105 protein-coding genes, 1 tRNA gene, 2 pseudogenes and 1 riboswitch (2 of these 109 running past the window's edge) are annotated in these 115,343 nt (G+C 52.4%); of the genes and pseudogenes, 47 read left to right on the top strand and 61 right to left on the bottom strand.

Annotation, left to right across the window (positions count from 1 at the left end):
* The 3 genes and pseudogenes from ICA20_RS03940 to ICA20_RS03930 all read left to right on the top strand — a co-directional run.
* Positions 1-459: the 3' portion of a DUF5983 family protein gene (locus tag ICA20_RS03940; protein ID WP_038633774.1), read on the top strand. 33 nt of this gene lie to the left of the window's left edge; the window shows 459 of its 492 coding nt (coding positions 34-492); its start codon lies beyond the left edge, outside the window; its stop codon occupies positions 457-459.
* A 29-nt stretch (positions 460-488) separates the two neighbouring features.
* Positions 489-683, top strand: coding sequence for a DUF957 domain-containing protein (locus ICA20_RS03935; RefSeq protein WP_038633777.1), 195 nt, complete (start codon positions 489-491; stop codon positions 681-683).
* Between the two features lie 80 nt (positions 684-763).
* Positions 764-1,613, top strand: a pseudogene (locus tag ICA20_RS03930) (DUF4942 domain-containing protein).
* 427 nt (positions 1,614-2,040) lie between these two features.
* Here ICA20_RS03930 and ICA20_RS03925 read toward each other — a convergent pair.
* The 3 genes and pseudogenes from ICA20_RS03925 to ICA20_RS03915 all read right to left on the bottom strand — a co-directional run bounded on the left by ICA20_RS03925 (position 2,041) and on the right by ICA20_RS03915 (position 6,244).
* Positions 2,041-2,247, bottom strand: a complete 207-nt coding sequence (locus ICA20_RS03925; protein ID WP_038633780.1) for a helix-turn-helix transcriptional regulator — start codon at positions 2,245-2,247, stop codon at positions 2,041-2,043.
* A pseudogene (locus tag ICA20_RS03920) lies at positions 2,244-2,705 on the bottom strand (hypothetical protein). The gene ICA20_RS03925 and the pseudogene ICA20_RS03920 overlap by 4 nt, the downstream one beginning before the upstream one ends.
* Positions 2,706-3,028: 323 nt before the next feature.
* Entirely contained in the window at positions 3,029-6,244 is a 3,216-nt protein-coding gene (locus ICA20_RS03915; protein ID WP_038633783.1) for an RNA-directed DNA polymerase, read from the bottom strand.
* 265 nt (positions 6,245-6,509) lie between these two features.
* Between ICA20_RS03915 and ICA20_RS03910 the strand changes: the two genes are divergently transcribed.
* Together ICA20_RS03910 and ICA20_RS03905 are read left to right on the top strand one after the other, a co-directional pair.
* Complete coding sequence (locus tag ICA20_RS03910) at positions 6,510-7,292, top strand: type IV toxin-antitoxin system AbiEi family antitoxin domain-containing protein (RefSeq protein WP_038633786.1); 783 nt, start codon at positions 6,510-6,512, stop codon at positions 7,290-7,292.
* Positions 7,279-8,208 (top strand): nucleotidyl transferase AbiEii/AbiGii toxin family protein, encoded by a 930-nt coding sequence (locus ICA20_RS03905; protein ID WP_038633789.1) that lies wholly within the window; start codon positions 7,279-7,281, stop codon positions 8,206-8,208. The genes ICA20_RS03910 and ICA20_RS03905 overlap by 14 nt, the downstream gene beginning before the upstream one ends.
* Positions 8,209-8,432: 224 nt before the next feature.
* Here ICA20_RS03905 and ICA20_RS03900 read toward each other — a convergent pair whose 3' ends face one another.
* The 14 genes from ICA20_RS03900 to ICA20_RS03835 all read right to left on the bottom strand — a co-directional run bounded on the left by ICA20_RS03900 (position 8,433) and on the right by ICA20_RS03835 (position 27,758).
* Positions 8,433-9,590, bottom strand: a complete 1,158-nt coding sequence (locus ICA20_RS03900) for a DUF3322 domain-containing protein (protein ID WP_038633793.1) — start codon at positions 9,588-9,590, stop codon at positions 8,433-8,435.
* A gap of 1 nt (position 9,591) precedes the next feature.
* Positions 9,592-10,938 carry an SbcC/MukB-like Walker B domain-containing protein gene (locus tag ICA20_RS03895; protein WP_207212971.1) on the bottom strand — a complete coding sequence of 449 codons (1,347 nt, stop codon included), beginning with the start codon at positions 10,936-10,938 and terminating at the stop codon, positions 9,592-9,594.
* A gap of 939 nt (positions 10,939-11,877) precedes the next feature.
* On the bottom strand, positions 11,878-12,540 hold the full coding sequence (locus tag ICA20_RS03890; protein WP_230592261.1) for a VasL domain-containing protein: 663 nt from the start codon (positions 12,538-12,540) through the stop codon (positions 11,878-11,880).
* A 286-nt stretch (positions 12,541-12,826) separates the two neighbouring features.
* Positions 12,827-13,228 carry a hypothetical protein gene (locus ICA20_RS03885; RefSeq protein WP_149282300.1) on the bottom strand — a complete coding sequence of 134 codons (402 nt, stop codon included), beginning with the start codon at positions 13,226-13,228 and terminating at the stop codon, positions 12,827-12,829.
* A gap of 6 nt (positions 13,229-13,234) precedes the next feature.
* The gene (locus ICA20_RS03880) at positions 13,235-13,927 is read right to left on the bottom strand and encodes a hypothetical protein (protein WP_038633797.1); all 693 of its coding nucleotides are present in this window, start codon (positions 13,925-13,927) and stop codon (positions 13,235-13,237) included.
* On the bottom strand, positions 13,920-16,544 hold the full coding sequence (tssH, locus tag ICA20_RS03875) for a type VI secretion system ATPase TssH (RefSeq protein WP_129695038.1): 2,625 nt from the start codon (positions 16,542-16,544) through the stop codon (positions 13,920-13,922). Before tssH ends, ICA20_RS03880 begins: the two co-directional genes overlap by 8 nt.
* 160 nt (positions 16,545-16,704) lie before the next feature.
* Positions 16,705-17,196, bottom strand: coding sequence for a type VI secretion system tube protein TssD (gene tssD, locus ICA20_RS03870; protein WP_003024437.1), 492 nt, complete (start codon positions 17,194-17,196; stop codon positions 16,705-16,707).
* A 16-nt stretch (positions 17,197-17,212) separates the two neighbouring features.
* The gene (locus ICA20_RS03865) at positions 17,213-18,877 is read right to left on the bottom strand and encodes an OmpA family protein (protein ID WP_038633807.1); all 1,665 of its coding nucleotides are present in this window, start codon (positions 18,875-18,877) and stop codon (positions 17,213-17,215) included.
* Positions 18,878-18,880: 3 nt separating this feature from the next.
* Positions 18,881-19,522 (bottom strand): type VI secretion system protein TssL, short form, encoded by a 642-nt coding sequence (tssL, locus tag ICA20_RS03860; protein WP_038633810.1) that lies wholly within the window; start codon positions 19,520-19,522, stop codon positions 18,881-18,883.
* Positions 19,523-19,527: 5 nt separating this feature from the next.
* Positions 19,528-20,865: a type VI secretion system baseplate subunit TssK gene (gene tssK / locus ICA20_RS03855; protein ID WP_038633813.1), complete on the bottom strand. Its 1,338-nt coding sequence runs from the start codon at positions 20,863-20,865 to the stop codon at positions 19,528-19,530.
* 23 nt (positions 20,866-20,888) lie between these two features.
* On the bottom strand, positions 20,889-22,424 hold the full coding sequence (gene tssC, locus ICA20_RS03850) for a type VI secretion system contractile sheath large subunit (RefSeq protein ID WP_038633817.1): 1,536 nt from the start codon (positions 22,422-22,424) through the stop codon (positions 20,889-20,891).
* A 65-nt stretch (positions 22,425-22,489) separates the two neighbouring features.
* Entirely contained in the window at positions 22,490-22,987 is a 498-nt protein-coding gene (gene tssB / locus ICA20_RS03845; RefSeq protein ID WP_038633820.1) for a type VI secretion system contractile sheath small subunit, read from the bottom strand.
* A 466-nt stretch (positions 22,988-23,453) separates the two neighbouring features.
* Positions 23,454-25,316: a bifunctional glutathionylspermidine amidase/synthase gene (gene gss, locus ICA20_RS03840; RefSeq protein WP_038633823.1), complete on the bottom strand. Its 1,863-nt coding sequence runs from the start codon at positions 25,314-25,316 to the stop codon at positions 23,454-23,456.
* Between the two features lie 153 nt (positions 25,317-25,469).
* On the bottom strand, positions 25,470-27,758 hold the full coding sequence (locus ICA20_RS03835; protein ID WP_038633825.1) for an FdhF/YdeP family oxidoreductase: 2,289 nt from the start codon (positions 27,756-27,758) through the stop codon (positions 25,470-25,472).
* A gap of 218 nt (positions 27,759-27,976) precedes the next feature.
* Between ICA20_RS03835 and yghU the strand changes: the two genes are divergently transcribed.
* The gene (gene yghU / locus ICA20_RS03830) at positions 27,977-28,843 is read left to right on the top strand and encodes a glutathione-dependent disulfide-bond oxidoreductase (RefSeq protein WP_038633828.1); all 867 of its coding nucleotides are present in this window, start codon (positions 27,977-27,979) and stop codon (positions 28,841-28,843) included.
* 88 nt (positions 28,844-28,931) lie between these two features.
* On the opposite strand, the gene hybG is transcribed toward yghU, so the two are convergent.
* The 10 genes from hybG to ICA20_RS03780 all read right to left on the bottom strand — a co-directional run bounded on the left by hybG (position 28,932) and on the right by ICA20_RS03780 (position 37,699).
* Positions 28,932-29,180 carry a hydrogenase maturation factor HybG gene (gene hybG, locus ICA20_RS03825; protein WP_003024459.1) on the bottom strand — a complete coding sequence of 83 codons (249 nt, stop codon included), beginning with the start codon at positions 29,178-29,180 and terminating at the stop codon, positions 28,932-28,934.
* A 30-nt stretch (positions 29,181-29,210) separates the two neighbouring features.
* Complete coding sequence (hypA, locus tag ICA20_RS03820) at positions 29,211-29,552, bottom strand: hydrogenase maturation nickel metallochaperone HypA (protein ID WP_003828349.1); 342 nt, start codon at positions 29,550-29,552, stop codon at positions 29,211-29,213.
* A complete protein-coding gene (gene hybE, locus ICA20_RS03815) occupies positions 29,545-30,033 on the bottom strand; it encodes a hydrogenase-2 assembly chaperone (protein ID WP_038633834.1) in 489 nt (162 codons plus the stop codon). The genes hypA and hybE overlap by 8 nt, the downstream gene beginning before the upstream one ends.
* Positions 30,026-30,520 carry a HyaD/HybD family hydrogenase maturation endopeptidase gene (locus tag ICA20_RS03810; protein WP_032944999.1) on the bottom strand — a complete coding sequence of 165 codons (495 nt, stop codon included), beginning with the start codon at positions 30,518-30,520 and terminating at the stop codon, positions 30,026-30,028. The genes hybE and ICA20_RS03810 overlap by 8 nt, the downstream gene beginning before the upstream one ends.
* Complete coding sequence (gene hybC / locus ICA20_RS03805) at positions 30,520-32,223, bottom strand: hydrogenase 2 large subunit (protein WP_038633838.1); 1,704 nt, start codon at positions 32,221-32,223, stop codon at positions 30,520-30,522. Before hybC ends, ICA20_RS03810 begins: the two co-directional genes overlap by 1 nt.
* A complete protein-coding gene (gene hybB, locus ICA20_RS03800; RefSeq protein WP_038633842.1) occupies positions 32,220-33,398 on the bottom strand; it encodes a Ni/Fe-hydrogenase cytochrome b subunit in 1,179 nt (392 codons plus the stop codon). Before hybB ends, hybC begins: the two co-directional genes overlap by 4 nt.
* Positions 33,388-34,374: a hydrogenase 2 operon protein HybA gene (gene hybA, locus ICA20_RS03795; protein WP_003828357.1), complete on the bottom strand. Its 987-nt coding sequence runs from the start codon at positions 34,372-34,374 to the stop codon at positions 33,388-33,390. Before hybA ends, hybB begins: the two co-directional genes overlap by 11 nt.
* A gap of 2 nt (positions 34,375-34,376) precedes the next feature.
* Positions 34,377-35,495: a hydrogenase 2 small subunit gene (gene hybO, locus ICA20_RS03790; RefSeq protein WP_003024486.1), complete on the bottom strand. Its 1,119-nt coding sequence runs from the start codon at positions 35,493-35,495 to the stop codon at positions 34,377-34,379.
* Between the two features lie 190 nt (positions 35,496-35,685).
* Positions 35,686-35,973, bottom strand: coding sequence for a DUF2623 family protein (locus ICA20_RS03785; protein ID WP_038633845.1), 288 nt, complete (start codon positions 35,971-35,973; stop codon positions 35,686-35,688).
* A gap of 85 nt (positions 35,974-36,058) precedes the next feature.
* Complete coding sequence (locus tag ICA20_RS03780; protein WP_038633848.1) at positions 36,059-37,699, bottom strand: methyl-accepting chemotaxis protein; 1,641 nt, start codon at positions 37,697-37,699, stop codon at positions 36,059-36,061.
* Positions 37,700-38,181: 482 nt separating this feature from the next.
* Here ICA20_RS03780 and ICA20_RS03775 point away from each other — a divergent pair, with 482 nt between their 5' ends.
* A complete protein-coding gene (locus ICA20_RS03775; RefSeq protein ID WP_038633851.1) occupies positions 38,182-39,222 on the top strand; it encodes an aldo/keto reductase in 1,041 nt (346 codons plus the stop codon).
* A gap of 64 nt (positions 39,223-39,286) precedes the next feature.
* Here ICA20_RS03775 and ICA20_RS03770 read toward each other — a convergent pair whose 3' ends face one another.
* On the bottom strand, positions 39,287-39,790 hold the full coding sequence (locus ICA20_RS03770) for a hypothetical protein (protein ID WP_038633854.1): 504 nt from the start codon (positions 39,788-39,790) through the stop codon (positions 39,287-39,289).
* 104 nt (positions 39,791-39,894) lie between these two features.
* Between ICA20_RS03770 and ICA20_RS03765 the strand changes: the two genes are divergently transcribed.
* Both ICA20_RS03765 and ICA20_RS03760 read left to right on the top strand, forming a co-directional pair.
* Entirely contained in the window at positions 39,895-40,299 is a 405-nt protein-coding gene (locus ICA20_RS03765; RefSeq protein ID WP_038633858.1) for a hypothetical protein, read from the top strand.
* Position 40,300: 1 nt separating this feature from the next.
* Positions 40,301-40,708, top strand: coding sequence for a hypothetical protein (locus tag ICA20_RS03760; protein ID WP_038633861.1), 408 nt, complete (start codon positions 40,301-40,303; stop codon positions 40,706-40,708).
* Positions 40,709-40,778: 70 nt separating this feature from the next.
* Here the strand turns inward: ICA20_RS03760 and exbD are convergent, their stop codons facing one another.
* Together exbD and exbB are read right to left on the bottom strand one after the other, a co-directional pair.
* Positions 40,779-41,204 (bottom strand): TonB system transport protein ExbD, encoded by a 426-nt coding sequence (gene exbD, locus ICA20_RS03755; protein ID WP_038633864.1) that lies wholly within the window; start codon positions 41,202-41,204, stop codon positions 40,779-40,781.
* A 6-nt stretch (positions 41,205-41,210) separates the two neighbouring features.
* A complete protein-coding gene (gene exbB / locus ICA20_RS03750) occupies positions 41,211-41,945 on the bottom strand; it encodes a tol-pal system-associated acyl-CoA thioesterase (protein ID WP_038633867.1) in 735 nt (244 codons plus the stop codon).
* A 250-nt stretch (positions 41,946-42,195) separates the two neighbouring features.
* Here exbB and metC point away from each other — a divergent pair, with 250 nt between their 5' ends.
* Complete coding sequence (gene metC, locus ICA20_RS03745) at positions 42,196-43,383, top strand: cystathionine beta-lyase (RefSeq protein ID WP_038633870.1); 1,188 nt, start codon at positions 42,196-42,198, stop codon at positions 43,381-43,383.
* A 131-nt stretch (positions 43,384-43,514) separates the two neighbouring features.
* Positions 43,515-44,174, top strand: a complete 660-nt coding sequence (gene yghB, locus ICA20_RS03740) for a DedA family general envelope maintenance protein YghB (protein ID WP_003024510.1) — start codon at positions 43,515-43,517, stop codon at positions 44,172-44,174.
* A gap of 90 nt (positions 44,175-44,264) precedes the next feature.
* On the opposite strand, the gene ICA20_RS03735 is transcribed toward yghB, so the two are convergent.
* Positions 44,265-45,164: an AraC family transcriptional regulator gene (locus ICA20_RS03735; protein ID WP_139815576.1), complete on the bottom strand. Its 900-nt coding sequence runs from the start codon at positions 45,162-45,164 to the stop codon at positions 44,265-44,267.
* 193 nt (positions 45,165-45,357) lie between these two features.
* On the opposite strand from ICA20_RS03735, the gene yqhD reads away from it, so the two are divergent.
* The 4 genes from yqhD to ICA20_RS03715 all read left to right on the top strand — a co-directional run bounded on the left by yqhD (position 45,358) and on the right by ICA20_RS03715 (position 49,594).
* A complete protein-coding gene (gene yqhD / locus ICA20_RS03730) occupies positions 45,358-46,521 on the top strand; it encodes an alcohol dehydrogenase (RefSeq protein WP_038633876.1) in 1,164 nt (387 codons plus the stop codon).
* Positions 46,522-46,624: 103 nt separating this feature from the next.
* Complete coding sequence (dkgA, locus tag ICA20_RS03725) at positions 46,625-47,452, top strand: 2,5-didehydrogluconate reductase DkgA (RefSeq protein WP_038633879.1); 828 nt, start codon at positions 46,625-46,627, stop codon at positions 47,450-47,452.
* Positions 47,453-47,640: 188 nt separating this feature from the next.
* Positions 47,641-49,095, top strand: coding sequence for a DASS family sodium-coupled anion symporter (locus ICA20_RS03720; protein ID WP_038633882.1), 1,455 nt, complete (start codon positions 47,641-47,643; stop codon positions 49,093-49,095).
* A gap of 43 nt (positions 49,096-49,138) precedes the next feature.
* Complete coding sequence (locus ICA20_RS03715) at positions 49,139-49,594, top strand: HIT family protein (RefSeq protein WP_038633885.1); 456 nt, start codon at positions 49,139-49,141, stop codon at positions 49,592-49,594.
* Between the two features lie 55 nt (positions 49,595-49,649).
* Here ICA20_RS03715 and ICA20_RS03710 read toward each other — a convergent pair whose 3' ends face one another.
* A complete protein-coding gene (locus ICA20_RS03710; RefSeq protein ID WP_003024532.1) occupies positions 49,650-51,821 on the bottom strand; it encodes a YgiQ family radical SAM protein in 2,172 nt (723 codons plus the stop codon).
* A gap of 198 nt (positions 51,822-52,019) precedes the next feature.
* Here ICA20_RS03710 and ICA20_RS03705 point away from each other — a divergent pair, with 198 nt between their 5' ends.
* Positions 52,020-53,495, top strand: coding sequence for a TrkH family potassium uptake protein (locus tag ICA20_RS03705; protein ID WP_038633889.1), 1,476 nt, complete (start codon positions 52,020-52,022; stop codon positions 53,493-53,495).
* Between the two features lie 16 nt (positions 53,496-53,511).
* Here ICA20_RS03705 and ftsP read toward each other — a convergent pair whose 3' ends face one another.
* From ftsP to ICA20_RS03685, 4 genes are all read right to left on the bottom strand, one after another.
* Positions 53,512-54,924: a cell division protein FtsP gene (gene ftsP / locus ICA20_RS03700; protein ID WP_038633892.1), complete on the bottom strand. Its 1,413-nt coding sequence runs from the start codon at positions 54,922-54,924 to the stop codon at positions 53,512-53,514.
* Between the two features lie 71 nt (positions 54,925-54,995).
* Entirely contained in the window at positions 54,996-55,733 is a 738-nt protein-coding gene (gene plsC / locus ICA20_RS03695) for a 1-acylglycerol-3-phosphate O-acyltransferase (protein WP_038633894.1), read from the bottom strand.
* A gap of 194 nt (positions 55,734-55,927) precedes the next feature.
* Positions 55,928-58,186, bottom strand: coding sequence for a DNA topoisomerase IV subunit A (parC, locus tag ICA20_RS03690; protein ID WP_038633896.1), 2,259 nt, complete (start codon positions 58,184-58,186; stop codon positions 55,928-55,930).
* A gap of 118 nt (positions 58,187-58,304) precedes the next feature.
* The gene (locus ICA20_RS03685; RefSeq protein WP_038633899.1) at positions 58,305-58,700 is read right to left on the bottom strand and encodes a YgiW/YdeI family stress tolerance OB fold protein; all 396 of its coding nucleotides are present in this window, start codon (positions 58,698-58,700) and stop codon (positions 58,305-58,307) included.
* 151 nt (positions 58,701-58,851) lie between these two features.
* Here ICA20_RS03685 and qseB point away from each other — a divergent pair, with 151 nt between their 5' ends.
* The 4 genes from qseB to ICA20_RS03665 all read left to right on the top strand — a co-directional run bounded on the left by qseB (position 58,852) and on the right by ICA20_RS03665 (position 61,893).
* Positions 58,852-59,511, top strand: coding sequence for a quorum sensing response regulator transcription factor QseB (gene qseB / locus ICA20_RS03680; RefSeq protein WP_032940770.1), 660 nt, complete (start codon positions 58,852-58,854; stop codon positions 59,509-59,511).
* Positions 59,508-60,857, top strand: a complete 1,350-nt coding sequence (gene qseC / locus ICA20_RS03675) for a quorum sensing histidine kinase QseC (RefSeq protein WP_038633902.1) — start codon at positions 59,508-59,510, stop codon at positions 60,855-60,857. Before qseB ends, qseC begins: the two co-directional genes overlap by 4 nt.
* Positions 60,858-60,966: 109 nt before the next feature.
* On the top strand, positions 60,967-61,548 hold the full coding sequence (locus tag ICA20_RS03670; protein WP_006688047.1) for an NAD(P)H-dependent oxidoreductase: 582 nt from the start codon (positions 60,967-60,969) through the stop codon (positions 61,546-61,548).
* A gap of 30 nt (positions 61,549-61,578) precedes the next feature.
* Positions 61,579-61,893, top strand: coding sequence for a putative quinol monooxygenase (locus ICA20_RS03665; protein WP_038633910.1), 315 nt, complete (start codon positions 61,579-61,581; stop codon positions 61,891-61,893).
* A 99-nt stretch (positions 61,894-61,992) separates the two neighbouring features.
* Here the strand turns inward: ICA20_RS03665 and parE are convergent, their stop codons facing one another.
* The 5 genes from parE to nudF are packed head-to-tail and all read right to left on the bottom strand — an operon-like array spanning position 61,993 to position 66,398.
* Complete coding sequence (parE, locus tag ICA20_RS03660; protein ID WP_005123094.1) at positions 61,993-63,885, bottom strand: DNA topoisomerase IV subunit B; 1,893 nt, start codon at positions 63,883-63,885, stop codon at positions 61,993-61,995.
* Between the two features lie 28 nt (positions 63,886-63,913).
* Complete coding sequence (gene yqiA / locus ICA20_RS03655; RefSeq protein WP_038633915.1) at positions 63,914-64,495, bottom strand: esterase YqiA; 582 nt, start codon at positions 64,493-64,495, stop codon at positions 63,914-63,916.
* On the bottom strand, positions 64,495-65,322 hold the full coding sequence (gene cpdA / locus ICA20_RS03650; RefSeq protein ID WP_069324348.1) for a 3',5'-cyclic-AMP phosphodiesterase: 828 nt from the start codon (positions 65,320-65,322) through the stop codon (positions 64,495-64,497). The genes yqiA and cpdA overlap by 1 nt, the downstream gene beginning before the upstream one ends.
* Before the next feature lie 24 nt (positions 65,323-65,346).
* The gene (locus tag ICA20_RS03645) at positions 65,347-65,769 is read right to left on the bottom strand and encodes a DUF1249 family protein (RefSeq protein WP_003024582.1); all 423 of its coding nucleotides are present in this window, start codon (positions 65,767-65,769) and stop codon (positions 65,347-65,349) included.
* Positions 65,766-66,398: an ADP-ribose diphosphatase gene (gene nudF, locus ICA20_RS03640; RefSeq protein ID WP_038633920.1), complete on the bottom strand. Its 633-nt coding sequence runs from the start codon at positions 66,396-66,398 to the stop codon at positions 65,766-65,768. The genes ICA20_RS03645 and nudF overlap by 4 nt, the downstream gene beginning before the upstream one ends.
* Before the next feature lie 199 nt (positions 66,399-66,597).
* Between nudF and tolC the strand changes: the two genes are divergently transcribed.
* From tolC to ICA20_RS03625, 3 genes are all read left to right on the top strand, one after another.
* Positions 66,598-68,076 carry an outer membrane channel protein TolC gene (tolC, locus tag ICA20_RS03635; RefSeq protein ID WP_110496816.1) on the top strand — a complete coding sequence of 493 codons (1,479 nt, stop codon included), beginning with the start codon at positions 66,598-66,600 and terminating at the stop codon, positions 68,074-68,076.
* 148 nt (positions 68,077-68,224) lie between these two features.
* Entirely contained in the window at positions 68,225-68,902 is a 678-nt protein-coding gene (locus ICA20_RS03630) for a DUF1190 family protein (RefSeq protein ID WP_006688037.1), read from the top strand.
* 5 nt (positions 68,903-68,907) lie between these two features.
* On the top strand, positions 68,908-70,068 hold the full coding sequence (locus tag ICA20_RS03625; RefSeq protein WP_038642878.1) for a glutathionylspermidine synthase family protein: 1,161 nt from the start codon (positions 68,908-68,910) through the stop codon (positions 70,066-70,068).
* Between the two features lie 84 nt (positions 70,069-70,152).
* Here the strand turns inward: ICA20_RS03625 and ygiD are convergent, their stop codons facing one another.
* Positions 70,153-70,941 (bottom strand): 4,5-DOPA dioxygenase extradiol, encoded by a 789-nt coding sequence (ygiD, locus tag ICA20_RS03620; RefSeq protein ID WP_038633925.1) that lies wholly within the window; start codon positions 70,939-70,941, stop codon positions 70,153-70,155.
* A gap of 147 nt (positions 70,942-71,088) precedes the next feature.
* On the opposite strand from ygiD, the gene zupT reads away from it, so the two are divergent.
* Positions 71,089-71,862 (top strand): zinc transporter ZupT, encoded by a 774-nt coding sequence (gene zupT / locus ICA20_RS03615; RefSeq protein WP_038633928.1) that lies wholly within the window; start codon positions 71,089-71,091, stop codon positions 71,860-71,862.
* A 66-nt stretch (positions 71,863-71,928) separates the two neighbouring features.
* Here zupT and ICA20_RS03610 read toward each other — a convergent pair whose 3' ends face one another.
* Positions 71,929-72,105, bottom strand: coding sequence for a hypothetical protein (locus ICA20_RS03610; RefSeq protein WP_069324349.1), 177 nt, complete (start codon positions 72,103-72,105; stop codon positions 71,929-71,931).
* Positions 72,106-72,536: 431 nt separating this feature from the next.
* A complete protein-coding gene (gene ribB / locus ICA20_RS03605; RefSeq protein WP_038633931.1) occupies positions 72,537-73,190 on the bottom strand; it encodes a 3,4-dihydroxy-2-butanone-4-phosphate synthase in 654 nt (217 codons plus the stop codon).
* Between the two features lie 106 nt (positions 73,191-73,296).
* Positions 73,297-73,447, bottom strand: a riboswitch (FMN riboswitch).
* Between the two features lie 132 nt (positions 73,448-73,579).
* Here ribB and ubiK point away from each other — a divergent pair.
* Positions 73,580-73,876, top strand: a complete 297-nt coding sequence (gene ubiK, locus ICA20_RS03600; protein ID WP_038633935.1) for a ubiquinone biosynthesis accessory factor UbiK — start codon at positions 73,580-73,582, stop codon at positions 73,874-73,876.
* A gap of 33 nt (positions 73,877-73,909) precedes the next feature.
* Here the strand turns inward: ubiK and glgS are convergent, their stop codons facing one another.
* From glgS to ICA20_RS03580, 4 genes are all read right to left on the bottom strand, one after another.
* The gene (gene glgS, locus ICA20_RS03595) at positions 73,910-74,116 is read right to left on the bottom strand and encodes a cell surface composition regulator GlgS (RefSeq protein ID WP_087856824.1); all 207 of its coding nucleotides are present in this window, start codon (positions 74,114-74,116) and stop codon (positions 73,910-73,912) included.
* A gap of 366 nt (positions 74,117-74,482) precedes the next feature.
* Positions 74,483-75,916, bottom strand: a complete 1,434-nt coding sequence (gene hldE / locus ICA20_RS03590) for a bifunctional D-glycero-beta-D-manno-heptose-7-phosphate kinase/D-glycero-beta-D-manno-heptose 1-phosphate adenylyltransferase HldE (protein ID WP_038633941.1) — start codon at positions 75,914-75,916, stop codon at positions 74,483-74,485.
* Positions 75,917-75,975: 59 nt separating this feature from the next.
* The gene (gene glnE, locus ICA20_RS03585) at positions 75,976-78,816 is read right to left on the bottom strand and encodes a bifunctional [glutamate--ammonia ligase]-adenylyl-L-tyrosine phosphorylase/[glutamate--ammonia-ligase] adenylyltransferase (RefSeq protein ID WP_038633944.1); all 2,841 of its coding nucleotides are present in this window, start codon (positions 78,814-78,816) and stop codon (positions 75,976-75,978) included.
* Between the two features lie 47 nt (positions 78,817-78,863).
* On the bottom strand, positions 78,864-80,165 hold the full coding sequence (locus ICA20_RS03580) for an inorganic triphosphatase (RefSeq protein WP_038633946.1): 1,302 nt from the start codon (positions 80,163-80,165) through the stop codon (positions 78,864-78,866).
* 242 nt (positions 80,166-80,407) lie between these two features.
* On the opposite strand from ICA20_RS03580, the gene ICA20_RS03575 reads away from it, so the two are divergent.
* Together ICA20_RS03575 and ICA20_RS03570 are read left to right on the top strand one after the other, a co-directional pair.
* Positions 80,408-81,028 carry a TIGR04211 family SH3 domain-containing protein gene (locus ICA20_RS03575; protein ID WP_038633948.1) on the top strand — a complete coding sequence of 207 codons (621 nt, stop codon included), beginning with the start codon at positions 80,408-80,410 and terminating at the stop codon, positions 81,026-81,028.
* 62 nt (positions 81,029-81,090) lie between these two features.
* On the top strand, positions 81,091-82,323 hold the full coding sequence (locus tag ICA20_RS03570) for a multifunctional CCA addition/repair protein (RefSeq protein WP_038633951.1): 1,233 nt from the start codon (positions 81,091-81,093) through the stop codon (positions 82,321-82,323).
* 48 nt (positions 82,324-82,371) lie between these two features.
* Here the strand turns inward: ICA20_RS03570 and ICA20_RS03565 are convergent, their stop codons facing one another.
* The 3 genes from ICA20_RS03565 to folB form a co-directional block, all read right to left on the bottom strand.
* A complete protein-coding gene (locus ICA20_RS03565; RefSeq protein ID WP_038633954.1) occupies positions 82,372-84,462 on the bottom strand; it encodes a glycosyl hydrolase family 18 protein in 2,091 nt (696 codons plus the stop codon).
* 278 nt (positions 84,463-84,740) lie between these two features.
* Positions 84,741-85,559, bottom strand: coding sequence for an undecaprenyl-diphosphate phosphatase (bacA, locus tag ICA20_RS03560; RefSeq protein WP_038633957.1), 819 nt, complete (start codon positions 85,557-85,559; stop codon positions 84,741-84,743).
* Between the two features lie 86 nt (positions 85,560-85,645).
* Positions 85,646-86,014 carry a bifunctional dihydroneopterin aldolase/7,8-dihydroneopterin epimerase gene (gene folB / locus ICA20_RS03555; RefSeq protein ID WP_038633959.1) on the bottom strand — a complete coding sequence of 123 codons (369 nt, stop codon included), beginning with the start codon at positions 86,012-86,014 and terminating at the stop codon, positions 85,646-85,648.
* 106 nt (positions 86,015-86,120) lie between these two features.
* On the opposite strand from folB, the gene plsY reads away from it, so the two are divergent.
* Positions 86,121-86,738: a glycerol-3-phosphate 1-O-acyltransferase PlsY gene (gene plsY / locus ICA20_RS03550; RefSeq protein ID WP_003828443.1), complete on the top strand. Its 618-nt coding sequence runs from the start codon at positions 86,121-86,123 to the stop codon at positions 86,736-86,738.
* Between the two features lie 47 nt (positions 86,739-86,785).
* On the opposite strand, the gene ICA20_RS03545 is transcribed toward plsY, so the two are convergent.
* A complete protein-coding gene (locus ICA20_RS03545) occupies positions 86,786-87,718 on the bottom strand; it encodes a LysR family transcriptional regulator (RefSeq protein ID WP_038633963.1) in 933 nt (310 codons plus the stop codon).
* A gap of 212 nt (positions 87,719-87,930) precedes the next feature.
* Between ICA20_RS03545 and ttdA the strand changes: the two genes are divergently transcribed.
* The 10 genes from ttdA to ureG all read left to right on the top strand — a co-directional run bounded on the left by ttdA (position 87,931) and on the right by ureG (position 96,006).
* Complete coding sequence (gene ttdA / locus ICA20_RS03540; RefSeq protein ID WP_038633966.1) at positions 87,931-88,839, top strand: L(+)-tartrate dehydratase subunit alpha; 909 nt, start codon at positions 87,931-87,933, stop codon at positions 88,837-88,839.
* Positions 88,836-89,441: a L(+)-tartrate dehydratase subunit beta gene (ttdB, locus tag ICA20_RS03535; RefSeq protein ID WP_038633968.1), complete on the top strand. Its 606-nt coding sequence runs from the start codon at positions 88,836-88,838 to the stop codon at positions 89,439-89,441. The genes ttdA and ttdB overlap by 4 nt, the downstream gene beginning before the upstream one ends.
* Before the next feature lie 48 nt (positions 89,442-89,489).
* Entirely contained in the window at positions 89,490-90,953 is a 1,464-nt protein-coding gene (locus ICA20_RS03530) for an anion permease (protein WP_038633970.1), read from the top strand.
* Positions 90,954-91,076: 123 nt separating this feature from the next.
* Complete coding sequence (locus ICA20_RS03525) at positions 91,077-91,901, top strand: urease accessory protein UreD (protein ID WP_207212957.1); 825 nt, start codon at positions 91,077-91,079, stop codon at positions 91,899-91,901.
* 10 nt (positions 91,902-91,911) lie between these two features.
* The gene (locus ICA20_RS03520; RefSeq protein ID WP_003024678.1) at positions 91,912-92,214 is read left to right on the top strand and encodes an urease subunit gamma; all 303 of its coding nucleotides are present in this window, start codon (positions 91,912-91,914) and stop codon (positions 92,212-92,214) included.
* Between the two features lie 9 nt (positions 92,215-92,223).
* A complete protein-coding gene (locus ICA20_RS03515; RefSeq protein ID WP_038633976.1) occupies positions 92,224-92,544 on the top strand; it encodes an urease subunit beta in 321 nt (106 codons plus the stop codon).
* Entirely contained in the window at positions 92,537-94,240 is a 1,704-nt protein-coding gene (gene ureC, locus ICA20_RS03510; protein WP_038633978.1) for an urease subunit alpha, read from the top strand. The genes ICA20_RS03515 and ureC overlap by 8 nt, the downstream gene beginning before the upstream one ends.
* A gap of 9 nt (positions 94,241-94,249) precedes the next feature.
* Positions 94,250-94,708 (top strand): urease accessory protein UreE, encoded by a 459-nt coding sequence (gene ureE / locus ICA20_RS03505; RefSeq protein WP_038633981.1) that lies wholly within the window; start codon positions 94,250-94,252, stop codon positions 94,706-94,708.
* A complete protein-coding gene (locus tag ICA20_RS03500; RefSeq protein ID WP_038633984.1) occupies positions 94,708-95,379 on the top strand; it encodes an urease accessory protein UreF in 672 nt (223 codons plus the stop codon). The genes ureE and ICA20_RS03500 overlap by 1 nt, the downstream gene beginning before the upstream one ends.
* A gap of 9 nt (positions 95,380-95,388) precedes the next feature.
* A complete protein-coding gene (gene ureG / locus ICA20_RS03495; RefSeq protein ID WP_038633986.1) occupies positions 95,389-96,006 on the top strand; it encodes an urease accessory protein UreG in 618 nt (205 codons plus the stop codon).
* A gap of 87 nt (positions 96,007-96,093) precedes the next feature.
* Here ureG and tsaD read toward each other — a convergent pair whose 3' ends face one another.
* On the bottom strand, positions 96,094-97,107 hold the full coding sequence (gene tsaD, locus ICA20_RS03490; protein WP_038633989.1) for a tRNA (adenosine(37)-N6)-threonylcarbamoyltransferase complex transferase subunit TsaD: 1,014 nt from the start codon (positions 97,105-97,107) through the stop codon (positions 96,094-96,096).
* Positions 97,108-97,343: 236 nt separating this feature from the next.
* On the opposite strand from tsaD, the gene rpsU reads away from it, so the two are divergent.
* The 3 genes from rpsU to rpoD all read left to right on the top strand — a co-directional run bounded on the left by rpsU (position 97,344) and on the right by rpoD (position 101,668).
* Positions 97,344-97,559, top strand: a complete 216-nt coding sequence (rpsU, locus tag ICA20_RS03485; protein ID WP_001144069.1) for a 30S ribosomal protein S21 — start codon at positions 97,344-97,346, stop codon at positions 97,557-97,559.
* 234 nt (positions 97,560-97,793) lie between these two features.
* On the top strand, positions 97,794-99,539 hold the full coding sequence (dnaG, locus tag ICA20_RS03480) for a DNA primase (RefSeq protein WP_038633998.1): 1,746 nt from the start codon (positions 97,794-97,796) through the stop codon (positions 99,537-99,539).
* A 284-nt stretch (positions 99,540-99,823) separates the two neighbouring features.
* Positions 99,824-101,668 carry an RNA polymerase sigma factor RpoD gene (gene rpoD, locus ICA20_RS03475; protein WP_038634001.1) on the top strand — a complete coding sequence of 615 codons (1,845 nt, stop codon included), beginning with the start codon at positions 99,824-99,826 and terminating at the stop codon, positions 101,666-101,668.
* A 45-nt stretch (positions 101,669-101,713) separates the two neighbouring features.
* Here the strand turns inward: rpoD and mug are convergent, their stop codons facing one another.
* Positions 101,714-102,220: a G/U mismatch-specific DNA glycosylase gene (gene mug / locus ICA20_RS03470; protein ID WP_038634003.1), complete on the bottom strand. Its 507-nt coding sequence runs from the start codon at positions 102,218-102,220 to the stop codon at positions 101,714-101,716.
* A gap of 124 nt (positions 102,221-102,344) precedes the next feature.
* On the opposite strand from mug, the gene ICA20_RS03465 reads away from it, so the two are divergent.
* Positions 102,345-102,420: transfer RNA gene (locus ICA20_RS03465), tRNA-Ile, on the top strand.
* Positions 102,421-102,568: 148 nt separating this feature from the next.
* On the opposite strand, the gene ICA20_RS03460 is transcribed toward ICA20_RS03465, so the two are convergent.
* From ICA20_RS03460 to ICA20_RS03440, 5 genes are all read right to left on the bottom strand, one after another.
* Positions 102,569-102,892, bottom strand: coding sequence for a DUF1889 family protein (locus ICA20_RS03460; RefSeq protein WP_001573898.1), 324 nt, complete (start codon positions 102,890-102,892; stop codon positions 102,569-102,571).
* Between the two features lie 109 nt (positions 102,893-103,001).
* Complete coding sequence (locus ICA20_RS03455) at positions 103,002-104,816, bottom strand: diol dehydratase reactivase subunit alpha (RefSeq protein WP_038634008.1); 1,815 nt, start codon at positions 104,814-104,816, stop codon at positions 103,002-103,004.
* Positions 104,817-104,826: 10 nt separating this feature from the next.
* Positions 104,827-105,255: a diol dehydratase small subunit gene (locus ICA20_RS03450; protein WP_038634011.1), complete on the bottom strand. Its 429-nt coding sequence runs from the start codon at positions 105,253-105,255 to the stop codon at positions 104,827-104,829.
* A gap of 2 nt (positions 105,256-105,257) precedes the next feature.
* Complete coding sequence (locus ICA20_RS03445; RefSeq protein ID WP_038634014.1) at positions 105,258-105,842, bottom strand: propanediol/glycerol family dehydratase medium subunit; 585 nt, start codon at positions 105,840-105,842, stop codon at positions 105,258-105,260.
* 11 nt (positions 105,843-105,853) lie between these two features.
* Entirely contained in the window at positions 105,854-107,521 is a 1,668-nt protein-coding gene (locus tag ICA20_RS03440; protein WP_038634017.1) for a propanediol/glycerol family dehydratase large subunit, read from the bottom strand.
* A gap of 392 nt (positions 107,522-107,913) precedes the next feature.
* On the opposite strand from ICA20_RS03440, the gene ICA20_RS03435 reads away from it, so the two are divergent.
* The 4 genes from ICA20_RS03435 to ICA20_RS03420 are packed head-to-tail and all read left to right on the top strand — an operon-like array spanning position 107,914 to position 110,429.
* Positions 107,914-108,342, top strand: a complete 429-nt coding sequence (locus ICA20_RS03435; protein ID WP_038634020.1) for a heme-binding protein — start codon at positions 107,914-107,916, stop codon at positions 108,340-108,342.
* Between the two features lie 22 nt (positions 108,343-108,364).
* Positions 108,365-109,528, top strand: coding sequence for a 1,3-propanediol dehydrogenase (gene dhaT / locus ICA20_RS03430; protein ID WP_038634024.1), 1,164 nt, complete (start codon positions 108,365-108,367; stop codon positions 109,526-109,528).
* A gap of 16 nt (positions 109,529-109,544) precedes the next feature.
* Entirely contained in the window at positions 109,545-109,898 is a 354-nt protein-coding gene (locus tag ICA20_RS03425; RefSeq protein ID WP_038634027.1) for a glycerol dehydratase reactivase beta/small subunit family protein, read from the top strand.
* On the top strand, positions 109,899-110,429 hold the full coding sequence (locus ICA20_RS03420) for a cob(I)yrinic acid a,c-diamide adenosyltransferase (protein ID WP_038634030.1): 531 nt from the start codon (positions 109,899-109,901) through the stop codon (positions 110,427-110,429).
* On the opposite strand, the gene dhaR is transcribed toward ICA20_RS03420, so the two are convergent.
* Both dhaR and ICA20_RS03410 read right to left on the bottom strand, forming a co-directional pair.
* Positions 110,407-112,332: a dihydroxyacetone kinase operon transcriptional regulator DhaR gene (gene dhaR / locus ICA20_RS03415; protein WP_038642879.1), complete on the bottom strand. Its 1,926-nt coding sequence runs from the start codon at positions 112,330-112,332 to the stop codon at positions 110,407-110,409. The two genes, ICA20_RS03420 and dhaR, sit on opposite strands and share 23 nt — an antisense overlap.
* 89 nt (positions 112,333-112,421) lie before the next feature.
* The gene (locus tag ICA20_RS03410; RefSeq protein ID WP_007372185.1) at positions 112,422-113,519 is read right to left on the bottom strand and encodes a glycerol dehydrogenase; all 1,098 of its coding nucleotides are present in this window, start codon (positions 113,517-113,519) and stop codon (positions 112,422-112,424) included.
* Positions 113,520-114,079: 560 nt separating this feature from the next.
* Between ICA20_RS03410 and ICA20_RS03405 the strand changes: the two genes are divergently transcribed.
* Positions 114,080-115,343 carry the 5' portion of a glycerone kinase gene (locus ICA20_RS03405; RefSeq protein WP_038634035.1) on the top strand. The gene runs 395 nt beyond the window's last position, so 1,264 of the gene's 1,659 nt are visible here — the first part of the coding sequence; it begins with the start codon at positions 114,080-114,082; its stop codon lies off the right edge, out of view.

Raw genomic sequence — 115,343 nt, 5'->3', positions numbered from 1 at the left:
ATCAACGTTCTGGCCCTCAACATGGGGCGTATCGCAGTGGATGTCGATGGTATTGAATTGTCCGAACTGATCGCCGCGGTAAACCAGAACGGCTGCTCACTGCGGATCGCGGATGAACCTGGGAAGATCGCCGTTGAATTCCCACGGCCCCCTTTTACATCATTACCGGGGATGTGCTGCAGTACTGCGCACCTCACGGAGGAAGACAATTCACTGTTGTACGCCCTGTCACATCAGCGCGAAGACTTCGGCGAGTCGGAATGGATTATGTACACTGGTTCAGATTATCTGATTCGCCTGTATGCCTGGTCGTTTCCGGTATTACGGCTCAAACGCCTCGGACTGTCGAAAGCCTGCCGCCGGTTAGTGATAACGCTTATCCGTCGCTACGCCGTTGGCATTGTTCATCTGGATGCCTTTGGCGAAGTGCTGCCCGGCTTTGACGTTTTCGACTGGTAACCCCACCTCAATCACCACAAGGTTTTCACATGCCAGAATTAACCACTGAAACCGCTCTCGATATTTTGATTTGCTTGCTGCAGGACAACATCTGTTGCGACAACGGGATTATCTTCGATAACGACGAAGTAAATACCGATTCAGCCGTGCTGTTGCCATGGATTGAACAGGCACTCAGGGATGTTCGCGATCTTCAGCGTCTGCAGCAGACCAGTACAGATTAATTACCTGTCCGTACTCATCACTTACCCATAAGCGCCAGCCCTCACCGACTGGCACTTTGCTTTATATAAGGAAATAAATGATGTCAGACCTTACTCTTAACGAACCCGAAGTATTAACCGGCCACACAGACGTTATTTGCTCCACCAGCATTGAGCGCATCGTCACCGGACGTAATGCGGCGCTGGCGCAGATTGAAGTGCTCATGCAACAACTTAGCGATATTGCAACACTGACCCGCAGTATTGGCGGTAAAACCGCTCTGGACTGGGCCATGAAGCAGGAATTCCGCCGTGGTTGCTGGTTGATGGAAAAACCAGAAACAGCGATGAAAGCCATTACCCGTAATCTCGATCGTGGTATATGGCGCGATTTAATGAAAAAGTCAGGGATGCTTTCCATCATGGACGCTCAGGCTCGTGATCAGTGGTACAGAAATCTTGGGGGGGGAGAACATTCCTGCAGTCAGCGAAGCCAACATTCTGAGCACTTTTGAGCAACTGTATCTGAATAAAGGTGATGTGTTTGAGCGGGGTGTCATTAACGTCTTCAAAGGGTTGAGCTGGGATTTTAAGACGAACAGCCCCTGTAAATTTGGAGGGAAAATCATCGTCAGTGGGCTAGTCAAATGTGACCGGTGGGGATTTGGGCTTCTCTGGGGCTGGCAACGCGATCGGTTAGCTGACCTTGAGCGGATGCTGATGCTTCTGGACGGAAAACCGGTTCCCGACAACCGTGCCGACGTCACCCGTCGTCTCGCCAATCATATCCATGAAAACAGGCACAGCAATCGTTACGAGGATGAGATGTTTGCAATCAAATACTTTCAGAAGGGAACTGCTCATATCACCTTTAAGCGGCAAGAACTGGTCGATAAGCTGAATGACATCATCGCACGTCACTACCCTGGAATGCTGGCATCCGGACAGTAATCAGGGGCCTGCACATATGTGAAATGTCAGTATCAGTGCAGAGTTAAACAAACCCCTTGCCAGGTTCGCCTGCTTATGGACAATATGATACTGACGTTCCTGGTGCTTTTCTTCTGGTGGTTTGTTACTGGATTCTGTAACGCACCAGGAGCGTCACCAGACAAAGGACCATCATAAAGTATCAACACATCAGCCTGAGGCGAGTATCCCACTTATCGTCACCGATTCGGGTTTCGGATTCATACCAATCGGGAATGAGGGTACAAATGAGGGCATAAATATAATCACATCAAAAATTTTACTTATAAATCATAAAGATAAAACAAAAGATCGATTCCGAGTCCGGCACCACTATTTAAAGAACCCGCCCAAAAGGCGGGTTTTTGCTTTTTGGGGACAGAAATTCTGAACCCCATCCCTGCCCTGACTATCTATATCGCGAAGGCCAAATATGCTCTGGCGCCACACCCAATGCTTCAGCGATCAGCCTTTCCCCCTTGGGCCAGTGCTTTATCAACGCATTTGCCAGCGTGGAGGACGCCAGCCCTGATTTGCGGGAAACGGCGGACAGCGACGTCCCCTGTTTTTTCAGCGCCGCGATGATGTCAGCAGAATGCCAGTCCGGTTGCATCATGCCGCCACCCCGTCAATAAACTTCACGCTGTCGGCGGTACGCAGCCAGCGCGGGGCTTTCATTTCTGCCGCAAAATAGTTGATCAGGTCATACAGCAACCAGCTAAGGAATTTCTCCGTTTCTGAAGAAAACCCCTGCCCCGCCAGCGTTTGCGTCAGGGCGAGGCAGTAGCGACAAAGCTCTGTGCATTCGGGCCCAAACTGAGGGGAATTCGCCGGAAGAGTATCAACGGTCAGGCTTTCAACAAGATGGGGCGGGACGGGTTCTAACAGCGTGGGCTAGAGCAGCGCCAGAGCGGCGTTGAGTCTGCCACAAAGCGCCATTTTCAGCGTGGGGTCGTCGTTTTCAATCAGGGTTTCAGCGAAGTTTTCACAGTGATCGGCAAGGACGGTGAAGTCCGTGGCGGCATTGAAGGAAATAGCAAGTAACGGGTGTGTTTGAGTAGGGATCGTAGCCATAGTGGCAGCCTCCAACAAAAGTTGATAAACCACCACCTGAGAGGTCAATCTCGTGGGTGGTGGAACTGGACGGAGTTGACCTTACCGGCTTTGTTGGCAACCGGCGCACCTTGCGGTGCCCCCACCCAGCCCACCATTGAGGTATAGCCGTTCGTACGACATAAAAAAAGACGCAGGCGCGTCAATATGTCGCCAACAAAATATATTCAGGAGGTCAATCCCGGCACCTGAATTTGCAGGTGCCGGGAAAAGATACCGCTAAGAGTTGTAAACAGCAAGAAAACTCCCTTACGTTTTTCCAAAATAACCTGAGCCACTAAATATTATTTTGGTGGTAGCTTTTTTCTATTTCTGGCCAAACGAAATCCTTCAGGTAATGGCTTGAACTTATCTCCTTCTTTCGTCCACCGCGTCGCCCTGCTCTGGAAAGTTCTTAACGCATCAATATCCAACGTCGCCGCAACAACAAAATCATTGTCTCCCCCCTTTACGCGAGCAATATCACGCATAAAAGATTCTTTGGCCGGAGAACGCACGCGGCTGTCGCCGTATTTACGGTTATTCACTAAAATAGTGTATGCATGTACATCAAGTGCGGCTGATTCGATCAATGACGCAAATGTATCAAGGTCTTTATTCCAGCTTAATACCATCAGGGCATCAACGGCTCCCTGAAATCGTACTCTTGCCTTGCTATTCTGAAGTTCAGAACAAATCATAACGCCAAAATTAACGCCGTGATGAATATAGACTGGCTTACGCTGTTTAGCACTGAGCGTTGAAAATGCCCACGATTTACCATACGTTGAATGTAATTCCTCATCTTCACCGACGGCAGGTTCCAGCTTAGGTTGCCATATTTTCACTGATGCAGGATATCCCAATCGGTTATCTGACAGGACGAGCACAGCTTCACTAAGTAACTGATGGTCATTAATATGGCGATATTCCGTACCAGCAATCAGGCTGATGCCAGCCGAACTTAACCGCTCAGCAATGCTATTAACCCAGCGTAACGGCACAGAAAGTTCGGGGAATAAAATATAATCAGGTTTAGGTGATAACTTTAGCGTTGCATTAACCAACTCTGATATACGCTGATATCGACTGCGTGATAGTTCTGATTTATTACAAGCCATTCTTGCCCAATCGTCTTCATCGGTTCTGATATTGGTTAATGCCACAACAATTTTACGTTTTTTATCAGTACCAATGTGGAGAAATTTCCGGGCTCGTGACGTTGTCGTTGCATCTTCCGTATCCTGTTCTGTTGCAAGCAACGTTGGCTTTATCCACACTCCACGCAATGCTTGTGTATATTTAGCCCAGATAACGGAAGGCTTATCATCCAGCATTTTACCATCTGCGATGGGTAACCCGACACATTCAGGTGCCAATTCGGATATTTCAGCAGGCGTTAAAGGTCGCGTCGGGAAAACATACGGCAAGTAACTCTCATTCTTGCGATCCCCTTTTTCCACTTTTTCAAGACGAGTGTTTCTGGTTGACTTCAGAAACGCTTTAAGAATGTCGATATCAATCAGCGATACAGCATTTATCGATTTCAGAATTTTACTTTCCTTCTTACCATCACGCTGGCCGACGAGTTTTCCTGCTGACTGGCTTTGTAAGATTTTCTTATAAGGTTCCTTCGCCAGATCCGCCAATGCGACTGACTGCGCCTTTTTATTAAAATCAGCAAAATCAAAGCGTAAATTAATTAATTCTTTAAATTGCGTAAGGTTGTCAATCATCTGAGAAAGAAAGATATCTGATAAATGCTTTTCTTTTTTAGAGCGCTGACCAAGGAATAATTTATCAGGAGAATAAAAACGAGTTGCCGCATCAACAAATAACCAAGTCAGGGTACCTTTTACAGAATGCCAGAGATTTTTTATTGCTTTAGTTTCACAACCATTGATCGTTATTTTTTCACCTGATTTGATAACGGAAGCCAGTCTGTCTATTGAATGGTAGGCTTTGAGTACGATTTTTTCGGCATGCTGCCATTCGTTCATACTGATAGCAAATCCAAGTAATCTGGGCAAATAACTAAAATGTGCAAACAAGTTATCCGCCCGGAGAATATGGTTGTATGCAAACTGATAAAACTCTTCTCGCTGTTCTTTCCATTCACCGGAGGGCAGATCTCGCGCCAGAGTCTCAACATGACGCAATTGCAGAGACCATCCTAAGCGGCGGATAGTTAATCCATCCGCCCGGCGCAACGTGTCAGCATTTTCACCTACGCTACCGGCAGCAGAAAGAACTTTCGCGGCAGTAGAATCTTCCAGTTGATCCGGCGACGGCATCAGTCGGTGTTCACTGGAAAGTTCATAGATCTCTTTTTCGATGCTGTCCAGGAGGTCAATCCCGGCTCTTCCCTGAAGGATAAAAAGCTTTTGCTTATCGGACTGAAGTTGAATAGTTGTTTTAGCCTGAAACGTCTCACCTTGCTCTATTTGCCATACCTGTTCTTTATCTGGCACAGGTTTAATACAGTCTTTACCAAGCCGTTCCTGCAATAACGCCATAAATTCACGGTTATTAGTGATTGTTCCAGTATCTCGTATCACCAAAAACATATCATCGACATAGCGTCCGTAGTGAACCGGAGATAGCTTCTCAATTATTAATTGATCCCAGCGATGCAACAAAATATTTGAAATAATACGGCTGGCCGTTAGGCCAATCACCAGACCGCCGGTTATTGTCACTTTTTTATTTGCAATCTGTTTTCCGAATTCTGATGCACCATCAGACCAACGTTTTAAGAATTTCGCCAATTGTAGATTAAATTCTTTTTCTTCATCAGTAAGATTAACGCTCAACGCGATATGGAGATCTTCAGAAGTTATCGCCAGTGGATCAATAAAGTGATAGTAGCCCTTTAGATCTAATGAGGCTGCAATAATGTCATGATCTTTATCTAATTCGTCACGTATAGCCTTTAAACCGTCACCACGCCACTTCTGATAGGGATGAAAGTAGGGTGAGAACGAACCAATTGCACTGATATGAAAGGGTTTATCCTGCTCATCGCTCAATATTTCATCATTACGGATACGTTTTAGCCGAGCTCCATAACAACAATTTTTCAGACCAGAATCAAATTGATGCCCTACCATATTGATCCATAGTGCAGAAATAATATGTGTATTCACTGGAAAATCGCCAATGACACGAAACTCAGGCGTCAATTCGAAGTTATCAAATAAATGTTCGGCCGCTCGGGCAGGATTAGAAAAATGAACATGCCCATTTTCTTCTATATCCGTTTTTTTCTTAATCGATAATTTTTTTGGCAACAGGCGAAATTCGCCAATAAAATCATCATTAGAATAAAAACCGTCATTACTCTGCAAACTATCTAAAAGTTTATTGAGATTGCCAAGAAGATCCTGTTCATATTCAGCAAAGTTGATTGCCGTGGGAAAAGTGTTCTCAAAGAAACAGTCGGCTTTCGCTTTCCGATAGGCAACCAATAGGTCTTCAATTGTCAACGCATCCCAGCCGGTAAAAAATGCCTGATATGCCATAACTTATTGTCCTTTATCTAAAATTTAACAAAATCAGTTCACTATATCTGCACGGATAATTTTGCACCTGTGTTACACGCTCTGCTTAAACAGACCGAATACATTTGAGTTTGCTTATCGGTCACAATTACAAGTTTATTTTTTTTACTAAATGTCGATTAATAATCGACATTTAAGATAATAATCAAACTCAGTATTGTTAGGTAACATTGATGAATCTATAATGGTTTAATAATTTTAAAAATTGTCCATCAAGAGGCGACATTTGCCAAACTATATAAACTGGCTGATGCAAAACACCCTACCCGGTCAGGTGTTGCTCCAGTCATGGCTTACCCGCAGCGGCATAGATCGTAAGCTCTCTTACCTCTATGTTCAGAATGGCTGGCTAAGGCGGATTGCGCACGGCGTATACTGCCGGACAGGCCGTGAACCAGACTGGGTTGACGCGGTTTACTGCCTGCAAACGCAGTGGGAAAGACCGGTTCGCGTGGCGGGGCTGACCAGCCTTGCGTTACAGGGTCATGCTCACTATACCGAGCCGGGCAGGCAGCAAATCTGGCTCGCGCTTCCGGCTTATGTCAAGCTGCCGGGATGGTTCGCCGCCTTTGAACAATCCGCGATGTTTGTCACGCTGTATACCTCTGGCCTCACCGTTGATATACCGTCATTCACGACACAACTGAATATCGGCGACCGACAGTTAACAGGTAGTGTCCCAGAACTGGCCGCGTATGAAATAGCCTACGGTGTTCCTTCGTTTATCTCGTTCGAACATGCCGACGCTCTATTTCAGGGAATGAATCTTCTCAGCCCGCGTAAATTACAAACACTGCTCTGCGCCAGTCATTCGGTTAAAACCAACCGGGTGCTGCTTTACCTTGCCCGACGCAATGCGCATCCTTATTTTCGGCATCTCGATCAAAGCGGCATAGAAACAGGTACAGGAAAACGGCAAATCGTTCCCGGCGGCTGGCTGGAGCCGGATTATCAAATCACCGTTCCCCGCACATTTAAACCGGAAGGAGTCGAAGATGGATCTGCGTGATAGTTATGCCCGACAGGTCAGACTATTAATGACTGCCCTGCCGTATGTGGCAAAGGAGTCCTGCTTCGCGCTGAAAGGCGGCACGGCAATCAATTTGTTTGTACAGGATTTTCCTCGCCTGTCGGTGGATATCGATCTGGCGTATAAGACCTATGCGGATCGCGATTCCGATCTGGCTGCGATCAATGATGCCTTGATGCGTATTACTGAATCACTGAACGGCAGACCGGGGATCAACGCTATCCGGCAGGAGAACAAAGCGGATGAAAAGCGCATTATCGTTAACACCGCCGACGCGCAGATAAAGATTGAAGTTAGTCCAGTCTGGCGTGGGCTGCTGTTGCCAGCAACAGAAATGCCGGTATGTGAACAGGTGGAAATGGAGTATGGCTTCACCACGATGAATGTCGTCTCGCAGGCGGATCTTTACGGCGGTAAAATCTGCGCCGCGCTTGACCGCCAGCATCCGCGCGATCTGTTTGACGTGCTGAATATGCTGGAGAAACCGGGGCTGACGCGCGAGATCTTTGACGGCTTTCTTTGTTATCTGGCAGGACATCCCCGCCCCATTGCCGAGCTGCTGGCACCAAACTGGGAAACAGCGCGGATCGCTACTTTGTACGCACAGGAATTTTCAGGAATGACACAGCAGGAAACGTCGCTGGAGTCCCTTTTATCAGTAACGACATTGCTGCCACAAGCGCTGCAATCGCATCTTACGGACAGAGATCGCCAGTTCTTGCTCAGCTATAAGCAAAATACCCCTGACTGGTCGCTGTATCGCTATCCTGAAATTCAGCACCTACCGGCCATTCGCTGGAAACTGCGTAATCTGGCGGTACTGAAGGAAAAGAACCCGGCCAAGTATGCGGCGACGGTGAACAAGTTAGAAGGCGTTCTGGAGCAGTACTTTTAGCTCTGATTCTGAGAGATTAAATTGAGCCATGATGTTTGGTTATCTCAACTGCTTCATGGCCATATCTCAAAAAGTGATTAAAATATTTATGTAACTCAATAAATAATAATCAATATCGTAAAATATTAACTCAAAAGCGCCTCATTCGACATCTCAACTAAAAGCTCAATGCAGGGGTGACTGATCAACCTCCTACAAGCGAGGTGGGTATGTTTTTCACACCGTTATATGTGAACCTCAGATTTTGCCCATCTGAGCAATGCCTCTTCAACTATCCCCGCAGGCAAAAATTCCTGCTCCAGGCGACCACGCGGCGAGCGGGTCAAGTAACGATAAAAATCGGCCTCTTCATTAAGCAAGCCATCAAGCATTGCTTGCTGCGCTTTTACCGGTTCAGGAACGGCGCTATGGCTGGCATATTGCTCAAACAACTCACGGTTCATAAGCAGAACATCAAGCGTCGGGCGACAGCGCCTGGCTCTCGCCAGCATCAGTAGCCCCCAGCTATCCATGTCCCCCCAATAGGCAACGCGTTTTTCATTCAGAACAGAGCTGGATAACCATTGCACGTCAAGGCCACACCCTAAGATCGCGATAGTGTCAGATAACGCTGGAAGTTGATGCAGACACTGTTCATTTTCAATCACCAGCACACACGACGCGGGCAATGTCGTTTCCGCCAGTTCCGCTGTCGTCACCCGGCATTTTTTAAAAGGGAGCAATCCGGGCGATAATGGCACAACCAAAACCCAGTGGCTGGACTCATCAAAAGCATCAAGAAAGGTAGTTAACCCCTGCTCGCTGGCTTCGCCGGAAAAACGCACGTCCAGCAGTCGGGTTAATAATGAAATATTATTCTCGATAAATTTGGTATCCACCCCTTGCCCGGAAAGCAGCCTTAACGGCAGCCCTTTTGCGCAACCTGGCTCTAATCGGCAGGCCAGCCTGGCGGCGCTGATGATGTCCTGTGGGCTTTTGTGCCGCCAGAGTGAACGATGACTGACCAACAGCGGATGAAAAATAGGGTCAACCTGTTCAATAATTCCCTCCAGCAAGCGAAACTCCCGGCTCACCGCCTGATCCGCCGCGGCGCTGAGCCAGTCAGAAGGGCCATTCAGGATCCAGCGCAGCGGCATTGATACCGGTCCGTCGCTCGCCCGATAACTGACCTCTCCCCAGTCCACACGCCCAACCGCGACTTGCCGCCATAACTGCACGTGTTGTAAAACGCGCTGAGGCTGCTCTGCGAATATTTTCGCGGAAGGTTTGCCAATGGTCAGACAGAGCGGCCAGTTACCGGGTGGAAGTAAACGCTCGGCCCGGAGCTTTGCGTTATCCCACTGCCGGGCAAGCTTTTCACGCAGTTCATCAGGAGAATACATTCTACGCGTTCTCCCGTCGTCGGGAGTATTGTTCAAGCTCTTCCCAGCTCAGCGAAGCCATATTTGAATCCTGACCGCGCCGGTGGACGACAATCGCCGAGCGGGTATGGTCACGCAGCAGGCGCATTTCCTTATTGGGGGTGATAAATACAGCATGTAAGCCGAATTCTCTAAGCGCGGCAATAATCCTGCCCGCCACGGCATGAGAGCTGCGGGAGAAGGCTTCATCAAGGACAATGGTGCCGAAAAGCGGATAACGACTCCCTGCAGGACATAGCGCGTAGCTAAGTGATGCGGTCAACACGTACGACGCGATAATCTCTTTTTCTCCGCCGCTACCACCCTGCGAGCCGGTACGTGACTCAATCACATTTCCACTCTGACGATCCATCACCGATACGGCGAACTCCAGACGAAAGCGGGGATCCAGCAGCGCCTTCGCCCCCAAGGTACGGTTTCGTTCACAGGCATCCCGTAGTTGCGCCACCAGCACCTGCAAAGCCTTATAATGGCTCTCGCCGTTATCATCAACAAACCGGGCGGTATTTAGCTGACGCTGCGCTTTTTCAAGCGTGCGCAGGCTTTCATGGACAACTTTTTTGGTATCCAGACGCAGGTAGCGATCCGGCTGAAAATCGACCCTGAACATGGTTTTATTGAGTTCGCTGAGTCGCGCTTCAATCACTAACACCTCATGATCGATATGGCTGAGCAGTTGCGTTACCCCATCATCAGATGAACGATTCAGATAGTCAAGGAAGCGGTTAAGCTTTTCCGGCAGGGCTTCTTCGGTCAGTTCCTGCAAACGCTGTAAATAGACAGGAACATCATCCAAATCAGCCCCAGCCTCAACGAGCGCCCCAGTATCCACACGTTTGGCTTCAGACATACGTTTGGTCAACTCAATGTTCAGTCGATGCAATTCACCTTTAATACCCTCAATTTCTTGCTGAATTCCCCGCTCATGCTGACGTTCCAGATCGCGAATGTCAGGCAGTTGCTCCAGAGCCACCACTGGAAAATGTGACGCGCACAACTCTCGCTCTTCATCCTGCATACCTTGTTGCGCGGTTTGCTGGGCCTTACGTTCTGCGGCCCTGGCGGAGGTGAGTTCTGTATCCAACCCATTAGTGACTTTATTGGCGGCTCTGAGCTGCTTATCAAATTCAGACTCAACCGTTTGAGCCTCATCAAGTTTTGCTTTCGCTACGCTGGCATCGGAATCAGGATGGATCAGATTCTCCAGCCGCTCCTTGAGCGCTTCCAGTTGGTTCTTTGCGCCGGGAACATCAATGCTATCGTAATCAATCTGTTGTATTTTCTGGAATGAAATGGCCTGATTTTGCAAAAGCGCCACCTCGCCTTTCGCAACCTCAAATGCCGCGTTTGCGGTTTTAGTCTGCTCCTGAAGCGCGGCAACTTCTCTGGCAAGAAAGTTCAGGCGATCGCGGTTATCGAATCCCGTCAGCCAGTCTTCATCAAGGCGTTTCTGATCCTGTTTGTCATAAAAACGCTGTTTACCAGACATTAACCCCTGAACCGCCATGGCATGAGGTGTGTCACGCAACTGTTCAGGGCTGTCAACACAATGCCTGTCGCTTTCTGCCAGTAATACTTTGACGGCCTCTCGCCACGGATGATCTTTCCACAGCAGTTTGCGGGTAAAACCATCATCAAAGAAGCGAACGGGCGAGTGCGGTAATTTGACTTCCAGTAGCCGAACATGCAGACGATTGTTACGCTGATTTACCCAGCGCAGCGCTTCCTGTGCAGATTCAGGCGCAACAAGAATACGCAGCCTGTTACTCCCGACAGCGCGTTCAATCGCTCCGCGCCATTGCGCCTCTTCCGGTTTAACCTGTATCAGTTCAGCAACAAAAGGCAGTTCAGACTCATCAATGTTCTAACGTATGAACTGATAACGTCCAGAATAACTTTACAAGACAGGATACTGAAAGGCGTAGTGGAAAAATGCGTAAATTGTGTTAACTCCCTACGATAAAAAAATAACAACTCAGCTTCATAACAATGGTGAGTTTTATGGTATGGAACTAATCGCGTGTCGTAAGAGTGGGTAGAGAGTCAATTACACACCAATTTTTCGTGATAACCCTCAAAAAAATAAAGCGATTTTATATGGGGGCCTTCGTGGGGGCTCTGTTCGCGAGAAATACCAACAAAACCAATAACAAACAGCATGTTAATCGTGGATATGATTCCGAGTCCGGGCACCACTATTTAAAGAACCCGCCCAAAAGGCGGGTTTTTGCTTTTTGGGGAATAGAATCTAATCCCTTCCCGTAGCGCTTTCTTTCAATAGCATATAGCGATTAAGAAGCTGATTAATCCGCATATCGAGCTGCTGATACAAAGCGGGTGATACACTCCCCTGCTTTTTTAATTCGTCATCTATTTGACGCAATAACTCTTCTGTCGGCGGCGTTTGGTCAAGCTGGCGGCGGATAGTGAAAATGGCTGATTTCAGCTCCGACCCCGTCAGATATTTACCTTTGCGTTCATCAAGCATATTTAGCCGGGCGGTTAACGCGTCCAGACCCTGTTGGGCATCATGCCAGTTTTGCAGAGCGCTTTCCGGCAACGCTTCCGTGGTTAACGCTTTCTGTAACCCACTAACGAATGTCGTTGTCTGCGATTCCTCCGGCCACAGGGTGACTAACTGCTGCGCTAATGATGCGGCATATTCTCTCGACCACAAAGGTGACAGGTCATGTAAAACGTCCAATTGCCCTTGCGTTGCGGCAATTATTTCCTGCTTCTGTTCCTTCAAATCTGAAGATTGCCTCAACGTGGACAATTGCTCTGGCGTCAGCATCTGCGGCAATGGCTTCACCAGTTCATATCCGTCGGCGCGCATATGAGTGATACCAAGAAAAGCGCCTGTACTTACGACCGCAGTCACCATGACACCGATAGCAAACCCCAACCACATCCGTCGGGTCCCATGTGCGGTTTGAGTAGCAAAAACCGTTGCGCTCGATTGCTCTGATATCCTGGCTGGAAAAATGTACTACGTATCGATACAGCGAACTCATTTCCTCTGTACCATTAAAGTTAATAACATCCAGTACAGACTTGCATGAAGGGATATACAATTGATAACGATTCAGCGTATTTTCAGATATAAATGACATCCCGCCGCCAAGTGATTCATCCATTCCCATATATTTAACCCCTGTAAATTTATAAAGAGCCACTTCCAGAACAAAAACTTACCCTCAACGCATTGTTTTTATTAAACTGACCAAATCTTTTTTCTTGTTAGCGACAATAGAAAAAGTAAATCGATGATTATCATTTGATATCCAAAGTTCTTCTCTTCCATTATCACTATAATCATAAAGATGAAAGCCAAGACCTGTTAGATAATCACGAATAATTCCCACATCACCACCGTGAAAAATAACAATATTTGTTTCTCGTGTACTTCCATCAGGAGAAATATATTCAAAGCGATAATTATTTGATATCCTTGGAGCCTGCTTGATATCAACATCAGTATAGAAATAGTAGTCAAAAATATCGCTTTCCCGATATTCTAATTTATCTGGCCAGGGTATTAACAGCGGTGACAAGAAAATCAAAGCAATCGTCACCAGTATTATTTTATAGTAGCTCATTATCATTCACCTCGACAAAAATGAATAATAACCGCCATCCCCGGTGATAATTTCTACCTGACCAGAAGTGAAATCACTCCACGGTTGCACCCATGTCATAAATGAAGGCAGGCGCCCTTTATAGGGTTTATGGACAGCACAGTTATCCTGGGGGTCTGGAAACAGTAATGGTAAAAATCCTTTATTCTTATAATTGCCTATCGGCCCATAAAAATCCCATCTACTCAGTGCCCGCTCTTTACTGACTAAGCTCAGTCTTGACGGGTAGTCTGAGGGAAGGATTGCCCGGTAGAAGCCTAAAAGATCGGAGGTAAGATCCTCTCCGCTAAATCCACTGTCGGTATACCAACTAAAACACCAATTAGATTGCAAACGTTCAAACAAGCGCGCCGTCATCATCATCATGGCTAACGCAACGCTGTTTTTCTCACATGTAGATAAACCTTGTTTGATACGCCACTTAACAAACTTTCCTGTACCAAACTGGCGATGATATACAAACATCTTTTGGCTATAGGTGACGTCATAATAACCATCACGACTTGATTCACCTCGTTTTATATCTAACAGTAGGTTTTTAATATCACTTCCCTGTGCATGGCCTATATCTATCCATCCCAATATTTCGCTGTAAACAAGCCCTGTTTTACGATCCAAGGTCCACTCGGAAGGTTCAATAATATCGTCACGTTTACTCATCATTAAACTCCAGCATCATTCCCTCTTCATCATTCCAACTTAGAGTGAGTTGCTGAGGTTTTTGCTGCCGGGAAAGATACGTTAACAACTGCTGACTGAGCACAGGTAAGATTTGTTGATTCAGCAGACTATCAATATTCCTCGCTCCCGTATCCGGTAGCAGGCAAGCGGCGGTCAGGGCATCAAAAAGGTTCTCGGATATTATTGTGGTGATGCCGTAGTGACGCAGTAATCGCTGGCTAACCTGCTCCAGTTTCATCTGTACAATCGTACGTAACGCAGATTCACTGAGCGGATGGTAGATAATTGTCTGGAAGCGGGCCAGCAGCGCCGGCTGGAAATGATCGCGCAACAGTGGGCGCAGCAGTTCGTGCAACTCTGACTCTGTGGTTCCCGGTTGCTCTTCCAGCAGTTGCATCACTGCGTCGCCGCCAAGATTGGAAGTCATCAAAATAACGGTATTGCGAAAATCAATTTCACGACCTTCGCCGTCACGCATGAAACCACGGTCAAATACCTGGTAAAACAGGTTCATGACGTCGCGATGCGCTTTTTCTACTTCATCCAGTAGTACTACGCTATAGGGGCGTTTTCGCACCGCTTCGGTCAGGATCCCTCCCTGTCCATAACCCACGTATCCCGGAGGTGAGCCCTTTAGCTGGCTCACAGTATGCGGCTCCTGATACTCAGACAGATTAATCGTGATTAGCGATTTTTCACCGCCAAAGAGAATGTCAGCCAGGGCCAGCGCAGTCTCTGTTTTGCCGGTTCCGCTTGGCCCGGTAAGCAAAAACACGCCCTGTGGGCCGTTTTCCGGCGTAAGCCCTGTTTTTGATGCTCGCAACCGCTGTGCGATTGTATTCAGCGCATAATTCTGCCCGATAACGCGGTTTCCCATCTGGGTTTCAAGCGTCAGTAAATCCGCCTGGGAATCCTTCATTAATGAAGACAAAGGTACACCGGTCCAGTCGGCGATCACCGTAGCAACGGTACGTGCGTCTACATCCGGAAACAGTAACGGATGGCCCTGCTGAAGCACACTAAGCTGCTGCTGCAATTCAACCGTTTCCGCCTGACGAGAAATATCACGGCGGCTGGCCAGCAGTTGCTCAGTGAGCGTTAATTCCTGGCCGTACTGGGTTTCGCGTTCATCCAGTTCGACAAGCAGACGATTTTCCCGCTGTTCAATACTGGCCAGCCTTTCACCATGCTGGCCATTTCCTACCGCGAGGTCTGCAAGCAATGCCTGCTTTTCAATTTCAAGCGCGGTGATCTCCGACTTCAAACGCGTCAAAGGTTCAGGAACGGTATCAAGGCTCATCCGCACTCTTGCACCTGCGGTATCCAACAGGTCGACGGCTTTGTCGGGTAATTGCCGCCCGGTAAGATAGCGGCGAGAGAGCGTAACGGCGGCTTTAACCGCTTCGTCGGTGATGTGAACGCCATGATGTTCTGCATAGCGTGATTTCAGACCACGCAGCATTAAACAGGCAGTGTCATCATCCGGCTCATCAACTTTAACCATCTGAAAACGCCGCTCCAGCGCAGCATCACGCTCAAGATACTGTTTATATTCGCTCCATGTGGTCGCCGCGATGGTTCGTAGTTCACCTCTGGCCAGAGCGGGTTTTAGCAGGTTGGCTGCGTCTGCGCCCCCCGCCTGATTACCAGCCCCGATGATGGTATGGGCTTCATCGATAAAGAGCAGAACAGGCGTTGGCGATTGCTGAACGGCGTCAATGATATTTTTTAACCGCTGCTCAAACTCACCTTTCACTCCAGCACCGGCTTGTAACAGCCCAAGATCCAGCGTGCGTAGCGTTACTGATTTCAGGCTATCTGGCACGTTACCTTCAGCAATACGCAGCGCCAACCCCTCCACCAGAGCGGTCTTGCCGACGCCAGGTTCCCCGACCAGAATGGGATTATTTTTTCGCCGACGGGACAGCACATCCACCATTTGCCGGATTTCATTATCGCGACCAAATATCGGGTCGATATCGCCAGCACGCGCTTTCGCGGTCACGTCCAGCGTAAATTTCTCGAGCACGCCTTGTAATGCTGGCGACAACGTCGACTGAGCAAGGCCTGGACGCACTTCGTCATCTGGAGAAACCTGCGCCAGAGCGGCTTCTTGCTGCCTTTCCGGACGTTCATCCGACTGGACATTTAATAGCGGCAGAAGCCGTTCCAGTTGAATATGTCCGGCGCTCAAAAGAGGCCACAGGCCGTCACACTGCAATAGTGAAGGCTTTCCTACCAGCGCCATCAGCAGATGTACGCCACGTATCTGCGAATTTTCATCCGTTGCGGCACACAGCCACGCTTGTTGCATTAAAGAAAGGAGCGCATCAGACAACTGCGGGCGACTTTTCACGGAACGAGGCTGAACATCCAGATGCGCCAGCAGTGACTGCCAGAGATTGTCGATATCCCATTCATAACGACGAGCAATGACCGTAATATCGCCCTCTCCCTGCTCCAGCAGCTTTAGTAACCAGTGTTCGGGCGTGATTTCTGCATGCGCGCGCGTCTGGCATAACGATGCCGCTGCTTCAAGCGCCTGAGCACAATAGGGGTTGAGACGTCGTAATAACACTGCTGACTGGTGTTCCATTTGCTTCCTGACTCCCTGTATTCAGGCACGCTACCGCCCGTGGCCGTAATCCAATGCCCATAAGGTAATAGTGATGTTGATACTCTCTGCTGAACCCCGCCCGGGACGCTCAGCAGAGGGCATAAAAAAACGGATGAGGAAATCCTCATCCGTTAGTGCATTACGCGGTGGTACGCTCGTTCCAGGCGTCAGAATGGATGATGTTGCCATCCTTATAGGTCCAGACGATCTTCTCGTAGCGCAGTTCAATCTGTTCCAGGTGGTTATGCTTCTCTTTAGCGGGATCTTTAATGTCGTACATCACCGGGTTTACTTTCACCACTTTCACGTTGTGCAGTGTGGTGTTGAAGTATTCCACTTCCTGACCCGCATCATTGATGCGATACCATTTGAACTCTGCCTGACGCAGGGTCTGACCTGTGGTTACAGCCTTGTACAGATACGGGCTGGAGGCATCGATTTCCTTAGTGAAAAGGAACGGGGTATGGATGCGCGTCCCGGTCAACTTACCGGTGTTGTTATCCGTAGGGATGTACAGGTTATGTTCCTGGGCCACCACTTCGATACTGCCCACACGGTCTTTCACATCAACAGAGCCTTTAATATCCGCGCCGCCGTCGTCTTTCAGCCAAAGGTAGACTGGAATTGCCATAACTCTTTCTCCATTTTTACTTCGCTAATGCGTCACCGCCTTGCGGTGACGGTTCCTTCATGCCCGGCACCTGACAGGCATCAGCCTGCGGTACCAGACTGATCTCTACACGGCGGTTAGCTGCCCGTCCCTCAGGCGTATCGTTGCTTTTGTAGGGACGTAATTCGCCATAGCCCTGAACGGCAAAACAGCTCTCCGCAACATCGCCGGTATCGCGCATCCAGTCGCGAACAGATTCCGCACGTTTGAGAGAAAGCTGCTGATTAGATTTATCGTCACCCACATCATCGGTATGTCCGGCGATGACGATCAGCCAACCGGGTTTAGCTTTGATATTGACCAAAGCCCTAATGAGTACTTTTGTTGAACCGGCCTTTAACGCCCATTTGCCCGTATCAAACAGCGACATACTGTCCAGACGTACGGTTTGCGGGGAGGTCACTTTCGGTTTTTCAGGTGGTAGCCAGTCGCTGATGGCGGCCAGCAAAGGCGGGATCAATCTCATCCCCTGATACAATCCCATTGAAAGAGAAAGGGGTTCACCTTGCTGATACCAGCGATCCAGCCGCTGCGCATCCCGACGAAGTTGATCCTGAGCCTGAATCTTTGGCTCGACAGGATTACCGCTAAGATGGCGGTATACCGTCAAATGATCGTTGGTGATCCTGATGAGATGTTGGTTATTGATAAAGCTGCATGTCATTGCCAGCCCGACAAAAAGGCCGCACAGAAGACCACTTACGCCCACCGCTCGTTGAAAAGCAGTCAGCGCCCGGCGGTGGGATAAAAAAGGCAACGCTAAATCAGGAAAAGGCAACTGTACGGGCGCTGCTGACGCGGCTGGAGGAAGCGTTGTTTGAGCCGTGATATGCCGTTGCCACAGATTATTTTCGCAGACCGCCAATGAGGTGAAACACACTACCCGTAAAGCAGAGAAAAGAGGCGGAGCATGGCGCTCGGTGTCGCCTTGTACCTTCTGCAGCCATCCCAGTAAATTATCTAACCACACTGCATGTGTAAGATGAAAATGACGAGCCGGGCGCTCTTGCGAAGAGAAAGCCGCAAAGTCGTCTAATCCTGTAGCCGACTGCACTTCCGCATCCTGAGGCGTACGAATAAACCAACGTACACTCTCATTGCACTGAGGAGAATTCAACCAACAGCACAGCCAAAACGGCGGTATACCTGATAACCAACGCCGGCTTTGGGCCACTACACGCCGCCAGCTGAGCAGCATATGCTTAAGCGCGTCTTCATCATTATGCCGTTCTGGAGCCAAGGCCAGCATCACGGAAACGCGCATAAGAAGCCCCGGACGCTGCGTAGCTAACTGACGAACCAGAGCAATATAATGCTCCGGGGACTGGACAGATAAATACCAGCCCTGTGAACTCTCGCAAGAATCGCCGCGTCCAGTGAACAAGAGGTCATTATCGCCACACACCAGCACAACCGGCCCACTGAAACTCTCAGGAGGGAGCGGAACTTCATGAGCAGAATGAGCAGACTTCAACCGACCATACTGACGCCAGGCATAAACCATCCCTGGAATGAAAAGCAGTAAAATAAAGACGGTAAGCCCACTCCTTACACCCGCACTTAACGGACTAAATCCCCAGACCAGCAACAAAGCCAGCACGGCCGCCAGCACATAGTTAACGATCCCTCGCAACTGAGCCATGTCTTATCCCTGCCCAATAAGCTGAGCTACCTGCCCTTGTAAGACATGAGAAAATGTCAGCCACAGGGCACCCAACGCCAGCACACCGACAATCCATGCCAACCACCAGCGACGCTTACCGCCTGAGAATCCAGAGGCCAGCATGATAACTGGGGCATCGTGCTTTAACTTAAAAGGCATCGCCTGAGTCGCCAGCGCTTCAAGAACATCTTCACGACGCTCGTCACCTTGCTCACGATAGCGCCCAACAAAACCGAGCGTGATTGCACGATAAAAGCAGGTTAATACGGCAGTATCAGGAACGGACTCGCGCAGGACGGTACGGATGCGCTCCCAGAGCTCTTCTCCTGCATTGGTCGTGTTGAAATAGCGGGCCTGTAAGGGGGTCGCAAGCCAGGTGGTATAACCGCTATCCTGCCGATTGCGGTTCAACACGCTTTCATCCAGTAACGCACATTGCGTGTAGAGCATGTGCTCAACGCTGTGTTCGCTGTACCCCATCTCACACAATGCCTCACGCGCAGAATCAACCCATTGACAGGCCTGGCGATAGAAAGCTGCCCCATCATCGACTTCCGCCCCGCCACGTAACTGGCTGACAGCAAGCCAGGTTGGCCAAAACACCTGATCAATATCCTTATTCATTTATTTCAATCCCTTAAGACTGCGAAAAGCTCAAGTTGAATCTCTCCCAGCGTTCCCGGCACATAGAAAGCGCAATTACCAGCATCCAGCATGGCCTGGGCTGCTGGATGATTAATATCAAGAGCAAAGTATTGATTTTCCAGTCGTAACGGGATGGCTGCGGGTACATGCGTTAGCGGTTTTAAAGGAATACCGCTCAGTGCCACATTGACGACATCAGAGACATCTGCCCGGCTCCCTGCTTTACAGAGCTGTGGGAATTGCGTAAGGAGGACATGCGCAGGAAGATCCGAGCGAATGGAAAGGTAAAAATCAGCGCCTTCACGCAGTCGGGCATCCGACAAAGCGCCATACCAGAACTGTCGCTCTTGCGTCAGTTCAATAGCGACAACGCGAGATGGCAGGCTGGCTTCCAGCAGTTCTACCAAAAGTGCAAACAGCGGAGGGAATACCTGCTGCGGATTTGCGTGCTGGTATGGAGGTACAACGCTGACATCATGGTCTAATGAAAAAGTCAGCAGGCTGCCTGCTAACCGCGCCAGCTCACGCCACAAAAGTTCGGGGTGACGGCCTGGGTTTTGCAGCATTTCTTTCAGAACAGGCTCTGAGCTATTAAGCGCATTCAGCAGCCAAAACAACGAAACATCAGCTACCGCAAAATCCGCCATTCGTTCATTACTTTCTCGGCGCAAGGCCATCAGGCGGCGACAACGGGCCTGGATACGATGCACCAAATCACTAAGCGAATTGATTAATGAGGGGCTGGCTGAGAGTGAAAGCGCTGGGGGTAAAAAATCACGTCCCAGCTCCCACTGCCCCTGAGCATTACGAATAAGGCAAGCTACCGGACAAGTCAGGTAAGCGCTGTTATCGTCATGGCTATACCGGAGGGTGATAGCATGCCGCAGCACGGCCATATCAGTTCTTTCCTGACCGGAGAGATCCTGTACTGGCAGCCATTCCTGCTGCCAACGACACGGACGGCTAACGCCGTTGCCTGATGAAAGATTGCCGCCATTAGCCGAAAGCAGCGGCAACGCCAGCACGATCTCAACACTGCTGTAACCAGTAAGATGCGATAAATCACACGCCGGAGGCAGGTTATCTGAAATACCTGTATCCACTAACGTGCCGTCAGGAAAGCGCACAACCAGATTAACGGGATTCAAACGGGAAACCGTTAGCGCACTTTCATCAAACTCCGCGCTGATGACACCCCACGGTGATGAAAGTGACATGTGAGCAACAACGTCAGCGACATAGGCATCCCAACGTGTCTGTTGCTGAAACTGCTGGGGAGCCAGAAAGGCCCCCTCGCTCCATAACGGACGATAGATCTTCATCGCACCTCCTGTGCGCTGCGTCGTTAAGATTTCGACTTAGGCATTTGTGAAACTAACGACAAGCTGACGTCCATACCTTCAACCTGGAAATGCGGAATGGCATACAGGCGCACACGGAAGAAACCGGGGTTATCCTCGATATCCTCCACCACGACACGCCCATCACGCAGCGGGTGTGATGCCTGCAAATCATCGCCAGGATCGGTCATTTCGGTTACCAGACTGCGCAACCAATTATTAAGCTCAAGCTCAAGCTCAAGTAGGCGGCGATCTTTGGTCGTACCAATATTTTCTCGCTGCAGTATTTTCAGGTAATGTGCAATACGAGAAAGCAGGAAGATATACGGCAAACGAGAGTTAATCCGACTGTTAGCCGTCGCTTCCGGCGTATCATACTGCGCAGGTTTCTGAGCCGAGTTAGCGGAGAAGAAGCAGGCGTAATCACGATTCTTGTAATAAGAAAGCGGAATAAAACCAAGGTTGGCGAATTCAAACTCCCGGGTTTCCGGAATCATCACCTCAGATGGAATCTTCACCTGATTACCCGTACCCAGATCGTACAAATGGATAGGCAGGTCTTTAACTGCGCCGCCCGCTTGCGGCCCACGGATCTGGACGCACCAGCCATTCTTGATAAAACTTTTCACCATGTTCACAGCGAAAGAGAAAGATGCGCTGGTCCACAGATATTTTTCGTGATCCGGCCCCTTCACCTCTTCAACATAGTTAAAGCTACGTACCGGCACAGTATCAGGACCATACGGCAGACGACCCAATACACGCGGCATAGTCAGCCCGATGTAGCGTGAATCGTCGCTATCACGAAATGCTTTCCACTTGATGTATTCAGCACGTTCGAAATAATCATTGATGTCTTTTATGGCCGCGACTTCTTCCATATTTTCTTTCAGGAAAAATTTCGGCCCAACGGAACCGATAAACGGCATATGACAGGCTGCCGACACGCCAGAAATATTGCGCAGCAGTGCAATATCCTGCGGGCTGTTATCAAATTCGTACGCTGAAATCATTGCCGCAATGGGTTCGCCACCAGGCTGATCATATTCTTCAATATAAACATGGCGGTATAACCCGCTCTGGATAAGCTCCGGCGCATCGTCAAAATCATCACGTAACGCATCCTTGCTGATATCCATCATTTCTACCCGGACATTGCGACGAAAATCGATGCCGGTGATCATCGAATGTAAACCGCGCCAGAGCGATTCTTGCTTCTGAAACTCAGCATGATGCATAACTTCATTAACCTGATCGCTAATCTGCTTATCAAGACGAGCAATTTGTTCATCAAGCAGCGTTTTATCCAGGCGCTCTACTGGCTGTGCAGCGTCCGCCAGACATGAGACCAGAACCTGAATAGCGGCGGTCACGCGTTCAGCCGGAGCGGCATCAGAAAGCGCTTCATCGCTCTGCCACGCATCTACATTTTTTAATGCCGAAACCGGGGAAAGATTAATTTTGTCAAAGAGGGATTGATAAACGCTGCGTTCACTGGTCGTAGTGGCCGCGACTGAAGAGGTATGTTCCTGAACAGACATCAACATATTCCTTTTATGGTCCTTTACTATTCCTGCCAATTAAGCGGAGGAAACCCTGTATAGCGTTAAATCTCTTCTGGCATCATGGTTGCCAGTTCATCACGCAGTTCCTGACTCAGGGCTGGATCCTTAAGGATGGTTTCCAGCTCGCGGCGAAAAGCAGCGTTATCGAGTAAGTTAGATTTCAGGTCACGAAGTAAGTTACGCATAGCCAACAGAACGCGTAATTGTGGGATATTTCTGGCTACCTGCTCAGGCTCAAAATCGCGGATGTTTTTAAAGGTAAGATTAATATCGTCATTTCTATCATCGCCAGCTAACGTATTTTTAACACTCAGATTAACTACTGGTGAGAACTTAGCTAACACATCATTGAAATTATTTTTATTAATATCAACCTTTTCGCGTTCCGATAGTGGTCGTTGTTCTCTACCATTACTGAAATCACCCACGGTTAAAAGTTTTAACGGCAATTCAACTTTTTTCTGAACGCCTCCGGTATGTAAATCTAACTTGATATTAACGCGTGCCGTTGGCACTTCATTCTGAAAACTGTCACCCATACGTCCCTCTCAGACCGGCGATTCCTGCCGATATTTTGCGTTTCCTAACAGAGCATTTTCCAATCGCTCAACGAGTCTCATCCAACGTCATTTTTGTGGGCAGCCAACAACGACTGTTAATGACAATTAATGATTATAATTAGTATAGCGACGTAATCCGATATATTATCCAAGTGAAAACATGATCAATATCACCAATCGACCAAATAACACATTATAATTATTTATTAAAAAAAGAGATCAAGAAGCTCTTTATCTAATACAAGTCACAGGAATTAATTAATGTTAAATACATTCACTGAATAAATATATTCTTATTAAGAAACATTACCAAAATAAATAGTTACCATTATAAACATATGCCACGGTGTTTATTAAAATATAATCAGAATCAATTTAACTATAAATAAAAAAAGCCGAAGATATACTCCGGCTTTTCGCACTTATTTCTGGACATGAAGAAAGATTACGCTTCCTTCACCACAATCAGCGGCTCTATATCGCTCTCTTTTTTAATTACCAGCGACTCGTCGCCGCGCAGACAGGTTCCGCCGTAGTTACCGCCTACGGTGAAGGTACAAACCTGAATATATTTACCGGCAACCTTCGGCAGACACCAAAGCTGCTGATAAATGTTCTTCTGTTCAGCAAACTTACCGCTGGTTTTATCCAGGAGCTCTTCCTGGTGGCTCACCAGATCGATGTTGCTGCCACAACGTCCTGCAATAGGTTTCACTGCATAACCGGTTTGCGCCAGCTCTTCATTAACAGTGAAATCAGTATCAAGCAGATAACGGTGGTGCGGGAACAATTGCCACAGGATCGGCAGAATCGCTTTGTTGCCAGGGATCACCGTCCACAGAGGCTCGAAGACCAGCACTTCCGGGCGTAGTAGCACGTCTATCAAACGCACTTCCTGATTGGTATGCCCGGTACGGATGGGCACTGCGGCATACTCCGTTTCGCTGACCTCTCGCACCTGCTCTATCGCGGTTTCCCACGCCCAGGTTTTCCAGACGCAGTTCACCAGGCGACCATCACCGTCAATCAACTGACCGGCGTCATCCCAACGTAGCTCATCGAGGCCACGCAGAATTTTGCTGTCAAACCCGGCCTGACGCAGCGCCTGCTGCATAAACTGCGCGTGATAGTTTTCCTCAATATCCTTATCCTGCATGATGTGGACAAAAGGACGCGCGCGGCTGTGTTTCCAGGCGCCAGCCAGTTCGTTGATCAATCCTTCAGCCGGGTTATGTCCCTGTCCTGTGTAGCCCCGCTCGGCCCATCTTTCGAGGATCAAACCGGCTTCGGTATGACAGGATGCGGAATCGGCGTTGTATTCATACACCTTCAGTCCGCGTTCATCCATACAGAAATCCATACGCCCGGTGATCATGTGATGCCGACGACGCTGCCAGGAAAGACGCAGACGCGGCCAGAGGATTTTCGGGATGTCGAACAGCGCGAGCAGGTTGTCGTCTTTTAGCACTTTGTCGGTGGCGTGTAGATACATCAGGTGCAGTTCGTTGGTGGCTTTAATCAGCTCCTGCTCCGCACTCTCGGTAATGGTGAAGTACTGATGCGGATCCTGATTAATGACGTGGCCGTTCGCCAGCACGTAGGCTTTTTGCAGCGGATCCTGCTCATCCAGCCATTTACCGTCAAACTGGCCACTATTTTCCAGTCGCGCGCCGCTAATTTTCAGTGAGTCATTGGCGATCTCCGGCTGCGGCAGGCTGTCACGGGTATCATCGGTCTGGATCATCCAACCAAGGATGGTGGTGTCGTCAAAGGTATCACGCAGGGTGTAACAACCGTTTTCAACCACCATTTCCAGTTCGCGGGTCCACTGCTGTCCGGGAGGCAGCGGCGTGTGGAGCACGTTCTGTTCAGCAATGCGGATTTTGTTTTCCAGCAATTGGGTGACTACCGCCACATGGCCGGTGTCTTTAAATTCGCCGCCTTTCTGCCAGATAAGCAGAGCACCTGCAACTGGCGCACGGGGTGAACCATTCGGAAATGCCTGTAACGGCAGGATATTGTCATTCACCACTTCACGCAGGAAGCGTAAGGAGAAGATCTCCCATGCCATGCCCACATCGGTGAAAACCATGCCATAGTTCAGGAAGAGAAAACGGCGGGCAAACTCTACGCACTGCCATTTGTGGCCCATATATTCGTCGTCGATATAGCTGCGAAATGCCGCGTCATCGTCGTAGTCCCGTGGGTCGAGGGAGCTGTAATCTGAAGAGTAGATTGCTACGCCGCCTGGGGCGTAGCCCAATAATGTCCCGAATGGGGCATCCTGACTGGTCGTTCCTTTGCTCATGCACCTTACCTCAAAACTATACAGCCTGAGCAGGTTGGCGTGAATTTATCGCTCTGATTGCCTGCTCTGCGACACTAACCGGACAGAGGTCGACATCATCATACACCTCAACGCAGCGGCTGGCGCTCAGAGGCGAAAAATTCACAGCAGGAGCTACGCTTTTTTCAGGGTGACCGGTACGCTTTTGTACGCCGGAGTCAAACTCTGTGTGTCTACCGCATCCAGCGAAAGCAGGACATTCGCTTCAGGCAGATACGCGCCAACAGAGCCTGCCGCCATGTTGTAAATCACCACCGTTAAACCGTGCATAACACGTTCCGCACAGGGCTGGCCGTTGTCGTCCAGCGCCTGAACGTTGACCACATCGCCCTGACTCAGACCGCGAGCCGCCGCTTCTTCGGCGCTTAAAAACACCACATCACGCCGACCGGTAATGCCACGATAGCGATCGTTCATGCCATAGATAGTGGTGTTGTACTGATCGTGACTACGCAGCGTCGCCAGAACTAACGCATCGGCAGGTTGATTTTCCCGCTCCACCGCTTGCTGATGGCTGACGATAAAGTTGGCTTTGCCATTTGGCGTTCGCCATTCACGTCGCGAGGCGGGCGTATCCATGCGAAATCCGCCCGGCTCGGCAATACGTGCGTTGTAATCACGGAACGCCGGGATCACGGCGGCAATAGCGTCACGGATCAACGCATAGTCTCCGATTAACGCTTCCCAGTTGATTGGTGAAAGAGGCAGCGTGGCGCGAGCGATACCAGCGACAATAGCAGGTTCCGATTTTAGCCAGCGGGAAGCCGGTTTCAGCGCGCCGCAGGAGGCGTGAACCATCGACATCGAGTCTTCGACGGTCACCGACTGGATCCCCGTCGCCTGAATGTCACGTTCCGTTCGCCCTAGCGCGGGCAGCAGGTAGTTATGTTTTGCCAGCAGCAAATGCGATCTGTTCAGCTTGGTCGCAACATGGACCTGCAGATCCAGATTTTTCATCGCCGCAAAAGTACGCTGCGGCTGCGGCATCGCCACCGCCAGATTACCCCCCATGCAAATGAGCGCTTTTGCCTCTCCCCGTTCGATGGCCCGGATACTCTCCACGCTGGAGCGGCCATGCTTGCGCGGCACGCTGATAGCAAAATGCGCCTCAAGGCGTTGCAGGAACTCTTCGGACGCCGCTTCATTGATACCCACGGAACGATCGCCCTGCACGTTAGAATGACCGCGCAACGGGCAGATCCCCGCGCCCAGTTTCCCCATATTGCCTTTCAGCAGCAGCAGGTTTAACAGTTGCTGAACGTTCCCGGTGCCGTTTTTATGCTGGGTAATCCCCAACCCGTAACAAATAATGGTGGCGCGGGATTTGTTATAGCTGTGTGCCAGATCCTCCATCTGACTGCGCGTCAGTCCGGAGTCCTGTTCCAGTTTTGCCCAGCTACACTGGCGTAAATCGTCATACAGCGCCGAATAACCCTCGGTATGCTGATGAATAAAAGCATGATCGAGGCAGGGCTGTCGATCCAGTAAGATCCTCGCTTCATCCATTTCGATCAGCGCTTTCATTATGCCTTTGAGCAGCGAGGCGTCACCGCCTATTTTAACCTGATAGTAATCGCTGCTTAGCTCCGTGGCCTGGCCGCCAAACATCTCTCTTGGGCTTTGCGGGAAGCTAAAGCGCTCAAGCCCCCTTTCGTTCAACGGATTGATGGAGATAATTTTGGCTCCGCGTTTGGCAACCTCGCGTAAAGTGGTCAGCATGCGCGGATGGTTAGTGCCGGGGTTATGTCCGATACAAATGACCAGATCGCAGTGGTCAAAGTCGTCCAGTTCAACGGTCCCTTTCCCAAGGCCAATGGCCTGCGTTAATCCTGTGCTGGTAGGACCGTGGCACATGTTTGAGCAATCAGGGAAATTGTTACTGCCATACTCGCGGGCAAACAGCTGATACAGAAATGCCGCCTCATTTGAGGTTCTGCCGGAGGTGTAAAACTCAACCTGTTCCGCTGAGTCATAGCTGCGCAGACGCTCACCGATCTCGTGGAAGGCGATGTCCCAATCCACCGCCTGCCAGGTGTCTGACGCTGCATCGTATTTCATTGGATGCGTCAAACGACCAATGTTTTCCAGTTCATAATCGCTGTAGTGCCAGAGCGTGGAAACCGGATGACGGCTGAAAAATTCCGGAGACGCTTTCTTGCTGGTTGTCTCCCAGGAGACCGCCTTCACGCCATTTTCGCACAGCTCCATTGGCGCACGATGTCCAGGGTCTGGCCACGCACAACCCGGACAATCGAACCCTTTCACCTGGTTCATTTTGAACATTGCGATAATGTCGCGGGCGATAGCCTTTTGCGAAAATACCGAAGCAGTGACGGCTTTTACCGCGCCCCACCCACCCGCCGGGCCCTGATAATCGCTTACTCCTGGAACACCATTTTTCATTATTACTGCTTATTCACCGCCAATTTTTGATGGTGAATACGGTAGCAATTTCCGTCCAACATTGATTTCCTCTTCATGGAGTACGGCCCGGCTACAATGAACGGGTTAGATTTATCTTCCCCTTTCAGCACAAAGCGACATAAAGTCCCAATCTGTTAAATTGAGTTCTACCTAACTGCTACACTGCATCAACACAACCACTCAGAAGGCAGGTCAACATGTCAGACAATACCTATCAGCCCGCGAAAGTCTGGACGTGGGAAAAATCGAACGGCGGCGCATTCGCCAATATCAACCGCCCGGTTTCCGGCGCCACCCATGAGAAAACGCTGCCGGTCGGCAAACATCCGCTGCAGCTCTATTCGCTGGGTACGCCAAACGGGCAAAAAGTGACGATTATGCTGGAGGAACTGCTGGCGCAGGGCGTCAAGGGCGCGGAATACGATGCATGGATTATCCGTATTGGCGATGGCGATCAGTTTTCCAGCGGCTTTGTTGAGGTGAATCCGAACTCGAAGATCCCTGCGCTGCGCGACCACTCGCAAAATCCGCCGGTTCGCGTTTTCGAGTCTGGCGCAATCCTGCTCTATCTGGCGGAAAAATATGGTTACTTCCTGCCGCAGGATTTGGCTAAACGTACTGAAACGCTGAACTGGTTGTTCTGGCTACAGGGTGCGGCCCCCTTCCTCGGCGGTGGTTTTGGTCACTTCTATAACTATGCGCCGGTAAAAATTGAGTACGCTATTAATCGCTTCACAATGGAAGCCAAGCGCCTGCTCGACGTGCTGGATAAGCAATTAGCGCAGCATCAGTTTGTGGCCGGAGATGAATACACTATTGCCGATATGGCGGTCTGGCCGTGGTTTGGCAATGTGGTTCTGGGCAACGTGTACGACGCGGCAGAGTTCCTTGACGCAGGAAGCTACAAGCATGTGCAGCGCTGGGCAAAAGAGATTGCAGCGCGTCCGGCGGTTAAGCGTGGCCGTATTGTAAACCGTACCAACGGGCCGCTGAACGAACAGCTTCATGAACGCCATGACGCCAGCGACTTCGATACCAATACCGAAGATAAGCGCCAGGGTTAACGTAAGATGCCGGATGGCGGCGCTAACGCCTTATCCGGCCTACATATAAGGCGCGGGCCTGATAAGCGCTGCGCCATCCGGCATAAAATCACGCGCTGGTGACGTCGTACTCCATACGGCGAAGTGCGTCTAACGTGGCTTTAGCTTCATCTTCATCAATGATGCTCATGGCGAACCCTACGTGCACCAGCACCCATTGCCCGACCAGCTCAGCTGTATCACCTTCACAAATCAGGGCAATATTGACATCACGTTTGATGCCGCACACTTCAACCTGCGCAAGCTGGTGAATATCTTCACCAACGGCCAGAACCTGACCAGGGACTCCAATACACATATCTGACTCCGCCCCATAGCAACCTATGGGTTATTCGACTTCAATACTTTTCACTTTCAGTGAATCGCCAGCATCAACCCGCAGACGATCGCCCTGACATAGTGGACACTGCGCATCATGCTGGGTGATTTCCACAACCTGACTGCAATCCCAGCACCACGCCTGGGCTGGTTTGTAATCAATATGCAGCTCACAACCCTGCGCCAGCGTACCCTGACAGACGATGTCGAAACTGAAACGGACGGCACTCTCCTCAACGCAGGAGAGTGCGCCAATTTCCAGCCAAACGCCGGTTACGCGTTTGACACCGTGCTGCTCTGCCTGCTGTTGAACAATCTCAACCGCGCTCTGACAAAGGGACAGCTCATGCATTTTCGCAGTTCCGACGACCCAGCAGCAGCGCGCGGCGATTTAGCTGCGGCGCATTCGGATCGCTCACCGGCAGCGATAACAGCATGCGCGCGCAATCATCAGCCAGACGGACACCTTCTTGTGCCGACATGCTGTGCGAAAGCGGCGACATCAGCGAACAAGAGAGGTATTGCGATACGCCCTCCAGTTCACCCACGGTAAAGGTCATTTCGCCATACGGCAGACGCAACCCGATTTTTTCGCTGACTTTACGCACCGGCCAGATCTGGTCCGGTCCGGGGAAAATCAGTGCGCTGAGCATCCAGGGTGTGATAACACACCCCGTCCATTGACCTTCAAATAGCGTAAAATCAGAGACATACACCGGCATATTCGGATGCAGGAAGGAAAGATCGTGCATTGAACGCCGGGCAATCTCTTCAAACGCCGCCTGAATTTGCGTCTTCGGGGCCGTCTGAAAACCGACAAACTCCTCAGACATGAGCCGCCTCCCGAGGGATCGCTTCAACACCTGATTCGCGAAGCGCGGCAAGAACCTGCTCAAGCGCAGGTTCAATCATGGCTTCAACCGTCGGCGTTAGCCCGATATGCGGTTCCAGCGATTCCGGAATAACACCGACTAACGTCAGCTTTTTCGGAAACTCGCCGGTGAAACGCAGGGCCGACAATACGTCGGCCAGGCCAAGCTGGTGCGGTGAGATTTTGTTCGTAAACAGCGCCGGAATTTCTTCATCCCGCAGGACCATCATCGTTCCCGGCGTGTTTTTCTTCGACACGATGGCGTCAGCAATGATCAGATGATCCCTGTTCGCCATATCGCCGAGAAGCTCCATCCCAGCCGTACCACCGTCCAGAACATCAACAAAGTCTGGCAGGATGTATCGTTGCTCTAACGCCTCAACGATACGCACCCCGATGGCTTCGTCGGTCAGCAAAATATTGCCGACCCCTAAGACTAATATCCGCATTACAGAACCTTAACTGAGACCACTTCGTTCCCGTCAACGTCCACCACATGCACCGCACATGACATACAAGGATCGAAGGAGTGAATGGTACGAACCACTTCCAGCGGTTTGTTTGGATCGGCGATTGGCGTGCCTACCAACGAGCGCTCATACGGTCCGACTTCATCGTTGAAGTTGCGTGGACCTGAGTTCCAGGTTGACGGAACAACCGCCTGGTAGTTGCTGATAATACCGTCTTTAATCACCATCCAGTGAGACAGCATACCGCGCGGCGCTTCGAGGAAACCAACGCCTTTAAATTCGCCCGTTGCCGGAATATCCGGTTTCACGAAGGTGGTGTGGTCGCCTTTACCAATGTTCACAATCAGCGCGTTGTACTGATCCTGCAGAACGTTCTGCAGTTCACAGCAGTGAACGGTACGGCCAATGATACGGCCCAGCGTTGAGTGCAGTTGCGACACTTCGATGGTTTTACCGGTCAGCTTGGTGTAAATCGCGATGATTTCATTCAGTTTGGCATGAGTAGACTCGCGTTTGGCCGCCAGTTTACACAGCATGTTGGCCAGCGGACCCACTTCAACCGTTTTACCGTAGAAGGTCGGCGCTTTAACCCAGGAGTATTTGCCGTCATCAGACCAGCCGGTGTAATCCGGAACAGTTGTACCTTCCCACGGAGCCTGCGGCGCTTCGTCTTTGTACCACGCGTGTTTCGCACTCTCCTGAATCCCTTTGATCAGGTACTCATCGGAGTGAGAGGTGATCGGACGATAGGTCGACAGATCTTCATTGGTGATGTAACCACCCGGGAACAGGAAGCTGCCGTTTTTACCGTCAGTCGGGAATTCCGGCGCGCTCAGATAGTTAACCGCACCCTGACCACGTTCCAGCCACTCAGGGTAGAACGCAGCAATAACCGCGGTATCAACTTTGTAAACCTGCTCAACAAAGTCGCTCAGCTTATCGATGAAGGACTTGATGTACATCAGGCGCTCAAGGTTCAGCACGCCGAGGCCGTCGAGGTTAATTGGGTTGGCAACCCCGCCTACCGCCAGGTTCTGGATATGCGGCGTTTTACCGCCCAACAGCGCGACAACGCGGTTGGCATCACGCTGGCATTCCAGCGCCTGCAGATAGTGAGCAACTGCAATCAGGTTCACTTCCGGCGGCAGCTGCATTGCCGGATGACCCCAGCAACCGTTGGCAAAAATGCCTAACTGACCGCTGGCGACAAGATCTTTGATCTTATTCTGAACCTTGGTGAACTCTTCCGTACTGTTCAGGTGCCAGGAGGACACACCGTTCAGCATCGCGGACGCTTTCGCTGGATCGGCTTTCAGCGCCGAGGTGATGTCCACCCAGTCCAGCGCCGAGAGCTGATAAAAGTGAACAATGTGGTCATGCGTGGTGTGCGCGGCCAGAATGATGTTACGGATGTACTGTGCGTTCACCGGAACATCAATATTCAGCGCGCTTTCTGCTGCACGAACGGAAGAGATAGCGTGAGTGGTAGTACAAACGCCACAGATACGCTGAACAATCATCCAGGCATCGCGCGGATCGCGGTTTTTCACGATCTCTTCCATGCCGCGCCACATGGTACCGGAAGCCCATGCTTTAGATACCACGCCATTTTCAATTTCGCAGTCGATGCGTAAATGACCCTCAATACGGGTTACCGGATCAATAGTAATTCTCTGGCTCATGCTTTGCTCGCCTCATGACGATTTTGATCGTTTTGTTTTAAAGGAGGAAGTATCGGCAGTAGACGAATGAGTACGATGTATGCACAAATCTCAATAGCCACAAAACCAATAGAAATCAACAGTTCTTCCCAGGTTGGGAAGTAGTGGTAGCCACCACCAGGATTGAACGCCACCAGCGAATAGGACAGACGCCATGTTGCACAACCCAGCAATGCGCTCAGCGCGGACAGATACAGCATGCGTGAGTCATTACGCAGCTTAGTGACGCGCAGCACCACCAGCGGGAAGACCATCAGTACGACTTCAATCCAGAACATTACGGAGTAAAGATCGCCTGCAAACGCATAGGACAGTTTGTCGCGATAGATCAACTCGCCAAAGCGCAGAACCACGAAAATCGCCAGCAATATGCTGATGGTATTCGTCAGCTTGATGAACAAGCTTTTCTCGTCCGGACCGTTACCTTTCAGACCGGCTTGGACCAGTGAGCCTTCAAAGATGACGATCGAGAAACCCATAATAAAGGCGGTTAATACGGAGAAAAGCGGCAACATTTCATACGCTTGCCATAGCGGATGCACCTTATAACCCGCAGAAATCATCAATGAACCCATTGAAGACTGGTGCATGGTTGGCAGCAGCGCGCCGAGAGCGATAATAAAGAACATCACTTTATTCAAACGCTTGAGAGAGACTTTCCAACCCAGACGTTCAAACAGAGCCGGAGCAAATTCCAGCGCCATGACGCCGATATAGATGGTCATACAGACCGCCGTTTCGAACAATACCGAGTTCACGTTGAAGTGACCTGGAATGTAGAAATACGGCAGGTTCCAGTAACGACCGACGTCAATGGTGATCGACAGACCACCCAGCGAGTAGCCAAACAGGCTTGCCAGCAGCGCCGGACGCACCAACGGATGGTATTGCCCTCTGTTGAAAACATACACCGCCCACGCCAGCGCCCAACCGCCACACGCGAAGCCAGTACCAATCAACAGGTCAAACGCGATCCATACACCCCATGGGAAACCGCCGTTCAGATCGGAGACTGAACCCAATCCGAAGACCAGACGTTTCACGATCAGGAGCATACACAGGACGATTAACGGCCCAAAAATAATGACCGGTTTGCTGATTATTTTTCCGCCCAGCGGTTTAGGATCATGACTCATGATCGTCTCCTCCGTCGTGATGGTCGTTTTTCGTGTTACGACGAACCAGCACGGTTAAGCCCGCCAGCGCAGCCAGGGGTAATATCATGCCCTTATACAGGGAATGTTGAACATGTTCAGAACGCGCACCGGTTGAAAGATCATCCAGTTTTGGCAGATCCAAATCCTCGTAAGGAACACCCGTCAGCACCATCACCTGCGTACCACCACCTTCCTTCTCACCGTACAGGTGTGGGTAGTACTTCGGTACCGTATGCAGATAGGTATCGCCCGCTTTCACCGTCTGACGCGGATAGTGGTATTCGCTGCCAGGCTTCAGCGCGAGACGTTTTTTCGCCTCAGCCATCAGCTCTTCACGCGTACCAAAAATCACCGCCCCGGCAGGACACACTTCAACACAACCCGGTAAACCGCCTTTATCCAGACGCTCAACGCCTTTCTGGTTACACAGTTCACATTTGTGAAGCGCGCCAAACGGGTTGTTGTAGTCGTACTTAGGCACGTTGTACGGACAGGCGACCATGCAATAGCGGCAACCTGTGCAGACATCTTTGTCATAGTGGACGATGCCGGTTTTCGGATCTTTCTTCAGTGCGGAGACCGGGCAAACGGAGACGCAGTTCGGATCGACACAGTGCATGCACTGTTTCTTAATGTATGCGTAGCCATTTTCTTCCTGGTCTTTGTTAACGCCTGTTCCGCTACGCCACACCTGGATGATGTTATTGGTATACGGCGACAGCTTGTCGTTGTTTGACCAGGTCTGCTCGCCTTCCGGGTTACGCGCCGGAAAGTTGATGTCCTGACACTTGGTGACACAGGCCTGGCAGCCCACGCATAGCGTCGAGTCATAGAGCATCCCAAGAGAACCCGGGATCGGCGGACGGTTTTCTGCAGCCGCATGGCTGATGGACGGCGCAGCGCCCAACAGCAATGCCCCGCTGGAGGCTGCTTTAATAAAGTTACGTCTGTTCACGGTTATTCTCCCCGTGAGTCAGCGTTATCTTTCTTCTGCTGACGACCCAGTTCACGAACCGCCATCACGCTGACGCCGGCGACCAGCCCTACCACGCCACCAAGCAGCCCAATCGCGCCGGCAGAGACATTGCCACCTTCTTTCATGTTGACATCAGGTTTCTCGGAGCGCGGGGTTTGGTTTTCCACATGAGCAAGCTGGTGAATACCTTTATGGAAACCAACGCCTTCTTCGTTACAGCCGTAGCAAGGGTGACCGATAGCCACCGGCCACACGCCGCCAACATCGCAGAATTGCAGCGTTGAGCAGTTGCCGTAGGTTTCGGGTCCTTTACAGCCCAGATGGTAGAGACACCAGCCTTCACGGTGGCCTTCATCGCCAAACTCTTTCGCAAAGCGGCCAGCATCGAAGTGCGGGCGACGCTCGCAATGTTCGTGAATCAAACGGCCATAGGCGAATGTTGGACGGTTTTTGGTATCCAGCTTCGGCGGCTTACCGTAAGTGATGATATGCGCGACCGTTGCCAGGAAGTTATGCGGGTTCGGCGGACAGCCGGGAATGTTGATGATGGTTTTGCCTGGCAGAACTTCCTGCAAGCCGACTGCACCCGTTGGGTTAACGCCAGCGGCAGCAACACCACCCCACGCGGCGCAAGAGCCAATGGCAATGATAGCGGCTGCGCCTTCAGCGGCCCGGCGGATATGATCCACGATCGGCTCACCGGCAACCATGCAGTAAATACCATTATCTTTCAGTGGGATAGAACCATCCACAACCAAAACATATTGCCCTTTGTACTTCTCCAGAGCGTTATGTTTATTCTCTTCAACCTGATGGCCGAAGGCGGCAGAGAGTACCTCGTGGTATTCCAGAGAGATTGTCTCCAGGACGAGGTTTTCCACTGTAGGGTGTGTCGCGCGAAGCAGCGATTCAGTACAACCCGTACACTCCTGAGCACCAATCCAGATAACCGGTGGGCGCTGAGGGCGGGAAACTGATTCGGCCATTTCTGCGGCGGCTTTGCTACTGAGCCCCATGGTGGCGGCCAGTGCTGCACAAAGCTTCATGAAATCGCGGCGATTGATGCCGCTCGAATTGATGAGAGAGTTATCTCCAGTCATTTTATAGTTATTCCGTTGCGAAGACCTGGCTTTTTATTTTGCACCATTCGCATGTTGCATATTGCGATCGGCGCGCCATTTACCACACTTTTTATATGGTTATGTGCGATATAATACTTCGACGGAGCAACAAAACGAAGGCGTAGGTCAATAGTGTAATTAATTAAAGCAAGATAATACCCCTTTCGGATCAAGCTTCGAGCCGATAGCCGGCCATGAAAAAGCGAATTGTTGTACTGGACTGGTTCTCTTTAAAGAAATCCATCACCATCTCCTTATCCAGTCCATAGCGACGCGTCAGGATGCCCGCTTCCCACGCGCTGAGCTGTCGATCGCCTGTTTTTTCAAACATTCGATGTGAAAACCCCAGTACAAAACCGCGTTTATAATCCGCACAAAAATGCGCCACCGAGCGTGCGCTATCCGCATTTTCCGCGTTTAACCCGGCCATCAGGCCTTTACCAAAATGGTTGTCCATGCATAACCCTCAATCGCTATATAATAAATTATATAGCGATTTTTTAAGCAAAGACCAGAAGTATCAGGGACTTTTTTGTGCCAGCTTAAAACGACACCCAGTCATCCGTTTTAGCTGTTGCAGAGGTTTTGCGTTCTGCTGAAGGGGAAGCGGTCGCAGTGGCAGTGTATTGCACGTCGTTAGCTGATAGACGGAACTGTTGCACCGAACGTTGCAGATCTTCCGTTTGCCGTTCCAGCGCGACTGCCGCGGCGGAAACCTGTTCGACCAGCGCGGCGTTCTGTTGCGTAACGCTGTCCATCTGCGTGATCGCCACGCTTACCTGTGAGATGCCTTTGTTCTGTTCTTCCGAAGCTGAGGCGATTTGTTTCATGATGGTGGTGACTTCTGTCGCGCCGCGCAGAATCGCCTCCATCGTTAATCCGGTCTCTTTAACCAGACGAGCACCCTGATCGACACGACGCGACGATTCGCCGATCAGCGTCTCAATCTCTTTTGCCGCTCCGGCGCTACGGCTGGCAAGATTACGCACCTCACCGGCAACCACGGCAAAACCGCGCCCCTGCTCGCCCGCTCTGGCCGCTTCAACCGCCGCGTTAAGCGCCAGAATATTGGTCTGGAAAGCAATGCTGTTAATCACAGAGGTAATTTCCGCGATCTGTTTAGAACTGGCGGCAATGCCGTCCATGGTCTCAACTACTTCTGAAACCAACGAGCTGCCTTTACCTGCCGTTTCTGTCGCCGTATCGGCCAGTTGGCTGGCCTCACGCGCATTTTCGGCGTTCAGTTTTACCGTTGCGGTCAGCTGCTCCATGCTGGCTGCGGTCTCTTCCAGCGCCGCAGCCTGCTCTTCAGTACGTGAGGAGAGGTCGTTATTACCGGTGGAAATTTCCGTCGCTCCTCGCCAGATATTGTCACTACCAGAACGAATGGTACTCACGGCTTCGCGCAGGCTATCCTGCATCGCGCACAGTAACGGCACCAGTTGGCCCACGCAGTTACGACCAAAATCTTCAATAGAATGGCTGAGATCGCCCTGCGCAATTTGTTGAAATTGTTGGCGAATACGTCCCAGAGGTTTCACCATCATGGCGACGAGGTAGCGGTCGGTAAAGAACAGGAGCGCAATACCGAGGATTACGGCGGTGATAATTAGCGTCCGGATGATAGACGTTTTGCCATCGACCATAACGCGGGTGGTATCGAGCCTTTCACCCGCAGTGGTGTTAAAACGCTCAGCACTGGCGCCAAATTCACGGCTCAAGGCTGGCGTAACGGTGCTGGCATGCTCCGCAAAGGCCGTGAGCGTGCCCTGCTGAGCCAGTTGCATTTGCGGGATAACGCCGTTATCCAGCAGCGCCTGCCACTTGGTTAGCACCGCCGCGGCGACTTCCGGATCCATGGGGCCGGGAGACAATGTTTTCATCTCCTGGAGTTTTTTACTCATATTGTCCAGGGACTGTTGCGCTGGCGCAAAATCCGGCGTTCCGCCGCTCATTTTGACATCCATTGCGCGACTTAACCGCGTCACAAAACGAAAATACTGATCGTTACCCTGGCTGAGAACAGTCATCTGATGGACGAGATGACGGTCAATATCATTCCCTTCTGATATTTTTGATAAAGAATGAAGACTGAATAAACCCACGCCCGACCACAGCAGGCAAAAAAGTCCCAGTATTGCCAACATGACAATACGAATAGTGAAGTTTTTCAGCAAACCCATAATAATTTCCTTGCCGTTGATGAGGAATTCGCCATCAGGCGATACTTATCCTTGTTATCGGCAGGCGGTAGAGAAGATATAATGCGTTCTTTATTTTTTTACTTTCTTAAGTCCAGGCCATATCTCTCCAGATGATATCAACATGAATGCTAATGAAATTAGCTAGCATTATTATTCAGATAACTCACCTAAATTATTTAATAATGCTTTGTTTTTTATCGTAAATATTTATTAAACCCCGCAAGAGTGCGCTCCCAGGATAAATCAGAGTCAGTATTATCATAATGAGAGGTCGGATCATTATGAAAGCCGTGATTAACGCAGGGAGATATATAGCCTTCACACGCGGGTCTCCTTCAATAACTCGCATAACGAATTCTGCCCAGTTTTTCATCCCAGTGTGACTTGTGAACGGAATATTCACCGAGAACCCGCTAGAATAGAAACGCTGTTTCGAAATTCACCTGCACTAAGGAGATCTCATGGCCTGGTTTGCCAATCCTGAACGTTACGAGCAGATGCTCTATCGCTACTGTGGACGCAGCGGTTTACGCTTACCCGCGCTGTCGCTGGGTTTGTGGCACAGTTTTGGGCACGTTCAGGCGCTGGAGTCACAGCGCGCCCTGCTGCGTAAAGCCTTTGATTTAGGCATCACCCATTTTGATTTGGCCAATAACTATGGGCCGCCTCCAGGCAGCGCAGAAGAAAATTTTGGCCGTTTACTGCGCGAGGATTTTGCACAATACCGAGATGAGCTGATCATCTCCACCAAGGCGGGCTATGACATGTGGCCAGGGCCATACGGTTCTGGTGGTTCGCGTAAATACCTGCTTGCCAGCCTCGACCAGAGTCTGCAACGCATGGGTCTCGACTATGTCGATATCTTCTACTCGCACCGCGTGGACGAAAATACGCCAATGGAAGAGACCGCCTCAGCGCTGGCCCATGCGGTGCAAAGCGGTAAAGCACTGTATGTCGGCATTTCATCCTATTCCCCGGAACGAACGCAAAAGATGGCCGAACTGCTGCGGGAATGGAAAATTCCACTTCTTATCCACCAACCCTCTTACAACCTGCTTAATCGCTGGGTAGACAGCAGTGGCTTGCTGGATACGCTGGAAGCTAACGGCATGGGCTGCATTGCCTTTACGCCGCTGGCCCAGGGACTGCTGACAGGGAAATACCTCAACGGCATCCCGGAAGGTTCACGTATGCAGCGTGAAGGGAAAAAAGTCCGTGGGCTAACAGAAAATATGCTGACGGAAGAAAACCTTAGCAGCCTGCGTTTGCTCAATGAGATGGCGCAACAGCGCGGACAGTCGATGGCGCAAATGGCTTTAAGCTGGCTGCTAAAAGACAACCGGGTCACTTCGGTATTAATTGGCGCCAGCCGACCGGAGCAACTGGAAGAAAACGTTCAGGCATTGGCTAATCTGACGTTCAGCGCCAAAGAACTGGCGCAGATCGATAAACACGTCGCTGATGGCGAGCTGAACCTGTGGCAAGCCTCATCTGACAAATAGCCGTTCGTCACTCCGTGCCGGGTAGCCATGTAGATCTACCCGGCCATGGTAACGCGCCATGACCTTATACTTCTTCTGCTTTGAGCTGTGGACGCTGGTATTCCGGCCACACCAGCGCGACGAGCGCAGGGTAAGCCTCCAGGCTGAACTCCCTGAAGCACTGACGTAAGTTGAGCACATCCAGATCGGCATGCGGGACCTTCTCCCCGCTGAGACAGCGTTTTTTTATATTGTCGTAATATTTATACACCGCAGAGTTAAGGTCGCTACAGCGCCGCTGCGCATCAAATAAGCCAGGCGTCTCATTCAGCTCCGCCATCGTCATCCGTTTGATCGTCGAGTGGATAAAATCGATATATTCGTGATTAACCCGCCAATACCATACCGGGGTAATCGAATTCATCAATACAGAAAAATGATCTTCACCCTCTTCTTTACTCAAGATTTCCGGCTGGTGTCCAGCGTTACCATTTTCTGCATAGCGGTTTTTATTTGCGCTGCGCATCAACAAAAGCACCCCGCAGGTAAGCAATAGCAGGGTAATAACAGAATAAAATATACTGTTCATATACTGGCTCCATTTTTTTTGATTTTAAAATTACGCCATGCTATTGTCAACGCAGCCTGACATATTAAAAACAATACAGTATTGGCATCAAAGGATATTTCAACATGCTTCCCGAGCATCTTGTTCCCGCGCATTATCATTTATCTCAAACATCGACTAATACCTTCCCCACAGAAAACAGTGAAAATTTGACTCAGGGAAAGAGAACATTAAGCGATTATGAAGCAGATATTTTGATCAGCGCTACAGCGACCGGCCAGGCGCGCAATATGTTGTTTGAAGAGTGCGACCGTCATTTAAAAGAGCGTTTGTTTTGCGCGGCAAAGATTGAGTCATTCACGCGCTTGCTCAATTCATTGCAAGCAGAAGGCGACATTAATGCACAAGAATTAAGTAAAATTTTGACCGAAAAAACAGCCATCATTAATGAGCAAGGCAATAAAATTTGGCTTAATTTAATTACCCGCGAATCCAGCGATCCTATTTTTTATTCTCTGGAAGAGAAATAAAATGAAAGATGTTGAGGATAATAATGTTTATTTGGCTTTAGATGACCATAAAAGTGATGAGTTTGTCTTAAAGCAGAATTTAGCCATCCTGATTGCCAATAAAAACGCAACACTGGAAAGCGTTGCCCAGGAAATGGTTTCTATACCCGCCGCGCTGGTGCGGATGAAATGGCAAAATCGCCGTGAAATTTATGCGCTACAGGCGAAAGAAGAGATCTATGGCGCCGCGATTGAGGCCATCATAGCCCAACAACCCGAACTGCGGGATAAAATCATGGCCCGGCTAGAGAGCACCTACCAGCATATACTCGCGCGAGAAACGGCCACCTTACGCCTGACGCGCAAGCTGTCCGAAGGCAGCTACGAACCGACCAGAATAACCACGGTCGCGTTGGATGAAAACAGATAAGAACAGGTTTGTGGGGCGTGGAATCAGGATAAGCAGGCCGGGTAGGTGAAACCACTACCCGGCGAGAAAGTTACTTCGCTTTCACGGTCTCTTCACCGACCAGACCAATCTTCAGGAAACCCGCCTGATGCAGCGAGTCCATTACCTTCATCATGGTTTCATAATCGACGGTCTTATCCGCGCGGAAGAAAATTGTGGTGTCTTTCTTCCCTTCTGTCAGCGTATTGAGCTCGCTAATCATGGTTTCATCCGTCACCTGATTGTTGCCGATAAACATACTCTTATCGGCTTTGACTGACAGATAAACCGGTTTTTCGGGACGCGGCTGCGGCGTACTGGTGGAGGCAGGAAGATTCACCTTAACATCCACTGTTGCCAGCGGCGCGGCCACCATAAAGATGATCAACAAAACCAACATAACGTCGATAAACGGCGTCACGTTGATTTCATGCATTTCACCGTTATCGTCCAGGTTTTCATTAAAGCTCATTGCCATGGAACATTACCCTACACGTAATTTCTGCGCAGCACGTACCGGATGCGCGGAGGCGCTGGCGTTCAGGTCCAGATCGCGGCTTTGCAGCAACAGCACCTGCGCCGCGACATCGCCCAGCATCGCTTTATAGCTGCCAATCTGACGTGCGAAAATATTGTAGATGACGACCGCAGGAATCGCCGCAACCAGACCAATAGCGGTCGCTAACAGCGCTTCTGCAATGCCCGGCGCAACAACGGCCAGGTTGGTGGTTTGGGTTTGTGCGATCCCAATGAAGCTGTTCATGATGCCCCATACCGTACCGAACAGACCCACGAATGGCGAGATTGCCCCGATGGTGGCCAGGTATCCGTTACCGCGTCCCATATGACGACCTACCGCCGCCACACGACGCTCCAGACGGAAACCGGTGCGCTCTTTAATACCTTCGTTGTCGTCACTGCCTTGCGACAGTTCCAGCTCGTTCTGCGCTTCATAAATCAACTGTGCGCCAAGGCTTTTAGCATCGAATCCTGCGGCAATCTCGTTTGCCTGGTCTAAAGAGCGGGCATCCGCCAGCAGTTGCTGTTCACGCTTAAGACGGCGTTTCTGAGTAAAGAACTCAAGGCTCTTACTAAAGAAGATAGCCCAGGTGACCACTGACGCTAAAATCAGCCCAATCATCACGCACTTAACCACGATATCGGCGTGCTGATACATACCCCAGACGGAAAGGTCCGTCTGCATCAAATTATTACCCACTCTGTATCTCCAGGACGCAAATCACAAAATCTAAGCGTAATCATATCAAAACAACGTCGAATTGATAGTCGTTCTCATTACTATTTACATATTGCCGCACCTTTGGTTTCTTTTCCTTGCGCTTACGCAGTAAAAAAGTCACCAGAAGCATTTTGAGATTATTTTCTACTGTATGACCTTTCTGCAGGATGCGTCATCTTTGATTCATGGTAGTTTAGACATCCAGACGTATAAAAACAGGTAATACACCATGGCAGATAAACAACTTGAAACCAAACTCGTGCACGCAGGACGCAGTAAAAAGTACACGCTGGGCTCGGTAAATAGCGTGATCCAGCGCGCTTCTTCGCTGGTGTTTGACAGCGTTGAGGCCAAAAAGCAGGCCACGCGCAACCGTGCTAACGGTGCGCTTTTCTACGGACGTCGTGGAACCCTGACGCATTTTTCGCTGCAGGAAGCCATGTGCGAACTGGAAGGCGGCGCGGGCTGCGCGTTGTTCCCTTGCGGCGCGGCAGCCGTTGCCAACACCATCCTTGCCTTTGTTGAACAAGGCGATCATGTGTTGATGACCAATACCGCCTATGAGCCCAGCCAGGACTTCTGCACCAAAATTCTCGGCAAACTAGGCGTCTCAACGGGCTGGTTTGATCCGCTGGTTGGTGCCGATATTGTGAAGCACATTCAGCCGAACACCAAAGTTGTCTTTCTGGAATCACCCGGCTCCGTCACCATGGAGGTACATGATGTGCCGGCAATTGTAGCCGCCGTCAGAAGCGTTGCGCCTGATGCAGTCATCATAATTGATAACACCTGGGCTGCCGGCGTGCTGTTCAAGGCGCTGGATTTCGGTATCGATATCTCGATTCAGGCGGGTACGAAATACCTGATTGGTCATTCCGACGGCATGGTCGGCACAGCGGTATCCAATGCCCGTTGCTGGGATCAACTGCGCGAAAATGCCTATCTGATGGGACAAATGCTCGACGCCGATACCGCCTATATGACCAGCCGTGGATTACGCACGCTGAGCGTACGCTTACGCCAGCATCATGAAAGCAGCTTAAAGGTCGCCGAGTGGCTGTCCAACCACCCACAGGTCGCCCGCGTTAATCACCCGGCGCTGCCCGGCAGTAAAGGCCATGAATTCTGGAAACGTGATTTTACCGGCAGCAGCGGGCTATTCTCCTTTGTATTGAATAAGAAGCTAAATAATGAAGAGTTAGCCGCGTATCTGGATCACTTCAGCCTGTTCAGCATGGCCTACTCCTGGGGCGGTTTTGAGTCGCTGATTCTCGCCAACCAGCCGGAGCACATTGCGGCAATCCGTCCGCAAGGCGAGGTGGACTTCAGCGGAACGCTTATCCGTTTGCATATCGGTTTAGAGAATGTTGACGATCTGATTGCCGATTTAGCCGCAGGATTTGCCCGAATCGAGTAACATTGCCATAGATGGACATATATGCAGACACTTCTGGTGGAAAAGTCTGCAATTGTTGCGTCCGGGATCAAGGCATCCCGGACAATTCAGGAGTACAATCCACACATAAACGCTGTTCCACAGGAAAGTCCATGGTAGTTATTCAAGATATTGTCTCCGCGCTCTGGCAACACGACTTTGCCGCGCTGGCGGATCCACACGTTGTGAGCGTGGTGTACTTCGTCATGTTCGCCACACTGTTTTTAGAAAATGGCCTGCTGCCCGCCTCCTTTTTACCCGGAGACAGCCTGTTATTGCTGGCTGGGGCGCTGATCGCCCAGGACGTGATGAGTTTTTTACCTACCATAGCTATTCTGACCGCCGCCGCCAGCCTGGGCTGCTGGCTCAGTTACATTCAGGGACGCTGGCTGGGCAACACACGAACGGTAAAAGGCTGGCTGGCGCAATTACCTGAAAAATATCATCAGCGCGCCACCTGCATGTTTGACCAACACGGCCTGATGGCGCTGCTGGCCGGGCGCTTCCTGGCGTTCGTACGTACCTTGCTGCCGACTATGGCGGGAATTTCAGGGTTGCCTAACCGTCGATTCCAGTTTTTTAACTGGTTGAGCGGCCTGCTGTGGGTCACCGTCGTCACCAGCTTTGGCTACGCGCTGAGCATGATCCCGTTCGTTAAACGCCATGAAGATCAGGTGATGACCTTTTTAATGATCCTACCGATTGCCCTGTTAACCGCAGGTCTGTTGGGAACCCTGTTCGTGGTGATTAAAAAAAAATACTGTAGCGCCTGAGTCGCATCCGTAGGCCGGATAATCTCCGGCATTTTGCCTTATGGCGCGCAGCTTTAAGGCCTACGGTGTACCTTTCAGACGGACAAGAAATCAACTCCCCTGCATCATCCGAATTCTGGCCGCATCTTCCCCCGGCGTCACGCCAAAGAAACGTTTGAACTCCCGACTAAACTGCGATGCGCTCTCATAGCCAACGCGCATGGCTGCCGCACTGGCCTTCATCCCGTCATGAATCATCATCATCCGCGCTTTATGCAGACGATAGCTTTTAAGATATTGCAGCGGCGACGTGCTGGTCACCGCTTTAAAATTATGATGAAACGCCGACACGCTCATGTTCGCCTCTGCCGCCAGCTGCTCTACATTGAGATTTTCGGTGTATTTGGTTTCAATCCGCTTCAGCACCCGGCTTATCAAGCTGAAATGCGTCTGACGACTGACCAGCGCAAGTAACGCGCCGCCGCGCGGCCCGGTCAGCACATGGTAGAGGATCTCACGAATGATCTGTTTGCCGAGAATACGCGCATCCAGCGGGCGTTCCATCACATCCAACAGGCGCTCAGCGGCGCAGAGAATTTCGTCTGAAAGCGTCGCGGAGTTAATCCCACTGGCCGCCATAGCAGGCTGAAACAGCTCGTCTTCTCCAATGTCCATCAACAGCTCCTGCAATTGCAGGATATCGACATTCAGGTAAATTCCGGCCAACGGAACCTCCGGTGTCGCATACGTTTCACATTCAAAGGGTAAAGGTACGGTTAGCAGCAAGTATTCATTGGCGTCATAACGAAATACACGTTCATTGATATAACCAATTTTATGTCCAGAGAAGAGAAATATGATGCCTGGCTGATACATGACCGGTGTGCGCGCCGCTGGCACCGTTCCGTGCAGCAGGCGGACATCTGGCAGCAATGCACTGAGTTTATTTTCATTATTTTTCAGCTGCTTAATTTTATCTGTCAGCAGAAGGCAGATCTCTTCACGGTTCATAAAGCACCATTTCATCATCGGTTTGCGCCCCTGACATAATGCGCAGATTTATCCGTTTTCTCCAGCAGTCTGTAGAAATGGGCAAGACATCGGCAGAAATGAGCATTGAGAGCAGCGCGGCTGGCGACCACAATGTTCATCATCCGGCAGACACTCTCCTGCCCTCTTTTTTACCCACACAAGGGAACGAGCAATGAACAATTTTAATCTCCATACCCCAACCCGAATTCTGTTCGGTAAAGGCGCTATTGCAGAGCTGCGCGACCAAATCCCTCAGGATGCCCGCGTACTGATTACCTACGGCGGCGGCAGTGTGAAAAAAACCGGTGTCCTGGCACAGGTTCAGGATGCACTGAAAGGCCTGGACGTGCTGGAGTTTGGCGGTATTGAGCCAAACCCGTCTTATGAAACGCTAATGAATGCGGTAAAGCTCGTGCGTGATGAAAAAGTAACGTTCCTGCTGGCAGTGGGCGGCGGTTCGGTACTGGACGGCACCAAATTCATCGCGGCAGCAGCACAGTACGCTGACGGCATCGACCCATGGCGTATTCTGGAAACTCACGGCAACGACGTAAAAAGCGCCATCCCGATGGGCTCCGTATTAACCCTGCCCGCCACCGGTTCTGAATCTAACTCCGGCGCGGTCATCTCGCGGAAAACCACCGGCGACAAACTGGCCTTTATGACCCCGTTTGTACAACCGGTATTTGCCGTTCTGGATCCGGTTTACACCTATACCCTGCCGCCACGTCAGGTTGCGAACGGCGTTGTAGATGCCTTCGTGCATACCGTTGAGCAGTATGTAACTTATCCGGTCGACGGGAAAATTCAGGATCGCTTTGCCGAAGGCATTCTGCTTACGCTGATCGAAGAAGGTCCGAAAGCCTTGCAGGAGCCGGAAAACTACAACGTGCGTGCGAACGTGATGTGGGCGGCAACCCAGGCGCTGAACGGCCTGATTGGCGCAGGCGTACCGCAGGACTGGGCAACCCATATGCTGGGCCACGAACTGACCGCGATGCATGGTCTGGATCATGCGCAAACGCTGGCCATCGTTCTGCCTGCGCTGTGGAATGAAAAACGCGATACCAAGCGTGCCAAACTACTGCAATACGCAGAGCGTATCTGGAATATCACCGAAGGTTCCGAAGACCAGCGTATCGATGCCGCCATTGCCGCTACCCGTGCTTTCTTCGAACAAATGGGCGTACCAACTCGCTTGTCTGACTACGGTCTGGACGGTAGCTCCATCCCGGCGCTGCTGGAAAAACTGCAAGCGCACGGCGGTACGAAACTGGGTGAACATCAGGACATTACGCTCGACGTCAGCCGTCGGATTTACGAAGCTGCCCGCTAAGGTTTTTTAACCTCCGCCTTTCGTTTTTGGGTATTTATACCAGACTTAAGTCACACCTAACTCACCGGAGCTTGCTCCGGTGACTGTAATCCAGGGGGGAATTATGACCGGTCCAACCATTATCAAGCTACAGGATGGTAACGTCATGCCGCAACTGGGCCTGGGGGTCTGGAAGGCAAGCAACGAAGAAGTCATTACCGCTATCCATAAAGCACTGGAAGTGGGTTATCGTTCGATTGATACCGCCGCCGCATATAAAAACGAAGAAGGTGTCGGCAAAGCGATACGTAATGCCGGCGTGCCGCGGGAAGAGTTATTCATCACCACCAAGCTGTGGAATGATGATCAGAAACGCGCCCGGGAAGCCTTACTCGAAAGCATGGAGAAACTCCAGCTCGATTACCTCGATCTTTACCTGATGCACTGGCCTGTTCCGGCGATCGATCACTACGTTGAAGCGTGGGAAAACATGATCGATCTGCAAAAAGAAGGGCTGATTAAGAGCATCGGCGTGTGCAACTTTCAGATCAATCATCTCCAGCGCCTGATCGATGAAACTGGCGTTCATCCCGTGATCAACCAGATAGAACTGCACCCACTTATGCAGCAGCGCCAGCTTCATGCCTGGAACGCCACGCATAAGATCCAGACCGAATCCTGGAGTCCATTGGCGCAGGGCGGGAAAGACGTCTTCGACCAAAAGATCATCCGTGACCTCGCAGAGAAATATGGTAAATCACCAGCGCAGATTGTCATCCGCTGGCATCTGGATAACGGTCTGGTGGTTATTCCGAAATCGGTGACGCCTGCCCGTATCGCTGAAAACTTTAACGTCTGGGACTTCCGCCTGGATAAAGAAGAATTAGGCGAAATCGCGAAACTCGATCAGGGCAGACGGCTGGGACCAGACCCGGACCAGTTCGGCGGTTAATCTCTTCTCTCCGGCCCGACACTCCCGTCGGGCCTTGCTGGCAATGAAATATCAGGAAACAATTAACATACATATATTGATGTATTTCTTGCAGTCGCTGGAGCAGCATTACGCAACATAACCTGTTAATTATTCAATAAATATATTCATTCGATGAATATATTTACCACACCTATAGGTGCGTAATCGTGGCTGATAAAAAAAGTAATGGCGTCAAATGGCTCCCATTAATTCTTATAGTACTCATTTCTGCCGGTCTCTGGCAGCTTACTCCCCCCACTGGGTTAAGTGCGCCAGCCTGGCATTCGGCAATTATCTTCGTTGCCACCATCGCCTCTATTGTGGCGAAAGTCTTACCCATCGGCGCGGTCGGCATTATTGGTATTACGGTGTTCGCGCTCGCCTATGCTGCCGGGGATAAAACCGCCAGCGGCGCCATCACCACGGCACTCAGCGAACTGAACAGCTCACTTATCTGGCTTATCGTCGTGGCCTTTATGATTGCCCGTGGGTTTATCAAAACCGGCCTCGGACGACGCATTGCATTGCAGATGATCCGCCTGCTCGGCAAGCGCACGCTGGGACTCGCCTACGGTCTGGCTTTTGCCGATCTGATCCTCTCTCCCGCTATGCCGAGTAATACGGCGCGCTGCGGCGGCGTCATCTATCCGATTGCCGACTCTCTGGCGCGTAGTTTCCATTCGAACCCGGAAGATGAGTCCCGCAGTAAAATCGGCACCTTTCTTATCACCTGTATTGGCAACGTCAACGACGTGACGGCAGCACTGTTTATGACCGGCTATACCGGCAACCTGCTGGCAGTAAAACTGGCGGCCAACGCCGGGGTTACGCTGACCTGGGGCGGCTGGTTTATGGCGGCGCTGCTACCTTGTCTGGTCTCTTTGCTGCTCGTTCCGCTACTGGTCTACTGGCTGGTGCGCCCGGAAATCAAACACACGCCGGATGCCCCTAACCTGGCGCGCAAAGAGCTGGCGGAAATGGGCCGCATGTCACGCGGTGAATGGCTGATGCTGGCAACCGTCGGCGTACTGCTGGTGCTGTGGATTTTTGGCGATACGCTGGGCGTTGACGCCACCACCGCCTCGTTTGTAGGGCTGTCGATTTTATTGCTGAGCGGCGTACTGAGCTGGGAGGACGTCAAAAGTGAGAAAGGGGCATGGGATACGCTGATTTGGTTTGCCGCGCTACTGATGATGGCGAATCAGTTGAAAAAACTGGGCTTCACCACCTGGTTTGGCAATCTGATTGGCGATAGCCTGAGCAGTACTATGCACGGGACCAGTTGGGTGATCGTCCTGCTACTGCTGAACGCCGCCTATTTCTATACCCACTACTTTTTTGCCAGCGGAAATGCGCAGATTGCCGCGCTGTATGCCGTTTTCCTCGGCGTCGGGCTGCATCTGAATATTCCCGCGGCCCCCACGGCGCTAATGCTGGCCTTCACCAGCAGTTTGTACTGCTCGCTCACCCAGTACACTCATGCTCGCGGTCCAATTCTGTTTGGCGCAGGGTACGTTCCAACGGGCGTCTGGTGGCGCACAGGATTTATCATCAGCCTGTTTAACCAGGCGGTCTTTATTACCGTGGGTCTGATGTGGTGGAAGGTGTTGGGTCTGTACTAAACTGACTGCGTTCTGAGGAATACCTTACCTGCGGAGAAAAGGAATGACCTGTATTTTCTGTCAAATTGTTGAAGGCAAAGCGCCCTGCCATAAGGTATGGGAAGACGAGCACCACCTGGCTTTTCTGTCGATTTTCCCGAACACCGACGGTTTTACCGTGGTGATCCCGAAAAAACATTACCCGAGCTATGCCTTCGATATGCCGCCGCAGGCGTTAGCGGACCTGATGCTGGCGACCCAAAAAGTGGCTAAGAAACTGGATAAGGCTTTCCCGGATGTTAGTCGTACGGGAATGTTCTTCGAAGGTTTCGGCGTAGACCATGTGCACAGTAAATTAAGTCCTATGCACGGTACTGGCAATTTAACCCACTGGAAACCGATTGAATCGCGGCAGAACAAATTTTTCGAGCAGTATGAAGGATATCTGTCGTCACACGATCATGAACGGGCTGATGACGAAAAACTGGCCGCATTAGCGGCCAGAATTCGTGAGGCATAAATACTGATCTCTTCTGCCCGATAGCGGTGCAAGCACCTTATCCGGGCAAGAAAGATTAACGTCCCGCCACTTTCCCGCGTTTTTTGTTCGCGGCAGGCGTCTGACGCTGGTGCGCCACTGGCGTGTGTTTGGTCAGCGCCGGACGAGTATGACGGTTCTGGCGACGCGCTTCGCGCATCTCTTCCAGCGTAGGCGCCGGAACCAGACATTCGCGACGCCCGCCGATCAGATGCTTTTTACCCATATCTTCCAGCGCCTGGCGGATCAATGGCCAGTTGGCTGGATCGTGGTAGCGCAACAGGGCTTTATGCAGACGACGCTGCTTATCACCTTTCGGCACCACCACGTCTTCACTCTTATAACCAATTTTACCCAACGGGTTTTTCCCGGTGTAATACATGGTTGTGGAGTTCGCCAACGGCGATGGATAGAAGTTCTGCACCTGATCCAGACGGAAACGACGTTGTTTCAGCCACAGCGCCAGATTCACCATATCCTCATCACGCGTACCCGGGTGTGCGGAGATAAAATACGGGATCAGGTACTGCTCTTTACCGGCCTGTTTAGAGTAGGTATCGAACAATTCCTTGAAGCGATCGTAGCTGCCCATCCCCGGCTTCATCATCTTCGACAGCGGGCCTTCTTCAGTATGCTCTGGCGCAATCTTCAGATAGCCGCCCACGTGATGGGTAGCCAGTTCTTTGATGTAGCGTGGGTCTTCCACCGCAATGTCATAGCGCACACCGGATGCGATAAGGATCTTTTTAATGCCTTTGAGATCACGCGCCCGGCGATAGAGGTTAATTGTCGGCTCATGATTGGTATCCATGTGCGGACAAATATCCGGATAGACGCATGACAGACGACGGCAGGTTTGCTCCGCACGCGGTGACTTACAGCGCAGCATATACATGTTCGCCGTTGGACCGCCAAGATCGGAAATCACGCCGGTAAAGCCCGGGACGGTGTCGCGAATGGCTTCGATTTCATTGATGATCGAATCTTCAGAGCGACTCTGGATGATACGGCCTTCGTGCTCTGTTATCGAACAGAACGAGCAGCCACCAAAGCAGCCACGCATAATGTTGATCGAGAAACGGATCATCTCATAGGCCGGAATACGGCTGTCGCCATACGCCGGATGCGGTACACGTTTGTACGGTAACGCAAAGACGCTGTCCATCTCTTCGGTAGACAGCGGAATAGCTGGCGGGTTGATCCAGATGTAGCGATCGCCATGCTTTTGCATCAGCGCACGCGCGCAGCCTGGGTTAGTTTCGTGGTGCAGGATACGCGACGCATGCGCATACAGCACTTTATCGCCCTTCACTTTTTCGAAGGACGGTAGCAGCACGTAGGTTTTTTCCCACGGTTTCGGACGCGGCGGCTGCACGGTGACCGCTTTCGCTTCCTGCTTTTTCGGCGCGACAGGTTTGTTATCAGCACACGGCAGATCTTCACCGTAAGGATGCGGGATCGGGTCAATCTTGCCTGGCGTGTCGAGACGCGTAGAATCCACCCCACTCCAGCCCGGCAACGCTTCTTTAACCATAATAGCGGTGTTACGCACATCGCGGATCTGATCGATAGTTTCCCCCATCGCCAGACGATGCGCCACTTCCACCAGCGGACGTTCGCCGTTGCCGAACATCAGCATATCGGCTTTCGAATCCACCAAAACGGAGCGGCGAACGGTATCAGACCAGTAATCGTAGTGCGCGGTGCGGCGCAGGCTGGCCTCAATGCCGCCAAGAATAACCGGCACATCTTTCCATGCTTCTTTACAGCGCTGGGTATAGACCAGCGTGGCGCGGTCCGGACGTTTACCCGCCACGTTGTCCGGCGTGTAGGCATCATCATGGCGCAGTCGGCGATCGGCGGTATAACGGTTGATCATCGAGTCCATGTTGCCAGCGGTCACACCAAAGAACAGGTTCGGTTTACCCAAACGCATAAAATCGTCTTTGTTGTTCCACTCCGGCTGGGCGATAATTCCGACGCGAAAGCCCTGAGCTTCCAGCATACGGCCACAAATCGCCATACCAAAGCTTGGGTGGTCGACGTAGGCATCGCCGGTCACCAGAATGATGTCGCAGCTATCCCAGCCAAGTTGGTCCATTTCGTCACGTGACATCGGCAAAAACGGTGCCGGGCCAAAACAGGCAGCCCAGTACTGCGGCCAGGAGAAAAGGTCTCTGTCCGGTTGGATCAGGGATATTGCGCTCATAGTGCTTCCAAAAATGGTAAAAAAATAATCAAAGGCCGGGGATTATACGCTGTATGTCGGCAAGAAATGAAGTGGAGTCTGAACCAGACCAGTAGAAAGTTGTATAAATTGTTAAATTTTACGACAGCCATTTTTATCAATCATAATTAACACCATGCCGGCCAACTGAGATCACTCTTTTCGGCGGGGGATTTTTCATTGCGACTCAACGATTCACTGCATATTTCCCAGTTACGGGTTGTTGTTCACCTGTGCGGATTTCTGGTTCTTCTCTACAGCTTCTCCATGCTGCCGCCGATGACCATCGCTCTGTTAAATAAAGAGCGGAGCTTTTTCGCATTTTTCAGCACATTTATGACTTTCTTTACCCTCGGCGGCGGGGCGTGGCTGGCAACCAAACATGCGGGAATTCAACTGAGAACCCGGGATGGATTCGTCATTATCGTTTTGTTCTGGCTACTGTTTTCGTTTATTAGCGCAATGCCGATGTGGATGGACGATGGCTTAAATCTCTCCTTTGCCGATGCCCTGTTCGAAGGGGTTTCCGGGATTACCACCACTGGCGCAACGGTGATTGACGACGTCAGCGCCTTGCCGAAATCGTATCTTTACTATCGTGCTCAGCTCAATTTTATTGGCGGCCTGGGCATTATTGTCCTCGCCGTGGCGGTATTACCGCTGCTGGGTATTGGCGGCATGAAACTGTATCAGTCTGAAATGCCTGGCCCCTTCAAAGAAGAACGCCTCACGCCAAGGCTTGCCGATACCGCACGTACGCTGTGGTTGACCTACGTCATTCTGGGTCTTATTTGTACTCTGGCCTACTGGGCTGCCGGGATGTCGTTTTTCGACGCCTTATGCCACGGGCTGTCGACGGTCTCTCTCGGCGGATTTTCCACTCGCAGCGAGAGCATCGGCTTTTATAACAGCCACGCTATAGAACTTATCGCCGGACTGTTTTCACTGTTATCCGCGTTTAACTTCACCCTCTGGTACGTTGCTATTGTAAAACGTACCTTCAAGCCCTTTCGTCGTAATGCCGAGCTGCGTTTCTTTCTGCTAATTGCGCTGGTGGTCACGCTGATCGCCACCTGGCAGGTCTGGCGGGCGGGTATGTACGGGCTAACGGACAGCCTGGTGCATGCCTTTTTTCTGGCCAGCTCCATGCTGACGGATAATGGCCTGTCAACGGCGGATTACGCGCAGTGGCCCTCGCACACGATCTTCATGCTGCTTAGCGCCAGCTTCTTCGGCGGTTGTGTGGGATCGACGTGCGGAGGAATTAAAGTGCTGCGCTTTTTGATTATGTTCAAGCAGTGCCGCCAGGAATTACACCAGCTCGCGCATCCTCGCGCCCTGCTGAACATCAAAGTGGGTAACAGCGTGGTAAGCGACAGGGTGGTGCGTTCGGTATGGAGTTTTTTCTTTCTCTACGTTTTGTTCACCAGCTTTTTTATCTGGGCGCTCAATCTGATGGGCTACGATCTCTTCTCCTCTTTCGCCACCGTCGCCGCCTGCATCAACAATATGGGGCTGGGATTTGGCGTTACCGCCACGACGTTTGGCACGTTAAATGAGGAGGCAAAGCTGCTGATGTGCGCGGCCATGATCATGGGGCGTCTGGAGATTTACCCCATACTGATCCTGTTTTCGCGCATGTTCTGGCGGGCGTAACGCAAACCCCGGCGCGTTACGGCGCCGGGTTCACCAGGATCTGACCGATCGAGCCACGATCCGCCATTTCCAGCGTCTGGCTGTTAAAGTAGAACGGGAAATGCGCCCAGGAAGGCTGACCGTAATAAACCAGTAGCTCGACCTGACCATCTACCCAAACGGTATCTTTCCAGCCTCTGTCTTCCGGGAACGGCATCGCGCCGTTCACATTACGGATCAGGAACGAGACGCCCTCAATATGGAAAGACTGCGGCATATCCGCCCGCACCGTCCAGCGCTCCCAGGTACCCTGCTGCGCGGTAATATCCATGCGGTTGACGTCCCACAACTGACCGTTGATCCCCGGATCGTCATCCAGGCTGATATCACGGCTGCGAATCGGCGAACCGCTGAGGATCTCGGTTGGCAGCAGGCGCATTGGCAGGCTGTCAGTCACCAGCGGCAGAAGGCCGGTTGGTCGCAGAGTCAGCACCAGCGTGGAGATAAGAATACTCGATGGTTCAAAGAATCCCCGGATCCTGTCGACAATGCTGGCGGCCTCGCCACAGGTAATAGAGACCTCATTACCGTTAGTCATATCCACCAGGATCTCACGACGTTCGCCTGGCGCCAGCGAGAGCTGTTTCAATGAAACAGGCGCGGGTAAAAAGCCCTGATCGCTGGAAATTACATGCAGCGCACGGCCATCACTCATTTGCAGTTGGTAACGACGCGAGTTTGACGCGTTCAGCAAACGCAAGCGTACCCAGCCGCGGGAGACTTCGACATAAGGACTTTGCGCCCCATTAACCAGAAGCGTATCCCCAACAAAACCGCCGCTGCCGGGTTCGCTGTATTCCGGCGTCCCAAAGTTGTCCAGACGCTTGTCCTGGATAATGATCGGAAAATCATCCACACCGTAATGGTTGGGAATAGACAGGGATTTACTGACCTCATCTTCAACCAGCCACATCCCGGCAAGACCGTTATAGACCTGCTGGGCAGTACGATTTGGCGTATTGGCGTGATACCACAGCGTGGCGGCATTCTGGCGGATCGGCAGCACTGGCGCCCAATCCGCATTAGGGGACATCATGCGCGCCGGGCCCCCCATCAGCGGACCAGGTACCTGTAATCCGGCGACGGTCATCGAGACATTTTCTGTCAGACGATTGCTGTAAATAAGCTTGACGTCATCCCCTTTCCAGACGCGAATTGTCGGTCCCAGGTAGCGGCCGTTAATCCCCCAGACAGGCGCGCGCGTGCCTTGTGTAAAGGACCAATGCGCGCGTTGCAGCGTCATAAATAACGGCTGCCCCCGACGAGACTCCAGCAGTGGAGGCACAGGTAACGGTTGTTGCTGACCGGCAGCATTAGCCTTCAGCGGAACAGCACCTGCACACAGTGCGATCCCCGATGCCTGAATGAACTGACGCCGACTGAATGACATATAAACTCCATGAAAAACTGGCGATTAACACGCAGGAAATCTTTTCCTGTAAAAAACCCGAATTGTGCGGATTAAACCTTACCGGCGGCTTCCCGCTCAGCAACTTCTTTATCGAGTTCTGCGATTTTTTGTTCCATCAGCGAGCGGCAATGCGCTGCCAGTTCACGAACCTGATCTTTACCAAAGTGGCTAATATCCACCGGCGGCAGCATCTCTACAATCGCCAGACCATTATTGAGTCGGTTTAATTTGATCTTGTTCGAGGTTGTAGAAACGCAGACTGGAATGACCGGAACGCCTGCAGCAATCGCCGCATGAAACGCGCCGGTTTTAAACGGCAGCAGACCACGGCCGCGGCTGCGCGTCCCTTCCGGGAACATCCAGATAGAAATACGACGTTTTTTGAAATGGTTCACCACGGCTGCAATGGTGCTGTGCGCTTTAGCACGGTTGTTTCTGTCGATCAACAGGTTACCGGTTAACCAGTACAGCTGCCCGAAGAACGGGATCCACAGCAGGCTTTTTTTACCCACCGTTACCGTCGGCGGCTGAACGATATTCGAAGCGGTAACCATGTCATAGTTGTTCTGATGGTTACAAATATAGATAGCATTACCATAATTCTGCGCGTCTGCCGGCATGCGGCACTCGACCTTCAGGCCATAAAGGGGAGCCAGGCGGCCAAACATATGACCGAACGTTGCGACGTGTTTTGGATTCCGTGGGCTGAACAGACAGTATATACAACCGAAAATACAGACCAGAATGCAATAAATAACAGTAATGATTAAACGAAAAATATATAACATAACAACCTCTAAGGCCTAAGAGCCTGGCATTTTACGTCACCGGATACATAACTCTGCATCAGGTTAGGGCTTTGTTAAGGCGGCTCTCTGGAAAAGCGTATTGTTAATCGCAACGCACGAATAAACAACGGTTTTACGGGAAATTTTAACGTTGGCTCTCCCTGAGCGAAAGCAGGGAGAGCCGGGCAGTCGCGTTATTCTTCGCTGTCGCCCTGACTGGCGCGTCGAGGCGAGTCAATTTCAATGCGATCGATACGCTGTAGACCACGCATCAGCGTGCCACGACGACCACGTTCGCCGGTCACTTTCTGCAACTCTTCAGGACGCAGTTTAATTTTGCGTTTACCGACGTGAATAGTCAGCGTGCTTTGCGGCGGCAGCACATAGAGCAGCGCCAGGCCATCTTCGCCTTTCGCCGCTTCTGCTGAAGGGATATTGATAATCTTGTTCCCTTTGCCTTTCGACAGTTGCGGCAAATCGCTCACCGGGAACATCAACATCCTACCGGCCATCGTTATCGCCAGCAGCATATCGGTTTCATCTTCAATCACCACCGGCGGCATAACCCGCGCATTTTCAGGCAGCGTAATCAATGCCTTACCCGCACGGTTACGTGCTACCAGATCGTTGAAAGTACAGACAAAACCGTAGCCCGCATCGGATGCCATCAGCAGTTTCTGATCGTCGCCTTCCATCAGCATATGCTCCACCGTCGCGCCCGGCGGCAGCGTGAGCTTACCGGTCAATGGTTCGCCCTGACCACGTGCCGACGGCAGCGTAATCGGGTCGATGGCGTAGCTGCGTCCGGTCGAGTCAACGAACACCACCGGCTGGTTGCTCTTGCCCTTCACTGCCGACTTAAAGCTGTCGCCCGCTTTATAGCTTAATCCTGGCGCATCAATGTCGTGGCCTTTGGCGCTACGCACCCAACCACTCTGAGACAATACAATGGTCACTGGCTCAGACGGCAGCATGTCGTGCTCGCTCATCGCCTTCGCTTCTTCGCGTTCCTGCAGCGGGGAGCGGCGATCGTCGCCATAGGCCTCGGCATCGGCCTGCAGCTCTTTCTTCAGCAGGTTATTCATTTTACGCTCGGAAGCGAGAATGGCCTGCAGTTGATCGCGCTCTTTCGCCAGTTCATCCTGCTCACCGCGGATTTTCATCTCTTCGAGTTTGGCAAGATGGCGCAATTTCAGCTCAAGGATAGCTTCAGCCTGCGTTTCAGAAATGCCAAACCGCGACATCAGCTCAGGCTTAGGTTCATCTTCATGACGAATAATCTCGATCACTTCGTCAATGTTGAGGAACGCCACCAGCAAACCTTCAAGGATATGCAGGCGCTTAAGCACTTTTTCCAGACGATAGTTCAGGCGACGACGCACGGTATCACGGCGGAACGCCAGCCATTCGGTGAGGATCTCCAGCAGGTTTTTCACCGCCGGGCGACCGTCGAGGCCAATCATGTTCAGGTTGATACGGTAGCTTTTTTCCAGATCGGTGGTGGCAAACAGGTGGTTCATTACCTGTTCCATATCCACGCGATTGGAGCGTGGGACAATCACCAGACGGGTCGGGTTTTCGTGATCCGATTCGTCACGCAGGTCGTCAACCATCGGCAGCTTTTTGTTGCGCATTTGAGCAGCGATCTGCTCCAGCACTTTTGCCCCGGAAACCTGATGCGGCAGCGCGGAAATCACCACCGCGCCATCTTCTTTCGTCCATACCGCGCGCATACGCACGGAGCCGCGTCCGTTTTCGTAAATCTTACGAATTTCCGCACGCGAGGTAATAATCTCGGCTTCGGTCGGGTAATCCGGCCCCTGCACGATGTCCAGCAGTTGATCGAGCGTTGTTTTCGGCTGCTCAATCAGCGTAATCGCCGCTTTGGCGACTTCTCGCAGGTTATGCGGCGGAATGTCCGTCGCCATACCAACGGCAATACCGGTCGTACCGTTCAGCAGAATATTTGGCAGACGCGCAGGCAGCATCTTTGGCTCCTGCATGGTGCCGTCGAAGTTTGGCACCCAGTCCGACGTTCCCTGACCGAGTTCACCCAGCAGGACTTCCGCATATTTAGACAAGCGGGATTCGGTATAACGCATCGCCGCGAAGGACTTGGGATCGTCCGGCGCCCCCCAGTTTCCCTGACCATCAACCAGCGGATAACGGTAAGAGAACGGCTGCGCCATCAGCACCATCGCTTCATAGCAGGCGATGTCGCCGTGCGGGTGGTATTTACCCAGCACGTCACCGACGGTACGGGCGGATTTTTTAAATTTGGCGCTGGCATTCAGCCCCAGTTCGGACATTGCATACACAATGCGACGCTGAACGGGTTTCAAACCATCGCCAATAAATGGCAACGCCCTGTCCATGATGACGTACATGGAGTAGTTCAGATAGGCGTTTTCCGTGAATTCATGCAGCGCCAGGCGCTCTGCCATATCGCTCATTAATCGTGGTTCCTCAACTTTGTACCCCTCTATTGAAGGGCAATATTGCCGCAGATACTACCCTATCTGGCGTGTTGAGTCACAAAGAAAAGGGCCGCGAATGCGGCCCTGATGGGGATTATTTAGCAACTTTGCTAATCTGTTTCACGTCGATTTCAACGGAGTTCCAGTCTTTATCCACTTCGCCCTGGATCTCAACCACATCCTGCGGGGTTACGGTTACGCCGTTCCAGCGCTTATGGTCAATATCCACATTCACCGTGCCGGTCGCATCTTTAAACACATACAAATCGTCGGAAATACGCTCAACGATGTTCCCACGCAAAGTAACCCACGCGTCATCGCGCAGCGATTTAGCACTTGCTACCGTCGTGATGCTGCCGTTCGGGCCGACAAACCCGCCGCTTTGGCTTTGCGTGGTCGTCGTTGGCCCAGAGAAGCCGCCCTGCTGCGCTGCCAGAACAGGTGCGGAACACAGTGCCATTACGGCAACCATTGCAGCTAATTTTTTCATCGTCATGTCTCCCTTTCATGTTGGTTTACGACTATTAAATAAGTTAATCCTTAACAAGTTCTTAAGGAAAAAAAAGATTCTTTTTTGCTGTACAGATGTGGCGGCGACAAGGTTTACTGACGGCAAAGAGAGTTTTCGCAGGGAAGAATATATGCGCATTTTACTGGTTGAAGATGATACGTTGATTGGCGATGGCCTTAAAACCGGTCTGAGTAAAATGGGTTTTAGCATCGACTGGTTTACCGAAGGACGTCAGGGGAAAGAAGCACTCTACAGTGCCCCGTATGATGCGGTAATCCTCGACCTGACGCTGCCAGGCATAGACGGACGGGATATCCTGCGCGAGTGGCGAGCCAACGGGAAGCAGGAACCGGTGCTGATCCTGACCGCCCGCGACGCGCTGGCGGAACGCGTTGAAGGCTTACGCCTGGGCGCGGACGACTATCTGTGTAAACCCTTCGCGTTGATTGAAGTTGCCGCCAGGCTGGAGGCGCTGGTGCGTCGTGCCAGCGGCCAGGCCAGCAACACATTACGCCATGGTGAGGTGACGCTTGATCCCGGCGCGCTGGTCGCCACGGCGGCTGGCGAACCGTTGTCTCTTAAGCCCAAAGAGTTCGCGCTGCTGGAGCTGCTTATGCGTAACAAGGGCCGCGTCCTGCCCCGCAAACTGATTGAAGAAAAACTGTATACCTGGGACGAAAACGTCTCCAGCAATGCGGTTGAAGTACACGTCCATCACTTACGCCGTAAGCTCGGCAGCGACTTTATCCGTACCGTGCATGGCATTGGCTACACCCTGGGTGACGCATGAAACTCGCACAACGCCTCAGCCTGCGCATCAGGCTAACGCTTATCTTCATGATTTTGGTTTTAGTGACCTGGCTGATTTCCAGCTTTGTCGCGTGGAAGCAAACCACCGATAATGTGAATGAGATGTTCGACACGCAGCAAATGCTGTTCGCCAAGCGTCTGGTCACGCTGGATCTTGATGAACTCAAAGCCTCTGAACGCATCGCGCATACCCCGAAAAAATTCAAACATGGTCATATTGACGACGATGTACTGACCTTTGCGGCCTACACGCCAGAAGGGAAAATGGTTCTTCACGATGGCGACAATGGCCAATACATTCCCTACAGCTATCGCCGGGAAGGTTTTGACGATGGCTATCTGAATGGCGACAACGATAAATGGCGTTTTGTCTGGCTGACTTCCGCAGATAAAAAGTATCGAATCGTTGTCGGCCAGGAATGGGAGTATCGTGAAGATATGGCTTTAGCGATTGTGACAGCACAATTGGTGCCGTGGTTGGTCGCTCTGCCGCTGATGCTGTTAATCCTGATTGTGTTGTTAAGTCTTGAACTTAAGCCGCTGAAGAAACTGGCGCAGGCGCTACGTTTACGCGATCCGGAATCAGAAGAACCACTCAGTTTGAAAGGCATTCCTGGCGAGGTCCGCCCGTTGGTTGAATCACTCAACCAACTTTTCACCCGTATTCATACCACCATGGTGCGTGAACGGCGCTTTACTTCAGATGCCGCTCACGAGTTGCGTAGTCCATTGACGGCGCTGAAAGTGCAAACCGAAGTGGCGCAACTGTCTGATGATGACCCGCAGGCCAGGCGAAAAGCCTTAATGCAGATGCAGGCCGGGATCGATCGCGCCACGCGTCTGGTCGATCAGTTACTGACGCTTTCGCGCCTTGACTCCCTCGACAATCTTCAGGATGTGGCGGAAATCTCGCTGGAGGAGTTGCTGCAATCTTCGGTGATGGATATCTACCATTCGGCCCAGCAGGCGCATATTGACGTACGTTTGCAGATTAACGCGCACGGCATCACATGTACCGGGCAACCGCTGTTACTCAGCCTGATGGTACGAAATCTGCTGGATAATGCGATTCGCTATAGTCCACGGGGAAGTATTGTGGAAGTGACGCTCAACGCCCGCAATTTTAGCGTCAAAGATAATGGTCCAGGTATTGCGCCGGAAGTTCTGATGCACATTGGAGAACGCTTTTATCGCCCACCGGGGCAAAGCGTGACCGGCAGCGGTCTGGGGCTGTCAATTGTCCGTCGCATCGCGACCTTACACAGAATGTCAGCCTCGTTTGGTAATGCGCCGCAAGGCGGCTTTGAAGCTAAAATCAGTTGGTAACTGCGTTATTATTGCTCAGTCAGCAAAAGACTTTGCACATTTTGCTAATTTCACCGTACCGATCATCAGCGTAGAATCGGCCTCAAACGTTATTCTTTGAGGACACAAAATGAGCAATATCCTGATTATCAACGGTGCGAAAAAATTTGGCCATTCTAATGGGCAATTGAATGACACCCTGACCGAGGTCGCGGACGGTATCCTGCGCGACCTCGGGCATGATGTTAGGGTCGTACGCGCTGACAGCGACTATGATGTGCAAGCAGAAGTGCAGAACTTCGTCTGGGCAGACGCCGTTATCTGGCAAATGCCGGGTTGGTGGATGGGCGCGCCGTGGACGGTGAAGAAATACATTGATGACGTGTTCACTGCCGGGCACGGTACGCTGTACGCCAGCGATGGGCGCACGCGTTCAGATGCGTCAAAAAAATACGGTTCCGGCGGACTGATTCAGGGCAAAAAATACATGCTGTCTCTGACCTGGAACGCGCCGATGGAAGCCTTCACGGAAAAAGATCAGTTCTTCCATGGCGTTGGGGTTGATGGCGTTTATCTCCCATTCCATAAAGCAAACCAGTTCCTGGGAATGGAAGCGCTGCCGACCTTTATCACCAATGACGTGATTAAAATGCCGGATGTCCCGCGTTATATCGCAGAATATCGCAAGCATCTGAACGAAATTTTTGGTTAACTGGTAACCTGGAATTAGAAGGAGTTAACCATGCTTACCGTTATTGCAGAAATCCGTACACGTCCAGGTCAACATCACCGCCAGGCGGTACTGGATCAGTTCGCTAAAATCGTTCCGATCGTTTTACAGGAAGAAGGTTGCCACGGCTACGCGCCGATGGTCGATCATGCTGCTGGCGTCAGTTTTCAGACTACAGCCCCGGATTCAATCGTCATGATTGAACAGTGGGAAAGCATCGCCCACCTTGAAGCGCATTTGCAGACTCCGCATATGAAAGCCTACAGCGAAGCGGTCAAAGGCGATGTGCTGGAGATGAATATTCGTATTCTGGAGTCGGGGATTTAAATTATTGTTCTGGCCGCCGGGCCAGATAAGCGTACGCCATCGGGCATGATGACCTTGCCGGATGGCGGCACAAACCACCTTATCCGGCCTACATACCCCTTACCCTTCGAGATCCGCCAGGTCGCCTTTCTCCTGCAACCAGTTACGACGATCTTCAGAACGCTTCTTAGCCAGCAGCATATCCATTACCGCGTTGGTGCGCTGATCGTCTTCATCATCAATGATGAGTTGCACCAGGCGACGGGTGTTCGGATCCAGCGTGGTTTCGCGCAACTGCATCGGGTTCATTTCACCCAGACCTTTAAAGCGCTGCACGTTCGGCTTGCCTTTCTTGCGCTTTAACTGTTCCAGTACGCCCGCTTTTTCTTCTTCCGTCAGCGCGTAATACACCTCTTTGCCGAGGTCGATACGGTATAACGGCGGCAGCGCCACGTACACGTGACCGTGTTTCACCAGCGTGCGGAAGTGTTTCACAAACAGTGCGCACAGCAGCGTGGCGATGTGCAGACCATCGGAGTCCGCATCCGCCAGGATACAGATCTTACCGTAACGTAACTGGCTCAGGTCGTCGCTGTCCGGATCGATACCGATCGCCACCGAAATATCGTGAACTTCCTGCGAGGCCAGCACTTCATCGGAAGAGACTTCCCAGGTATTGAGGATCTTACCTTTGAGCGGCATGATCGCCTGATACTCACGATCGCGCGCCTGTTTGGCCGATCCGCCCGCGGAGTCACCTTCGACGAGGAACAGTTCGGTGCGATTGAGATCCTGTGCGGTACAGTCTGCCAGTTTCCCCGGCAGCGCCGGACCGCTGGTCAGCTTTTTACGCACCACTTTTTTCGCCGCGCGCAGACGACGCTGGGCGCTGGAAATCGCCATCTCAGCCAGCAGTTCGGCTGACTGCACGTTCTGGTTCAGCCACAAGCTGAAGGCATCTTTCACCACCCCAGAGACAAATGCCGCGCACTGGCGCGAGGAGAGGCGCTCTTTGGTTTGCCCGGCAAACTGCGGATCCTGCATTTTTACCGACAGCACATAGGCACAGCGATCCCAGATATCTTCCGCCGACAGCTTCACGCCGCGCGGCAGGATATTGCGGTATTCGCAGAACTCGCGCATCGCATCCAGCAGGCCCTGACGCAGACCGTTAACATGCGTACCGCCCTGCATGGTTGGGATCAGGTTTACATAGCTTTCGGTCAGCAGCTCGCCGCCTTCCGGCAGCCAGAGCAGCGCCCAGTCCACAGTTTCCGTCTCACCGCTAAAATTACCGATAAACGGTTTTTCCGGCAGGGTAGGCAGGCCATTCACCGCTTCGCTCAGATAATCATTCAGACCATCCTGGTAGCACCAGCGCTGTTCGCTATTGTTGACCTCATCTTTAAAGGTGATCTCGACACCCGGACACAATACCGCTTTAGCTTTCAGGACGTGCGTTAAGCGCGAAACGGAAAAACGCGGGCTGTCGAAGAAGGTTTCATCCGGCCAGAAGTGCACGCTGGTTCCGGTATTGCGTTTACCGCAGGTCCCGACAACCTGTAAATCCTGCACCTTATCGCCGTTCTCAAACGCGATGTTGTACACCTGCCCGTCGCGACGCACGTTTACTTCCACACGCTTCGACAGAGCGTTGACCACGGAGATACCCACCCCATGCAAGCCACCAGAGAACTGATAGTTTTTATTGGAGAACTTACCACCCGCATGTAAACGGCAGAGGATCAACTCAACCGCCGGAACACCTTCTTCAGGGTGAATGTCTACTGGCATGCCGCGGCCATCATCAATGACTTCCAGAGATTGGTCGGCATGTAAGATCACGTCCACACGTTTTGCGTGGCCCGCCAGTGCTTCATCCACACTGTTATCAATCACTTCCTGCCCAAGGTGGTTCGGACGGGTCGTATCGGTGTACATCCCAGGGCGACGGCGTACCGGCTCAAGCCCAGTGAGTACCTCAATGGCATCAGCGTTATAAGTTTGCGTCATGGTTTAAATAAGCAATTCGAATTGATCGTCAGAAACTGTGCAGTCCAAGGAAATCGACAATCTGGTTGAAATAATCTTCGAAGCCCGTGAATGCGTGGTTTCCGCCCTCAGTAACTGTCTGGCGGCAGGAGGCGTAATACGCCACCGCCTGGCGGTAGTCCAACACTTCATCGCCCGTTTGTTGGAGCAACCAGATTAAATCCGGCGCTTCCAGCGGGTCAATCTGCATGACTTTAAGATCGTAAATATGGCGTGACTCTAGCACATATTGCTGCCCGGTGTAGGGGTTCTCGTTTTGACCGAGATAGTCGACCAGCAGTTCATAAGGCCGGACCGCCGGGTTCACCACCACCGCTGGCAGCATAAAACATTGTGACAGCCAGGTGGCGTAATAGCCGCCCAACGAGGAACCGACAATCCCCAGCGACTCGCCGCCATGCTCAAGAACGATCGATTCCAGCATCTCTGCGGCCTGAGCAGGATACGGCGGCAACTGCGGTACAATCATCTCAACGTGCGGATGGTGCTCCGCCAGCCAGCTTTTCAGCAAACATGCCTTCGCCGAACGAGGAGAACTGTTAAATCCATGAAGATAAAGAAGCGTAGACATCAGTAACCTTCTGAAGCGGTATCAGGGTGAAACCGATTACCCTGCAGACGACACACCTGAGTCTGCAACGTACCATCAGCAAATAGCTCCAGCGTACGCCAGCCGGGGCTGATGGTATCTAACGTGAAATTAGAACAATGCGGCTTAAACTGCACGCAGGTCGATGGCGTCGCCAACAGGCGGCGACCGTTCCAGTCCAGATCCAGTTCCTGATGAATATGCCCACACAGCAGATACTTCACGCGCGGATAGTTCACCAGCACGTTGTCCAGTTCGGCGGCATTGCGCAGACTGTGCTGATCGAGCCAACTGCAGCCCGCAGGCAGAGGATGATGATGCAGAAGCAGCAAGGTATTGCGTTCAGGCGCATCGGCAAGTTTACGCTCCAGCCATTCGAGCTGAAATTCGCTTAACTCGCCGTGGGGAACGCCAAACACCTGGCTGTCCAGCAACAAGATTTGCCACTGTTCGCCAATGAAGACGCGCTTAGCCGGGGAAATGCCCGCGTCCTGCAGCGAGCTGTACATTGCAGGCTGAAAATCATGATTACCCGGGAGCCAAACGCAGGGCGCACGAAAACTTGCGATGCCCTCAGCAAAATGCTGATAAGCCGCAGCGGATTGATCCTGCGCCAAATCGCCAGTCGCGACGATCAGATCGAACTCTGGCGACTCCGCATGTATTGCATCCAGTACGGATTGATAGCTGTCCCAGGTATTCACACCCAGCAGCGTTTCATGCTTTTCGGCAAACAGGTGAGTGTCTGTAATTTGTAAGATCCTGACTCTGGCCTCACCAGCCAAAGGAAGGGTTAACAGGCTTTCCAAATGGTGTCCTTAGGTTTCACGACGCTAATAAACCGGAATCGCCATCGCTCCATGTGCTAAACAGTACCGTAACCAGTCGGCCAGAAACTGGTTAATTTGATGCTTTTCGTCGCGTTGATGCAACTTTTTATTTGGATAATCATACCGCGCTTTGAAGCGAAAGATCTGCTGACTTGAACACACTTCAGCGACCCTCGCATCATGATACAGACGCACGGTTAAGGACGGCAGGCTCCAGTAAGTCACAGCCGGTGCCGTTTGTTCGATCGCGACAAGGGTAGTGTATCGGGTCGATTCAACGATCGTTAACCGATATTGTGCGTTTGCCACCTGATAGCTCACTGTTTCGCCGGCTGCGTCATTACGTGGCAACAGGCGGCGCAATTGCGAATAATTGGTTTCGCACAGGCGCATCATTTCAGGGAAGTCAGGTGTGTAACGCTTCATTTTTTCCACTCAGTTTTTAACTCTTGATAGTGCAGCTGTAACCATTGCAAGGCGATGACAGAAGCCGCGTTGTCGATTATCCCCTCTTCTACCCATTGGTAAGCCTGTTCCCGGCTCACCACATGAACACGAATATCTTCGTTTTCATCAGCCAGACCATGAATTCCGCTCGCGGTCGTGGCGTCCACTTCACCCACCATAATCGATGAGCGTTCGCTGGTGCCTCCTGGGCTTGCCAGATAACTCAGCACCGGTTTTACGCGTTTAACGTTAAGCCCGGCTTCTTCCATCGCTTCACGGCGCGCGACATCTTCCACGCTCTCGCCTTCTTCGATCATCCCGGCCACCATTTCCAGTAGCCATGGGCTTGCGCTGGTATCAAACGCCGCGATGCGGATCTGCTCGACCAGCACAACTTCGTCCCGCTCAGGGTCAAAGGGTAGCAAGACTGCCGCGTGTCCGCGCTCAAAAATTTCGCGCTTTACCTCACCGCTCATACCGCCGTTAAACAAGCGATGGCGGAACCGATAAAGATCCAGTGAAAAAAATCCGCGGTATAGCGTTTCTCGTGCAATAATTTCTACATCATTTTTAGTGAAAGTCATTGGCAAGTTGTCTGGTTTACGCATTGTGCTGTCCTGAAACCAATAGTGTTTAAAATGTGAATTTCAAGGTCGTTTGACTGATGTTTCAACGCCCTTGTGTTAAATTGGTGCAAATTAACGCCGTATGGCACGTAACGCCAACTTTTTGCAGTGGCGGATTCTGCTAGAATCAGCAAATATTTTTACAATTTGATCAGCGCTAAATACTGCTTCACAACAAGGAATGCAAATGAAGAAATTGCTCCCCATCCTTATCGGCCTGAGCCTGTCGGGGTTCAGTACTCTGAGCCAGGCAGAGAACCTGATGCAGGTTTATCAGCAAGCACGCCTGAGCAACCCGGAATTGCGTAAATCCGCCGCCGATCGCGATGCTGCATTCGAAAAAATTAACGAAGCGCGTAGCCCATTACTGCCGCAACTGGGATTAGGTGCCGATTACACCTACAGCAATGGCTACCGTGATGCAAATGGCGTCAACTCCAACGCCACCAGCGCATCTCTGCAGTTAACTCAGTCCATTTTTGATATGTCAAAATGGCGTGCCCTGACGCTGCAAGAAAAATCAGCGGGCATCCAGGACGTGACCTATCAGACCGATCAGCAAACGCTGATCCTGAATACCGCCACCGCCTATTTTAACGTACTGAACGCAATTGACGTGCTGTCTTACACCCAGGCACAGAAAGATGCGGTTTACCGTCAGTTAGATCAGACCACTCAGCGTTTTAACGTTGGCCTGGTCGCTATCACTGACGTGCAGAACGCCCGTTCACAATACGATACCGTGCTGGCAAACGAAGTTACCGCGCGCAACAATCTGGATAACGCAGTGGAACAACTGCGCCAGGTGACCGGTAACTACTACCCGGAACTGGCTTCGCTGAACGTTGACGGCTTCAAAACCAACAAACCGCAGGCGGTGAACGCACTGCTGAAAGAAGCGGAAAACCGCAACCTGACCTTATTGCAGGCGCGTTTGAGCCAGGATCTGGCGCGTGAACAGATTCGCCTGGCACAGGACGGTCATTTACCGACTCTGGACCTGACCGCATCTACTGGCGTATCTGATACGTCATACAGCGGTTCCAAAACCAACACCTCCCAGTATGACGACAGCAACATGGGCCAGAACAAAATCGGCCTGAGCTTCTCGCTGCCTATCTACCAGGGCGGAATGGTTAACTCGCAGGTGAAACAGGCGCAGTACAACTTTGTTGGCGCAAGCGAACAACTGGAAAGCGCACACCGCAGCGTGGTGCAGACCGTTCGTTCTTCGTTTAACAACATTAATGCGTCCATCAGTAGCATCAACGCGTACAAACAAGCGGTTGTTTCTGCGCAAAGTTCTTTGGATGCGATGGAAGCCGGTTATTCCGTTGGTACACGTACCATCGTGGATGTATTGGATGCCACCACCACGCTGTACAACGCCAAGCAACAGCTGGCTAACGCGCGTTACACCTATCTAATCAATCAGTTAAACGTTAAATCCGCGCTCGGTACGCTGAACGAGCAGGATCTGGTGGCCCTGAACAATACGCTGGGTAAACCGGTATCCACTACCCCGGATACGATCGCCCCGCAAAACGCGCAGCAAGACGCCGCCGCGGATGGTTATACGTCCAACAGCACGACGCCAGCGGCGCAGCCGACAGCAGCACGTACAACCAGCAGCAACGGCACCAACCCGTTCCGTAATTAATGCTGATGACGGGGCTTCGGCCCCGTCTGAACGTAAGACAACGTAAAGATCCGCCCCTTCCTGCGCATTCTCGCCTCTTCCCGCTTCAATTTCGACCAGTCATCCTCTATTCTGAGCAGTATTTACCACTGGGTCCTGGAAGACATATATGAAACGGACAAAATCAATACATCACGCTTCGTTCCGCAAAAGCTGGAGCGCGCGCCATCTGACTCCTGTCGCCCTGGCAGTTACCGCTGTGTTTATGCTCGCGGGCTGTGAAAAGAGCGACGAAACGGTTTCGCTTTATCAAAACGCGGACGACTGCTCAGCAGCGAATCCGGGTAAAAGCGCCGAATGTACCACCGCGTTCAACAATGCGCTGAAAGAAGCGGAACGCACTGCGCCAAAATATGCCACTCGCGAAGACTGTATCGCTGAATTCGGCGAAGGCCAGTGCCAACAAGCACCTGCGCAAGCGGGTATGGCGCCGACCGGCGAAGGCCAGGCTCAGGCGCAGAATCAAAGCAGCGGCAGCTTCTGGATGCCGCTGATGGCAGGCTACATGATGGGCCGACTGATGGGCGGCGGAATGGGCGCTCAGCAGCCACTGTTCAGCTCGAAAAACCCGGCCAGTCCGGCATACGGCAAGTACACTGACGCCAGCGGTAAAAACTACGGCGCAGCGACGCCGGGCCGCACCATGACCGTGCCGAAAACCGCCATGGCGCCGAAACCGGCCACCACCACTACCGTCACCCGCGGCGGATTTGGCGAATCTGTGGCTAAACAGAGCACCATGCAACGTAGCGCCAGCGGTACCACTACACGTTCAATGGGCGGCTGATGGTCATGGAAAGAGTCAGTATTGTTGAGCGCCCGGACTGGCGCGATAAGGCCACCGAATACGGTTTCAACTTTCACACCATGTACGGCGAGCCGTACTGGTGTGAAGACGCGTACTATAAGCTCACGCTTGCCCAGGTTGAAAAGCTGGAAGAGGTCACCGCAGAGCTGCATCAAATGTGCCTCAAAGTGGTGGAAAAGGTCATCGCCAGCGATGAGCTGATGACAAAATTCCGCATTCCGAAGCATACCTGGGGCTTTGTCCGCCAGTCCTGGCAGACACAGCAACCGTCGCTTTATTCTCGTCTGGATCTGGCGTGGGACGGCACAGGTGAACCCAAGCTGCTGGAAAACAACGCTGATACGCCAACGTCATTGTACGAAGCCGCGTTTTTCCAGTGGATCTGGCTGGAAGATCAGCTCAATGCCGGCAACCTGCCGGAAGGCAGCGATCAGTTCAACAGTCTGCAGGAAAAGCTGATCGAGCGTTTCACCGAACTGCGTGAACAGTATGGTTTTCAACTGCTGCATCTGACCTGCTGTCGTGATACGGTTGAAGATCGCGGTACGATCCAGTACCTGCAGGATTGCGCTGCCGAGGCTGAGATCGCCACTGAATTCCTCTATGTCGAAGATATTGGCTTGGGTGAAAAAGGTCAGTTCACGGATATGCAGGATCAGGTTATTGCTAACCTGTTCAAGCTCTATCCGTGGGAATTCATGCTGCGTGAAATGTTCTCCACTAAGCTTGAAGACGCGGGTGTTCGCTGGCTGGAACCTGCCTGGAAGAGCATCATCTCCAACAAGGCGCTATTACCGCTGTTGTGGGAAATGTTCCCGAACCATCCGAACCTGTTGCCTGCTTATTTCGCCGAAGACGACTATCCGCAGATGGATAAATTCGTCGTTAAGCCAATCTTCTCGCGTGAAGGCGCTAACGTCTCCATCATCGAGAACGGGAAAACGATCGAAGCCGTGGAAGGGCCGTATGGCGAAGAAGGCATGATCGTCCAGCAGTTCCATCAGCTACCGAAATTTGGCGACAGCTATATGCTGATTGGCAGCTGGCTGATCAACGATCAACCCGCAGGCATCGGCATTCGTGAAGACAGAGCGTTGATCACTCAGGATCTCTCGCGCTTCTATCCGCATATTTTTGTCGAATAATCGTTGTGCCGGATGGCGACTCCGCTTTGCCCGGCCTACGGCATGAACCGTAGGCCCGATAAGCGCAGCGCCATCCGGCATTAATTACCCTACCTGCACCGACAGCATACTCAAACTGCCCATCTCAATACCGTCAACCGGGATCGTCACCGGTTCCTTACCGTCCCATGCGCCCAAAACGTACAGCAGCGGCAGATAGTGATCCGGCGTCGGGTTCGATAACGATCCACCTTCATGATCGAGGTAGTTGACCAGCGGGTGCTGTTCAACCGGTCCCTGCCATGTCAGGTTGGCCTTCACATAATCGTTGAATGAGGTCGCCCACGGGTATGGCGTGTTCTCACCGTGCCAACGCGCAGTACGCAGGTTGTGTACCACATTACCGCTGGCCACCAGCATAATGCCTTCATCACGCAACGCCGCCAGTTTGCGCCCCATCTCAAAATGCCAGGCCGCGGGTTTGGTACTGTCGACACTCAGCTGCACCATCGGAATGTCCGCATTCGGATACATCTTGATCAGCACGCCCCATGAGCCGTGGTCAAAGCCCCACGCTTCCTGGTCTAAGGTCACTGGCACCGGAGCAAGCACGTCAACCAGTTGCTGAGCCAGTTCCGGTGAACCCGGGGCCGGGTAATGCGTGTCATACAGCGCCTGTGGAAAACCGCCAAAATCGTGGATTGTTTTTGGCGCTTCCATCGCCGTCACACCTGTTCCACGAGTGAACCAATGCGCCGACACCACCACAATGGCTTTCGGACGCGGCAACGTTTCCCCCAGTTGCTGCCAGGCACGGGTATAAACGTTATCTTCCAGAACATTCATCGGGCTACCGTGGCCCAAAAACAATGCTGGCATACGAGCTGAAGACATGATGATATCCTTACTGAGGGAGTCATTTTGATACCATCACAATACGCTTTTTCGGTTGATGAAGAACTCAGATAACCATGATGAAGATCATCAGTTATTTTGACGATCTGGCCCGAACAGCAGATTGATAAGGAGTTAGATTTGTCGATGTCAGTACCTTTACTTCTGACTTTACTGGCAGGCGCCGCCACGTTTATTGGCGCATTTCTCGGCGTGCTGGGGCAAAAACCCTCTAACCGCGTTCTTGCCTTTTCTTTAGGTTTCGCTGCCGGAATTATGTTACTGATATCCCTTATGGAGATGCTGCCCGCTGCGCTGGCCGCTGACGGCATGTCGCCGGTGTTGGGCTACGGGATGTTTATTGTGGGCTTGCTGGGCTACTTTGGCCTCGATCGTATACTGCCGCATGCTCACCCCCAGGATCTGGTGCAAAAAACCACGCAGCCTTTACCCGGTTCCATCCGGCGTACCGCGATTTTATTGACACTCGGCATTAGCCTGCACAACTTCCCGGAAGGAATTGCGACATTTGTTACCGCCAGCAGCAACCTCGAACTGGGCTTTGGTATTGCCCTTGCCGTCGCATTACACAATATTCCTGAAGGATTAGCCGTGGCGGGTCCGGTTTATGCGGCTACGGGATCTAAACGCACCGCGATATTCTGGGCCGGGATTTCGGGCATGGCAGAAATATTGGGCGGCGTACTGGCGTGGTTAATTCTCGGTAGTCTGATTTCGCCGGTAGTGATGGCGGCGATAATGGCGGCCGTCGCAGGTATTATGGTCGCGCTGTCCGTCGATGAATTGATGCCATTGGCAAAAGAGATCGATCCCAATAATAATCCCAGCTATGGGGTATTGTGCGGAATGTCGGTGATGGGGTTAAGTCTCGTCATTCTCCAGTCCATGGGAATCGGATAATCCAGAGGGCGGATGCCACCCTGCAAGTTTAACAGCATCCGCTCATCCATAGCAGAACGCGAAGGACTATTCCTGTCCCTTAACCGTGCCGTTATCTTCGCCAGATCGACGAAAGAGTTTGTTACGCGCCTCAAGCAGCGCATCTCTGTCCTGGCGGAACGCACGACAATAACGCTTCATATGACAATAATAACCCACCGCAACGAGTGCAATTAATACAATCCAATACCAGGCAATAAACATTCTTTTACCCTTAATATTTAACATCATTAAACATTTAACGTTAAAAATTTACACTACCTTATTCTGACCTACCCCTATAGTGGCATAACACAGAAACAAATATATGATTTCGATCATATAACCCAACTGTGCAGAGAATGACAAAACGTGTATTAAAAATAAAACAATGTAGAAACAAGCCTGTTTCTAAATAATATTTATTATTCTATAAATATCCTCAGCTCACTTAAGACAAAGTGATAAAATCGCTAACCCCTGATAATTCATCTCTTTCCCGGCCAATAAACAGGATTATTTAAACTCCACTTTCGGCAATACCATTTAATTGCGGAACATTTTAAATATAAGCAGGCCTCGATAACAAAAAACCGAAGCCAGAAAACTGACTTCGGTTTTTTTATCCCTGGCACGACAAGCGTGGTTATGAGCAATTAGCTGGCTTTACGCTCATGCGCCTGACGGTAAGCCACCAGGTCTTCGATAGTGACCACAGCCATATTGTGCTTGCCGGCAAATTCGATGCACTCCGGCGCGCGCGCCATGGTGCCATCGTCATTGGTCAGTTCGCACAGCACACCGGCGGGTTTAAAGCCTGCCAGCGTCATCAGATCGATGGTGGCTTCAGTGTGACCGCCGCGAGTCAACACACCGCCTGCCTGAGCGCGCAGCGGGAAAACGTGTCCCGGGCGGTTCAGATCGGAAGGTTTTGCGCCATCCTTAATTGCCGCACGTACCGTAGTGACACGGTCTGCCGCGGAAACGCCGGTGGTCACGCCTTCTGCGGCTTCAATGGTCACGGTAAAACCGGTACCGTAAGCACTGGTGTTATTTTCCACCATCATTGGCAGATCGAGCTGTTTGCGTCGGTCTTCAGTGATGCACAGGCAAACAATACCGCTGCCGTGACGGATGGTCAGCGCCATCTGTTCAACGGTCATGGTCTCTGCCGGGAAAACCATATCGCCTTCGTTTTCACGATCTTCGTCGTCAAGCACCATTACACCGCGTCCTTCACGCAGCGCAGACAGCGCATGTTCAACACGTTCGAAAGGCGTACCAAAAGAGGAAAGTAGCGTCTGATTCATGGTAAAAAAACCTCACTAAAATTATGGTTACCAGAATCAGGGCAGTCTTAGGAGTACCGTCTAAGCGGCAAAAAAATAACGTGAGCGGGTCCATGCCCGACTGGATCGTTACTCTCTCCCATCCGGACTCTAACCGTCGGCCCCGGAATTACACCGGATCTGCTGACCTTTGAGTTTGCACCCAAAGCGCTCGCGGGCTTTCAGCATTAAGCTGATTTACCGCCGGTGGGGAATTTCGCCCCGCCCTGAGAATAAGCGGGTTAACTATAACGCTATTGATTACCTTCATCAACGCCTTTACTCGACTTAGCTTCACACAATTCTGGTTTATGCCTGCGCCCATTCGCACTACAATAAGCAGCAACACGTACCAGTTCAGGGAAACCACAATGATTGACCCGAAAAAAATTGAGCAGATTGCTCGTCAGGTTCACGAGTCGATGCCGAAAGGGATCCGGGAGTTTGGGGAAGACGTCGAGAAGAAAATTCGTCAAACGCTGCAGTCACAACTGACCCGTCTGGACCTGGTAAGCCGTGAAGAGTTTGATGTGCAGACTCAGGTTTTGCTGCGTACCCGTGAAAAGTTGGCGCTGCTTGAACAACGCCTGACTGAGCTGGAAGCGCGTGAAAAAACGGCAGAAGTTAAGCCTGCCCCTGCGATCCCTTCAGTCGATCCGCAAGAGTAAAAACGACAACGGGCCGCAAGGCCCGTTTTTCTGTTAGTGTTCCAGTTCGAGTTTCTTCGCCTCTGTCGCCTGCTGGCAGTACAGCGCATAACGTTTACAAAACCAGCTACGATGTTCCTCATCCATATTGCCCGTGACGGCCTGGATATCAACAGGGTGGCCCTCAGCCTGCATCCTGGCAAAACTGCGGGCCAGGAAATCGAAATTGTTCATTGAATACATGTTGCTGTGCATGAGCATACCCTCCAGTTATTGAATATCTGCTAAGGCCATATGCTTTTTCTGATTTCAGTATTTCCCTATACGCGAAATGGTTTTGTACATAATGTGCGCAAATTTATAGCCCAGGCTCACACTTTCCTATGAAACCTACGCCTCATGCTGAGAGTGAAAAGATGCTGTAGCAAAACGCGACAATCGGCGCCTTTGAGACAGAGCGTCATCGTAAAGCTGAACCGCTGAAAAACAGTCCACAGCCTGTTGAAAAAACCACTGAAGAATAAGAAACAGAAATGCCGGATGGCAACGCTCACGCGTTTTATCCGGCCCATAACCTCGTAGGTCGAATAAGATGTTTCCACCGCCATCCGGCAAACTTCCCGGCGATTATTTATCGCTGTCTTTTTGGATCTTTTTGATGATATTAGTCGTTGAGCAGCCGTCTTCGAAGTTCAGCACCAGCACTTCACCGCCGTTCGCCCACACCTCTTTACTGCCCGCAATATCTTCTGGCTTATAATCGCCGCCTTTTACCAGCAGATCCGGCAAGATGCCCGCAATCAGACGCTGCGGTGTATCTTCTTCAAAAGAGACCACCCAGTCGACGGCCTCCAGCGCGCCCAGTACGATCATCCGCTGTTCCAGCGGGTTGACCGGACGCGTTTCGCCTTTCAGACGTTTGGTCGAAGCATCGCTGTTTACCGCTACGATCAAGCGATCGCCCAGCTTGCGCGCGTTTGCCAGATAGGAGACGTGCCCCGCATGCAAAATGTCGAACACCCCGTTGGTCATTACCACTTTCTCACCGCGCTTGCGGGCGCTGGCAACGGCCTGTTTCAGCTCAGATTCGCTCATCACGCCAAAGCCAGTATCTGCCCGACCGCGCACGGCGTTTTCCAGTTCAATGGGAGAAACGGTTGAAGTCCCCAGTTTACCTACGACAACACCGGCTGCGGCGTTAGCAAAGTAGCACGCTTCTTCCAGAGAGTTACCCGCCGCCAGCGTCGCCGCCAGCACGCCAATAACCGTATCGCCCGCGCCGGTCACGTCATACACTTCCTGCGCCTGAGTCGGCATATGCAGCGGTGCTTTGCCCGGTTGCAGCAGCGTCATCCCCTGCTCGGAACGCGTGATCAGCAAAGAGGAAAGGTCGAAATCAGCAATCAATTTCATGCCGCGTTCCACCAGCTCATCTTCGCTTTTGCACTTACCAACAACCGCTTCAAACTCAGACAGATTCGGCGTCAGCAGCGTAGCGCCACGGTAGCGTTCAAAATCGGTTCCTTTCGGATCGATAAGCACCGGAACTCCGGCCTTACGCGCCAGCGCAATCATCTGCTGCACGCTTGCCAGCGCGCCTTTGGCGTAATCAGAGAGCACCAGCGCGCCGATAGAACCCAGCGCCTGATTAATACGCTCGTGCAACGGCTGCGGATCCACACCTTCAAAACCTTCTTCGAAATCCAGGCGAATCAGTTGCTGGTTACGGGAAAGTACGCGCAGTTTGGTAATCGTCGGATGGGTTGGTACGGAGACGAAATCACATTTTACGTTCACATCCGCCAGCGTTTTGCTCAGCGCACGCGCCGCGTCGTCAATACCAGTCAGGCCCACCAGACGCGAATTCGCTCCCAGGGAGGCAATGTTCATCGCCACGTTTGCTGCGCCACCGGGACGTTCTTCGATGGTATCCACTTTCACCACCGGAACCGGCGCTTCAGGCGAAATACGGCTGGTAGGACCGTACCAGTAGCGATCCAGCATCACATCACCGACAACCATGACTCCTGCACGTTCAAACTCTGGCAGCGTTACTTTCATTCCTGTCTCCTGAGAGATTCTCTGAGGGTCTTAAAATTTGCGCGCGATAATAGCACACTTCACTCGGCAACCAGCCACTTCTGCCAGCTGTCGCGCACCAGCGTACGTTCAGCCTCAAAGCACTCTGGCGCCACATGGCCCGGAAGCTCCTGCAAGGCAAGATGGTGAAGTTCATCACGCAGCGTCGTATAAGCATGGGTAAGCGCCAGCGCCTCCTGCTCTTCCATAATGTCATTTTGCGCCAGTAATTCCAGAATGCGCACGTTATCCGACCAACGCGTCAGCTTCGGTTTTTCATGGGCATAGCGCAGCACCAGGTATTGCGTAATGAACTCAATATCGGTAATGCCGCCTTCGTCCGCTTTGATATCAAAACGATCGCGATGCTTATTGCCCAAATGAGCACGCATTTTCTCACGCATTTCGCGCACCTCGGTTTGCAAGGTATTTCCGTCGCGGACGAGGGTCATGATATCGCGACGCACCGCGTCAAACTGAGAGGTCAACTGGGGGTCACCGTATACTACGCGCGCGCGCACCAGCGCCTGATGTTCCCATGTCCAGGCTTCGTTACGCTGGTAATCGGCGAAAGCATCCGCTGATGTTACCAGCATCCCCGCCGCACCGGACGGACGCAGCCGCGCATCCACTTCATACAAAATACCGGAGGAGGTACGGGTACTGAAAAGGTGCATAATGCGCTGCGCAAGACGCAGATAGAATTGTCGCCCGTCAATCTCACGTTCGCCATCCGTCATTACATCCATCGGACAATCGTGCAGGAAGATCAGATCGAGATCCGAGCTGTAACCCAACTCCCAGCCGCCCAGCTTGCCATAGCCGACCACGGCAAAACCGCGTCCCTCGCGATCGCCAAGATGGGTGGGTTGCCCGTAGCGAGCGACCATCTGCGTCCACGCCTGCTGGACTACCGCATCAATCATAGCTTCCGCCAGCCAGGTTAAGTGGTCGCTCACCTTCATCACCGGCAGCGTTCCGGCGATATCAGCCGCGGCAATACGCAACAGCTGCGTTTGCTTAAACTGGCGCAGCGCTTCCAGTTGTTGCTCTTCGTCATCTTCCGGCACGCGCAGTAAATACTGGCGCAGCTCATCACGGTAGGCATCTGTCGCCGTGGGTTGATACAGCGTGTTCGGATCCAGCAGCTCGTCGAGCAACAGCGGATACCGCGCCAGCTGGCTGGCGACCATCGGCGAGGCGGCACAGAGTGAAATCAGGTGTTTGAGCGCGCCGGGAAATTCGCTCAGCAGCTCCAGATAGGTTGTACGGGTGACAATGCCCACCAGTAGCGGCGTAATGCGCGATAGCGGAACTGAGGCGTCGTCATGCGAACAGACATCGCTCAGGAGATGCGGCATTAGATGATCCAGAACCTGGCGTCCGCGTGGGCCAATGGTGCGTTTATCCAGCTCTTTGCGGAAATCCGCGATCAGCGACAGGACGCGTCGCCGATCGTCATCCGCCAGATGCGTCAGCACCGGCGTGGTGTCATCTTCCTCTAAGGCGTCCTGCCACAGTTCGCGCCACTGTTCTGACAGCGACTCCTCCTGTGTTTCGGCTTCGTCATCGCCAATTAGTTCGTTAAATACCCGTCGCACACTGTGCATATGGCTCGCCAGCACATCGGTCAACTGCTGCCAGTCATCAACGTTCATTCCCCACGCCAGCCGCGCACGATTCAGTTCATCGCCCGGCAGCGTCTGGGTCTGTTCATCATTGATGCTTTGCAGCAGGTTTTCCAGACGGCGTAAATAGAGATAGGCGGCGCGCAGTTGCTCCGCATCGGTGTCTGGCAACAGGTTTAACGCATTGATGGCACTCAGCGTCGGTAACAGTGAGCGGGATTGCAGCGACGGCTCGCGTCCGCCGCGAATAAGCTGGAATACCTGCACGATAAATTCGATTTCACGAATACCGCCCGCCCCCAGCTTAATGTTGTCCTTCAGTCCGCGACGGCGCACTTCACGGGCAATCATCCCTTTCATGTTACGCAGAGACTGGATCACGCTGAAATCGATATAACGACGGAAGACAAACGGTCGCAGCATGGCGCGGAGTTCATTGACGTAAGTGCCATCGGCATCGCCCATAATGCGGGCTTTGACCATTGCATAACGTTCCCAGTCGCGGCCTTGTTCCTGGTAATAATCCTCCAGCGCGGAGAAGCTCAGCACCAGTGGACCACTGTCGCCAAATGGGCGTAGACGCATGTCCACCCGATAAACAAAGCCATCCATTGTGGGCTGATCCAGGACCTTGATGAGCCGCTGGCCCATACGGGTAAAGAACTGCGCGTTATCCAGCTCGCGTCGCCCGCCCTGCGTACTGCCGTGCTCCGGCCAGGCAAAAATCAGGTCGATATCGGAGGAAAAATTCAGCTCGCCGCCGCCCAGTTTCCCCATGCCTAAAATCAGCAGCGGTTGCGCAACACCTTCAGGATTACAAGGCGTTCCCCATTCTCGACAGCAGGCGGCGTATAACCAGTCACGCGCGGCAACGATCAGCGTTTCAGCCAGATGGCTTAGCTGCTGCAAGATACTCTCTTCCGTCACCAGCGACAGCGTCTGCGCCCACGCGATACGCACCATAATGCGACGGCGAAACAGGCGTAGCTCACGCATCAGCGTGTTTTCATCGCTGACGTCGGTCAACGCCTGCTGTAACCAGGCGGCATAGTGTCGCCATTCGTCGGCCTGAGGCGCTGCGCTTTCCAGCTCGACCAGCCATTCAGGATGGGCAATAAGGCTGTCGCGAACAAAATCACTGAATGTAAGCACTGACTTCGCCTGCACGCTAAGCGAGGACTCAGATATTGTTGTTGGCAGCCGCTCAACAACGGTCGGCCAGTACTGCTGTAACGGTGAAGAGAGCTGCTTCATTTATGAGTTATCCTTTGAATAGCGCCAGATGGCGGCCTCAGTCCTGATTATCGTTTTCCGCTGTGCAGCCAGAACGGTTCCAGCGCGATTGCCTCATTACGGAAGTGTTCGATTTCTATATATTGGTTGGCCGCAATGGCGTGTCGCAGGCCCTGCCAGTTGGCGATCCATTCCGAGGCGACATTTTCGTCATAATATCCCGCCAGCATCAGCATGCTATCAATGTTGCGCGTCAGGCGTGGAAGCTGATCGGCATAGCGATCGCCCAGCGGCTGAGCAAAAGCGGTTTTCAGTTCGGCGGCATGGCGCGAGAGATGAATATCTGAGAAGCGCTTAAAGGAGTCGGCAATTTTACCCTGCGCCTTCGCATCAAGGAACGGCTGCCATCCTTTGGTTACCAGCCATTCGGTCAGCGCCAGTTTTGCCATCGCCGTTTGTGTGCTGTAAACCGCCGAAACGGCAGAAACGTCCGACGCCATGATTGCTTCCGACTGGGTCAGCAAATCACGTAAGTGAGCGCTCGCTTTTCGTGGCACATTACCGCCAAACAGCATCAGAATGTGGCGCACCAGGTCCATTGCCGCCAGTACCTCGGATTTCGCCCCCTTGACGCCGCGTACCCACAGCTCTTCATGGTACTGCCACTGGGATAATGCCAGCTCCAGCGCCGCTTCCAGACCTTGCTCGATGCTCGCCTTCGCCGGAACCCGCAAAATGCGCGTCGGTTTGAGTTCACGCGGCGCATTCCCCTGAGCCAAATGATAGCCACGCGCCGCTTTGCTCAGGCTGCCCTGACGTAAACCGGTTTGCGAAACCAGCTGATTTGCCAGCTTCAATACCGCACGGGTATCGCCGCTTAGCAGTTCCAGTTCAAGCTCACAGATAGGCTCAGCAAACTCGCCCGCTTTCACTTCCCCAAGGTCGAGGGCTATCTCAATCCGGCTACCGTCAACATCAAGGCACCATTTTTCACGGTAAAAATCGGTGCTAAACAGCGGCTGCACCTGAGAAGCGAGTTCCGTGGGTAGCTTGCCATCAGGCCAGACTTCAGCGGGAAACAGGGCGAGATCCAGCTCAGGCGTGCTCAGCGCAACGTTATATTCTGGTCGCTGATGCAGACCGCCCGTTACCCGTCCGGCAATTTTCATGGTCATTTCATAATGACCGTTTTCCCCGCGAATACGCAGGCCCATATCGTGACCACGCAACCAGGCATCCGGCGTTTCGTAGTAGATATTCAGCAACTGGCTGGGCGCGTGATGCTCTCCTCCCAGCGTATTCAGACGCTCACGTAGCGCATCTACAGCATCACTATTGACGATAAATTTTAATTCGATTTCCTGGGCCATGGTCTTGTACTTATGGGTTATGTCACAGTTGAGAAAACTGACTGCGAACTAAGTTCGTTCTTAATGGTCAAGTAGATAGTATTTTGCGCCAAATTGCCATGCAACGAGCAATTTGACGGGCGTAAAAGTTTCGGGTGGTGGCAAAAAGGACACAGATGATTCCGATTGATGTCGAATGCTTTGCGTAGAGACACTGATGCCACTACTATCGTTCCACTTTCTATGACAATAACGACAGCCTGATGCCAAAATTACGCCTGATTGGATTAACTTTACTCGCACTTAGCGCCACTGCAGTCTCACATGCCGAAGAAAAGCGCTATGTCTCTGACGAACTGAACACCTGGGTCCGCAGCGGTCCGGGAGATAATTATCGCCTCGTGGGTACGGTTAACGCCGGCGAGGAAGTCACGCTATTACAGACCGATGCCAACACCAACTATGCCCAGGTGAAAGACAGCACCGGACGTACCGCCTGGATCCCACTGAAAGAGCTGAACAGTACGCCAAGCCTACGTACCCGCGTTCCCGATCTGGAAAACCAAGTTAAGACGCTGACAGATAAGCTCAATAATATCGATACTACGTGGAATCAGCGCACCGCCGATATGCAGCAAAAAGTGTCGCAAAGCGACAGCGTGATCGACGGGCTGAAACAAGAAAATCAGAAGCTGAAAAACGAACTTATCGTGGCGCAAAAGAAGGTGAGCGCAGCCAACCTGCAGCTTGATGACAAACAGCGCACCATCATCATGCAGTGGTTTATGTACGGCGGCGGCGTGCTGGGTCTTGGTCTGCTGCTCGGCCTGGTTCTGCCGCACATGATCCCAAGCCGTAAACGCAAAGATCGCTGGATGAACTGAATCGCCTTCTCCGCCACACTGACATATGATTAAGGGATGATTTTTTTCAAAAGGAAAGTGGCGTGAAGATTTATCTGGTCGGTGGTGCTGTTCGGGATGCGTTAATAGGGCTACCGGTTAAAGATAAAGATTGGGTCGTTGTCGGTGCCACGCCACAAGAAATGCTCGATGCGGGCTACCAGCAGGTAGGCCGCGATTTTCCCGTGTTTCTGCATCCGCAAACCCGGGAAGAGTATGCGCTGGCGCGAACCGAGCGTAAATCAGGCTCGGGGTATACCGGATTCACCTGTTACGCCGCGCCGGATGTAACGCTGGAGGACGATCTTCAACGTCGCGACCTGACCATCAACGCAATGGCCCGCGATGACGACGGGAAGATTATCGACCCGTATAACGGAGGCAGCGATCTGCAAAACCGTCTGCTGCGCCATGTTTCTCTCGCCTTTAGCGAAGATCCGCTGCGCGTACTGCGCGTGGCGCGCTTTGCTGCCCGCTATGCGCACCTCGGTTTTCGTATCGCTGACGAAACCATGACATTGATGCGCGACATGACCGCTGCCGGTGAACTGGAGCATCTGACGTCAGAGCGGGTGTGGAAAGAAACGGAAAACGCCTTAACTACCCGTAATCCCCAGGTGTTCTTTCAGGTTCTGCGCGACTGCGGTGCGCTGCGCGTTCTGTTTCCTGAAGTTGATGCCCTGTTCGGCGTTCCAGCACCCGCGAAGTGGCACCCGGAAATCGATACCGGTATTCACACCCTGATGACGCTGTCGATGGCCGCCATGTTAAGCCCCGAGGTCGACGTGCGCTTTGCCACGTTGTGCCACGATCTTGGCAAAGCATTAACGCCTAAAGCGCTGTGGCCACGCCATCACGGTCATGGTCCGGCGGGCGTCAAGTTGGTCGAGCAACTGTGTCAACGCCTGCGCGTACCAAATGACATCCGTGATTTAGCCAAACTGGTGGCAGAGTTCCACGATCTCATTCATACCTTCCCAATCCTGCAGCCAAAAACCATCGTTAAGCTGTTTGATTCCATCGATGCCTGGCGTAAACCACAGCGCGTGGAGCAAATCGCTCTGACCAGCGAGGCAGACGTGCGTGGGCGTACCGGCTTTGAAGCGGCGGATTATCCGCAAGGCAGGCTGTTGCGTGAAGCCTGGCAGGTTGCGCAGGCGGTGCCAACGAAAGACGTCGTTGAGGCAGGATTCAAAGGTCAGGCGATTCGCGAGGAATTGACCCGGCGTCGTATTGCAGCGGTGGCCACCTGGAAGCAAGAAAAGACGATCGGTTAAAAAAACTTGCCCCTGTAAAGGGGCAAGTTGAGCTCTTATCAGACGGAATTATTCTTTGATAAATTGAATAGAAGAAACTTTATCATTAAAGCCATCACGTATTGCGGCACTGCCGGCCGTGATATCGATATAATTGCCTTTATAATTCCCATTTTCATATAGCCGGGCTTTGTAACCCTGAGCGACCTGAATTGAAGATAGCGCATCATTGAGGCTGTAAGTTGACAGATCCTTAATGTCACCATCCATAACAAGAGAACGCCCTTCCAGTCCGTAGTCCTCGTAAGCAATTGCCTTGATAATTTTTACGGATGATATCGCATTATTACCACTACTCAGCGCGGAGTTACTTTCCAGAAGCGCTATTTTTGTCCCCGAATAATTACAGTTTGTAAAAGCATTCACACCCAAACTACCCTCAGCAATTTTTACTGAAGAGATAGTATCATTCATTTTTTTGCCTGTTGCGGATTTAACATCGGCTAAACATGAAATATCATCATTAGTCTGAATATCATCACCCAGATAATTTATATCAGTGTAGAGCGTTGCACCTTGCTCTTTTGCAACTGAGGTAGTCAGAATATCATCAACAATATTCCCTAACTCATAATCTGCCGTATCGCCACTGATATCCCAGATAATCGCACCACCAAATCCTTGCTGGTTGATGTAATCTACTTTTTCACGAATAGATTGCGGATCATCATAGGTTAAAAACTCCTGACTGCCTACGCTATATAAATAAGGAACATGTGACTGCGGATCCCAATACCGTTTGTATTCGCCACTGGCTAGTTTTTCTTTCAGAACATACCACGGGTTGGTGCCAGTATATTGCCCCTCATCATCCCATGCGCCTTTTACAGACGCCTCACCCGGCGCGAATAGCCCCGGCAGTCCCGCTTCAATTTGTGTAGCAGGAACAGACCCCCATCCTCTTCCGTAATATGGAACGCCCATCATTAATTTTTCTTTAGGAATCTGCCAAACATCCGCATATTCACTCATCGCAGAGGAGACATTCAACTTCTGATCGTCATCTTTTTGATTGGCGAAAAGCGGAGCATTGTGGCCCGTTTTTGCATCAAAAGCGCCGTGAATGTCGTATGCCATCACGTTGATACTGTCGAGGTAATCTGCGGTAACAGCCGGGTTAATATATGCCACATTGTTATGGTTGGTTGTGACAGCGGCAGAAAGTTGATAGTACTTATCGTCTTTGCGCCCCTGCTCATCAAGCTTGGCGCGTAATGATTTGATAAGTTTAGTAAACTGTGCTTTTTCGCTGTCGTTGTCCGGATACTCCCAGTCAATATCCAGACCATCAAAATTCCATGCATGGACATAATCGACCATGCTGTTCGCCAACTTCTCAACGCCTTCATCTGTGCGAGTTGCCGCTTCAAACACGCCTTCCTGTGAGTTATCCCAACCACCAACAGAAAGCATAAACGTGACATTATTTTTTTCTGTAAGCTTGTCAAGCTCACGCATTAAATTAGGCGCCTGCGTAGTATCATGCATCGTCACTACACCGTTTTTAACTACGGCAAAACCATAGTTAAGATGGCTCAGGCCCTTATAGTTCACCTTATCGGGGGTAAAGTAATTATGCGCCTCGTAAACTCCCCATTCAGGAAAATAGCCAATCACTTTGCGCTGTGATTTAACCCTTTTCTTCTCACTATTTTGCAGATCTTCCGCTTTCTGCCCTGTATAAGGGGTAAACTGAAATTCTGAGTAAATGTTAAAATTGACTTTATCGCCCTTTTTCCATACAGAATCCGTGGAAGGACTAACCCCCTGATCAACCCACCATTGCGCCGTCCAGTAATAGCCCAGGAAGCGAACTTTCTCTCCACCTCTATAGGTAGAGTTTGGATCATAAGGCTGGGATATAATAGCAAGCTCATCCTTGGCAGCAATAATCCCATAGGTTAAACCCGGAAAGTTATTCTGACTTTCGTCAGTATAGGCTTCCCAGGTATTTCCCAAATCTTTCGAAATCATCATCCAGGCATCAAGGCCAGAAAAACTATTGGTATCATCGTTATGCGTAACAGAAGCCGCAGATGCCAGGAAAGGAACCCCTATGGCGGCAAAAATAACTGACTGTGCAATCTTGTTTAATTTCATAACTTACTCCATTCAAACGCCATCCATTTAAGAAACAAATATATGTAAATTTAACTTTGCTGCAGTCACATTATTTAACAAAGCAAATAAAGCACACAACTTTTTATGCAGTGTTTAATTAAAAATAAGATTAAAGTGATGAATTAATTTCCCATATAAATCATCTGTACCATAGAATGCTGGCACAACAATTATATACAGTATATTAATTAAAGCGGATTATTCATTTTATAAATGAAAACATCCTGTAAACAAACAGGATGTTTTCATCAAATTATTCAGAAAAAGACCACATAGACGGCGGCCGCCACAATAAAGCGGTAAATCGCAAACGGAATAAACGAGATGCGTTTAATCAGTTGCAGGAAGGTCTTGATCGCCACCAGCGCCACGATAAACGCTGTCACGAAACCGACTGCAAACATCGGAATATCTGACGCGCTGAGGAAAGACCAGCTCTTGTAGAGATCCAGGGCGGTCGCGCCCATCATCATCGGCACCGCCAGCAGGAAAGAAAACTCAGATGCCGCGTAACGACTCACCCCCATCAGCATACCGCCAGAAATCGTCGCCCCGGAGCGGGAAAAACCCGGCCACAATGCCAGACACTGGAAACAACCGATCATAAACGCCTGGCGATAGGTCATATCATCCAGCCCCGGCGCGCGCGGCTCTTTCGGCTTCAGGCATTCTGCGGCTATCAGCAGCAGGCCCCCTACCACCAGCGCATACATCACGTTGATCGGGTTAAACAGCGATTTGATGGTATCGTGAAAAACCAGCCCCAGGACAACGGCCGGAATCATCCCGAGCAGGATATGACCCAGCGTCAACCGACCTTTGCCAGTACCTTCGTGTGGGGCTTTGCCAAAGTGAATGCCAATCAGGCCAAACAGGCGTCGCCAGAACATCACCACGACGGCCAGAATAGAGCCCAGTTGGATCACCACTTCAAATGTTTTTGCGGTATCACCCTCAAAACCCAACAGGTGGCCAACAATAATCATATGGCCGGTACTGGAAACGGGTAAAAACTCCGTCAAACCTTCGACCACACCCAAAATTGCCGCCACCAGCAGCGAGTGCATATCACTCATCAATAAACCCCTACATAAAGAAACCACGGCAAAAAAGAGCCGACGAAAGGACCCTTTTATACCTGTTTGTTTTAGAAATTATTAAATTAATTATTTTCTTTCAGATTATTGCCACGCTCAATGATAACCCCGACGTTTGCCGCACGCGCCACCGCGCCAGGCTTACTGAGTTTGATACGCACCCATGGGGAATTAAAGCGACTCAGCAGGAGGTCTGCCACCTCTTCCGCTACGCGCTCTACCAGAGCAAAACGTCCGCCTTCCACATGATTAACAACCGTTTGAGCAATATCAGCATAGCTCAGGCAATCTGCGACATCATCGCTTTTAGCCGATTTACGGTTATCCCATGCCATTTCGATATCGAACACCAATTTTTGCTCGATCGTTTGTTCCCAGTCGTAAACACCGATAGTGGTGATTACTGAAAGTTGCTCTATAAATACAATATCCATCACGACCCGCCTGCTTTTTGACTAACCCGGATACCACTTCCGGCGAAATATGCGTATTATCCATAGAAGTAGCGTTTTACACGACATTTTCAAAACGGAACAGCTTATGAGTGCAATCGCGCCTGGAATGATTATCTTCGCGTACCTCTGCGGCTCTATTTCCAGTGCCATTCTGGTATGCCGCCTCGCTGGATTGCCGGACCCGCGTGACAGCGGCTCCGGCAATCCGGGCGCGACAAACGTGCTGCGCATCGGTGGTAAGGGAGCCGCCGTCGCCGTACTGATTTTCGACGTACTGAAAGGCATGTTACCCGTCTGGGGCGCCTATGCGCTAGGCGTCAGCCCCTTCTGGCTGGGATTGATAGCGATCGCTGCCTGTCTGGGACACATCTGGCCGGTATTCTTCGGCTTTAAGGGTGGGAAAGGCGTTGCCACCGCCTTTGGCGCAATTGCGCCAATTGGTTGGGACTTAACGGGCGTAATGGCGGGAACCTGGCTGCTGACCGTCTTGCTCAGCGGCTATTCGTCGTTGGGCGCTATCGTCAGCGCGCTGATCGCTCCCTTTTATGTCTGGTGGTTTAATCCCCAGTTCACTTTCCCGGTTTCCATGTTGTCGTGCTTAATTCTGCTACGTCACCATGACAACATTCAGCGTCTGTGGCGCCGTCAGGAGCCGAAGATCTGGACTAAACTGAAGAAAAAACGCGAAAGAGATCCTGAGTGACGGTACTGCCGGATGGTGGCGCTAAAGCGTCTTATCCGGCCTGCAACCTACGGGATTTGATACCCTTCCACTGGCTTGCCTAATCTGTGCTGGCACCACGTCGCCAGAAACTCCACGCACACGCGAAGCTTCACGCTGCGATACAGCGGCTCCTGATAAACCGCCCAGATATTGGCGCTCTGTGCATAGTCCGGAAGTACACGCACCAGTTCACCGCTTGCCAGAAACGGTTGTACGTCCCATTCGGAACGCAACATGATCCCTTTTCCCTGCAGCGCCCACTGCAACACAATCTCACCGCTGTTCGATGAAAGATGCCCGGCTACCTTGACCGATTTTTTCTCCTGACCGTTATCCAGTTCCCACACTCCGTGGGTCATATCGCGTTCTTTGGTGACCAGACAATCGTGCCGACTTAATTCCTGTAGCGTCATCGGCTCGCCATATTTTTGTAAATAGGTCGGGGCCGCACACAATATTCTTTTGTTTTTCGTTAACAAATGCGCAATATAATAATCAGGGATTTCATCATTAATACGAATATCTAAATCGATATTATCCTGCGCCAAATCAATTTGCCGATCGTAAAGCTCAAAATGCACCTGTAACTCAGGATAACTATGCATCAGTTCGGTAATGGCCGGCGCAATATAGCTGCGCCCAAAGCCAAAGCTACAGCCGATACGAATCATCCCCGCCGGGCGCGTTTTGATTTGCGTGACGTCATCAACCAGATGCTGGTAGCCCGCGAGGATCGCCTGAGCATGTTCATAGCAACGCTGACCGCTCTCAGTTAACACCACGCCGCGCGCAGAGCGGTTGAGCAACGTCGTCCCCATCGTGGATTCGAGAATTTGAATACGTTTTGTCACAAACGCAGGCGTCTGCCCCAGCGTGGCGGCAGCGGCGCTAAAGCTGCCGCTATGAACAATTTCAACCAGCACCTGCAGGTCTTTCGCCAGGGGATAGGTGTTCAGCATGATCGGTATATCCGTAATGTTGTTAACCGCAGTGTAATTCCCTCACGCGTATTAAACCCTGCCTTTGCGCAATTTTTATTGCCTTACCTGGACATCATTCACGAACTGTTAATTGGATATTCACAGTGGCAAATAATATAAAACCACACTTTTAGTGATAGTTTGTGGCGGAGAATTTATTTCCAGAAAATAAAAGAACTGGAGTTTACAAGATGAGCAATCAAAATAACCAAAATGCGATAAATACGCTGACAAACATTGTCGCGAACTTTACCGCCATGATTTCTACCCGTATGCCCGACGACGTGGTGGATAAATTAAAACAGCTGCGGGAAGGCGAAGACTCGCCGATGGGTAAAATCATCTACCACACCATGTTTGACAACATGCAGAAGGCGATTGATCTGAACCGTCCGGCCTGCCAGGACACCGGCGAGATTATGTTCTTTGTAAAGGTCGGTTCCCGTTTTCCGCTGTTGGGTGAGCTGCAAAGCATCCTGAAACAAGCCGTTGAAGACGCCACGGTCAAAGCGCCGCTGCGCCATAACGCGGTAGAGATTTTTGACGAAGTGAATACCGGCAAAAATACCGGCACCGGTGTGCCGTGGGTTACCTGGGACATCATTCCTGATAATGATGACGCGGAAATCGAAGTCTACATGGCAGGCGGCGGCTGTACCCTGCCAGGACGCTCGAAAGTGTTAATGCCTTCAGAAGGCTACGAAGGCGTAGTGAAATTTGTCTTCGAAAATATCTCCACGTTGGCCGTTAACGCCTGCCCGCCGGTGCTGGTGGGCGTAGGCATTGCCACCTCAGTAGAAACTGCCGCAGTGCTCTCCCGTAAAGCGGTGCTGCGTCCTATCGGCTCACGTCATCCCAACCCAAAAGCGGCCGAACTGGAACTGCGTCTGGAAGAAGGGCTTAACCGCCTGGGCATTGGTCCGCAGGGGTTGACCGGCAATAGCTCCGTGATGGGCGTGCATATCGAATCCGCCGCGCGCCACCCGTCGACTATCGGCGTTGCTGTTTCCACCGGCTGCTGGGCGCACCGTCGCGGCACGCTGTTGGTTCATGCTGATCTCTCCTTCGAAAATCTGTCTCACACCCGGAGCGCGTTATGAAAAAGATCCTCACCACCCCGATTAAAGCCGAAGATCTGGAAGATATTCGCGTTGGCGATGTCATTTACCTGAGCGGTACGCTGGTGACCTGCCGCGACGTGTGCCACCGTCGCCTGATCGAACTGAAGCGCCCAATTCCTTATGACCTGAACGGCAAGGCTATTTTCCACGCAGGCCCAATCGTGCGTAAGAACGGTGATAAATGGGAGATGGTCTCCGTCGGTCCAACCACCAGTATGCGTATGGAAGCTTTTGAGAAACAGTTTATCGAGCAGACCGGCGTCAAGCTGGTGGTCGGTAAAGGCGGTATGGGACCGTTGACAGAAGAAGGCTGCAAGCAGTTCAAAGCGCTGCATGTGATCTTCCCGGCAGGTTGCGCCGTACTGGCGGCCACTCAGGTTGAAGAGATTGAAGAAGTGCACTGGACGGAGCTGGGCATGCCGGAATCCTTGTGGGTATGCCGGGTCAAAGAGTTCGGCCCGCTGATTGTGTCCATCGACACCCACGGCAACAACCTGATCGCCGAAAACAAAAAACTGTTCGCTGAACGCCGCGATCCCATCGTGGAAGAGATTTGCGAGCACGTGCACTACATCAAATAACCCTTCCGGAGAGGCACAGAGCCTCTCCCCTTTCGCAGGGATATCACAATGGCACCTTTAGCTGGTTGGTGGCGATACCTGGCTCCGCTGGTGGTCATCGCCATTATTGCTGTTTTACCCGTCCCCACCGGTCTTGAGAGCCACACCTGGCTCTATTTTGCCGTCTTTACCGGTGTGATTGTGGGGCTCATTCTGGAACCTGTACCCGGCGCGGTCGTAGCGATGATTGGTATTTCGATCATCGCCGTACTTTCACCGTGGATCCTGTTCAGCCCGGAGCAACTCGCGCAGGACGGTTTTAAATTTACCGCCAAATCGCTGTCGTGGGCCGTTTCTGGCTTTTCTAACTCGGTGATCTGGCTGATTTTCGCGGCCTTTATGTTTGGTACCGGCTATGAGAAAACCGGTCTCGGTCGGCGTATCGCGCTGATGTTAGTGAAAAAGATGGGGCACCGGACGTTATTCCTCGGTTACGCGGTGATGTTCTCCGAGCTTATCCTCGCCCCCGTCACGCCTTCCAACTCCGCGCGCGGGGCCGGGATAATCTACCCGATTATCCGCAACCTGCCACCGCTGTATAACTCACAGCCCAATGACGCCAGTTCACGTTCTATTGGCTCCTACATCATGTGGATGGGCATTGTCGCCGACTGCGTCACCAGCGCGATTTTCTTAACGGCGATGGCGCCGAACCTGCTGCTGATCGGCCTGATGAAAGGCGCATCTCATACGGCGCTCAGTTGGGGCGACTGGTTCTTGGGTATGCTGCCGCTGAGCATTTTACTGGTGCTGATCGTGCCCTGGCTGGCATATGTGTTATACCCGCCGGTGCTGAAATCCGGCGATCAGGTGCCGCGCTGGGCGGATACAGAATTAAAAGCGATGGGACCGCTCTGCGCACGTGAGAAAAAGATGCTCGGGCTGATGGTCGGCGCGCTGGTGTTGTGGATCTTCGGTGGCGATTATATTGACGCCGCAATGGTCGGTTACAGCGTGGTGGCATTGATGCTGGTACTGCGCATCATCAGTTGGGATGACATCGTCAGCAATAAAGCCGCATGGAACGTCTTTTTCTGGCTGGCCTCGTTAATAACCCTGGCGACCGGGCTGAATAACACCGGTTTTATTACCTGGTTCGGCAAGCTACTGGCAAACGGGCTGAGCGGCTATTCACCGGTAATGGTGATGGTGGCGCTCATCGTGGTCTTTTATTTACTGCGCTACTTCTTTGCCAGCGCCACGGCGTATACCTCCGCCCTTGCGCCGATGATGATCGCCGCCGCGCTGGCGATGCCGGAAATCCCGTTGCCAGTCTTCTGCCTGATGGTCGGCGCCGCTATTGGCCTGGGCAGTATTCTGACTCCCTACGCCACCGGCCCAAGCCCTATCTACTACGGCAGCGGCTATTTGCCAACGGTTGACTACTGGCGGCTGGGCGCTATTTTTGGCCTGATTTTCCTCGTGCTGCTGGTGATCACCGGTCTGGTCTGGATGCCTCTCGTTTTACTGTAAAATCCCATTGGGGCGACGTCTTGTCGCCCCTTTATCCATAAGCTTCTCATATGATCGATTTCCCGATGCGCTGAGGCATACTTTTTTGTACGCAAACACCCTCATGCTGATAAGGGAAACGCTCTGGACACGCTGGCGCACGAAACACTCACACGAGGCTGGCAGGCCGAACTGGATCTGCACTTTACCCGCACCGGGCACAAAACAGTGCTCGCCTCGGCGCGTCACTATGGACCTTTGACGGTTCAACGTCCGTTTTATCCCGAAGAAGAGGTATGTCACCTCTATTTGCTTCATCCACCTGGCGGGATCGTCGGCGGGGATGAGCTACATATTTCCGTATCACTCGATGAAAACAGCCATGCGTTAATCACTCAGCCCGGCGCGGGAAAATTTTATCGCAGCCGTGGGCCGCAGGCGTTGCTACGCCAGCATTTCACGCTCGCCCCGCACGCCACGCTGGAGTGGCTGCCGCAGGATACGATCTTCTTTCCCGGCGCTAATGCCACCGTCCAGTCCGTATTTCATCTGACGTCCGCAAGCCATTTGCTGGCCTGGGATCTGCTGTGTCTCGGACGCCCTGTCATGCAGGAAACGTTCAGCCACGGCACGCTACAAAACCGTCTGGAAGTGTGGCGGGATGAGCAACCGCTACTGATAGAGCGTTTGCAGGTGCAGGCAGGGAATCTGAGCGGCGTCGCACATCATCCCTGGATTGGTACGTTGCTGTGTTACCCGGCCAACGAACACATGCTGGAGGGAACGCGCGAGCGGCTTACGCCATTGGGGGATTATGCCGGGGCAACGCTTAACGACTCGCTGCTGACAATCCGCTTTCTGGCGAACGACAACCTGATTGTTCAGCGCGTTATGCGTGACATCTGGCAATTTCTGCGCCCGCTGCTGACACACAAAGCGCCCATGCTACCGCGAATCTGGCAAACCTAAGAGGCCCATTATGGAACTGACCCCCAGAGAAAAAGACAAGCTGTTGCTGTTTACCGCCGCGCTGGTGGCAGAACGTCGCCTGGCCCGCGGGCTGAAGCTGAATTATCCGGAATCAGTGGCGCTGATTAGCGCTTTCATTATGGAAGGGGCGCGCGACGGGCAAACCGTGGCCGCGCTGATGGAAGACGGGCGTCACGTGCTGCGTCGCGATCAGGTGATGGAAGGCGTACCAGAGATGATCCCGGATATTCAGGTTGAAGCCACATTCCCGGACGGTTCGAAACTGGTCACCGTCCACAACCCGATCGTCTAAGGAGCGGCAATGATCCCAGGTGAGTATCAGATCTCAGCAGGCAACATTGCGATCAATCAGGGGCGCGAAACCTGCACGATCGTAGTGGAGAATCACGGCGACAGACCCATCCAGGTGGGATCGCACTATCACTTTTACGAGGTGAACCCAGCGCTGCGCTTTGACAGGGCAGCTACGCGGGGCTTTCGTCTTAACATTGCCGCAGGTACAGCGGTACGTTTTGAACCAGGGCAAAAGCGCGAAGTCGAACTGGTGCGCGTCGCTGGCGCACAAAGGATGGTGGGTTTTCGCAGTGAAGTGATGGGCGCGCTGGAGGCAGATAATGAGTAACATTTCCCGCCAGGCATACGCCGACATGTTTGGCCCAACCACCGGCGATAAAGTACGTCTGGCGGATACTGACCTGTGGATCGAGGTAGAAAAAGACTTCACCACCTACGGCGAAGAGGTCAAATTCGGCGGCGGAAAAGTGATCCGCGACGGTATGGGTCAGGGACAAATGCGCGCCCAGGCGTGTGTGGATCTGGTGATAACCAATGCACTGATCGTTGATCACTGGGGGATCGTCAAAGCGGATATCGGCATCAAAGATGGCAGGATCTTCGCCATCGGCAAAGCGGGTAATCCCGATATTCAGCCCAATGTCACAATCCCGATAGGCGTAGGAACAGAAGTCATCGCCGGAGAAGGCAAGATCGTCACCGCGGGCGGCGTAGATACGCATATTCACTGGATCTGCCCGCAGCAGGCGCAAGAAGCGCTGGTTTCAGGCGTGACGACGATGATCGGCGGCGGTACTGGTCCGGCCGCAGGCACCAATGCCACCACCTGCACGCCGGGCCCGTGGTACATCGCCCGCATGCTGCAGGCGGCAGACACGTTGCCGGTTAACATCGGTTTGCTGGGCAAAGGCAATGGTTCAAACCCTGACGCCCTGCGCGAGCAAGTCACTGCCGGCGCCATTGGCCTGAAGATCCACGAAGACTGGGGCGCCACGCCTGCCGCTATCGACTGTGCGCTGACCGTGGCCGACGAAATGGACATCCAGGTAGCGCTGCACAGCGACACGCTCAATGAGTCCGGTTTTGTTGAGGATACGCTGGCAGCGATCGGCGATCGCACCATTCATACTTTCCATACCGAAGGCGCAGGTGGCGGCCATGCGCCGGATATCATCACCGCCTGCGCACATCCGAATATTTTGCCCTCCTCCACCAACCCGACGCTGCCTTATACCGTCAACACCATCGACGAGCATCTCGACATGCTGATGGTCTGCCACCATCTCGATCCGGATATCGCTGAAGACGTCGCCTTCGCCGAATCGCGCATTCGCCGGGAAACGATCGCTGCCGAGGATGTGCTGCATGATATTGGCGCGTTTTCCCTGACCTCGTCCGATTCACAGGCGATGGGGCGCGTGGGCGAAGTGATCCTACGTACCTGGCAGGTGGCGCACCGCATGAAGGTTCAGCGTGGTCCGCTGGCAGAAGAAATCGGCGACAACGACAATCAGCGTGTTAAACGCTACATCGCCAAGTACACCATCAATCCGGCGTTGACCCACGGTATCGCCCACGAAGTCGGCTCGGTTGAGCCCGGTAAACTGGCCGACCTGGTGCTGTGGTCGCCGGCCTTTTTTGGCGTAAAACCGGCGACCATCGTGAAGGGCGGGATGATCGCCTGCGCGCCGATGGGTGATATCAACGCCTCAATCCCTACCCCGCAGCCGGTGCATTACCGCATGATGTTCGGCGCGCTTGGCGCAGCGCGGCATCACACCCGTCTAACCTTTATTTCACAGGCTGCCGACGCGCAAAACGTCCCGCAGCAACTTAATTTGCAAAGCGCTATCGCCGTCGTCAAAGGCTGCCGGACGGTAAAAAAGGCTGACATGATCCACAACGCTCTGCAGCCTAATATCACCGTCGATGCCCAGACCTACGAGGTACGCATTGACGGTGAACTGATTACCAGCGACCCGGCAGACGTTTTGCCGATGGCGCAACGCTATTTCCTGTTTTAAGGAGTGAGGATGATCTACCTGACCCAACGCCTTGACCACGCCCACCGCGTCACCGCAAGCGTCACGCTACCCATTGATGTTCGCGTAAAAAGCCGCGCCAGAGTGGCACTGAGCGATGGCCGCGAAGCCGGATTAATGCTACCGCGCGGTTTACTGTTACGCGGCGGCGATCTGCTGACTACCGACGATGGCCGCGAGGTGATCGAAGTGATCGCCGCGCCGGAGTCGGTTTCCGTCGTGCGCTGCGCCAACCCTTTTTTGCTCGCCAAAGCCTGTTACCACCTTGGTAATCGCCACGTACCATTGCAGATCCTGCCCGATGAGCTGCGCTACCACCACGATCATGTGCTGGACGATATGCTGCGCCAGTTTAACCTCGAGGTGGCGTTTGCCCAGTTGCCGTTTGAGCCGGAAGCGGGTGCCTATGCGAGCGAGTCACACGGGCATCATCACGGCCATGCGCACTGATGCATAGCACCCAACAGCTGCGCCTGATGCAGCTCGCCAGCAGCAGTCTCCCGGTGGGATCGTTTACCTGGTCTCAGGGTCTGGAGTGGGCGGTGGAAATCGGCTGGGTGAAAAGCGTCGATGACTTCTCTGACTGGCAAATTCAGCAGATGGAGCACAACTTTTTTACCGTCGACTTACCGCTGCTGGCGAGATTGTATCGCGCCTGTGAGCAGGACGATCTCGCCGCCGCGCGCCGCTGGACAGCTTACCTGCTGGCCTGTCGGGAAACCCGCGAACTGCGGGATGAAGAACGCAGCCGGGGCATCGCCTTTACGCGGCTGGTCACCGACTGGGAACCAGACTGTTCCCGGGAATGGCGCACGCTCTTTACCGACAGCCAGCTGTGCGGCATGGCCTGGCTGGGCGTACGCTGGAAAATCCCCCTGACGAATCTGGCATTAAGCCTCGGCTACAGCTGGATTGAGAGCGCAGTGATGGCAGGCGTCAAACTGGTTCCCTTTGGCCAGCAGGCGGCGCAGCGGTTGATTATTTCGCTTGGCGATCGTTACGCGCAAGGTCTGGCACAAGCGCTGGCGTGTCCTGACGCCAGCCTCGGATCCGCAACGCCGTTAGCCGCCATCGCGTCTGCCCGGCATGAAACCCAATATTCCCGCTTATTCCGTTCCTGAGGAGAAAAAATGAGTGATTACAAGCATCCCCTGCGCGTGGGCGTTGGCGGCCCGGTTGGCTCCGGCAAAACAGCGCTGCTGGAAGCGTTATGCAAAGCCATGCGCAGCAGCTATCAACTGGCGGTCGTGACTAACGATATCTATACCAAAGAAGATCAGCGCATTCTCACCGAAGCAGGTGCCCTGGAACCGGACAGAATAGTTGGTGTGGAAACTGGCGGCTGTCCACATACCGCCATCCGCGAAGATGCGTCGATGAATCTGGCCGCGGTCGAAGCGCTGAGCGAGAAATTCGGCAACCTGGATCTGATTTTTGTGGAAAGCGGCGGCGATAACCTGAGCGCCACCTTCAGCCCGGAATTAGCGGATCTGACGATCTACGTGATCGACGTTGCCGAAGGCGAGAAGATCCCGCGTAAAGGCGGGCCGGGGATCACCAAATCCGATTTTCTGGTGATCAACAAAACCGATCTGGCCCCTTACGTAGGCGCTTCGCTGGAGGTGATGGAACGCGATACCCTGCGCATGCGCGGCGAGCGTCCGTGGACGTTTACTAACCTGAAGGCGGGCGACGGTCTGGCGACGATTATTGCGTTTCTGGAAGAGAAAGGAATGTTGCGGGTGTAGCGCGGTTTATCGCCGGGTGGCGGCTTCGCCTGACCCGGCCTACGGTTTTGTTGGCCCGGTAAGCAAAGCCACCACCGGGCAAAAAACTCACGCCGCCGGTAATTCCGCCAGCGGCCAGCGTGGACGCACGGTCACGCCAAGATCCGCCGTTGCGCCCGCTTTAAAACGCACCATCCCCGCGTAGGCGATCATCGCCCCGTTGTCGGTACAAAATTCCGGGCGCGCATAGAACACTTCGCCGCGGCGTTTTTGCATCATTTCGGCCAGTTTTGCGCGCAGCGTGCGGTTAGCGCTCACGCCCCCCGCCATCACCAGACGTTTAAAACCGGTTTGATCCAGCGCGCGTTTGCACTTGATCATCAGCGTATCAACCACCGCATCTTCAAAGGCACGGGCGATATCTGCACGCGTTTGATCGTCATTTTCGTTATTACGAATCGTATTCGCGGCGAAGGTTTTCAGGCCGGAGAAGCTGAAATCCAGCCCCGGACGGTCGGTCATCGGACGCGGGAAGACAAAGCGTTTTTCCACACCCTGTGACGCCAGCTTAGACAGCATTGGGCCGCCAGGATAATCCAGCCCCAGCAGCTTGGCGGTTTTGTCGAACGCTTCACCTGCCGCGTCATCAATCGATTCACCCAGTAATTCATACTGACCGATACCAGTGACGCTAATCAGTTGCGTGTGCCCACCGGAAACCAGCAGCGCGACGAACGGAAAAGCAGGAGGATTCTCTTCCAGCATCGGCGCCAGCAAATGCCCTTCCATGTGGTGCACAGGAATTGCCGGCACGCCCCAGGCGAACGCCAGCGAACGTCCTACGGTTGCGCCGACCAGCAGCGCGCCAACCAGACCAGGACCTGCGGTGTACGCCACCGCATCGATCTCTTTTGCCGTGAGTCCCGCTTCTTTCAGCGCGGCCTGAATCAGCGGTACGGTTTTACGTACGTGATCGCGCGAGGCCAGTTCTGGCACTACGCCGCCGTAGTCAGCGTGTAATTTCACCTGACTATACAATTGGTTGGCTAAAAGACCTTTTTCATCGTCGTAAATGGCGATGCCGGTTTCATCGCAGGATGTTTCAATACCCAGTACACGCATGACTTGTTTTACCTCGCTCTATTACCGCGCAGTGTAGGACCAATGCGGGTTGATGTAAAACTTTGTTCGCCCCAGGCGCATGCCTCGTGTATACTCCTTGTCCTTATAAAAGTCCCTTTCAAAATCGCGTGGGTGCTTTACAAAGCAGCAGCAATTGCAGTAAAATTCCGCACCATTTTGAAATAAGCTGGCGTTGATGCCAGCGGCAAACCGAATTTATTAAAGGTGAGAGTTACATGCCGGTAATTAAAGTACGTGAAAACGAGCCGTTCGACGTAGCACTGCGTCGCTTCAAGCGTTCATGCGAAAAAGCAGGTGTTCTGGCGGAAGTTCGTCGTCGTGAGTTCTATGAAAAACCGACTACCGAACGTAAGCGCGCTAAAGCTTCTGCTGTGAAACGTCACGCGAAGAAACTGGCTCGCGAAAACGCACGCCGTACTCGTCTGTACTAATCCATTGAGAGCTAAAGCTCTCAATTCAGACTGAGTTGTAGTTGTAAGGCCGTGCTTCCGGAAGGAATGCGCGGCTTGTTTTCGTTTATACATCAGCAATTACACAAAATCATTCACACTGTATCAAGGCGGCAAGTGAGTGAATCCCCGGAGCTTACTTAAGTAAGTGACAGGGGTGAGCGAGTGCAGCCAACGCAGAGACAGTTTGAAGGATGAAGTGTAATAACGGGGCATATGGCTGGACGAATCCCACGTGTATTTATTAATGACCTGCTGGCAAGAACCGACATCGTCGATCTCATCGACGCGCGGGTAAAGCTGAAAAAGCAGGGCAAAAATTATCACGCGTGCTGTCCGTTCCATAACGAAAAAACCCCCTCTTTCACCGTAAACGGTGAAAAACAGTTTTATCACTGCTTTGGGTGTGGCGCGCATGGCAACGCCGTCGACTTTCTCATGAACTACGACAAGCTCGAGTTTGTGGAAACCGTCGAAGAACTGGCCGCAATGCACAACCTTGAAGTGCCCTATGAAGCAGGCAGTGGCCCCAGTCAGATAGAGCGCCATCAACGGCAAAGCCTTTATCAATTGATGGACGGCCTGAACACTTTTTATCAACAGTCTTTGATGCAGCCCGCCGCTACCCCTGCGCGCCAGTACCTGGAAAAGCGAGGATTAAGTAGCGACGTTATCACCCGTTTTGCTATTGGTTTTGCCCCCCCCGGCTGGGATAACGTCCTGAAACGGTTTGGCGGCAATGCTGAGAATCGCAAATCGTTGGTCGATGCGGGGATGTTGGTCACCAACGATCAGGGACGCAGTTACGATCGTTTTCGCGAACGGGTGATGTTCCCCATCCGCGACAAACGTGGTCGGGTCATTGGTTTTGGTGGACGCGTGCTGGGCGATGCCCTGCCGAAGTATCTGAACTCCCCGGAAACCGATATTTTCCATAAAGGTCGCCAGCTGTATGGCCTTTATGAAGCCCAGCAGGATAACGCCGATCCGCAGCGCCTGTTAGTGGTGGAAGGTTATATGGATGTGGTGGCGCTGGCGCAATACGGCATTAACTACGCCGTGGCATCCCTTGGGACGTCAACTACCGCCGATCACATCCAACTGTTGTTTCGCGCGACGAACAACGTGATTTGCTGCTACGACGGCGACCGTGCCGGACGCGACGCAGCATGGCGCGCGCTGGAAACCGCACTGCCTTATATGACAGACGGCCGCCAGCTACGCTTTATGTTTTTACCTGATGGCGAAGATCCCGATACGTTAGTGCGTAAAGAAGGGAAAGAGGCTTTCGAAGCCCGGATGGAGCAGGCGTTGCCGCTCTCCGCGTTTTTATTTAATAGCCTGTTGCCACAGGTAGATTTAAGTACCCCGGACGGACGCGCGCAGCTCAGCACGCTGGCGCTGCCACTGATCACTCAGGTGCCGGGCGAAACGTTGCGCATTTATCTGCGACAGGAGTTGGGAAACAAGCTCGGCATTCTGGATGACAGCCAGCTTGAACGTTTAATGCCAAAACTGGCAGAAAATGGCGCTTCCCGCCCTGTTCCACAGCTAAAACGTACGACCATGCGTATACTTATAGGGTTGCTGGTACAAAACCCGGACCTTGCTCCGCTGGTTCCGCCGTTAGGCGCGCTGGACAGCAATAAGCTGCCTGGACTTGGCTTATTCAGAGAACTGGTCAACACTTGTCTGGCTCAGCCAGGCCTGACCACCGGCCAACTTTTAGAGCACTATCGTGGCACAAATGATGCTGCAACCCTTGAAAAACTGTCGATGTGGGACGATATAGCAGATAAAGATATCGCAGAAAAAACCTTCACCGACTCACTCAACCATATGTTTGATTCGATGCTTGAACTGCGCCAGGAAGAGTTGATAGCTCGTGAGCGCACACACGGTTTAAGCAGCGAAGAACGCCGGGAACTCTGGACGCTGAACCAGGAACTGGCCAAGAAATAAGAGAAAGACAAAACAAAGACAAAATCATTCGCGTTGTATCAAGGCAGCAAGTGAACGAACGCCTGGGAGTGTACATAAGTACATGACCAGGAAGAGAGAACGCAGCTAACGCAGAGACAACGTGAAAGATGAAGTATTTAACGGCTTAACTGCCGAATATCGATCGGGAAGCCCCCGACAGCCGCACGGAGAGGCAGCGGCAAAATATAAGTATGCCCTCGTTTTGCCGTTGGCGGTTTTACCGCCCAACACCAATCAAACGAATTAAGTGTGGATACCGTCTTATGGAGCAAAACCCGCAGTCACAGCTGAAGCTTCTTGTCCAACGTGGTAAGGAGCAAGGCTATCTGACCTATGCCGAGGTCAATGACCATCTGCCGGAAGATATCGTCGATTCAGATCAAATCGAAGACATCATCCAAATGATCAATGACATGGGTATTCAGGTGATGGAAGAAGCACCTGATGCCGATGATCTGCTGCTTGCTGAAACCTCCAACAGCACCGATGAAGACGCGGAAGAAGCGGCTGCCCAGGTTCTGTCCAGCGTTGAGTCCGAAATCGGCCGTACAACTGACCCGGTCCGCATGTACATGCGTGAAATGGGTACCGTTGAACTGTTAACCCGTGAAGGCGAAATCGACATCGCTAAGCGCATCGAAGACGGGATTAACCAGGTTCAATGCTCCGTTGCTGAATACCCGGAAGCCATCACCTATCTGCTTGAGCAATACGATCGCGTAGAAGCTGAAGAAGCGCGTCTGTCCGATCTCATCACCGGCTTTGTCGATCCTAACGCGGAAGAAGACATGGCGCCAACGGCGACCCACGTCGGTTCTGAACTCTCTCAAGAAGAGATGGATGAAGATGAAGACGAAGATGAAGAAGATGACGACGACAGCAGCGATGACGACAACAGCATCGACCCTGAATTAGCGCGTGAAAAATTCGCTGAGCTGCGTACCCAGTACGAAATCACCCGCGACACGATCAAGGCCAAAGGCCGCAGCCATGCTGCCGCGCAGGAAGAAATTCAGAAGCTGTCTGAAGTGTTCAAACAGTTCCGCCTGGTGCCGAAGCAGTTCGACTACCTGGTAAACAGCATGCGCGTCATGATGGACCGCGTGCGTACTCAGGAACGTCTGATCATGAAGCTCTGCGTTGAGCAGTGCAAAATGCCGAAGAAAAACTTCATCACTCTGTTCACTGGCAATGAAACCAGCGAAACCTGGTTCAACGCGGCAATCGCGATGAACAAACCGTGGTCTGAAAAACTGCACGACGTGGCAGATGACGTTCACCGCGGCCTGCAGAAACTGCAGCAGATTGAAGAAGAAACCGGCCTGACCATCGAGCAGGTCAAAGATATCAACCGTCGCATGTCCATCGGTGAGGCGAAAGCCCGTCGTGCGAAAAAAGAGATGGTTGAAGCGAACTTACGTCTGGTTATCTCTATCGCCAAGAAATACACCAACCGTGGTCTGCAGTTCCTGGATCTGATTCAGGAAGGCAACATCGGTCTGATGAAAGCGGTTGATAAGTTTGAATACCGTCGTGGTTACAAGTTCTCCACCTACGCAACCTGGTGGATCCGTCAGGCAATTACCCGCTCTATCGCGGATCAGGCGCGTACCATCCGTATTCCGGTGCATATGATTGAGACCATTAACAAGCTCAACCGTATTTCCCGTCAGATGCTGCAAGAGATGGGCCGTGAGCCGACGCCGGAAGAGCTGGCTGAACGCATGCTGATGCCGGAAGACAAGATCCGTAAAGTGCTGAAGATCGCCAAAGAGCCTATCTCCATGGAAACGCCGATCGGCGACGATGAAGATTCGCATCTGGGTGATTTCATCGAGGATACCACCCTCGAGCTGCCGCTGGACTCTGCCACTACCGAGAGCCTGCGTGCCGCAACGCACGACGTTCTGGCTGGCCTGACCGCTCGTGAAGCGAAAGTTCTGCGTATGCGTTTCGGTATCGATATGAACACCGACCACACGCTGGAAGAAGTGGGTAAACAGTTCGACGTTACCCGCGAACGTATCCGTCAGATCGAAGCGAAGGCGCTGCGTAAACTGCGCCACCCGAGCCGTTCTGAAGTGCTGCGTAGCTTCCTCGACGATTAATCTCGCCGTATAAGTTCAAACGCCACCGCAAGGTGGCGTTTTTATTTACATCCCGCGCATGACCAGGGCGTCATCCAGCTCACGATACGCCTCCACCAGCTTATCCAGTGTTATCCGGCTCAATCCGCTGGGATTTGGCAATACCCAAATCTGCGTCGCGCCAATGGTCAGCGTCTGCTTTCCCCACTGCGCTCCGCGCTGACTGAAGCCTTGCTCGAACGCCTGCTTGCCAAGAATCGCCAGCGCGGCGGGCTGATAGTCATCAATCTTTTCAATAAGCTTACGGCCACCGCTACGCATCCCCTGTAGCTTCACTTCATTAGCCTGCACCGTTGGCCTGTCGACAAATTTAGTCACGCCACAGCGGAAATCCAGCAGGTGTTGCGCCTCTTCTGGCTTCAGTTGGCGATCGGTAAATCCCGCCTGATGGATGACCTTCCAGAAGCGATTAGCGGGATGCGCAAAGGGGAACCCTGTACCTGCGGAAGATAGCCCCGGATTGATGCCGCAAAACACCACCCGCAGCCCTGGTGCCAGTATGTCCTTAACCATAATTACTCCGAACAATACATCAGAGTAACAGTATAACGGACTGATAATACATTGTTTATAAAATCAGCATCCGTACGCTTATGTCTGGATTGCGACGCGGAGTTACTTTATAATCCACCGCCACGGCCCCTTAGCTCAGTGGTTAGAGCAGGCGACTCATAATCGCTTGGTCGCTGGTTCAAGTCCAGCAGGGGCCACCAAATATCAAGGACTTGCGAGAAAGCGCAGGTCCTTTTTTATTAATCTTTCGTTTAGATATGTCTGCCCAATAAGCAGCATGTGGCAACCCTTCTGGACGCCGCCATCCGGAGATGGAAACGTCCGTTAGCGTTTTATTCGATAGTCAGCTCACACGAGTTCTTTGAGCTGCTCCTGCATGTAGGTTGAAAAATACTCTGGGTTTTTGATAAGGATGCGGTTACCGGAGGCAACTTTTTCTGCCCATCCGGCCACTTTTTTCGTGAACTCAGGATTCCATCCCTCCTGCTCACCCCGTGCCATCACAACTTCCGGACTCGCTGGCACACCTAAGTCATGCAAATACTTTAGAATTCCCTTAGCGGTGCTTTCATCCATTGAATGGGGTACTGACGCCGAAGTGTTCATACCACCAATAAAATCCAAGGCTTTCTCAATTGCTGTTGGCATGCTCTTATCCTTAAAATTAACCACGTGAGAGACACCTTGATACTATGTACCCAACTCCGCCGGGATATCAAAGAGAACATCGCCTTTCTTTGACTTACCCCGCAGCTAAACGCTTGCGCGGCTGTTTTCTGCGCTATTTTTTTGCTTCTCCGGCTAAAACCAGCCCAGTCGCCACCGCATTGCGCGGGCCTTCAGTGCCACGGATGTTGCCCTGCCCGGCGACAACGCCGTAATGCGCCAGCGCATCGGTGATCATCTGCGGAATTTCAAAATCCAGCGATGAACCGCCTACCAGCACCACAAAAGTGATATCGCGAATGGAGCCGCCAGGTGATACCTGGCGTAACGCACGCAGACAGTTGGTGACAAAAACTTTCTCTTTGGCCTGACGACGCACCAGACGAATCTTCTCCAGCGAGGTCTGGTTATCAACCGGGATCAGCTCGCCGTCTTTCAGATACACCACTTTGGCAAATACTGACGGGCTGAGCGGTTCACGAAAAAACTCCACCGCGCCGTTCTCGTGGCGAATGCTGAACAGGCTCTCCACTTTGGCCAGCGGGTATTTTTTAATTTCCTCTGCTAAAAACGGATCGCTTAAGCCCAGTTCCGTTTGAATTAGCAGGCTGACCATATTCCCCGCCCCGGCAAGATGTACCGCCTTCACTACGCCGTCGCTATTAATAATGGCGGCATCGGTGGATCCTGCGCCTAAATCGAGGATCGCCAGCGGCGCGGCGCATCCGGGCGTCGTTAACGCGCCAGCCACGGCCATGTTGGCTTCCACCCCCCCCACCTCCACGGGCGTGTTTAACCGCGCGCTCAGTTCGCTGGCGATAGCCTGCATCTGTAAGCGGTCAGATTTCACCATCGCCGCAATGCCAACGGCGTTCTCCATTGAGCATTCACCGGCAATGCCACCCTGCACCTCGCGGGGAATAAACGTATCCACCGCCAGAAGATCCTGAATATGCACGGCGTTCATGTCATGACCGGTCAGCGAGGCCATCACCTTACGCACCCGCTCAAGCATCCCACCCGCGTGCGTACCTGCTTCACCGCGAATATCGCACACGGGCGCGCAGGCGCTCATCGCCTGCATAATGGCTTGCGCGCCTTGCGCTACGTCGGCTTCACCGCCGCGCTTTTCGCCACGAATAAAGATCTTACCCGCCGGGATCGTGCGCGACTGCACATCACCCTGCGGCGTTTTCAGCACCACAGCGGAGCGGTTGCCAATCAGCGCTCTGGCGATAGGGACGATGGTTTGCGTTTCCTCCGGCGTCAGGGCAAAAAAGGTCGCGATGCCGTAAGGATTCGACAATACCCGCACCACCTGCCCTGCAGCCGCCACTTCCACCGCCGCCAGCACACCTTCCGGAACCTTCTCCAGTAGCGTCACTTCATCGACCACCGGCATTGCCCGACGCAGGCGATTGTTCACCAGCACGCCATCATCTTTTTTCAGGATCGCCGCCACCACGTTGATCCCACGATCCAGCGCCTCATTGATGAGCCAGACCGCTTCGAGGAAATCAATCTCTTCGCCCACCAGCGGGATCCAGCCCTGCGCAAAGCGATCTTCGCTCAGTGATGCCAGCTTATCCACGCTGATGGTGGTTCCCATCCCCACGCCGACGCCCCCCGGCGTCTGCGGGTTATGGCCAATCATTGTCGATTCCGTAATGATGGTTTCAGTGATGGTTTCCATCGCCACATCGCCAATCACCGGCGCGGCCTCATTGATGCAGATTTTCGCCACGTCCTGAAGCGACCACGGCGTTTTATCCAGTGCCTGCTGCAGGGAGGTCACCACCCCGGCAATGTTGTCCCGCGTCCCTTTCATGCCCGTGGTGGCGACAATTCCGCTGGCAATAAACCGTCCATGTTGCGCCAACGCCACTTCGGTGGTGGCGTTGCCGATATCAATCCCGGCGATTAACGGCATGCGCCCTCCGTCACTGGCTGCTTTTACGCAGCTTGTTTCTCTGCTGATACACCTCTGCCGACTCGCGGACAAAAGCGGCGTTCACCGTGGCATGCCAGGTGTGCTCCAGCTCATCGGCAATCGCCTGTAGCTCCGCGAATGAAGAACGAAACGGACGTAGCGCATTATAGATCTCCAGAATACGAGCATCCGGGATGGCAATCAGCTCCGCCGCGCGACGGAAATTGCGCGCCACGGCGTGACGTTGCATCTGTTCGGCAATCTGCGCCTGGTACTCCAGCGTTTGCTGAGAAATACGCACATCCTGCGGCCCGACCTTGCCTGCCAGCACATTCTCAAGAGTAATGTCGGTTAACGGTTTCCCGCCAGGCGTCTGGATTTTCTCCGGGCAGCGGGTGGCTAATGGGTAATCCTGCGCGGTCATGATATTGTTGTTCATGGTCATTCCCTTACCAGTGCAATATGCAGCGTGACGGGTGCAGCATCCTGCACCACGTGTTTGGTTTCTTTGATGTGAAACAGCGCGGCCTTGGCCATAAATTTAGGGCGCACCATCTGGTCATTGACCACCGGCACCGGCGAAGGCGACTCTTTGCGTGCATAGCGCGCGGCGTTTTTACCGATCTGGCGATAGGTTTCCAGCGTCAGCAGCGGAGCCTGAGAGAACAGCTCCAGATTACTCAGCGGTAGCAGATCGCGCTGATGAATCACCGTGGTTCCTTTCGACTGGATACCAATCCCGATGCCGGAACCGCTGAGATTGGCCGCATCCCACGCCATAAAAGAAACGTCCGAGGTGCGCAGAATTCTCACTACCCGCGCATGCAGCCCCTCTTCTTCAATCCCTGCCACCAGCTCTTTAAGAATCGCCTTATGCGGCATATCAATCAGGGTTTTGTGCTGATACTTATCAAAGGCCGGACCGACGCCAATCACCACTTCATCTACGCGTTCGTCCGCTGTAGCCGCCTCGCCTTCGCTTACCTGCAAGGTGAAAACCGGCTTACGTTCAGTTGTGCATTCCACAGTGTACCGCCTTATTCAATTGAGCCAGGCTGAACCACGCCCGCGATATTTTTAATTTCCGCCCAGCGCTCGGCGGAGATGCGATAGCCGGTGCCTGGTCCCTGATAATCATTAATGTCGTTAACGGCGCTGACCACCTCAAACTGGCGATCCAGAATGGCCGACGTTTGCAGGTAATCACCGGTGACGCGCTGTCTCAGCATATTGAGGATGTTACTGGCGATATCTTCGAAGCCGCTACGGCTTAGCGCGCCGACGATATCCAGCCCGGTGATATTGCGCTTCATCATCTCTTCCACGGCGGCCAGATCTTCCACCACATTGCGCGCAGGCATATCCTTGCTGCCGTGAGCGTAAGTGGCGGCCTCAACTTCCTCATCGCTAATCAACGGCAGACCCAGTTCGCGGAACACCGCCTGAATGGCGCGCGCCGCCTTGTTACGGATGGCGATGGTTTCTTCTTCGGTTACAGGACGCAGACCACCGTCCACCATTAGATCGCGTTGCAGAATGTTGTAATCATCGAAGTCTTCCGCGTCGAAGTTCGACCCGGCAAACATGTTGTCGTAGTTCGGCACGGCGCTATAGCCGGAGAAGATAAAGTCGGTACCCGGCAGCATTTGCATCAGGGTACGGGCGGTACGGCGAATATCTGAGTGGGAAAAGGTCTGGTCATTGGCGGAGGCCACTTCAAGGTCGAGCATCGAGGCAATCAGGTTTTCCGCCAGCACCGCGCGGATCCCCGACGGCACTGCGCCGGTCATGCCGATACAGCTGACCGCGCCGTTTTGCAGCCCCTGTACACCCGCGCCTTTGGTGATAAAGATGCAGCGCGACTCCAGATAGAGCATCGATTTACTCTCGGAATAGCCCATCAGCGCTTCCGAACCGGTGCCGGAGGTGTAACGCATTTTCAGCCCGCGAGACGCATAGGCCGAGGCGAGAAACGCTTTGGACCACGGCGTATCATCGCCGTCGGTAAACACCGACTCTGTACCGTATACCGATACCGTTTCGGCGTAGCTGGTTAACCCGCGCATCCCCAGCTCCAGCTCCGTCGCCTCCTCAACGGAACATTGCGTGAGCACGCCAGGACGACCGCACTGGGAACCGACCAGCAGCGCCAGGGCGTTAAACGGCGCATAGCGGGCGATGCCGACCGTGGTTTCCTGTTCTGAAAAACCACGGATCCCCGCTTCAGCCGCATCGGCGGCAATCTGTACCGGGTTATCTTTCAGGTTGGTGACATGGCACTGGTTGGACGGCGTGCGTCTGGCGCGCATTTTTTGCAGCGCCATCATCATTTCCACCACGTTCATTTGCGCCATCACCTCCACCGCTTTCGCCGGCGTGATGGCGGTGGTAATAGCAACAATCTCTTCCCGGCTGACGTGGATATCCACCAGCATTCTGGCGATCTCCAGCGCGTCGAGCCGCATTGCCCGTTCAGTTTCAGCCTCGTTAATCGCGTAGTCGGCAATAAAACGGTCAATCATGTCGAACTCGGCGCGGCTCTTGCCGTCCAGCTCAACAATACGACCATTCTCTACCTTCACCGACGAAGCCGGATCGTAGGGGCTTTCCATGGCGATCAGCCCCTCTTCAGGCCATTCGCCAATCAGCCCATCCTGATTTACAGGGCGCTTCGCAAGCACTTCGAATCGTTTTGATCTTCTCATAGTTTATGGACTCAAAAGATAAAAAATAGGGACGCCGGGCCGTATTGCCGGGGACACACCACCCGGCATTCGCCTTTCATCAGCAATGGCCGAACTCTAAATGAGCACAGCAATAAAAAAATAAAATTAATTTCGTTCCAATTTGGCACGTAATAAAAATTCATCGTTCCATATTGAAACGGTTCTCAGGAATAGCCGGAGAGAATTGTGACGAAGTTAAATGATCATTATCAATAAATGCCGATACGCAAAATCAAATTAATATTTTTGAAATTCTCACCCTATTGACTTAATAACGCGTGGCGACAAAATAAAGCCAAACCCAATGATAAAAAATAGCTGTCTCGCGATATTTTCGTGACCTCAGCCCTACACTATTTTCAGGAGAAACTGTGAATAAGAGCCAACCAATCGCCACCATTACGCTGGCGGCTGCGAAAAAAATGGCGCAGGCCGTCGAGGCTAAAGCGTCTGAGATCAACGTGCCGGTGGTCTTTTCCGTGGTGGATCGCGGCGGAAACACGCTGCTGATGCAACGCATGGACGACGCGTTTGTCACCAGCTGTGATATTTCTCTTAATAAAGCGTATACCGCCTGCTGTCTGCGCCAGGGGACCCATGAAATTACCGACGCGGTACAACCGGGTGCGTCACTATATGGTTTACAGCTAACGAATCAACAGCGGATCGTTATTTTTGGCGGCGGCTTACCTGTCATGTTAAACGATAAATTAATCGGTGCTGTCGGCGTAAGTGGCGGTACTGTCGAACAAGACATGTTATTAGCGCAAACCGCACTGGATTGTTTTTCTGAATTATAATTTAAATCTAAGAAGGTAAATTATGAGCTATCGTATGTTTGATTACCTGGTGCCAAATGTGAACTTTTTTGGCCCGAATGCTATTTCCGTCGTGGGCGAACGCTGCAAACTGTTGGGCGGTAAAAAAGCGCTGCTGGTGACTGATAAAGGTCTGCGAGCCATTAAGGACGGCGCGGTTGATAAAACCCTCGAACATCTGCGTGAAGCCGGTATTGACGTGGTGGTGTTTGACGGCGTCGAGCCAAACCCCAAAGACACCAACGTGCGCGACGGTCTGGAAGTTTTTCGTAAGGAGCAATGCGATATTATCGTTACCGTCGGCGGTGGTAGTCCGCATGACTGCGGTAAAGGCATCGGTATCGCGGCGACGCACGAAGGCGATCTCTATAGCTATGCCGGGATTGAAACCCTGACCAATCCGCTGCCGCCGATCGTCGCGGTGAATACCACCGCCGGTACCGCCAGCGAAGTCACCCGCCACTGCGTGCTGACCAATACCAAAACCAAAGTGAAGTTTGTGATTGTCAGCTGGCGCAACCTGCCTTCAGTCTCTATTAATGACCCGCTGCTGATGCTCGGCAAACCTGCGCCACTGACCGCAGCGACCGGGATGGACGCCCTGACCCACGCTGTTGAGGCCTATATTTCAAAAGATGCCAACCCGGTTACCGACGCCGCCGCTATCCAGGCAATTCGTCTGATCGCCCGTAATTTGCGCCAGGCCGTAGCGCTGGGCAGCAACCTGAAAGCTCGTGAAAACATGGCCTATGCCTCTTTGCTGGCGGGTATGGCCTTCAACAACGCCAACCTTGGCTACGTTCACGCGATGGCGCATCAGCTTGGCGGTCTGTACGACATGCCGCACGGCGTAGCAAATGCCGTACTGCTGCCGCACGTGGCGCGTTATAACCTGATCGCTAATCCGGAGAAATTTGCCGACATCGCGGAGTTTATGGGTGAGAACACCGACGGTCTGTCCACCATGGATGCCGCCGAACTGGCGATTCACGCCATCGCTCGCCTCTCTGCCGATATCGGTATTCCGCAGCATCTGCGCGAACTGGGCGTCAAAGAAGCCGATTTCCCGTATATGGCGGAAATGGCGCTGAAAGACGGCAATGCCTTCTCCAACCCGCGTAAAGGGAACGAGAAAGAAATTGCCGGGATCTTCCGTCAGGCATTCTGATCAATAAGGGGGCGCAATGTCACTTTCATCACCGGGCGTACATCTGTTTTATCACTCACGCTGGCAGGATACGCGCGTGCTTGATGAACTATGCTGGGGGCTGGAAGAGCAAGGCGTCCCTTGCCGGACAATCTGTTGCGACGCACATGACTGCGCGCTGGCCCTCAGCAAGCTGGCGGCTAAAAGCTCAACGCTACGCGTGGGTCTCGGCCTCAGCGCCAGCGGTGATATTGCCCTAACCCACGCCCAGCTACCCGAGGATCGGGCGCTGGTCCGTGGGCATATCGCCGCCGGGGCAGCAATGATCCGCATGCTCGGCGCCAATGCTGGCCAACTGGTCAAAGTGCTTCCCTTTAGCGAGATAAAATAAATGTACCGCATCTATACCCGAACCGGTGATAAAGGCACGACTGCGCTGTTTGGCGGCAGCCGTATCGACAAAGACGACATCCGCGTTAACGCCTACGGTACGGTGGATGAACTGATTTCCCAGCTTGGCGTCTGCTATGCCAGCTCGCGCCAGGCAGAATTACGCGAAGATCTGCATGCCATCCAGAAGATGCTGTTTGTGCTGGGGTCGGAACTCGCCAGCGATGAGAAAGGTCTCGCCCGCTTAACGCAGACGATTAACGCCGAGGATATTCAGGCGCTGGAGCAGCTTATTGACCGCAATATGGCACAGAGCGGCCCCCTGAAAGAATTTGTCATTCCGGGGAAAAATCTGGCATCGGCACAGCTACACGTTGCGCGCACCCTGGCACGGCGGCTGGAGCGGATCCTCATCGCGATGGACAGAGCGCTGACGTTACGCGATGAACCCAAGCGTTATATCAACCGACTGTCGGATGCGCTGTTCTCCATGGCCAGAATCGAAGAAACTACTCCAGATGTTTGCGCTTAAACTGGCTGGCGTCGATGTCGTACTGCTTCATCTTACGCCACAAGGTCGTGCGACCAATATTCAGCAGTTGCGACATCTCCTGCACGCGCCCACTGGTGACGCGGGCGGCGTGGATAATCGCCTCTTTTTCGATAGCGGTAAAGGTCAGGCTGGCAGGCAGCAGGGAAGACGCGGTCTCCAGACCGGGGCGCTCGGCAAACAGATAATCCGGCAGATTGCTCAACCGGATATGGCCGTTATCGCTACTGATAGCGATGTTTTCGATAATGCTGTTCAGCTCGAAGTCATTGCCCGGCCATGAATAAGCCACCAGTTGCGCCAGCGCGTCGTCGTCGATCTTCAGGCTGGTTGAAAAGCGTTTTTTCAGGCTATTCAGTCGCGTATAAATCAGCGAGGGAATACTGTTACGCCGCGCGCGTAGCGGTGGGATAACAATCTCAAAAGAGTGCAACGCGTAATACAGCTGGCGGCTAAAGCGGTTTTGCTCCACCAGATTAGCGAGATCAACCGTGGTGGTGGCGATCACTTTTACATCCACCGGGATCAGGCGACGGGCATCCAGGCGGGTTAATACTCCCTGCTTGATCACCTGTAACAGCGCGGATTGCAGTTCCGGCGCCAGATATTCAATTTTCTCCAGAAACAGCGTGCCGCCGTTCGCCAGCTCAAGGCGACTCAACCGACCATTTTCATCATCGGTGGGCGCACTACCCATAAAATCCTGCCCCAGCACGCTGTTGGCATACAACTGACAGTTCACGGCGATATACGGCCCGCTGGCGCGTTCGCTTTCATTGTGAATGGCCTGGCTCAGCAGCTCTTTCCCGACGCCCTCTTCCCCGCACAGCAGGATCGGGAAACTCCCCCTTGCCGCCTGGCGACCAAAATGGATCAAGCGTCGGGTTTCTGGATCGTCCGTCGACATCTGCTCAAAGGTGTGGCTCACCTTACCGAGCTGGCTGGTCATCAGCTGACGCATTTGCTCCACCGGGTGCAGCAGCAGGATAAAGCTGTTGCCCTGCTCCTCAACAATCGGCTTCAGGGTGATAACAGCATCAACAAACTGGTGCTGGCTTTCAAAAGTGACTTCGACGTGATTCAAACCGCGGGCATGTTTAATTGCCCGACGCAGCAGCATGGGCAAATTGAGCAGGTCGTGAATGTTTTTGCCCTGGCTGGCCTGCGCGTCGAGATGCAAAAGCAGCGCCGCGCGCGCATTGAGGAACTGCAACACCCCCTGCTCATTCCAGGCCATCACGCCATCATCCATGCTCTCCAGCAGCCCGTACATCTGGTTCAGATGGCGGTTGGATTCTGCCAGCAGGCTGTCGGTCAGCAATGAATTGCCGACTTCTCTGGCAATCGCCAGCGTCAGGGATAAATCAGAAACGGACTCATGTTCTACCAGACAGCATAATGAGATGGAGCCAAACAGACGTCCATGGTTATCGAACACCGGCGTCGAGCAGAACGACCACGGATGCAACGCCTGTTTAAAATGCTGAGCGCCAGAGGTTTTTGTCGGCTGCCCCGGCATCGTCGCCAGCGACAGCGCACAACTGCCGATAATGCTTTCCGCGCAATAGCTGCCGTCGCGAAATCCAAGCTCCGCCAGCTGTTCTATCGTCTGCGGATCGCCGCAACGGCTGAGAATACAGGCCGATTCATCCAGAATCAGCAGCGCGCACGGACGACCGTCCATAAACTCCCAGGCATCTTCCAGCGCGGCCTGCGCAATCGTCAGCAGCGCCGTCTTGCGACGACAAATCGACTCAAAGGTCAGCCCTTGCGCCTGATGCGGCGCCTGCCAGGTTTCCCGCTGCATAAACTTGCTGCAACGATGCCAGGACTGGGCGAGAACCGAAGAGACTTCCTGCCCGATGCTATGCGTGTGCGCCGTCATATCCATTTCCGCTGTTTTGCCATAGACAACCCCTCCGGCAGAGACTGTCAGAGGGGGAGAAGATGCTGGGTAAATTTACCTATGCCCGATTAACGCGCCAGCCACTGCTGTCCCAGCAGGTCTGCCGTCAAAATAGCGGCATGTACGCTTTCAGGCGTCACCGGGAACGGCATATTGTGAATGGTTTCACCTTCTGCGCAGGTGGCTTTAGCCACGGCCATAATCTTGCCGTCAATGTCGTCTTTCACGCCCATTTCCGCTAACGTTACCGGCAGGCCCACTTTCTGACAGAAATTCAGCACGGTTTCGATCTCTTCCATCGGGCTGTTCTGCAGCACCAGCTGCGCCAGCGTACCAAAGGCGACTTTTTCACCGTGGTACAGATGGTGACACTCTTCCAGAATCGTAAAGCCGTTATGGATGGCATGTGCCCCCGCAAGGCCGCTGCTTTCAAAGCCGATACCGCTGAGGTAGGTGTTGGCTTCGACAATACGTTCCAGCGCATCGGTCACCACGCCAGCCTGGGCGGCTAAGCGTGCCTTTTCGCCTTCCGCCAGCAGGGTATCATAGCACAGGCGCGCCAGGCTCAGCGCCGCCACGGTGGACTGCCCGCCCGCCATGCTGGTCGCTCGGGCGTCATAACAGGCTTTCGCTTCAAACCAGGTAGAGAGCGCATCGCCCATCCCGGCCACCAGCAGACGTACCGGCGCTTTGGCAATAATTGCGGTATCCATCACCACCATATCCGGGTTTTTCGGGTAGATCAGATACTCTTCAAACTCACCCGCTTCGGTATAGATAACGGACAGCGCGCTGGTTGGCGCATCGGTAGATGCGATAGTTGGGATCACCACCACCGGCAGCTTCTGGTAATAACCAATCGCTTTGGCGGTATCTAACGTTTTCCCACCGCCAATCCCAACCACACCACGGCAACCGTGTTTTTTCAGAATGGCAATCAGGCGATTAATTTCAACATGGCTGCATTCACCGTTGAAGCGTTCCGCGTGGCAGCTAATGTCATGGCTATGCAGACCATTGAGTACCTTCTCTCCCGCCAGCTTCATGACGAAGTCGTCCGCAATCACGAAAAAGCTGTCCGCCAGATTTTTAGCGTATTGACCAAATAAGGTAGAAGCGTCAGGACCCTGGAGATATTTGGCTGGAGATTGAATAACTTTTAGCATTCCTTTCATCCTCAAATAAGTACATGTTTTTACATGATGAGCCCTGGCGTTAACCCGTTTAGCCTGATGTTGACGGCGAAAGCGGACGTACCGGAGCGATGTAATAACTGTATGGCGAGGCGTGCACAAAAAAATCTTTCGTCATTTTGTTCTGATATGAAACAGATAAAAAAGGAACACGTTTCATATTGGAACACTTAACCACAAAAATAATAAGGTTTGCGATCCCGATCCGTTCCTTTACCGCGAAATCACCGTCCAACACGAAGATCAATTTCCCCAATAACGCGCCATCCTGCGTAAAAACCCGCAAAAAAGGCTGACAGCGCCGTGCAGCCTGCTCTGATCGCAGAAGAAAAAAGTCGAGCGAGTTCGCATTGTGCTGATTTCTCGCCTAATTAAGTTTCATTTCGGAACAAAAAACAGCAATCACGTTTCGTAATGAAACTCATTTTCGCGTTGTTTTTTTCCATGCTGACTTCGCCAGAATCTCTCTATCGCCTCCGCACCATGAACATGCATTCGGGGGTTTGTCTTACACTCAACCTCGAGGAGCCGTTATGTCTCAATTCTTTTTTAACCAACGCACCCAGCTTGTGAGCGACGTGATCGACGGTGCAATTATCACCAGCCCGTGGAATAACCTGGCGCGTCTGGAGAGCGATCCGGCCATTCGCGTCGTGGTTCGCCGCGACCTTAACAAAAATAACGTGGCGGTGATCTCCGGCGGTGGTTCAGGGCACGAACCCGCGCACGTTGGGTTTATCGGCAAAGGTATGCTGACTGCGGCGGTCTGCGGCGACGTGTTCGCCTCCCCGAGCGTGGATGCGGTACTGACCGCTATTCAGGCAGTGACCGGTGAGGCTGGCTGTCTGTTGATCGTGAAGAACTACACCGGTGACCGTCTTAACTTCGGTCTCGCCGCCGAGAAAGCGCGACGCCTGGGCTACAACGTTGAAATGCTGATAGTCGGTGACGACATCTCCCTGCCGGATAACAAACACCCACGCGGCATTGCGGGAACCATCCTGGTGCATAAAATCGCCGGCTATTTCGCTGAACGCGGCTACAACCTCGCCACCGTCCTGCGTGAAGCGCAGTACGCAGCCAACAACACCTTCAGCCTGGGCGTCGCCCTCTCCAGCTGTCATCTGCCGCAAGAAACCGACGCCGCGCCGCGCCATCATCCGGGTCATGCTGAGCTGGGCATGGGCATTCACGGCGAGCCGGGGGCCTCGGTTATTGATACCCAAAACAGTGCGCAGGTGGTGAACCTGATGGTGGATAAACTGCTGACAGTCCTACCTGGAACCGGCAGAGTGGCGGTGATGATTAACAATCTTGGCGGCGTATCCGTTGCGGAAATGGCCATTATCACCCGCGAACTGGCCAGCAGTTCACTATCCCCACGCATCAACTGGCTGATTGGTCCGGCCTCGCTGGTCACCGCGCTGGATATGAAAGGATTCTCACTAACGGCCATCATGCTCGAAGAGAGCATCGAAAAAGCGCTGCTGACCGAAGTGGAAACCAGCAACTGGCCGACTCCCGTCCCACCGCGTGAAATCAGCTACGCGCCACCATCCCAGCGTAGCGCGCGCGTGGAATTCCAGCCCTCTGCCAACGCGCGGGTCGCCGAAATTGTGGAGCAGGTCACCGGAACGCTTTCCAATCTGGAAGCACATCTCAACGCGTTGGATGCCAAAGTCGGCGATGGCGATACGGGTTCAACCTTTGCCGCCGGCGCGCGTGAAATTGCCAGTCTGCTGCAGCGTCAGCAGCTTCCGCTGGATGACCTTGCCACGCTGTTCGCGCTGATTGGCG

The organism is Citrobacter sp. C5_2 (genome assembly GCF_014596845.2).
Lineage (GTDB): Bacteria > Pseudomonadota > Gammaproteobacteria > Enterobacterales > Enterobacteriaceae > Citrobacter > Citrobacter werkmanii.
Note: the sequence above shows the minus strand (reverse complement) of the source record. Positions and strands in the feature narration are given on the sequence as shown.

Coding starts and splice junctions, on each gene's coding strand:
- ICA20_RS03935 (WP_038633777.1), top strand. CDS start 489: ATGCCAGAATTAACCACTGAAACCGCTCTCGATATTTTGATTTGCTTG.
- ICA20_RS03925 (WP_038633780.1), bottom strand. CDS start 2,247: ATGATGCAACCGGACTGGCATTCTGCTGACATCATCGCGGCGCTGAAA.
- ICA20_RS03915 (WP_038633783.1), bottom strand. CDS start 6,244: ATGGCATATCAGGCATTTTTTACCGGCTGGGATGCGTTGACAATTGAA.
- ICA20_RS03905 (WP_038633789.1), top strand. CDS start 7,279: ATGGATCTGCGTGATAGTTATGCCCGACAGGTCAGACTATTAATGACT.
- ICA20_RS03900 (WP_038633793.1), bottom strand. CDS start 9,590: ATGTATTCTCCTGATGAACTGCGTGAAAAGCTTGCCCGGCAGTGGGAT.
- ICA20_RS03890 (WP_230592261.1), bottom strand. CDS start 12,540: ATGTGGTTGGGGTTTGCTATCGGTGTCATGGTGACTGCGGTCGTAAGT.
- ICA20_RS03885 (WP_149282300.1), bottom strand. CDS start 13,228: ATGAGCTACTATAAAATAATACTGGTGACGATTGCTTTGATTTTCTTG.
- ICA20_RS03880 (WP_038633797.1), bottom strand. CDS start 13,927: ATGAGTAAACGTGACGATATTATTGAACCTTCCGAGTGGACCTTGGAT.
- tssH (WP_129695038.1), bottom strand. CDS start 16,544: ATGGAACACCAGTCAGCAGTGTTATTACGACGTCTCAACCCCTATTGT.
- tssD (WP_003024437.1), bottom strand. CDS start 17,196: ATGGCAATTCCAGTCTACCTTTGGCTGAAAGACGACGGCGGCGCGGAT.
- ICA20_RS03865 (WP_038633807.1), bottom strand. CDS start 18,877: ATGGCTCAGTTGCGAGGGATCGTTAACTATGTGCTGGCGGCCGTGCTG.
- tssL (WP_038633810.1), bottom strand. CDS start 19,522: ATGAATAAGGATATTGATCAGGTGTTTTGGCCAACCTGGCTTGCTGTC.
- tssK (WP_038633813.1), bottom strand. CDS start 20,865: ATGAAGATCTATCGTCCGTTATGGAGCGAGGGGGCCTTTCTGGCTCCC.
- tssC (WP_038633817.1), bottom strand. CDS start 22,424: ATGTCTGTTCAGGAACATACCTCTTCAGTCGCGGCCACTACGACCAGT.
- tssB (WP_038633820.1), bottom strand. CDS start 22,987: ATGGGTGACAGTTTTCAGAATGAAGTGCCAACGGCACGCGTTAATATC.
- gss (WP_038633823.1), bottom strand. CDS start 25,316: ATGAGCAAAGGAACGACCAGTCAGGATGCCCCATTCGGGACATTATTG.
- ICA20_RS03835 (WP_038633825.1), bottom strand. CDS start 27,758: ATGAAAAATGGTGTTCCAGGAGTAAGCGATTATCAGGGCCCGGCGGGT.
- yghU (WP_038633828.1), top strand. CDS start 27,977: ATGTCAGACAATACCTATCAGCCCGCGAAAGTCTGGACGTGGGAAAAA.
- hybG (WP_003024459.1), bottom strand. CDS start 29,180: ATGTGTATTGGAGTCCCTGGTCAGGTTCTGGCCGTTGGTGAAGATATT.
- hypA (WP_003828349.1), bottom strand. CDS start 29,552: ATGCATGAGCTGTCCCTTTGTCAGAGCGCGGTTGAGATTGTTCAACAG.
- hybE (WP_038633834.1), bottom strand. CDS start 30,033: ATGTCTGAGGAGTTTGTCGGTTTTCAGACGGCCCCGAAGACGCAAATT.
- ICA20_RS03810 (WP_032944999.1), bottom strand. CDS start 30,520: ATGCGGATATTAGTCTTAGGGGTCGGCAATATTTTGCTGACCGACGAA.
- hybC (WP_038633838.1), bottom strand. CDS start 32,223: ATGAGCCAGAGAATTACTATTGATCCGGTAACCCGTATTGAGGGTCAT.
- hybB (WP_038633842.1), bottom strand. CDS start 33,398: ATGAGTCATGATCCTAAACCGCTGGGCGGAAAAATAATCAGCAAACCG.
- hybO (WP_003024486.1), bottom strand. CDS start 35,495: ATGACTGGAGATAACTCTCTCATCAATTCGAGCGGCATCAATCGCCGC.
- ICA20_RS03785 (WP_038633845.1), bottom strand. CDS start 35,973: ATGGACAACCATTTTGGTAAAGGCCTGATGGCCGGGTTAAACGCGGAA.
- ICA20_RS03780 (WP_038633848.1), bottom strand. CDS start 37,699: ATGGGTTTGCTGAAAAACTTCACTATTCGTATTGTCATGTTGGCAATA.
- ICA20_RS03775 (WP_038633851.1), top strand. CDS start 38,182: ATGGCCTGGTTTGCCAATCCTGAACGTTACGAGCAGATGCTCTATCGC.
- ICA20_RS03770 (WP_038633854.1), bottom strand. CDS start 39,790: ATGAACAGTATATTTTATTCTGTTATTACCCTGCTATTGCTTACCTGC.
- ICA20_RS03765 (WP_038633858.1), top strand. CDS start 39,895: ATGCTTCCCGAGCATCTTGTTCCCGCGCATTATCATTTATCTCAAACA.
- ICA20_RS03760 (WP_038633861.1), top strand. CDS start 40,301: ATGAAAGATGTTGAGGATAATAATGTTTATTTGGCTTTAGATGACCAT.
- exbD (WP_038633864.1), bottom strand. CDS start 41,204: ATGGCAATGAGCTTTAATGAAAACCTGGACGATAACGGTGAAATGCAT.
- metC (WP_038633870.1), top strand. CDS start 42,196: ATGGCAGATAAACAACTTGAAACCAAACTCGTGCACGCAGGACGCAGT.
- yghB (WP_003024510.1), top strand. CDS start 43,515: ATGGTAGTTATTCAAGATATTGTCTCCGCGCTCTGGCAACACGACTTT.
- ICA20_RS03735 (WP_139815576.1), bottom strand. CDS start 45,164: ATGAACCGTGAAGAGATCTGCCTTCTGCTGACAGATAAAATTAAGCAG.
- yqhD (WP_038633876.1), top strand. CDS start 45,358: ATGAACAATTTTAATCTCCATACCCCAACCCGAATTCTGTTCGGTAAA.
- dkgA (WP_038633879.1), top strand. CDS start 46,625: ATGACCGGTCCAACCATTATCAAGCTACAGGATGGTAACGTCATGCCG.
- ICA20_RS03715 (WP_038633885.1), top strand. CDS start 49,139: ATGACCTGTATTTTCTGTCAAATTGTTGAAGGCAAAGCGCCCTGCCAT.
- ICA20_RS03710 (WP_003024532.1), bottom strand. CDS start 51,821: ATGAGCGCAATATCCCTGATCCAACCGGACAGAGACCTTTTCTCCTGG.
- ftsP (WP_038633892.1), bottom strand. CDS start 54,924: ATGTCATTCAGTCGGCGTCAGTTCATTCAGGCATCGGGGATCGCACTG.
- plsC (WP_038633894.1), bottom strand. CDS start 55,733: ATGTTATATATTTTTCGTTTAATCATTACTGTTATTTATTGCATTCTG.
- parC (WP_038633896.1), bottom strand. CDS start 58,186: ATGAGCGATATGGCAGAGCGCCTGGCGCTGCATGAATTCACGGAAAAC.
- ICA20_RS03685 (WP_038633899.1), bottom strand. CDS start 58,700: ATGAAAAAATTAGCTGCAATGGTTGCCGTAATGGCACTGTGTTCCGCA.
- qseB (WP_032940770.1), top strand. CDS start 58,852: ATGCGCATTTTACTGGTTGAAGATGATACGTTGATTGGCGATGGCCTT.
- qseC (WP_038633902.1), top strand. CDS start 59,508: ATGAAACTCGCACAACGCCTCAGCCTGCGCATCAGGCTAACGCTTATC.
- ICA20_RS03670 (WP_006688047.1), top strand. CDS start 60,967: ATGAGCAATATCCTGATTATCAACGGTGCGAAAAAATTTGGCCATTCT.
- ICA20_RS03665 (WP_038633910.1), top strand. CDS start 61,579: ATGCTTACCGTTATTGCAGAAATCCGTACACGTCCAGGTCAACATCAC.
- parE (WP_005123094.1), bottom strand. CDS start 63,885: ATGACGCAAACTTATAACGCTGATGCCATTGAGGTACTCACTGGGCTT.
- yqiA (WP_038633915.1), bottom strand. CDS start 64,495: ATGTCTACGCTTCTTTATCTTCATGGATTTAACAGTTCTCCTCGTTCG.
- ICA20_RS03645 (WP_003024582.1), bottom strand. CDS start 65,769: ATGAAGCGTTACACACCTGACTTCCCTGAAATGATGCGCCTGTGCGAA.
- nudF (WP_038633920.1), bottom strand. CDS start 66,398: ATGCGTAAACCAGACAACTTGCCAATGACTTTCACTAAAAATGATGTA.
- tolC (WP_110496816.1), top strand. CDS start 66,598: ATGCAAATGAAGAAATTGCTCCCCATCCTTATCGGCCTGAGCCTGTCG.
- ICA20_RS03630 (WP_006688037.1), top strand. CDS start 68,225: ATGAAACGGACAAAATCAATACATCACGCTTCGTTCCGCAAAAGCTGG.
- ICA20_RS03625 (WP_038642878.1), top strand. CDS start 68,908: ATGGAAAGAGTCAGTATTGTTGAGCGCCCGGACTGGCGCGATAAGGCC.
- ygiD (WP_038633925.1), bottom strand. CDS start 70,941: ATGTCTTCAGCTCGTATGCCAGCATTGTTTTTGGGCCACGGTAGCCCG.
- zupT (WP_038633928.1), top strand. CDS start 71,089: ATGTCAGTACCTTTACTTCTGACTTTACTGGCAGGCGCCGCCACGTTT.
- ICA20_RS03610 (WP_069324349.1), bottom strand. CDS start 72,105: ATGTTTATTGCCTGGTATTGGATTGTATTAATTGCACTCGTTGCGGTG.
- ribB (WP_038633931.1), bottom strand. CDS start 73,190: ATGAATCAGACGCTACTTTCCTCTTTTGGTACGCCTTTCGAACGTGTT.
- ubiK (WP_038633935.1), top strand. CDS start 73,580: ATGATTGACCCGAAAAAAATTGAGCAGATTGCTCGTCAGGTTCACGAG.
- glgS (WP_087856824.1), bottom strand. CDS start 74,116: ATGCTCATGCACAGCAACATGTATTCAATGAACAATTTCGATTTCCTG.
- hldE (WP_038633941.1), bottom strand. CDS start 75,916: ATGAAAGTAACGCTGCCAGAGTTTGAACGTGCAGGAGTCATGGTTGTC.
- glnE (WP_038633944.1), bottom strand. CDS start 78,816: ATGAAGCAGCTCTCTTCACCGTTACAGCAGTACTGGCCGACCGTTGTT.
- ICA20_RS03580 (WP_038633946.1), bottom strand. CDS start 80,165: ATGGCCCAGGAAATCGAATTAAAATTTATCGTCAATAGTGATGCTGTA.
- ICA20_RS03575 (WP_038633948.1), top strand. CDS start 80,408: ATGCCAAAATTACGCCTGATTGGATTAACTTTACTCGCACTTAGCGCC.
- ICA20_RS03565 (WP_038633954.1), bottom strand. CDS start 84,462: ATGAAATTAAACAAGATTGCACAGTCAGTTATTTTTGCCGCCATAGGG.
- bacA (WP_038633957.1), bottom strand. CDS start 85,559: ATGAGTGATATGCACTCGCTGCTGGTGGCGGCAATTTTGGGTGTGGTC.
- folB (WP_038633959.1), bottom strand. CDS start 86,014: ATGGATATTGTATTTATAGAGCAACTTTCAGTAATCACCACTATCGGT.
- plsY (WP_003828443.1), top strand. CDS start 86,121: ATGAGTGCAATCGCGCCTGGAATGATTATCTTCGCGTACCTCTGCGGC.
- ICA20_RS03545 (WP_038633963.1), bottom strand. CDS start 87,718: ATGCTGAACACCTATCCCCTGGCGAAAGACCTGCAGGTGCTGGTTGAA.
- ttdA (WP_038633966.1), top strand. CDS start 87,931: ATGAGCAATCAAAATAACCAAAATGCGATAAATACGCTGACAAACATT.
- ttdB (WP_038633968.1), top strand. CDS start 88,836: ATGAAAAAGATCCTCACCACCCCGATTAAAGCCGAAGATCTGGAAGAT.
- ICA20_RS03530 (WP_038633970.1), top strand. CDS start 89,490: ATGGCACCTTTAGCTGGTTGGTGGCGATACCTGGCTCCGCTGGTGGTC.
- ICA20_RS03520 (WP_003024678.1), top strand. CDS start 91,912: ATGGAACTGACCCCCAGAGAAAAAGACAAGCTGTTGCTGTTTACCGCC.
- ICA20_RS03515 (WP_038633976.1), top strand. CDS start 92,224: ATGATCCCAGGTGAGTATCAGATCTCAGCAGGCAACATTGCGATCAAT.
- ureC (WP_038633978.1), top strand. CDS start 92,537: ATGAGTAACATTTCCCGCCAGGCATACGCCGACATGTTTGGCCCAACC.
- ureE (WP_038633981.1), top strand. CDS start 94,250: ATGATCTACCTGACCCAACGCCTTGACCACGCCCACCGCGTCACCGCA.
- ICA20_RS03500 (WP_038633984.1), top strand. CDS start 94,708: ATGCATAGCACCCAACAGCTGCGCCTGATGCAGCTCGCCAGCAGCAGT.
- ureG (WP_038633986.1), top strand. CDS start 95,389: ATGAGTGATTACAAGCATCCCCTGCGCGTGGGCGTTGGCGGCCCGGTT.
- tsaD (WP_038633989.1), bottom strand. CDS start 97,107: ATGCGTGTACTGGGTATTGAAACATCCTGCGATGAAACCGGCATCGCC.
- rpsU (WP_001144069.1), top strand. CDS start 97,344: ATGCCGGTAATTAAAGTACGTGAAAACGAGCCGTTCGACGTAGCACTG.
- dnaG (WP_038633998.1), top strand. CDS start 97,794: ATGGCTGGACGAATCCCACGTGTATTTATTAATGACCTGCTGGCAAGA.
- rpoD (WP_038634001.1), top strand. CDS start 99,824: ATGGAGCAAAACCCGCAGTCACAGCTGAAGCTTCTTGTCCAACGTGGT.
- mug (WP_038634003.1), bottom strand. CDS start 102,220: ATGGTTAAGGACATACTGGCACCAGGGCTGCGGGTGGTGTTTTGCGGC.
- ICA20_RS03455 (WP_038634008.1), bottom strand. CDS start 104,816: ATGCCGTTAATCGCCGGGATTGATATCGGCAACGCCACCACCGAAGTG.
- ICA20_RS03450 (WP_038634011.1), bottom strand. CDS start 105,255: ATGAACAACAATATCATGACCGCGCAGGATTACCCATTAGCCACCCGC.
- ICA20_RS03440 (WP_038634017.1), bottom strand. CDS start 107,521: ATGAGAAGATCAAAACGATTCGAAGTGCTTGCGAAGCGCCCTGTAAAT.
- dhaT (WP_038634024.1), top strand. CDS start 108,365: ATGAGCTATCGTATGTTTGATTACCTGGTGCCAAATGTGAACTTTTTT.
- ICA20_RS03425 (WP_038634027.1), top strand. CDS start 109,545: ATGTCACTTTCATCACCGGGCGTACATCTGTTTTATCACTCACGCTGG.
- ICA20_RS03420 (WP_038634030.1), top strand. CDS start 109,899: ATGTACCGCATCTATACCCGAACCGGTGATAAAGGCACGACTGCGCTG.
- dhaR (WP_038642879.1), bottom strand. CDS start 112,332: ATGACGGCGCACACGCATAGCATCGGGCAGGAAGTCTCTTCGGTTCTC.
- ICA20_RS03410 (WP_007372185.1), bottom strand. CDS start 113,519: ATGCTAAAAGTTATTCAATCTCCAGCCAAATATCTCCAGGGTCCTGAC.